Origin of the sequence: Nocardioides sp. JS614 (genome assembly GCF_000015265.1) — a bacterium.
Classification (GTDB): Bacteria; Actinomycetota; Actinomycetes; order Propionibacteriales; family Nocardioidaceae; genus Nocardioides.
The window spans coordinates 56,241-171,583 of record NC_008697.1; the positions used below are offsets into that span (position 1 = coordinate 56,241).

Annotated in this window: 88 protein-coding genes and 2 pseudogenes (2 of these 90 cut by a window edge); 30 read left to right on the forward strand and 60 right to left on the reverse strand. The window is 66.8% G+C overall.

Annotated elements, in window-relative coordinates; all coding sequences use genetic code 11:
- On the reverse strand, window positions 1–543 hold the 5' portion of the coding sequence (locus NOCA_RS00260) for a hypothetical protein (RefSeq protein ID WP_011751463.1). 195 nt of this gene lie to the left of the window's left edge; the window shows 543 of its 738 coding nt (coding positions 1–543); the start codon lies at window positions 541–543; its stop codon lies beyond the left edge, outside the window.
- Window positions 544–869: 326 nt separating this feature from the next.
- On the opposite strand from NOCA_RS00260, the gene NOCA_RS00265 reads away from it, so the two are divergent.
- Window positions 870–1,343, forward strand: a complete 474-nt coding sequence (locus NOCA_RS00265; RefSeq protein ID WP_041545916.1) for a hypothetical protein — start codon at window positions 870–872, stop codon at window positions 1,341–1,343.
- A gap of 262 nt (window positions 1,344–1,605) precedes the next feature.
- Here NOCA_RS00265 and NOCA_RS00270 read toward each other — a convergent pair whose 3' ends face one another.
- The 6 genes from NOCA_RS00270 to NOCA_RS25285 all read right to left on the reverse strand — a co-directional run bounded on the left by NOCA_RS00270 (window position 1,606) and on the right by NOCA_RS25285 (window position 4,185).
- Window positions 1,606–1,908 carry a hypothetical protein gene (locus NOCA_RS00270; protein WP_011751465.1) on the reverse strand — a complete coding sequence of 101 codons (303 nt, stop codon included), beginning with the start codon at window positions 1,906–1,908 and terminating at the stop codon, window positions 1,606–1,608.
- Between the two features lie 113 nt (window positions 1,909–2,021).
- Window positions 2,022–2,207: a hypothetical protein gene (locus NOCA_RS00275; protein ID WP_041545917.1), complete on the reverse strand. Its 186-nt coding sequence runs from the start codon at window positions 2,205–2,207 to the stop codon at window positions 2,022–2,024.
- A gap of 3 nt (window positions 2,208–2,210) precedes the next feature.
- Complete coding sequence (locus NOCA_RS00280; protein WP_011751467.1) at window positions 2,211–2,525, reverse strand: tudor domain-containing protein; 315 nt, start codon at window positions 2,523–2,525, stop codon at window positions 2,211–2,213.
- Complete coding sequence (locus NOCA_RS00285) at window positions 2,522–2,788, reverse strand: DUF6225 family protein (protein WP_011751468.1); 267 nt, start codon at window positions 2,786–2,788, stop codon at window positions 2,522–2,524. Before NOCA_RS00285 ends, NOCA_RS00280 begins: the two co-directional genes overlap by 4 nt.
- A 135-nt stretch (window positions 2,789–2,923) precedes the next feature.
- The gene (locus NOCA_RS25280) at window positions 2,924–3,598 is read right to left on the reverse strand and encodes a hypothetical protein (protein ID WP_011751469.1); all 675 of its coding nucleotides are present in this window, start codon (window positions 3,596–3,598) and stop codon (window positions 2,924–2,926) included.
- Window positions 3,595–4,185, reverse strand: a complete 591-nt coding sequence (locus NOCA_RS25285) for a hypothetical protein (protein ID WP_140403942.1) — start codon at window positions 4,183–4,185, stop codon at window positions 3,595–3,597. The genes NOCA_RS25280 and NOCA_RS25285 overlap by 4 nt, the downstream gene beginning before the upstream one ends.
- 446 nt (window positions 4,186–4,631) lie before the next feature.
- Here NOCA_RS25285 and NOCA_RS27300 point away from each other — a divergent pair, with 446 nt between their 5' ends.
- The 6 genes from NOCA_RS27300 (at window position 4,632) to NOCA_RS27310 (ending at window position 9,236) form a co-directional block, all read left to right on the forward strand.
- A complete protein-coding gene (locus NOCA_RS27300; RefSeq protein WP_158305603.1) occupies window positions 4,632–4,802 on the forward strand; it encodes a hypothetical protein in 171 nt (56 codons plus the stop codon).
- A 182-nt stretch (window positions 4,803–4,984) separates the two neighbouring features.
- Complete coding sequence (locus NOCA_RS00300; protein ID WP_011751471.1) at window positions 4,985–6,586, forward strand: ATP-dependent nuclease; 1,602 nt, start codon at window positions 4,985–4,987, stop codon at window positions 6,584–6,586.
- A 49-nt stretch (window positions 6,587–6,635) separates the two neighbouring features.
- Window positions 6,636–7,610, forward strand: coding sequence for a UvrD-helicase domain-containing protein (locus NOCA_RS00305; protein ID WP_238383340.1), 975 nt, complete (start codon window positions 6,636–6,638; stop codon window positions 7,608–7,610).
- A gap of 229 nt (window positions 7,611–7,839) precedes the next feature.
- A complete protein-coding gene (locus NOCA_RS26255; RefSeq protein WP_083768026.1) occupies window positions 7,840–8,445 on the forward strand; it encodes a competence protein CoiA family protein in 606 nt (201 codons plus the stop codon).
- Between the two features lie 149 nt (window positions 8,446–8,594).
- On the forward strand, window positions 8,595–9,068 hold the full coding sequence (locus NOCA_RS27305) for a helix-turn-helix domain-containing protein (protein WP_041545918.1): 474 nt from the start codon (window positions 8,595–8,597) through the stop codon (window positions 9,066–9,068).
- Window positions 9,069–9,083: 15 nt separating this feature from the next.
- On the forward strand, window positions 9,084–9,236 hold the full coding sequence (locus tag NOCA_RS27310; RefSeq protein WP_158305604.1) for a hypothetical protein: 153 nt from the start codon (window positions 9,084–9,086) through the stop codon (window positions 9,234–9,236).
- Between the two features lie 56 nt (window positions 9,237–9,292).
- On the opposite strand, the gene NOCA_RS28380 is transcribed toward NOCA_RS27310, so the two are convergent.
- The 3 genes from NOCA_RS28380 to NOCA_RS26885 all read right to left on the reverse strand — a co-directional run bounded on the left by NOCA_RS28380 (window position 9,293) and on the right by NOCA_RS26885 (window position 10,655).
- Complete coding sequence (locus NOCA_RS28380; RefSeq protein ID WP_274378254.1) at window positions 9,293–9,418, reverse strand: hypothetical protein; 126 nt, start codon at window positions 9,416–9,418, stop codon at window positions 9,293–9,295.
- Window positions 9,419–9,612: 194 nt separating this feature from the next.
- Window positions 9,613–10,311, reverse strand: a complete 699-nt coding sequence (locus NOCA_RS00320; protein WP_011751475.1) for a MarR family transcriptional regulator — start codon at window positions 10,309–10,311, stop codon at window positions 9,613–9,615.
- Window positions 10,311–10,655 carry a hypothetical protein gene (locus NOCA_RS26885; RefSeq protein ID WP_049774153.1) on the reverse strand — a complete coding sequence of 115 codons (345 nt, stop codon included), beginning with the start codon at window positions 10,653–10,655 and terminating at the stop codon, window positions 10,311–10,313. The genes NOCA_RS00320 and NOCA_RS26885 overlap by 1 nt, the downstream gene beginning before the upstream one ends.
- A gap of 425 nt (window positions 10,656–11,080) precedes the next feature.
- Between NOCA_RS26885 and NOCA_RS00330 the strand changes: the two genes are divergently transcribed.
- On the forward strand, window positions 11,081–11,827 hold the full coding sequence (locus NOCA_RS00330) for a DUF5131 family protein (RefSeq protein ID WP_011751477.1): 747 nt from the start codon (window positions 11,081–11,083) through the stop codon (window positions 11,825–11,827).
- Here the strand turns inward: NOCA_RS00330 and NOCA_RS00335 are convergent.
- The 12 genes from NOCA_RS00335 to drmA form a co-directional block, all read right to left on the reverse strand.
- Window positions 11,824–12,777, reverse strand: coding sequence for a three-Cys-motif partner protein TcmP (locus tag NOCA_RS00335; RefSeq protein WP_011751478.1), 954 nt, complete (start codon window positions 12,775–12,777; stop codon window positions 11,824–11,826). The two genes, NOCA_RS00330 and NOCA_RS00335, sit on opposite strands and share 4 nt — an antisense overlap.
- 325 nt (window positions 12,778–13,102) lie before the next feature.
- Entirely contained in the window at window positions 13,103–14,326 is a 1,224-nt protein-coding gene (locus NOCA_RS00340; protein WP_011751479.1) for an McrC family protein, read from the reverse strand.
- Complete coding sequence (locus tag NOCA_RS25295; protein ID WP_011751480.1) at window positions 14,313–17,012, reverse strand: AAA family ATPase; 2,700 nt, start codon at window positions 17,010–17,012, stop codon at window positions 14,313–14,315. The genes NOCA_RS00340 and NOCA_RS25295 overlap by 14 nt, the downstream gene beginning before the upstream one ends.
- Window positions 17,009–21,004, reverse strand: coding sequence for an Eco57I restriction-modification methylase domain-containing protein (locus NOCA_RS00350; protein WP_011751481.1), 3,996 nt, complete (start codon window positions 21,002–21,004; stop codon window positions 17,009–17,011). Before NOCA_RS00350 ends, NOCA_RS25295 begins: the two co-directional genes overlap by 4 nt.
- Window positions 21,001–23,862 carry a helicase-related protein gene (locus tag NOCA_RS00355; protein WP_011751482.1) on the reverse strand — a complete coding sequence of 954 codons (2,862 nt, stop codon included), beginning with the start codon at window positions 23,860–23,862 and terminating at the stop codon, window positions 21,001–21,003. The genes NOCA_RS00350 and NOCA_RS00355 overlap by 4 nt, the downstream gene beginning before the upstream one ends.
- Complete coding sequence (locus NOCA_RS00360; RefSeq protein ID WP_011751483.1) at window positions 23,859–29,084, reverse strand: DEAD/DEAH box helicase; 5,226 nt, start codon at window positions 29,082–29,084, stop codon at window positions 23,859–23,861. Before NOCA_RS00360 ends, NOCA_RS00355 begins: the two co-directional genes overlap by 4 nt.
- Before the next feature lie 698 nt (window positions 29,085–29,782).
- Window positions 29,783–30,157 (reverse strand): hypothetical protein, encoded by a 375-nt coding sequence (locus tag NOCA_RS00365; RefSeq protein ID WP_011751485.1) that lies wholly within the window; start codon window positions 30,155–30,157, stop codon window positions 29,783–29,785.
- A gap of 380 nt (window positions 30,158–30,537) precedes the next feature.
- Complete coding sequence (locus tag NOCA_RS00370) at window positions 30,538–30,768, reverse strand: hypothetical protein (RefSeq protein WP_140403946.1); 231 nt, start codon at window positions 30,766–30,768, stop codon at window positions 30,538–30,540.
- Window positions 30,768–32,615: a DNA cytosine methyltransferase gene (locus NOCA_RS00375; RefSeq protein WP_011751487.1), complete on the reverse strand. Its 1,848-nt coding sequence runs from the start codon at window positions 32,613–32,615 to the stop codon at window positions 30,768–30,770. Before NOCA_RS00375 ends, NOCA_RS00370 begins: the two co-directional genes overlap by 1 nt.
- A 504-nt stretch (window positions 32,616–33,119) precedes the next feature.
- The gene (locus NOCA_RS00380) at window positions 33,120–33,440 is read right to left on the reverse strand and encodes a thermonuclease family protein (RefSeq protein ID WP_083768027.1); all 321 of its coding nucleotides are present in this window, start codon (window positions 33,438–33,440) and stop codon (window positions 33,120–33,122) included.
- A gap of 63 nt (window positions 33,441–33,503) precedes the next feature.
- Window positions 33,504–35,693: a DrmB family protein gene (drmB, locus tag NOCA_RS28085; protein ID WP_337998976.1), complete on the reverse strand. Its 2,190-nt coding sequence runs from the start codon at window positions 35,691–35,693 to the stop codon at window positions 33,504–33,506.
- A complete protein-coding gene (gene drmA, locus NOCA_RS00390; RefSeq protein ID WP_011751489.1) occupies window positions 35,693–39,400 on the reverse strand; it encodes a DISARM system helicase DrmA in 3,708 nt (1,235 codons plus the stop codon). The genes drmB and drmA overlap by 1 nt, the downstream gene beginning before the upstream one ends.
- A 100-nt stretch (window positions 39,401–39,500) precedes the next feature.
- On the opposite strand from drmA, the gene NOCA_RS00395 reads away from it, so the two are divergent.
- The 3 genes from NOCA_RS00395 to NOCA_RS00405 all read left to right on the forward strand — a co-directional run bounded on the left by NOCA_RS00395 (window position 39,501) and on the right by NOCA_RS00405 (window position 42,053).
- Window positions 39,501–40,379: a hypothetical protein gene (locus NOCA_RS00395; RefSeq protein ID WP_011751490.1), complete on the forward strand. Its 879-nt coding sequence runs from the start codon at window positions 39,501–39,503 to the stop codon at window positions 40,377–40,379.
- 109 nt (window positions 40,380–40,488) lie between these two features.
- Entirely contained in the window at window positions 40,489–41,262 is a 774-nt protein-coding gene (locus tag NOCA_RS00400; protein WP_011751491.1) for a YfbU family protein, read from the forward strand.
- Window positions 41,259–42,053 carry a hypothetical protein gene (locus NOCA_RS00405; RefSeq protein WP_011751492.1) on the forward strand — a complete coding sequence of 265 codons (795 nt, stop codon included), beginning with the start codon at window positions 41,259–41,261 and terminating at the stop codon, window positions 42,051–42,053. Before NOCA_RS00400 ends, NOCA_RS00405 begins: the two co-directional genes overlap by 4 nt.
- A gap of 29 nt (window positions 42,054–42,082) precedes the next feature.
- Here the strand turns inward: NOCA_RS00405 and NOCA_RS00410 are convergent, their stop codons facing one another.
- Together NOCA_RS00410 and drmD are read right to left on the reverse strand one after the other, a co-directional pair.
- Window positions 42,083–46,180, reverse strand: a complete 4,098-nt coding sequence (locus NOCA_RS00410; RefSeq protein WP_011751493.1) for an Eco57I restriction-modification methylase domain-containing protein — start codon at window positions 46,178–46,180, stop codon at window positions 42,083–42,085.
- Complete coding sequence (gene drmD / locus NOCA_RS00415) at window positions 46,180–48,489, reverse strand: DISARM system SNF2-like helicase DrmD (protein WP_337998977.1); 2,310 nt, start codon at window positions 48,487–48,489, stop codon at window positions 46,180–46,182. Before drmD ends, NOCA_RS00410 begins: the two co-directional genes overlap by 1 nt.
- 42 nt (window positions 48,490–48,531) lie before the next feature.
- Between drmD and NOCA_RS00420 the strand changes: the two genes are divergently transcribed.
- Entirely contained in the window at window positions 48,532–49,941 is a 1,410-nt protein-coding gene (locus NOCA_RS00420) for an IS1380 family transposase (protein WP_049774157.1), read from the forward strand.
- Between the two features lie 123 nt (window positions 49,942–50,064).
- On the opposite strand, the pseudogene NOCA_RS00425 reads toward NOCA_RS00420, so the two are convergent.
- From NOCA_RS00425 to NOCA_RS00435, 5 genes and pseudogenes are all read right to left on the reverse strand, one after another.
- Window positions 50,065–51,090 (reverse strand): annotated as a pseudogene (locus NOCA_RS00425) (SNF2-related protein); the annotation flags it as partial.
- 37 nt (window positions 51,091–51,127) lie between these two features.
- Entirely contained in the window at window positions 51,128–51,298 is a 171-nt protein-coding gene (locus NOCA_RS27320) for a hypothetical protein (protein ID WP_158305605.1), read from the reverse strand.
- A 76-nt stretch (window positions 51,299–51,374) separates the two neighbouring features.
- Window positions 51,375–52,414 (reverse strand): annotated as a pseudogene (dprA, locus tag NOCA_RS00430) (DNA-processing protein DprA).
- Window positions 52,411–52,572, reverse strand: a complete 162-nt coding sequence (locus NOCA_RS27325) for a hypothetical protein (protein WP_011751499.1) — start codon at window positions 52,570–52,572, stop codon at window positions 52,411–52,413. The pseudogene dprA and the gene NOCA_RS27325 overlap by 4 nt, the downstream one beginning before the upstream one ends.
- A gap of 13 nt (window positions 52,573–52,585) precedes the next feature.
- On the reverse strand, window positions 52,586–53,653 hold the full coding sequence (locus tag NOCA_RS00435; protein ID WP_274378255.1) for a DUF4192 domain-containing protein: 1,068 nt from the start codon (window positions 53,651–53,653) through the stop codon (window positions 52,586–52,588).
- Here NOCA_RS00435 and NOCA_RS00440 point away from each other — a divergent pair.
- Window positions 53,633–54,868, forward strand: a complete 1,236-nt coding sequence (locus NOCA_RS00440) for a tyrosine-type recombinase/integrase (protein ID WP_011751501.1) — start codon at window positions 53,633–53,635, stop codon at window positions 54,866–54,868. The two genes, NOCA_RS00435 and NOCA_RS00440, sit on opposite strands and share 21 nt — an antisense overlap.
- A 5-nt stretch (window positions 54,869–54,873) precedes the next feature.
- Window positions 54,874–57,270: a site-specific integrase gene (locus NOCA_RS00445; RefSeq protein WP_049774346.1), complete on the forward strand. Its 2,397-nt coding sequence runs from the start codon at window positions 54,874–54,876 to the stop codon at window positions 57,268–57,270.
- Between the two features lie 34 nt (window positions 57,271–57,304).
- Here NOCA_RS00445 and NOCA_RS00450 read toward each other — a convergent pair whose 3' ends face one another.
- On the reverse strand, window positions 57,305–57,529 hold the full coding sequence (locus tag NOCA_RS00450) for a hypothetical protein (protein ID WP_041545920.1): 225 nt from the start codon (window positions 57,527–57,529) through the stop codon (window positions 57,305–57,307).
- Between the two features lie 264 nt (window positions 57,530–57,793).
- Here NOCA_RS00450 and NOCA_RS00455 point away from each other — a divergent pair, with 264 nt between their 5' ends.
- Entirely contained in the window at window positions 57,794–58,111 is a 318-nt protein-coding gene (locus tag NOCA_RS00455; RefSeq protein ID WP_041545921.1) for a hypothetical protein, read from the forward strand.
- Window positions 58,112–58,484: 373 nt separating this feature from the next.
- Here the strand turns inward: NOCA_RS00455 and NOCA_RS00460 are convergent, their stop codons facing one another.
- Both NOCA_RS00460 and NOCA_RS00465 read right to left on the reverse strand, forming a co-directional pair.
- Window positions 58,485–58,679, reverse strand: coding sequence for a hypothetical protein (locus NOCA_RS00460; protein WP_011751504.1), 195 nt, complete (start codon window positions 58,677–58,679; stop codon window positions 58,485–58,487).
- Between the two features lie 317 nt (window positions 58,680–58,996).
- On the reverse strand, window positions 58,997–59,455 hold the full coding sequence (locus NOCA_RS00465) for a hypothetical protein (RefSeq protein ID WP_011751505.1): 459 nt from the start codon (window positions 59,453–59,455) through the stop codon (window positions 58,997–58,999).
- A gap of 292 nt (window positions 59,456–59,747) precedes the next feature.
- Between NOCA_RS00465 and NOCA_RS00470 the strand changes: the two genes are divergently transcribed.
- Window positions 59,748–61,343 carry a ParB/RepB/Spo0J family partition protein gene (locus NOCA_RS00470; RefSeq protein WP_011751506.1) on the forward strand — a complete coding sequence of 532 codons (1,596 nt, stop codon included), beginning with the start codon at window positions 59,748–59,750 and terminating at the stop codon, window positions 61,341–61,343.
- Window positions 61,344–61,396: 53 nt separating this feature from the next.
- On the opposite strand, the gene NOCA_RS00475 is transcribed toward NOCA_RS00470, so the two are convergent.
- Together NOCA_RS00475 and NOCA_RS00480 are read right to left on the reverse strand one after the other, a co-directional pair.
- Window positions 61,397–61,858, reverse strand: coding sequence for a hypothetical protein (locus tag NOCA_RS00475; protein WP_238383343.1), 462 nt, complete (start codon window positions 61,856–61,858; stop codon window positions 61,397–61,399).
- A 43-nt stretch (window positions 61,859–61,901) separates the two neighbouring features.
- Window positions 61,902–62,321: a hypothetical protein gene (locus tag NOCA_RS00480; protein ID WP_011751508.1), complete on the reverse strand. Its 420-nt coding sequence runs from the start codon at window positions 62,319–62,321 to the stop codon at window positions 61,902–61,904.
- 297 nt (window positions 62,322–62,618) lie between these two features.
- Between NOCA_RS00480 and mobF the strand changes: the two genes are divergently transcribed.
- Window positions 62,619–68,522, forward strand: a complete 5,904-nt coding sequence (gene mobF, locus NOCA_RS00485; protein WP_011751509.1) for a MobF family relaxase — start codon at window positions 62,619–62,621, stop codon at window positions 68,520–68,522.
- Window positions 68,523–68,685: 163 nt separating this feature from the next.
- On the opposite strand, the gene NOCA_RS00490 is transcribed toward mobF, so the two are convergent.
- The 12 genes from NOCA_RS00490 to NOCA_RS00550 all read right to left on the reverse strand — a co-directional run bounded on the left by NOCA_RS00490 (window position 68,686) and on the right by NOCA_RS00550 (window position 85,390).
- Entirely contained in the window at window positions 68,686–71,076 is a 2,391-nt protein-coding gene (locus tag NOCA_RS00490; RefSeq protein WP_011751510.1) for a molybdopterin guanine dinucleotide-containing S/N-oxide reductase, read from the reverse strand.
- Window positions 71,077–72,347: 1,271 nt separating this feature from the next.
- Complete coding sequence (locus tag NOCA_RS00495; protein ID WP_011751513.1) at window positions 72,348–73,028, reverse strand: DUF1097 family protein; 681 nt, start codon at window positions 73,026–73,028, stop codon at window positions 72,348–72,350.
- An 852-nt stretch (window positions 73,029–73,880) separates the two neighbouring features.
- Window positions 73,881–74,900 carry an FAD-binding oxidoreductase gene (locus tag NOCA_RS00505; protein ID WP_238383344.1) on the reverse strand — a complete coding sequence of 340 codons (1,020 nt, stop codon included), beginning with the start codon at window positions 74,898–74,900 and terminating at the stop codon, window positions 73,881–73,883.
- A 109-nt stretch (window positions 74,901–75,009) separates the two neighbouring features.
- The gene (locus NOCA_RS00510; protein WP_011751516.1) at window positions 75,010–76,515 is read right to left on the reverse strand and encodes an aromatic/alkene/methane monooxygenase hydroxylase/oxygenase subunit alpha; all 1,506 of its coding nucleotides are present in this window, start codon (window positions 76,513–76,515) and stop codon (window positions 75,010–75,012) included.
- A 17-nt stretch (window positions 76,516–76,532) separates the two neighbouring features.
- Window positions 76,533–76,850 (reverse strand): MmoB/DmpM family protein, encoded by a 318-nt coding sequence (locus NOCA_RS00515; RefSeq protein ID WP_011751517.1) that lies wholly within the window; start codon window positions 76,848–76,850, stop codon window positions 76,533–76,535.
- Between the two features lie 14 nt (window positions 76,851–76,864).
- On the reverse strand, window positions 76,865–77,914 hold the full coding sequence (locus tag NOCA_RS00520) for a methane monooxygenase (RefSeq protein ID WP_011751518.1): 1,050 nt from the start codon (window positions 77,912–77,914) through the stop codon (window positions 76,865–76,867).
- 113 nt (window positions 77,915–78,027) lie between these two features.
- Window positions 78,028–79,119, reverse strand: coding sequence for a cobalamin-independent methionine synthase II family protein (locus NOCA_RS00525; protein ID WP_238383345.1), 1,092 nt, complete (start codon window positions 79,117–79,119; stop codon window positions 78,028–78,030).
- A gap of 169 nt (window positions 79,120–79,288) precedes the next feature.
- Complete coding sequence (locus NOCA_RS00530) at window positions 79,289–81,370, reverse strand: acetate--CoA ligase family protein (protein ID WP_011751520.1); 2,082 nt, start codon at window positions 81,368–81,370, stop codon at window positions 79,289–79,291.
- Window positions 81,358–82,185: a CoA-transferase subunit beta gene (locus NOCA_RS00535; RefSeq protein WP_011751521.1), complete on the reverse strand. Its 828-nt coding sequence runs from the start codon at window positions 82,183–82,185 to the stop codon at window positions 81,358–81,360. Before NOCA_RS00535 ends, NOCA_RS00530 begins: the two co-directional genes overlap by 13 nt.
- A complete protein-coding gene (locus NOCA_RS00540) occupies window positions 82,182–83,099 on the reverse strand; it encodes a CoA transferase subunit A (RefSeq protein WP_011751522.1) in 918 nt (305 codons plus the stop codon). Before NOCA_RS00540 ends, NOCA_RS00535 begins: the two co-directional genes overlap by 4 nt.
- A gap of 11 nt (window positions 83,100–83,110) precedes the next feature.
- Window positions 83,111–83,884 (reverse strand): SDR family NAD(P)-dependent oxidoreductase, encoded by a 774-nt coding sequence (locus NOCA_RS00545; protein ID WP_011751523.1) that lies wholly within the window; start codon window positions 83,882–83,884, stop codon window positions 83,111–83,113.
- Between the two features lie 138 nt (window positions 83,885–84,022).
- Window positions 84,023–85,390: an FAD-dependent oxidoreductase gene (locus NOCA_RS00550; protein ID WP_041545925.1), complete on the reverse strand. Its 1,368-nt coding sequence runs from the start codon at window positions 85,388–85,390 to the stop codon at window positions 84,023–84,025.
- A 164-nt stretch (window positions 85,391–85,554) separates the two neighbouring features.
- Here NOCA_RS00550 and NOCA_RS00555 point away from each other — a divergent pair, with 164 nt between their 5' ends.
- Genes NOCA_RS00555 through NOCA_RS00575 form a run of 5 tightly spaced genes read left to right on the forward strand, consistent with a single transcriptional unit; the run spans window position 85,555 to window position 91,082 of the window.
- Window positions 85,555–86,340, forward strand: a complete 786-nt coding sequence (locus NOCA_RS00555; protein ID WP_011751525.1) for a phosphosulfolactate synthase — start codon at window positions 85,555–85,557, stop codon at window positions 86,338–86,340.
- Window positions 86,337–87,266 carry a DUF7714 family protein gene (locus NOCA_RS00560; RefSeq protein WP_011751526.1) on the forward strand — a complete coding sequence of 310 codons (930 nt, stop codon included), beginning with the start codon at window positions 86,337–86,339 and terminating at the stop codon, window positions 87,264–87,266. The genes NOCA_RS00555 and NOCA_RS00560 overlap by 4 nt, the downstream gene beginning before the upstream one ends.
- Entirely contained in the window at window positions 87,263–88,618 is a 1,356-nt protein-coding gene (locus NOCA_RS00565) for a class-II fumarase/aspartase family protein (protein ID WP_011751527.1), read from the forward strand. The genes NOCA_RS00560 and NOCA_RS00565 overlap by 4 nt, the downstream gene beginning before the upstream one ends.
- Window positions 88,615–89,583, forward strand: coding sequence for a 1-aminocyclopropane-1-carboxylate deaminase/D-cysteine desulfhydrase (locus NOCA_RS00570; protein ID WP_011751528.1), 969 nt, complete (start codon window positions 88,615–88,617; stop codon window positions 89,581–89,583). Before NOCA_RS00565 ends, NOCA_RS00570 begins: the two co-directional genes overlap by 4 nt.
- On the forward strand, window positions 89,580–91,082 hold the full coding sequence (locus NOCA_RS00575) for an argininosuccinate lyase (RefSeq protein ID WP_011751529.1): 1,503 nt from the start codon (window positions 89,580–89,582) through the stop codon (window positions 91,080–91,082). The genes NOCA_RS00570 and NOCA_RS00575 overlap by 4 nt, the downstream gene beginning before the upstream one ends.
- Here NOCA_RS00575 and NOCA_RS00580 read toward each other — a convergent pair.
- Window positions 91,068–91,757 (reverse strand): phosphoadenylyl-sulfate reductase, encoded by a 690-nt coding sequence (locus NOCA_RS00580; RefSeq protein WP_011751530.1) that lies wholly within the window; start codon window positions 91,755–91,757, stop codon window positions 91,068–91,070. The genes NOCA_RS00575 and NOCA_RS00580 overlap by 15 nt on opposite strands.
- Before the next feature lie 289 nt (window positions 91,758–92,046).
- On the opposite strand from NOCA_RS00580, the gene NOCA_RS00585 reads away from it, so the two are divergent.
- Window positions 92,047–93,459: an aldehyde dehydrogenase family protein gene (locus NOCA_RS00585; protein WP_011751531.1), complete on the forward strand. Its 1,413-nt coding sequence runs from the start codon at window positions 92,047–92,049 to the stop codon at window positions 93,457–93,459.
- 33 nt (window positions 93,460–93,492) lie between these two features.
- Here NOCA_RS00585 and NOCA_RS00590 read toward each other — a convergent pair whose 3' ends face one another.
- The 3 genes from NOCA_RS00590 to NOCA_RS00600 form a co-directional block, all read right to left on the reverse strand.
- On the reverse strand, window positions 93,493–95,184 hold the full coding sequence (locus NOCA_RS00590; RefSeq protein ID WP_011751532.1) for a PucR family transcriptional regulator: 1,692 nt from the start codon (window positions 95,182–95,184) through the stop codon (window positions 93,493–93,495).
- A gap of 4 nt (window positions 95,185–95,188) precedes the next feature.
- A complete protein-coding gene (locus tag NOCA_RS00595) occupies window positions 95,189–95,806 on the reverse strand; it encodes an MEDS domain-containing protein (RefSeq protein WP_011751533.1) in 618 nt (205 codons plus the stop codon).
- Between the two features lie 529 nt (window positions 95,807–96,335).
- Window positions 96,336–96,653, reverse strand: a complete 318-nt coding sequence (locus tag NOCA_RS00600; RefSeq protein ID WP_041545978.1) for a hypothetical protein — start codon at window positions 96,651–96,653, stop codon at window positions 96,336–96,338.
- Between the two features lie 922 nt (window positions 96,654–97,575).
- Between NOCA_RS00600 and NOCA_RS27335 the strand changes: the two genes are divergently transcribed.
- Entirely contained in the window at window positions 97,576–97,716 is a 141-nt protein-coding gene (locus NOCA_RS27335; protein ID WP_158305607.1) for a hypothetical protein, read from the forward strand.
- An 878-nt stretch (window positions 97,717–98,594) separates the two neighbouring features.
- On the opposite strand, the gene NOCA_RS00605 is transcribed toward NOCA_RS27335, so the two are convergent.
- A complete protein-coding gene (locus NOCA_RS00605; protein WP_011751535.1) occupies window positions 98,595–99,329 on the reverse strand; it encodes an SDR family NAD(P)-dependent oxidoreductase in 735 nt (244 codons plus the stop codon).
- Between the two features lie 8 nt (window positions 99,330–99,337).
- A complete protein-coding gene (locus tag NOCA_RS00610; RefSeq protein WP_041545979.1) occupies window positions 99,338–100,900 on the reverse strand; it encodes an FAD-dependent oxidoreductase in 1,563 nt (520 codons plus the stop codon).
- Between the two features lie 269 nt (window positions 100,901–101,169).
- On the opposite strand from NOCA_RS00610, the gene NOCA_RS00615 reads away from it, so the two are divergent.
- Both NOCA_RS00615 and NOCA_RS00620 read left to right on the forward strand, forming a co-directional pair.
- The gene (locus NOCA_RS00615) at window positions 101,170–101,739 is read left to right on the forward strand and encodes an MEDS domain-containing protein (RefSeq protein WP_238383324.1); all 570 of its coding nucleotides are present in this window, start codon (window positions 101,170–101,172) and stop codon (window positions 101,737–101,739) included.
- A gap of 3 nt (window positions 101,740–101,742) precedes the next feature.
- The gene (locus NOCA_RS00620; protein WP_193371863.1) at window positions 101,743–102,606 is read left to right on the forward strand and encodes a hypothetical protein; all 864 of its coding nucleotides are present in this window, start codon (window positions 101,743–101,745) and stop codon (window positions 102,604–102,606) included.
- On the opposite strand, the gene NOCA_RS00625 is transcribed toward NOCA_RS00620, so the two are convergent.
- Window positions 102,584–103,851 (reverse strand): IS3 family transposase gene (locus NOCA_RS00625; RefSeq protein WP_086000393.1). Its coding sequence is split into 2 segments (ribosomal slippage): window positions 102,584–103,497 and window positions 103,497–103,851, totalling 1,269 coding nucleotides; the frame shifts between segments, so codons are not numbered across the junction. The genes NOCA_RS00620 and NOCA_RS00625 overlap by 23 nt on opposite strands.
- Window positions 103,852–104,046: 195 nt before the next feature.
- Here NOCA_RS00625 and NOCA_RS00635 point away from each other — a divergent pair.
- Window positions 104,047–104,811, forward strand: a complete 765-nt coding sequence (locus tag NOCA_RS00635; protein WP_238383325.1) for a PucR family transcriptional regulator — start codon at window positions 104,047–104,049, stop codon at window positions 104,809–104,811.
- 16 nt (window positions 104,812–104,827) lie between these two features.
- On the opposite strand, the gene NOCA_RS00640 is transcribed toward NOCA_RS00635, so the two are convergent.
- Both NOCA_RS00640 and NOCA_RS00645 read right to left on the reverse strand, forming a co-directional pair.
- Window positions 104,828–105,763 carry a TIGR03564 family F420-dependent LLM class oxidoreductase gene (locus tag NOCA_RS00640; protein WP_011751541.1) on the reverse strand — a complete coding sequence of 312 codons (936 nt, stop codon included), beginning with the start codon at window positions 105,761–105,763 and terminating at the stop codon, window positions 104,828–104,830.
- 41 nt (window positions 105,764–105,804) lie between these two features.
- Window positions 105,805–107,217, reverse strand: coding sequence for an aldehyde dehydrogenase family protein (locus NOCA_RS00645; RefSeq protein WP_041545926.1), 1,413 nt, complete (start codon window positions 107,215–107,217; stop codon window positions 105,805–105,807).
- Window positions 107,218–107,374: 157 nt separating this feature from the next.
- Between NOCA_RS00645 and NOCA_RS00650 the strand changes: the two genes are divergently transcribed.
- The gene (locus NOCA_RS00650) at window positions 107,375–108,076 is read left to right on the forward strand and encodes a phosphoadenylyl-sulfate reductase (protein WP_011751543.1); all 702 of its coding nucleotides are present in this window, start codon (window positions 107,375–107,377) and stop codon (window positions 108,074–108,076) included.
- Here NOCA_RS00650 and NOCA_RS00655 read toward each other — a convergent pair.
- The 5 genes from NOCA_RS00655 to NOCA_RS00675 are packed head-to-tail and all read right to left on the reverse strand — an operon-like array spanning window position 108,073 to window position 113,600.
- Window positions 108,073–109,575, reverse strand: a complete 1,503-nt coding sequence (locus NOCA_RS00655) for a lyase family protein (RefSeq protein ID WP_011751544.1) — start codon at window positions 109,573–109,575, stop codon at window positions 108,073–108,075. The two genes, NOCA_RS00650 and NOCA_RS00655, sit on opposite strands and share 4 nt — an antisense overlap.
- Window positions 109,572–110,540 carry a 1-aminocyclopropane-1-carboxylate deaminase/D-cysteine desulfhydrase gene (locus NOCA_RS00660; protein ID WP_011751545.1) on the reverse strand — a complete coding sequence of 323 codons (969 nt, stop codon included), beginning with the start codon at window positions 110,538–110,540 and terminating at the stop codon, window positions 109,572–109,574. Before NOCA_RS00660 ends, NOCA_RS00655 begins: the two co-directional genes overlap by 4 nt.
- Window positions 110,540–111,892: a class-II fumarase/aspartase family protein gene (locus NOCA_RS00665; protein WP_011751546.1), complete on the reverse strand. Its 1,353-nt coding sequence runs from the start codon at window positions 111,890–111,892 to the stop codon at window positions 110,540–110,542. The genes NOCA_RS00660 and NOCA_RS00665 overlap by 1 nt, the downstream gene beginning before the upstream one ends.
- The gene (locus NOCA_RS00670) at window positions 111,889–112,818 is read right to left on the reverse strand and encodes a DUF7714 family protein (RefSeq protein ID WP_011751547.1); all 930 of its coding nucleotides are present in this window, start codon (window positions 112,816–112,818) and stop codon (window positions 111,889–111,891) included. Before NOCA_RS00670 ends, NOCA_RS00665 begins: the two co-directional genes overlap by 4 nt.
- Complete coding sequence (locus tag NOCA_RS00675; protein ID WP_011751548.1) at window positions 112,815–113,600, reverse strand: phosphosulfolactate synthase; 786 nt, start codon at window positions 113,598–113,600, stop codon at window positions 112,815–112,817. Before NOCA_RS00675 ends, NOCA_RS00670 begins: the two co-directional genes overlap by 4 nt.
- A gap of 165 nt (window positions 113,601–113,765) precedes the next feature.
- Between NOCA_RS00675 and NOCA_RS00680 the strand changes: the two genes are divergently transcribed.
- Together NOCA_RS00680 and NOCA_RS00685 are read left to right on the forward strand one after the other, a co-directional pair.
- Window positions 113,766–115,136: an FAD-dependent oxidoreductase gene (locus NOCA_RS00680; RefSeq protein WP_011751549.1), complete on the forward strand. Its 1,371-nt coding sequence runs from the start codon at window positions 113,766–113,768 to the stop codon at window positions 115,134–115,136.
- A 26-nt stretch (window positions 115,137–115,162) separates the two neighbouring features.
- Window positions 115,163–115,343 carry the 5' portion of an SDR family NAD(P)-dependent oxidoreductase gene (locus NOCA_RS00685; RefSeq protein WP_011751550.1) on the forward strand. Its footprint extends 596 nt past the window's final position, so the window shows 181 of its 777 coding nt (coding positions 1–181); the start codon lies at window positions 115,163–115,165; its stop codon lies beyond the right edge, outside the window.

A 115,343-nucleotide genomic window follows, 5' to 3' on the forward strand; every position in this document is an offset into this window, starting at 1 on the left:
CATCATCGACACACCCTCGTCAGCCCGGTTCACCTCCTGGCCGGCATGGTGGACACGCGTATCGAGAAGCATCAGCGCATCGGTCGCCACCGACGACTCGGCGGCGTGCTGGGCGTGGCGGGTGATCTGGTCCGCGACCGGCCGCGCCAGCGTCACGACCTCGGCGAGGACGTCGATCTGGGTGCGCAACGCCCGGACCTCGATGTCACGGTCATCCCCGTCGGTGCCACGAGCGAGTTCGTAGCCAGCGCGCTCGATGGCGCCGCCGGCGGCGGTGAGGTGGCGGGTGAGGTCCTCGCCGAGCTCGTTCATCAGGCCAGACCTGTTGCGCAGCCTCGCCAGGTGGTCGCCGGCGGACTCCAGGTAGAAGTCCCTCCGCTCCTCCTGGTGCGCGTAGAAGGCGTCGGTCGCGGCATCGTCGAGGACCCGTAGCGACGACGCCGCAAGGTCGCCGAGCTCGTCGACGGTGTCAGCGGCCCGCCGCAGGGCTCGCTCCGCGTCGAAGACGGCGTCGGCGGCGGCGAGCACGTCGCGCTCGTTCATCGGTGCTCACCGAACCTGCGGCCGGGGTCGTCCACCGTGGCGAGGATCGACCTGAGGTGGTTCGCGGCCGTCATGGTCTGCGTCAGCTGATCCCGTAGCGCGACGACCGGTTGGGTAGGGGGACCGCCGGTGGTGCCGGTCGAGTCGTTCGGGAACTGGTTCATCGGGCTGCTCTCCTCGTGAGATGGGTGCTCTGCTGCGGAGAAGCAACCGGTCGCACGCCGGATCGGACATCCGCGCCGGAACTACCTGCCGAGAAGCCGCCGGGGGAGTGGGGGAGCGGGAGGTCTTCCGTGGCGGCGCCCGGTGGTCGACACTTGCTGGCCATGGACGACGAGGCGGCCCTGCTCGAGCGGCAGGTGGCGATGGCGGCATCCGCCTGGCGCCACGCGAAGGCTGACACCGAGGCCTACCGCCGTCTGGTCGTCGCCACCAGCGAGTGGGACGCGTACGTCGCCCCGACACTCGACGAGCCCGCACCCCACGATGTGGCCGCCCAGCTACGCCGGGCGGCACGTCAACTACTTCGGGCTACTGACGACGAGGCGACCCGACTCGCGCACCTGGTAGCAACGACCGCGTCCGTCTGGCTGCACGCGGCAGCGCCCACCCACTCCGAGGCCTACGCCCGACTAGACCGAGCCACCGACGAGTGGGACGCCTACGCCGCCCCACAACTCGAAGAGCCCACCGAGGAACTGCTCGACCAGCTGGCAGATCACTCGGCACCGCTCGCGCTGGGCGAGGTCGTCGCCGACGTCACTGCCCAGATCCGCAAGGCGGCCCGCCGAGGCAGCTGACCCGTCCACGCTGGAAGCACGTCGTTGGGGGAGTGCGAGCGCCCGGGCCGTCGCACGGTCTCCCTCGGCCGGTACTTGGATGGGCTGAGAGCCCGCGGGCGTCTCGGGTCGCCAGCGGGCTCTCAGGCGGGGAGCCTCGCACACCCCACCGACACATGTCTGCCTCTCGCTGAAACCCCAGGGCTCCGCGACGAGGCCGGCCAACCCCCGGCGCGGGAGGCCTGGCCACGGGGCGGCGCTGTGTTCGGCGGGGGAGCGGCTCTTACGGCAGACATGTCCACAGACGCTGGACCAGATCCTCCAGCCAAGCGACGGCTTCCTCGCGTGATCCGAGTTCCTCGTGCGGACCCTGACCGACAGCGGTCGGGAGCCAGTCGCGCACCTGCCAGCCCACCGCCCGGGTCGTCGACTCCAGGTCCACCTCATCGTCGTTCAGGACGACCAGCAGGGCATGGGCGGCATTGCGGGCCGCCACGACGTCGGCCCAGCGCACCACCAGCGGCTCGTCAGGGTCGTAGGGCTGGCCGTTGCTTCCGCGGTCGAACTGCTCCGGATGCCGAGTCATCAGGAAGGCCTCGCTGTCCTCGTGGGCGTGGGCGCCATGATTGCCCGACCTACTCGGCCTGGTCGGTCAGGACGGTACGGCATTCCGGTCATCGCGGATTGGACGCCGGAGGCCTAGTCGCGCTCGACCCGGAGGGCGATGATCCGCCAACCCTCCGGCACCAGCCGCTGAACGGCCGCCAGGGCCCGGTCGTAGTCGCTCTCCTCGACGACGAGCTCGTCTCGGCCGAGGGTATAGCCGCCACGGTGATCGGGCGGGGCCTCCTCGACGGTGGCGTACATCGAGAGCACGCGGGACATCCCTTATGCCTGAGCTGTCGATGGCCGGAGCTCGTGATGATCCCGCCAGGCTTGTTCACCGTCGTCGTACTCGACCGTCCACTCGTCGACGGCGGTCCGTTCGACGATTGTGGCGTGGTCCCAGCCGGTTCCGTCCCTGCGGAGGACGTCGACACGGGAGTCGTCGGGGAAGGGATTGTGCTCGCCGAGGTACTCCTGGATGGTCTCCTCGAGCGGAGTCTTGCCACCCTGGGGAGCGGCATTGACCCACTGCTCGAGCGGGTCGGTGGCTGCCCACTGCTGGGCGGCGGCCGCGACGTAGTTGGCCTCGCTGGTCATGTGCGGCCTCCTCGGTAGTACTGCCCGGTCGGGAACTCGCAGCCGATCCGAAACTCGCGGCCTACGAACTCGGTGCCGTCGCCAGCGATGCCGTGTCCGAAGCCCGCACTGATGACCACCTGCTCGTCGACGGTGTCGCCGCCGGGTTCCTCTGCGACGTCGACGATGACCGGTAGGTCGTCGGGCAATCCCACGAGCGCAGCCCTCAGCTGGCCGACGGTCCACGCGTCGACGACGTGCTCGTACGGCTGCTCACCGGCCATGGCCAGCCTCGTCACTGGTCTGCACAGCCGCGGCGGCGGGGGAGTGCGCGGCGTTGGCCATGAGTGGAGTCTGCATCACATCGCCGACACTGGAGCGGTGCAGCCCTTGGCTGTGGATACGGGCGAAGCCGTGCATCACAGCGCTCCAAGGTTTGGGCGGCCATAGGGTCCGCCAGCCTCAGCGAGGATTCGCAGCATCGTTGCGTCGTCACGGAAGACCCGAGCGAGTTTCACAGGATCTTCGTCGAAGCCTGCGGGAGTGGCTCCGTCCTCGGCTGCGACGGCGGCCGCGTCGAGGTAGCGGGCGACCCGGCGCAGCAGTGCCGGCGGGAACGCCACCGTGATCCCAGCGTTCCCATCGGTGCCTTCGGTCCCATCGTCATGGGACGGCTCGGTGCTGGCGATGCTGCCGAGGACCGACAGGCACTTGACCAGCTCGGTGACGCGAGTCTCCGCGTGCTCGGGGTCGTCTCGTTCGGCGAAGCGGACCTGGCAGGCCTCGGCGAGCCCTGCGACCATCCGCCCCACGTAGTACAACGGCACCGGCGCGGTGCGGGGTGCGCCGTGGAGGTCTGCACCAGGGGCCTCCTCGACCAGCGAGAAGGCGATCGACTCGGCCATGCCGGCAATCGCCTCGTCGGTGAGGTAGCGGCGCGCGGTGGCCTTGGTGGCCCGCATCAACTGTGCCACCGCGTCGACGCGCTCGGTGATCAGGTCCTCGGCCGCCGCTGGGGACATGGACATCCCGTAGCTGTCGAGCGCCGCGAGGAGTGCGTCGACGCGACCCTCGGTCCAAGCTGTCGTGCTCATCGGTCTCCCGCCGATCCGGCGTTGGCCTGGCCCCACCGGCCCTGGGCGGACTGCTTGGCCATGCCGGCCGCGCGGCCGATCGCCTCCCACGTTTCGCCCGACGCCCTGGCGATCGCGACCGCGGCATCAAGCCGCTCCTTGGCGGCAGCCGCTGCTCGAGCGGCAGCCTCGACCTCACCCAGGGCATCGGCACCGAACGCATGCTCGGAGCGCCACAGGTCGTAGGCGACCTCGTGGACGTCCTCGCGGTCGGAGACGAAGACGACGTCTTCATCGGTGGCGTACACCCGCAGGGCCTTCGGGTCCTCCAGCGCCTTGGACGGGACCCGGGTGAACACGGGGCCGACCCAGGTCGTGTACCGGAACGACTCGGATGTCCGGCAGTCGCAGCAGACCACCCAACCGGTGACCTCGCCGGCCGGCCGGGTCGGGTACGACCAGCTGCCGTCAGCGGCCTGCGCCTCAGGGCCCGAGGCGACCTGGTCGTCGGGAATCCCGCCACCTGTCACCCCGACAGCGCGCTGGCCATCAACGAACTGCGGCACCAAGTAGCCCTCGTGCAAACCGTCTTCCGTCGTCCATCCCATGTCGCTATCATGGCAGGTAGTCCTGACGTTGGGAAGGGGATTCGTCAGGATTACCTGACATAAGGTTAGTTATCGGCGACCAATTCACGGGAGCTGCTTCCCCAGGTCAGAGCTGCTGCTGCTCGCAACAGATGAGCGAACCTGTCGGCAGATGCAGCTCGCCCACTGATGGCCGATGTCAGGGCAGTTGGCATCGAAGCCGGGACGCGCCATTCCTCCGATTCACCAGCCATGGCGGCACGGACATGACAGCCTCTGAGCGCCAACGAAAGGACCCGGAGATGCCCCCAGCGATGCCAAGAACGGCTCCGCACCCCATTCTCTTCTTCGCCGCCGCTAGTGCCCTCTTTGGAGGCGGAATCGCAAGCGCCGGCGGAGGGTGGTACCTGTGGAGGCGTGGACAGCAGGAAGCGGCCAAGCGACTGCAGCATCAGGATGCCGAGGCCGTGAAGCAGGCGCTGAGGGAAGGCATTGAGGTTGCTGACCTGCGTCGCGAGGCGGAAGAGGCAGGCTTGGATCCGGATGAGGTCATTGAGGGATACCAGAAGCTGCGCGACTCGCAGGTGTCTCCCGAGGACGTGCTCCAGAGCCTCAGACGGGCTGCCATCACCGACTGAACAGCTCTTGCCCCGACGTATGGATCTTCCGCCCGAGGTTCACACGTCTGTCGACCAGCGGGCGTTGGCACAGCGAACCCGAGCGACACCTACTCGGCGTCCCTGCCATGGTCGACCAGACGTTGCAAACTACGGGCGTACCGCAATAGGGACACGACAATCGCGCCCGAAGGGAGCGTCAGGTGCTCAAGAAGATCGCCATACGCAACTATCGGACCTTCAAGTCATTCGAGCTCGAGTTTGCTCCCGACCTCAACATCGTGGTTGGCGACAACGATGCCGGCAAGTCCACCCTTCTTGAAGCCATTGGGATAGCGCTGACGCTGCGCCTCGGAGGCCGCAGCCTTCAGAGCGAGCTCTCACCATTCCTGTTCAACCTTGAAACGACCGAGGAGTACATAGCGGCGCTAACGGCAGGGGCCACTCCTGACCCTCCTGAGATCCTCATCGAGCTGTTCCTCGACTCGGCCTCCGCGCCGGCAATTCTCAGAGGCTCCAACAACCTCGATGGAACGGACGACCCCGGCGTCCGCGTGCGGATCGCGTTGAACCCGGACTACCACGGCGAGTACACCGAGTTCGTCAAGGACCCATCCCAGGTTCGGCTAGTGCCCACGGAGTACTACAACGTCCAGTGGCTGGGATTCAGCGGAAACGCGATCACCTTCCGCTCGATACCTGCCGTGGCCTCGCTCATCGACGCGACGACGATTCGTCTGGCGAGCGGAGCCGACTACCACCTGCAAGGAATCATCAACAACCACCTCACCGACGGCGAGCGGGTCGAGTTGACTCGCGCCTACCGCAGTCTCCGAGAAGAGTTCTCCAGCAACCCTTCGATCGAGGCCATCAACAAGTCTCTCGAGGGACAGCCCGGAGACGTTAGTGATCGCACTCTGTCGCTATCGATCGATGTCTCCCAGCGGTCGAGTTGGGAGAGCAACCTGGTCCCTCACCTCGACGACTTGCCATTCGGCTTCGTCGGCAAGGGCGAGCAAAGCAGCCTGAAAGTGCTGCTCGCGCTCAACCGGAAGGTCCAAGATGCCCACATCGTGCTCGTGGAGGAACCCGAAAACCACCTCTCCTTCACCAACCTCAACCAACTGGTCGCAAAAATCAGCGAAAAGTGCAAGGACAAGCAGGTCTTCATCACCACGCACAGTTCATACGTGCTCAACAAGCTCGGCCTCGACAGCCTCTTCCTGCTCACACCTAGGACAGGGCTTCGCCTGACTGACCTGCCCGCAAGCACTCTGGACTACTTCAAGAAGCTCTCCGGCTACGACACCTTGCGGTTGGTTCTCGCCAAGAAGGTGATTCTCGTCGAGGGCCCGTCTGACGAGCTGGTTGTCCAGCGTGCCTACCAGGACAAGCACGGCAATCTGCCGATTCACGACGGGGTCGACGTCATCAACGTGCGAGGACTCTCGTTCAAGCGATTCCTGGACATCGCCAAGCCCCTCGGCATCGAGGTGCACGTCGTCACGGACAACGACGGAGCCGACCCCGCGGTTGTCGAGGCCGGCTACAGCGACTACACGGCCGTGCCGCACATTCACGTGCACGTTGGGCAAGACCCCACCCGTAAGACCCTCGAGCCACAGCTGGTTGGCGCCAACGGTCGTGACACCATCAACGCGATTTTGGGAACCCGTTACACCACCGACGTTGACCTTCTGAAGCACATGACCGCCAGTGCAAACAAGACAACCTGCGCACTGAAGATCTTTGAACACCTCGACACGATCACGATGCCGGGGTACATCGCAGATGCCGTCGCCTAAGAGCCGAGCGATCATCGCCGCGGCCGGCGCAGCGAAGACCCAATGCATCTTGAACGAGGTCATCGCTCACCCCGAGCGCCAGGCGCTCATCACAACCTTCACCAACGAGAACCTCGCGCAGATCGAAGCTCGCCTGCGTGCAGCGTGCGGCGGAACGCTGCCCCCGCACGTGACCGTGATGACATGGTTCACCTTCTTGGTGAACCAATGCATACGTCCGTATCAACGGAGCGTCTTCGGAGAACCGAATGTTGTTGGAGCGTTCAACTTCCTGGGCCAGCGCAGCAGGTTCACGCCCAAGAGCGATGTCCATCGTTACTTCCTCGACTCAAACCGCGCGGTGTACCGAGATGGCGCAGCTGACCTCGCCTGCGAACTCGAACGTCGAAGCTCGGGCAAGGTCACCGCTCGTCTGGCGGCGATGTTCCAGGACATCTTCATAGACGAGCTGCAGGACCTGAATGGCTACGACCTGGAGTTGCTTGAGCGGCTGTTCAGATCCGAGGTGCGCGTGACGGCCGTGGGTGACCCTCGTCAGCACACGTTCTCCACCAACCAGAGCATCAAGAACAAGGCGTTCAAAGGCGAGGGCCTCGTGGGATGGATCAAGGACAAGGAAGACGTCTGCGAGCTGCTCATTCAGAATCAGTGCCACCGCAGCAATCAAACGATCTGCGACTTCGCGGACGCCCTGTTCCCCCACATGCCAGCGACCGTCTCGATGAACCACAGCGTCACTGGGCATGATGGATTCTTCCCTCTGACACGAGCCGAGGTACTCGACTACTACGAGGCTCACCACCCCGTCGTGCTCCGCTACGATCGGAACACCGACACCCTCGGCCTACCCGCCAGGAACTTCGGCCTCTCCAAAGGCAGCACCTACGACAGAGTTCTCATCTTCCCAACGAAGTCTTGGCGCAAGTACTTCAAGGACGGCGACCAGTCACAGGTCACCTCAAAGGAGAAGTTTTACGTCGCAGTCACGCGAGCACGATTCAGCGTCGCCCACGTCATCGACTAGTGGCCGCCGATTCGATGCGTTCCGGTCTGAAGCTTGCGCTCTCGACGATCTGCACCCAAAGCTCAGAAGAAGCCGTCTGACAACAGGGCCCGCACGATGCCTACGCCTACCTGGGTGAGTGGGCCCGACGCCGTTAGGCCTGTGCTCAAGAAGCATCAAGCCAACGACGTTGTCGGAGAATTGTGCGTAGCTGCGGAACAGCGCCGGTCAAGTCGAGGAGACGCCTTTGATGTACGCCAACCTGGACGGAGTGCGTTGCCTGCCCTATCCACGCGCGCAGGGGGCAGAGTGTCCGACGTGCGGCGCTCCCGTCATCGCTAAGTGCGGCAAGATCAATGTCTGGCATTGGTCCCACGGCGCTCATCCAGAATGCGATCCTTGGGCAGAGCCCGACAGCCTCTGGCACAGAACCTGGCAGGAAGCGGTTCCGGAGGAGCGCCGCGAGGTCCCGTTCGGTCGCCATCGAGCCGATCTGGTGACCGCTCAGGGTGTCGTGGTCGAGGTCCAGCACAGCGGAATCAGCGTCGATGAGATCTTGGAGCGTGAGGCGCACTACGGCCGCATGGCGTGGATCTTCGATGCGACCGAAGCGGTGCGGACGGAACGCCTAGACATCCGGACCAAGAAGGACAACCCCGATCCCTTGTTTCGGTCCTTCAGATGGAAGCATGCGCGGCGGTCCCTCGGAGCTTGTCACAAACCCGTATGGCTGGACCTCGGGGACGACCGCGTACTGCGGCTGCGGAAGATCTACACGGCTGCGCCCGTGGGTGGCTGGGGACAGCTCTACCCTCGTGCGGCTCTGGTCGAGGCACTCAACGCTCCTCCGACCTGAGCGAATATCGCAGCCGTCAAGTGCCCGCACATCTGCGGGCGTTGAACCGCCAGCTACTCCCGGCTCATCCACTCCCGTCGCTGCCAGTTTGTGAGCCGTTGGTGCGCTTCTCGGACTTTTTGAGCAGACAGTTGTCCTACCCTCGCGCTATGGCCGTCGACGAGGTGCTCACGATCAAGCAGGTCGCCGCCGAACTTGGCGTCCCGAACACCCGGGCGATGGATCTGGTGAGGAAGGGACGCCTGGCGACCGCGGTTCCGCGAGCAGGCGGCCCCGCCACCTGGCGGATCGCACGCGCCGAGCTTGAGGCCTTCCGTGCCCGTGAGAGCGCGGAGCACGTCGCCCGCGAGGAGCGGAGTCGCGCGAAACACCTGCGCGAACTCGCTGCGGCCTGGACGACATTGTCTGAGGCTGACAGGGAGCGCCTGCGCGACGAGATCCCGAAGGCGATCTACCAGCCTCTCGCCAAGCTCATGGATCCCCAGGCGGAGGACTCTGCCGCGACGCGGGCCGCCCTCGCCGCGGCCTACGGGTCCCGCACAGAGGCCGGCATCGAGGACCTGGCACTCGCAATGCCTCATCAACTGTTCTGGGCCATGGCCCGAGTTGCCGGCGACCGGTAGGGGCGGCATTCACCGATGGGGTTCTTCAAGCGTTCAGAAGCCGTCAGGGCCAAGAAGGTCTCGGCTCGTGCCCGCTACGTCGACGAGGACGTGCAGCGCGTCGACGTCTCGATCACCAACGCCGACGGCGAGACCGCGACCATCGACCTGAGCCTGGACCAGACCTGACAGCTCGTGATCGACCTGACCAACGCCTACGGGGCGTGCCGCCCGGCCCTTCTAGATCAGAAGCAGGTCGACCGCATCACGTCGTTCTTCGGGATGCGCTGAGTCGACGACCGCGGCAGTGAGGACGAGGCGGCGAACACCGCCCACGCCGCGGTGAACCTCGCCCCCACCTGTTCCTCCACGCCCCGCACGCTAGGGCACCCCACCCACCCTGCACCGCTGTTCCTCCCGATCCGCCGGCCGAACGCCGGCGCAGCGGTCTGTGCCCGTTTGCCGAGGGCGTCCGGCGTCGAGGTACACCTCGACGACCGCGCCTGAGCAACGCAGTCCCCCGCCCGCCGACCCGTTGGTGTCGGGACAGGATCGACCTTGCGGGTCAGTAGATCTCCTCGTCCGGCTCGACCGGCGACTTCGCCTCCAGGCCAGTCGTTTCCGTCGCTCCCTGCGGCCCTTCCTGGACCTCGACGGTCATGACGCCATCCAGGTCACGCAGCACCCAGAACACCACGAGCCCGAGTCGTTCCCACGCAAGGCGAGGCAGCCTGTTCACGAGCCCTCGATAGCGGCGGTTCAACGGCAGCGCGAGCCCGTACTGGACCTCTGGGTCCACCATGCGCTGGACCAGTTCACCGATCGCGCCGAGGAAGTAACTGCCTTGTTGTTGGTCGGAGGCGAGCCCGCCCTTGGCCTCGATCATGTAGCGACGCCCGTCGAGGTGGCGCGCGTCGATGTCGACCCCGCGCTCCTTGCCCCACGCGACCGCAACGTCGAAGCCCCGCTCTTCGAGGTGCGCCTTCACAGCCGCCTTGACGTCGTCCTCGCGGAAGACGAGCCGTTGAACTCTCACCGGTGCCTCGGCGGGCCGCGGCGACTCGGGCATCGGGTGCTCGGGGAGCGCCTTGACAATCTTCTCGTCAGGCCCGGTGAACCGCCGCAGACATCCCTGCTGTTCGAGCCGCCGGGCGGCCTGGTTGATCGACTGCCGCGGGCTCACCCCGAGGCGCTCCGCGAGCACGTCGTCGTCGAGCGGCCCGAACTGGATCGCTTCGAGAATGCGCTCGGCAATGGTGGCCATCAGGACCAGTAGCCGTAGAGCGCTTGACGATCAGACTCGGGATGGCCGTCGTAATCCGATCCTGCTTCCCCGGTCGCCTTGTTCACAACCAGAGGCGCGAGGGAGGGCTCGCCGCGGCGGTGACAGTCCTCGGAGATGACATCGAGCAGCCGACCCAGCCCGTTCGGCGGGTATGTGAGGTTGAGGTCGTCCTTGAGGTTGCCGTAGGTCACCGTCCCGCCTCGGCGGGCCACCTCGACCAGGTAGTCGCGGACCTGTGGCCCGACGTCAGCCTGCATCTTCGAGACTGTGATGGTGCGGCCCTTCATCTCGAACTTCTCGCCCACGCGCAGCACAAGGGTCATGTCGGCATCGTGGCACTGCAGCAGCCAGCGGTCAGCAGTTTCATCCCCATTCCCATCGCGACGAGGGCACCGGCGGGGTGATGCCGCGCCGCGTTGCACCAGAGCCGGCGCCCAGTGCCCGCAATGGCTCTCCCGGACTTGCCGCGATCCGGGCGCCGCGCACCCGGCTACTCCCGGTTCATCAACTCCGGGCTCTGCCAGTTCTCGAGTAGGCCACAAGGCGGCAGCCCTGAGGCGCCAAGCAGGGCCAACCTCATCGGCCCGCCGTTCGTCTTCGAGACATGGATGCAGCCGGGTGACCCTGAGCGGGAGCGGCATCCGCAGGCTTCCCTGACGTAGGGCTAGCCTGACCGCGTGCGCGCGAAGACGCAGCTCCGAGTGCACCCGGTCGACTATCGCAGCGGGACCGACAGGAAGGGCATCACGTGGCCACCAACAGCGGCATCGAGTGGACCGAGGTCACCTGGAACCCCGTCACCGGATGCGACCGAGTCGCCGCAGGGTGTGACAACTGCTATGCCCTAGCCCTCGCCAAGCGACTGAAGGCAATGGGCGCCGAGAAGTACCAGAACGACGGGGACCCGCGGACCTCCGGTCCCGGATTCGGCGTCACCACGCACCCGTCGGCGCTCGCCCAGCCGTACAAGTGGCGGTCGCCCAAGGTTGTTTTCGTAAACTCGATGAGCGACCTGTTCCATGCCAAGGTCCCGATCCCGTTCATCCGCGACGTATTTGACGTCATCCGAGATACTCCGCAGCACACCTATCAGGCGCTCACCAAGCGAGCACACCGCATGGCGCGGGTTGCCGACCAGCTCGACTGGCCCGACAACCTTTGGATGGGTGTTTCGGTCGAGTCGTTCGACGCCGTCGATCGGATCGATCACCTTCGTAGAACGCCCGCGAAGACGCGGTTCTTGTCCTGCGAGCCGCTGATCACTCCGCTCCCGCGGATGAACCTGGAGAGCGTCGACTGGGTCATTGTCGGCGGCGAGTCAGGGCCTCGCGCTCGTCCGATGGAGCCCAGCTGGGCCGAGGATATCCGCGACCAGTGCCATGCCGCCGGAGTGGCGTTCTTCTTCAAGCAGTGGGGTGGCCGCACTCCCAAGGCCAACGGTAGGGAACTCGATGGCAGGACCTGGGACGATATGCCTGCGCTCGCATTGAGCTAGTCCCACCAGTCTCTCTCGGTTGGGTCGGTGCACGGTTCGCTCCGCCACTTCGGAACGGACGGGTTCGGCGCGGGCTGCATGTCGAACAGGAAGTCGTCGGCGTACCTGGGCGCCTGCTTGGATCTCTCGATCGCCTCTTGACGCATCCGCGGCTCGCGCTCGGCCGCCTTCGCGTACAGGTGGGACATGATCTTGAGGCCGACGTCGTGGTCAGTCGCGAACACCATGTCGTAGATCGTCACCCCGTTGAGCATCCGCATCGGGATGCGTGCGGTATGCAAGTAGCCGAGTTTGGTCTCCAGACGCCACCGGATCAGGTTGACCATCTCGGCCCGGAACTCCTCAGCCGTGATGACCTCGCGTCGGCGGGCCGCGAAGATCCGGCGCCAGGCGTTGGTGCCGTACATTCGGTCCACGCGCGCGAAGTACAGGTCTCCATTGGAGCCTGTGAGCCCCTTGATCAGCATCGCTGGGGACCAGAGGATCCATTGCTCGGCCTTCGTCTTACCCCGTCGGAACGCAGCGATGGCCGCCATTGTCTCCCAGTGGAGCTCGGCCGCCTGCTGGTCGAGGAAGGCGAAGGTAGGCGCCCAGCAGACGTCGGACAGATCGGCCAGCATCCCCTTGATCGTGGCGTTGCAGTCCCCTTCGTAGACCTTGAACGGCCGACCGGCGCTTCGCGGCTCCAGGTCAGCCTCGAGCTGCGCCGCCTTTGGCGGCATCTCGCCGAAAGCGAACCGGGTGAAGCCCGGGGCCGCCGCCATCGCGATCCGGGCCGACCCGTCGAACGACTCGCCGGTTTCACGATCGTGGTTCTCCGGCTCGCCGGCCATCACGTCGATGTAGATCCGCTCGGATGCCTTGCCCTTCGAGGCGCTGTTGAATGCCGGGAGGTAGTCCGTGAGGATCTCCAACTTGTTCCTCGACCAGTAACTCCAGCCCCGAGCCATCCCGTTCCCCTCGCTCAGCCGCAGCACCGGAAACTCTACGTGGGCGCTGCTCCGGCCGGGGATGTTTCAGCCGTAGGCAGCCCGCGCCACCGTCTCGGTGAACTGTGCGGGCGCAGCCCACTCGGAGACCGCGGACTTGAAGTTCTCCCGGCCGGGCGTGGACCAACGCGATGTCACCGTGGCTGAAGCTGACGGTTTCGAACTCGCGACCGATGCAGGCCGGGCAATTGATCTGCTGAGCGGTGGTTCGGCTCATGACGCTGACCGCCTTCGCCGCAGGCGACATAGTCCATCCACGCAGGCGTGCCCGCCACGTGCTTCCCTCTCAGCCGGCCGGGGTGAGAGGTCGGGCTTCGGTACTGCCGGATTCTCGGATTCCAGTTGCCAACAGTCGTAGGCCGATCTCCCGCACTTGCTGCTCGATCACGTCGACAGGTCGGCTGACGTCGACCGCGTGGACGACGAGCAGCACGTTCGTGCCGACGATGCCAAACGGGTCCGGTCCCGGTTCATCGGACGAGTAGATGAGGTGCCCGGTGCTCAGCCCGAGCCGGGCGCAGTAGGTGACAAGTTGGTAGACGTCTGCGTTAGGGACTTTGCCGTTGTCATCGAGCAGCTTGTACTTCGTGTCCGCTACCGCCACCACGCCACCCGGGCCGTCGAACAGCAGATCCGGCTTGATGCTAAGTCGGCCGAGAGTGTCGAGCGGCATCGTCTGCTGCGGAACCAGCCCCAGTGTCTGCTCCTCCAGGAGCCTGGCGATAAGGGTCTCGAACAGCCACGCCATGTTCACCACGAATCCGTGCGTCTGAGTCGCGCCGGCCTCGTGCTCCACGCTCGTGTGCGCCAGGACGACGTCGGCAAGGTGGAGGAGCCGATGCATCTTTACGTTGAGGCGTGTTGGGGTCCAAGGTTCGAGCGGGGCACCGGGCGCGAGGAGCTTCGCCTCGCCGAGCAACCGGTCGAGCCGTCTCAGCGCCTGGGTGCTGTGTTCGGGCACGCCTGGCAAGGCAAGGAGTGCGGTCGCGGCGGCACGGGTGCGCCGGTTGTCGTCGGTGTCCAGGGTCCACTCGTCGACGGTGACCTCGAGCGGCACAGGGAGTCCGAAGCGGCGCAGGTGCTGCTCTCGCAGCCGGACGCGTCCGCGGAGTACTGGCAGAGTCTGGTCCTCGCTGCGGTAGCCGCGAAGTGGTCCGGCGGCCATGGCGGTGGCCGCCTCCTGGGCGAAGAGGACGGCGAGTACCGCGGAAATATCCGCGTGAGGAGCGACCCCCACGAGCTCCGGGTCCACCTTCAGCCCGCGCACGCCCTGAGCCCGGGCGAGCAACGTCAGCACCTTCGCGGCGCCGACTTTCGGTGTCACGCGAACGACCAGGTCGCCACGGCGGACCGCGCCGACGGCGTGCTCAGCCGTGACGCGCCAACCATCGACGTCGGGCTGAGCGGTCACGAGGCCGCTCCGGTTCAAGGCAGCCGCCTCGGCGCGTGTCAGGTCGACCGGGTAGAGACGCTGCCCCTCGGTGAGATGCTCGAGGTCAGCCCTCGTCACCGTGGTCCTCGGCGGGTTCGGCGGCTTCGGCGGATGGGGTCGGTGCTGCCAAGCCGCACTCCGCGAGCCATGCCGAGAACGGGTACCAGGTGTCGACGTTGTCGTGGGCGCCGTAGTGGTGCTCGACCAACATGGGGCGCAACTCGCGGCGCCACAACCGCTCAAGCGCGCCCTGGGTGTCGGACCCGTCTCGCATGAAATACGACGGGCCGAAGGCGAGCGACTTGTCGAGGCCGCGCTTGACCATCTCGGCGTTGAGGCGGTCCCGCAGCTGGGCGAGGCCTGGCGGGCGTTGGTTGTCGGCACACCACCGGGCGAGCACTCCGCTGAGTGCCGGCTCGTCGGTGTCCATGGACAGGAACACGAATCGGCGGCGCATGGCGGCGTCGAGTAGGGCGATAGAGCGGTCGGCGGTGTTCATCGTGCCGATGATGAAGAGGTTGTCCGGCAAGCTGAACCGCTCCCCCTCGCTGTAAAGGAGCTCAACCTCGGAGCCCCGATACTCCAGCAGGAAGTACAGCTCACCGAAGACCTTCGCGATGTTGGCCCGGTTGATCTCGTCGATGACCAGCACGAATGGCTTGCCCTCCGCGTTGCGCGCCTCGTCTGCGATCCGCCTCAGCGGACCCGGCCGGACGGCCAACGTGGCTCCCCCACCCTCAGTAGTGGGGCGGAAGCCCTCCACGAAATCCTCGTAGCTGTACGTCGGATGGAACTGCACGAGCGCGGACTGACCCTCCACCACGCCACATGCCTCGAGCAGATGCTGGACGAGATAGGTCTTGCCGGTGCCGGGTGGGCCGTCCAGGACGACCTGCTTGCGTTCGTTGAGACTGATCAAGAGCTCGTCGAGCCAGCCGGCGTCCGCGTGGTGTAGGTCCGCGGCCAGCTTCGTGGTGTCGCATGCGAGTTCCGCCTTGGTTGGCAGCTGCCCTGGCGGTGTCTCGGTCTCGCCCTCGAGGTCCAGCTCGACCTGGTCGATGTCGACGTCGCCGGTCAGCTCCTCATCAACCTGGGTGAGGAGCTCGAGGGCAGCGACGATCTCGGTGAGGTCGAGGACGTCCTCCCCCTTGAACCGCACCCGACTGCGGACGCCGGCGGGCAGCTCCTTGACGGTCGGCGAACTTTCGGTGAACCAGGCGACCGGCCTGACGATCAGGGTGGACCCACCGATGGACTGCAGAGTCGCAGGCCCGTCCTCGACGCGTCCAAGTCGGAGCGTCCCGCCGTCGACGGTCGTGATGAGGTCGCCGGGCTGCATGCCCAGGACGAAGGCGAGGACATCGCGCTTCTTGGCCTCGCGCTTGACCACCTGCAGGTCTGAGTAGCGGTCCTCCACGAGGCTGCTCAGCGCGTCCTGCGTGAACTGGGCGGGAAGCTGTGTGAGCCGCCCCACGGTGAGGGTGACGCGGCCTTGGCTGACCCAGGCCGGTACACGGTTCTGCTGGTCGAGCTCACCGCGCACCAGCCAGGCCCGCCCTCCGCCCTCGACCTCCTGGCTCCACTGCTGCAGCAATGGTGCGGTGTCGTAGCGCACCGGCTTACCGCCCTGGTCGTCCTGGAGGGCCAGCGTGATGCTCTTCAGGTCCTTCTCGACGTCGTCGGTGGCTGCCTCGAGGCGGTCGGCGAACATCTCGACGATGCGCTGACGGTCGGTAACGCGCAGCACCGTGGTGAAGGAGCGCGGGTGGGCCAGCAGGCACATGAGCGAGGCGACGCGGTCGTCGACGTCAGGCACCCCGCTCACCAGGTCCCGGAAGGCCCATGGGTCGGCCCAGGCGGCGTCTCGGGTGTCTTGCGGCTGCGACCACCAGTGGTCGAGCAGCCGAACGAACGACTCGAGCATCGTGACGGGTGTCGCGATCAGGGCCTTGCCGCCGTGAACGAAGCCCTGCTCGAGGTCCGCGGACAACTGCCAGGGCAGCCCGGGTGGATCAACGGCGGGGATGAGCGGGTTGCGTACCCGGCTGCGCTTGGTGCTGCCGACCATGTCGCTGAACGGCCCGACCAGGAGCACGAGCGCCTCTGCAGCCAGGGTCCGAGCGCCGAGGTCATCGAGCCCTGGCAGGGTGGAGGCCAGTGGACGGGGCGCGCCGTCGAGGTATTTGCGCAGCGTGGTCGTGGTGGCGGGGCTCCAGATCGGTGAGCCTGGCGAGAAGGCGGAGTCCAAACTGCGCCACGCGTTCAGCACTGGCGTGCAGGCCCGCATGCTGTGGGCGGCCCCGGCGCCGCTGTGCAAGACGTCGCTCTCTGGAGTGGCCGGCAAATCTGGCAGCGGCTCGTTACGTGCGACGTCCCATGCCTGGTAGCCCTGTACAGCGGCGTCGTACAGGGCCATGGGGTCGGGGTGGCTGCTAAGCGCCCCTCGGCCTTCCCTGGTGAGTCGGAACCCCCCGTCGGAAGTGGCGTGGAGCCAGCCTGCGTGCTCGTAGGTGGTCGTGAGGTTCCAGCCGAAGTTGTTCCACGCCCGCACCGCGCCGGTGGCGGTGAGCGAGGAGTCGTAGTCGTTGAGAGGCACACGGCCGGCAGCGAGCTCCTGCAACTCGGTGGTCTGAATCGGATCCTGGTGCTCGCCAAGCACCTCGAGGGCGGCGCGCAGGCGGGTGCGGCATCGCTTCGGCCAGTCGGGATCCTGCACCGGATCGGCGTCGGGCGTGACAGCAGTTGCGGCGGGCTGTTGGGTCACGACTCACGCTCCAGGTGTCGAGGGCCTTCGCCGGGGGCCGGGTCCAGCGGGCTGACGAACGGCACGCCGCTCTCGGCAGCGGCTGCCATGGCGTCGTAGGCGGCAAGCACGAGCCGCTTGGTCCGGAACTCCCCGTGGTCGCGCTCCTCGTACTTGCATACCAAGACGAACGAATCGAGGACGTATTCCGCATCCTCGCGATCGAGGCCGTAGAGGCAAAGCATGGCGGCCTCAAGCTCGGCGCGCAGCTGCTCCCGGCGCTCAGGAACCCATCGGAACGGCGGCCCGGGATCCGTTGTGCCGGGCTCGCCTGAAAGAACGTCGACGGCGTACGCTGCGAGCCTTTCACTCGTGTAGGTCAGCTCCAGAACTCGAGCCCGCACAAAGGCCCCCAAGGGCTCTTGAGACCAAGCTGGTACGCCATCGAATGCCTCCGGCTCTGGGCACGCCAATTGCTTGGTCAAGAAGTACTTCATTCCTGTGCCGCTGATCTTCTGCCTCGAGATGTAGTCGAAGATCAGCGAGGACCAAACCGCCTGCAAGAACGGCGTCTTGCTCGGAGCCGCTGCGAAGGCGAGCAGGAACTTGTCCCCCACCGCGGCGCGTGGGAGCACACTCGGGACGAACGTGCGCATGTCGCTGGATCGGGCGATGTCGCGCCACCCGAACAACCAGTTTCGATCCCATCCCTCGGGGATCGCCTTGGTGACGTTGGCCTCAGGCACCCAGTAGCGGGCCATCGGTTCGGAGGCGGGGTCGTCCAACCGCTCGTCGGTGAGTCGCGGCAACGCAGTCCCCTGGTAGCCCTCGGGGACGTCGGCATATCCCGAGAAGCGGGAGTTCCAGTGGCTCAGCATCTTCGCTTCGTACAGAGGCAGCCAGCGCTGGTCGGCGTGGGTCCAGGCCCAGCCGTCGAAGGTGGCCTCGAGGTCTTCAAGGTCCTCGACGGTGTGGAAAAGAGCGCTGTCGTTTGCCATGTCGAAGAGACGGGAAAAGCGAAGCCCCCAGGGATTGCGTCCGCCGTCGCGGATCAGGATGGGGTGTCGGCGATAGCAGGCGAGGGTCACCTCTGCGTCGCGGGTGTCCGCGAAAATGGGCAACGTTCCGGTGTTCGGGTTCAACAGGACCAGGTCATCGGATGGCAGGCTGTATTTGCGATCTGCGATCTGAAGGTCGCGCGGATGCCGGTTGTCGAAGGAGAGCTGCGCCTCGGGGATGCGCTCACCACCAGTGGTCGAGGACACGGCGAAGCGGAACCTGTTGTGGCCTATCCCGCTCCAGATCTCCGGTCCGGTGACGAAATCGAAGAAGGCCGCGAGGCGCCCAGACGTGATCGTGTCGGCGAAAAAGGCGGCGGTGGTGGCGTCCGTCGCAAGGCCGGTCGGGGTGATGATGCCGCTGCGGCCGGTCGGAGCGAGGGTGGCGCGGAAGTGCTCGGCGAAGACGCTGTAGGTATTTACGTCGCCGACGCCGCACAGCGGGTAACGGCCGCTGCCGCGGAGGAACTGGCTCTCGGCTTCGCTCTGTCGGCGCGCGGCGTTGAACTCGCCAAACAGGTCTGGGTCGGTCTCGGCGAGTGCCGCGATGGCCTTTTTGCGGGCGGCGGCGTTCTTCGCCTCGGCAATGGCCGGCTCGCGGATCGCGAAGAACTCCTGCTCCTGGAGCTTGATGCGCTCCCACGGTGGATTGCCGAGGACCGCATCGAAGCCACCTGTCCAGCCGTACGGACCGCGCGCGAGACCGTCGTCGGGCACGCGGAACACGTCGGGGAACTCCAGATGCCAGTGGAACAGCCGGTGCCGGGTCGCGAGCTCGTCGACGGCTTTCACAACGGGGTCGGGAGCGGCTTCGTCGGCGATGGCGGTCAGGGCCCGGTGGGTGATCGGCTCGGCGTCGGCGGTCTTGGGGCCGAGGAAGGCCGCGCACCAGGCGTCGGCGACGCGGCGGGCGCGGATGATGTCGGGATCGCTCTGTAGGTCGGCGTAGCGCTGGGCGGCCCAGGCGACGTCGTCCACGGTGGTGGCTGCGGCGGCGCGGTCGGTGATCTCGGCGGTGGCCTTGCGCAGGCTTGCGGTGTCGATATCGATGCCGGCGTCGTCGAAGAGGTCGCCCTGACCGCGTTCGGTGGCGTTGCGCTTCTTCAATGTGGACGCGGCGGACTTGTCGTCGCCGGTGAGGGCGACGTAGGCGGTGTCGGGAATGCCCCCATGGATGAGGGCGGGAGTGGTGCCGAGGAGGGCGTTGCCGACCTTGATGTGGTGGTCGAGGAACGATAGGGGGCGGCCGGGGCTCATGGCGGTGAGCCAGAGGCTGACCTTGGCCAGGTCGGCCGCCATCGGGTTGATGTCGATGCCGTAGACGCAGCGGGCGACGACGTCGTGCATTGCGTCGCTGTAGGCGGTTGGGGTGGGGTCGACTTCGCCGGTGCGCACGGTGGCGAGTCGAGTGGCGATGCGGCGGGCAGCAGCTACCAGGAAGTGCGCCGATCCGACGCTCGGGTCGCACACCCGCAGCCCCAGTAGGGCTGCTTCGGCCTCCTCGGTGGTGTGGGCGTTCTTCTCGGCGTCGTCCAGCACGGGGTCGAGTGCGGTGTCGAGGACGAGCTCGACGAGTTCGGTGGGGGTGTAGTAACTGCCGGAGGTCTTGCGGTCGTTGCCGGCGAGGGTCTCCAGAGTGAAGGCGTGGGTGGTCGGGTCGTGGCGTGGCACCAGCTCCAGCAGGGACTCGTAGATCGAGCCGAGTTCTTCGGCGCCGAGGTGGGCGAAGTCGACCAGTCGCTGCGGCTGGCCCTTCGGTTGCACGACCGCAAGCGAGCGAACGGCGGTGAGAAGGGCGGCGTTCGGAAGTCGGCTGCCGGCTAGGACATCGGCTGCGGTGGGTGCGAAGAGGCCACCGAGGCCAGGGAGCCCGAGGCGTTGCTCACCCTCCTTGCGGCCGAGGGCGTCTAGGACGAACGTGGCGGCCTGCCACAGATCGTCGTGGCCGCTGCCGTGACGGCGGACGGCCAGACGACGAAGGCGCGTGGAGGAGAAGTGCTCGGCGTAGCGCCTTCGCTGCTCCTGGCTGGCGTCTGGGCTGAGCAGGGCGTCACGGTCCTCGGCGACGGCCCAGAAGAGGAGTCGGTAGGCCAGTCGCAGCAGCGCGGCGTGGACGTCGCTGAGGCGGATCTCGCCGCGCTCCAGGCGGTCGCGCAGCTTGGTATTCGCAGGGTGCTGGAGGAAGCCCGTGCCGAGGGTCTCCAGCGCCAGTTCGACCCCGTCACGCAGCAGCGTCATGGCACGCACGCCCTGGCTCACAGCGGTGACGCGCCAGCGCTCGAGCCAGCAGTCGGCGGGCTGGCCGTCATCCGGCACTTCGACGCGGGACTGGTGGCAGAGCAGGTAGAGGAGGGCGAACTCGGCGAAGAGCTCGCCGTCGAACATCGCCTCAAGGTCGAACTCGACGTAGGCCTGCCCGGTGAGGGTGGTGGAGTCGCGCAGCAGGCGTAGCACGCGGCCGTTGGCCACGACCGCCCAGAGGTACTCATCGGTGCGGTTGAGCAGTTCTTGCACCATCGCGTGCGGAGCGCGTGCCGCCCCGGCTACACCGGCGGACCGCTTGTCGAGCGGGACTCCCCATCCGAGCAGGTGCATCGGGGTGGCGCCCCACAGGTGGCTGACCGGGTACTGCTTGTCCCCCACGGCCAAGCCACCCGCCGGCGTGGGCGGCACCCGGCCGTAGCCGAGCTCGGAGAGCAGGAGCGTGAGCCAACGTTCGCGTGTGAGCCCGACCGCGGGGTCCTCGTCGGGCAGGCTGTCGAGGTCGGAGCGGAACCGCCGGTAGACCCCGAGCAGGTGTGTCCAGACCCGTGCGGCCGCCTCCCGGGGACTCTCGGACCCCAGGTGGTACGCCGAGCCCGTGAGGCCGTCCAGGTCGCCGGCCAGGACAGCTGAGAGCACGTCGCCGGGCATCAGCGCGCCGGCCACGCGGACCGAGGTCAGTCCGCCGTTCACGAGGCACCTCCGAGATCGGGCAAGAAGAGCTGGACACTGAGCACATCGACGGGGCGTTGTGCAGTAACAGCAAGGCCTCGGCGGGCAGCGCCGGCGCCGGTACGGGCACGGCGGTGGGCGCCGAGCAGCCTGTCCGCATGTTCGTCGGCCACTGACTCCAGGTGCGGGGTGAGCGCCGAGAGTCCGTCGAGAACCTTACTGATCGCGTCGTGGGCGGCCCCCTCGATGACGTTGGCCGTCGGAGTTGCTGACAGCAGGTCCTCGGCCCGGTCGTCGGGGAGCCAGAGGGCTTGTGATGGCGTGCCCTCGAAGGCAAGGACTCGGGCGTCCTCCGCGACCCGTTGCTGGACCCCGTCGGATGCGGGAAGTTCCAGCTGGAACCGGAAGCGGACGAGCAGGAGCGTGGTGCGCGTCTGCACGGCGCGGGTGCGCATGACGCCGGCCCGCCGCGCTGGCCGCTCCGGGGCTGGCACGGTGGGGTCGAGTGCGCTCTCGAGCACGTAGCGGGCGATTGCCTGGACGGTGGGGTCGGTGCGGGCGATGACCGCCTCACCGCGGCCTGCGGGCGGCTCTGAGTGGAACGGCAGCGGGTCGCGGATCCCGACCGGCAGGGCGGTGCGCAGGCCGAGGGGCAGGGTGGCGGTGACGGCGGTGAAGGCGTCGGTCCCGGTGGTCAGGGTGGAGCCGAGAGCGCGCAGGGTGCCGGTGAGGAAGGTCTCGAGGTCGCCATGGGTTCCCAGCGCGGCGTGGAGCTCCTCGACCTCGGCCGCGACTTCCTCAGGCTTGATCGCGTGCTGGGCGTAGCGGGTGCGGGAGACCTTCTCCTGCTCGGCCGCAGAGGTCCAGGCGTCCTCGAGCTGTTGGGTGCGCTCGTCCAGTCCGAGGTCCAGGACGAGCTGATCGCGGGAGTCCTGGCGGCGTAGCAGCAGGCCCTCGGCGAGGGCGTCGATGAGGCCTTGGCCGTCGCCGGGGACGGGAACCGCCACGCCGGTGGCCTTGGCGATCGCACGGTGGCGGCGGATGAGGACGTCGAGGACGATGCCGTCGATGCCGTTGTCCTCGCCGTAAAGGGTGACGGCGCGGACGACCTCCTTCCGCTGAAGGTAGCGGTCGACCCGTCCTTCGCGCTGCTCGTGGCGGGTGGGGTTCCAGCACAGGTCGTAGTGCACGACCGCGGAGAAGTGCTCCTGCAGGTTGACACCTTCGGAGAGGCAGTCGGTGGCGACGAGGACGTGTTCGCCGTCGAGTTCGGTGAGCTCGCCCACGCGGCGTTCCCTCTCGGCGGGTGGGAGCTCGCCGGTGACGCTGACGACGTGCACGGGGTTTCTCTTGGTGCCGAGTGCCGTGTTGAGGTGAGCCGCCACGTAGTGGGCGGTGTCGATGAAGCGGCAGAACACGATCGGGCTGTAGCCGTCCGCTAGGAGTTTCTTGACCTGGGTGGTGACGGCGGCGAGCTTGCGGTCGTGGTCCGGCCCGGCGAGGTCGGCGGCCCGCCGAGCGAATCCGAGCAGGCGCCGCCGCTCGGCAGTGTCGGTACCGGCGCTGGTCTCGTCGTCGGTGAGTGCGCCGGGCGTGGTGTCGATCCCTTCGAGTGACTCGTCGTCAGCGCTGTCGAGGACGGCAGCCCGGCCAAGTTCATCGGCCTCCTGAGCGGTGGTGGCCTCGGCGTTGGCTGCGCGCGTTCGCAGAGTCGCGGCTGCCGCCTGGGGACTGGAGGCGAGCGCTCGGAGCAGTGCGAGGACAGACCACCATCGGACGCGTCCACGCGTGCCGTCGACGCCGTCGCGGACCTGCTCGCGGGCGTAGGCGAGAACATCGTCGAACAGGTCGCGGTAGGCCGGCGAGAGCGTGTAGGGAACGTCGAGGGTCAGGCGGTCCTTGGGGAATGGGGTGTCCTCGTCGAGGTAGTGGCGGATGTCCGCGCGGCGGCGTTGCACGAAGTGCTGGGCGAGAAGGCGGCGGCCCTTCTCGGAGCTGAGGTCGGCCGTGGCGAGCTCGGGGTTGCAGAGGCCGACCAGGTTGGTGAACGCGGCCTCGTCGCCGGAGTGCGGGGTTGCGGTGGCCATCACGAGGTGGCGGGTCGCATCGGCGGCCAGGTCACGCAGCAGCTCGTAGCGCTGGTGTCGGGACCGATGGCCGACGCCAGCGCCGGCGACGCAGTTGTGGGCTTCGTCGACGATGACCAGCTCGGGGCAGCGGAGAAGGAAGTCGTGGCGGCGACGGGCGGATTTGATGAAGTCGGTGGAGACGATGACGTGCGGGTAGCGGTCGAACAGCGACTCGTTGAGCATCAGGCCGCGCTCGAGGCGCTTTACGGTGCTGGTGAGCACGAGCGCGGCGTCGATGCCGAACTTGGTGGCGAGCTCGCGCTGCCACTGCTCGGCGAGTGCCGGTGAGCACAGGACGGCGAGGCGCCGGACGGTGCCTTGGGCGAGCAGTTCGGCGGCGATCAGGCCGGCCTCGATGGTTTTGCCGATGCCGACGTCGTCGGCGATCAGGAGCCGGACGGTCTCCTGTCTCAGGGCCATGAGCAGGGGGACGTACTGGTAGCTGCGCGGGCTGACGCTGATGCCCGCCAGGGAGCGGAAGGGGCCGGCTCCGGCGGTGAAGCCGACGCGCAGGGCGGTGCGCAGCAGGGCAGTGGAAGCGCTGTCACCGAGGTCGGCGGCGGTGGGCGGGGGAAAGGTGGCGTGTTCGACTCCCTCGTCGGGAAAGACTCCGACGACGTCGTCGCTGCCGCCGCCGAGGGGCTGAAGGAGTACGAAGTCGGGAGTGGTGCCGGGCAGGACGACCCACTCGCGACCTCGGGCGCGGACCAGGCTGCCGACGGCGACGTCCAGGGGGGCAGGGGAGGTCATGTGGATGCGGTGCTCCTTGCAGGGCCGAAGAGCCACTGGTAGCGGTCGGCGGTGGTGGTCCAGTCGTCATCGTGCCGGATCCGGACGACGGTCCACCCGAGGTTCTCGAGCCGCTCGGCGGCCTGCTCGTCGCGTTGCTGCCGGACGGCGTCGTCGTGGTGGGGTCCATCGACGAAGACAGCGACGGGGTTGCCGGGCAGGTCGTAGACGAAGTCCGGACGGGCTTGGGCCGCCTCGATGGTGCGTTGTGCGTCGTCGGGCAGGCGTCGTCCGGTGTCGCTGAGCCAGTCGACGAACTTCCTCTCCAGCTCGGAGTCGCGCAGCTTGTGGAGCCAGTCTCGCTGGTCGTCTCGGTCTCGGCCGCCGGCGCCGCCGGCCACCTGGACCTTCAGGAGCTGCCGCAGCAGCGGGACGACGGCGTGGCGGTCGATGCGGCTGTGCTCGTACTGGTTGGCGTAGGACAGCAGGCAGTCGTAGCACCCGCGTTCGCAGCGTTCGCGCGCTCCTGGGGCCTTCTCGAGGTCGTCACCCGTGTCGGGGTTGTAGTGCACGATCGTGAGCGCTCGGCGCGCAACCCGGGCCAGTGCATCGGGCTCGTCGACAAGCCGGCCGAGCACGCCTGCGCCGCCCTCGGCGGCCTCGGTGAGGAGCATCCGGCCGCGACCGTCGAGGTCCGGCAGCTCGCGGCTGTCGAGCTCGGAGTCCTCGAGCTGGAACTCGGCCTCGATGGCGCGCTCGAGCGCGGCGCGCAGGGTGACCGCCACTTGGTCCTCCACCGACCGGGTCAGGCGGAGCACCAGCAGGTTGCGGCGGTCCTCGACGTAGGGGGTGACCTTCTCCTTCTCTTTGACGTCCTCGGCACTCACCAGGCCCTCGGTGTCGACAGGTGAGTCGGCCGCCTGCTTGTCGCTGAGCCAGTTGCCCTCGCGCAGGTCGAGCCAGAATCCGCGGTCTTGGGGGTTCTTCCGGCGTCGTCGACCGACGTTTGCGATCCGGATCTCGGCAGCCTCGGCGTGGCTCATCTCAAGGACCGGGTCGTTGCCGGCTGATGCCGTGGCGCGGGTGCAGTTGGGGCGGCCGCCGCGGTCGGCGAAGCGCAGGGAGACCTCGAGCTCGAAGCCGCTCTTCCGGCGTTCCTCTTCGTCGCTGCTGATCCGCTCGCGGCGGCGGGTGAACACGGTCTGCAGGCGCAGGAGGCCGTACTGGGTGGCGCCGAGCGGGTGCTGGCAGTTCTCGCATCGGTCGAGCCCGACTCGGACCGGGTGGTGGTAGCCGCATCCCTCGCATCGCTTGGCGGTCTCGGTAACCGCTCCCCCGCCGGTGGTGTTACCGGGGTCGCGTGGCATTTGCACGCGCGTGACCTCGTAGCGGGCACCCTCGTGGTAGATGAGGCTGTTGGGGCCGAACTCGCTGATGGCGACGAACCGTGGGCGCTGCAGGAAGTCGCCGTCGACCTTTCTGCCGCGACGTGCGGGGATGTAGGCGGCGAGGGGCAACCGGGGGAACGAGTAGCCGGGCAGGAAGCCTTCGCTGGCCAGGTAGCGGTAGGAGTAGAAGTCGGTTGCGCCGGCTTCCCGGTCGTCGTTGCGCAGCAGGGTGAGCTGGTTGCGGGCGTCGGCGCGTCGGCGTTCGGCCTGGCGGCGGTCCCACTTGCTGGCGTTGGTGCTGATCGCGAGTCGGTGCTGCTCGTGGTACTCGGCAAGCGCGGTGCGGTACAGCTCCCGCCATCGCTGGAGGGCGTCGTCGAGGGACGCGGCTGCGTGCTTGACCTGGTCGTGGACCCAGGTGTCGGACCACCAGGAGGGGTCACCGCCGTCGAGGGCCCAGGTGTGCCGAAGTTCGGCCAGGACGCGCTCGGCGGTCTGCTGCGCGTGACGTGTGACGTTGGGCTTGTTGACCGCGTCCCACAGCTGTGGGAGCAGCGTCAGGCTCGGGGTGTCTCCCCCGGCCTCGACGAGGTCGGTGATGGAGGACTTCATCGACTCGTCGGTCTCGGCCAGCCAGATGGCGTGCACGTGGGAGCGGATGAGGTCCTCGTTGGTCAGGTCGAGGCGCGGGGCGATGACCGACCCGGAGACCATCTCTCGGGACCGGCGGAACCAGTAGTTGTCGTGTGCGTTGCCGGTGGAGCAGTACGTCAGGACCAGGGCCTGTTGGCCATTGCGACCAGCCCGTCCGGACCGCTGGGCGTAGTTGGCCGGTGTGGGTGGGACGTTGCGTAGCCCCACGGCGTTGAGGTCGGAGATGTCGACTCCGAGCTCCATGGTCGGCGAGCAGTAGAGCAGGGGGAGGTCGCCGGTGCGGAAGTCCTCCTCTCGCTCGAGGCGGTCGCTTTGTGGCACCTGTGCGGTGTGCTCGCGAGCCAGCATGCCGGCGTATCCGCGGGCAAGGTCGCGGTACAGCTCGCAGAAGAACGGGTTGACCCGCGCAGTCTCTTCGCCGCTGAAGGCCTTGCGCAGGGGGTCGGAAGCGCCGGTGGCGCCGTCGCCGGGGACCCATCGCAACGCGCCGGCGTTGATCCGGTACTCGGGTCCGTCGGCGCTCTCGGTTCGGCTCAGGAGACCCGCGTCGGTGAGTACGCGGAAGAGGTCCTGGATGACTCGCTCGGAGTCTTCGGTCCGGACCTCTCCCGGCAGCCCGGCGGCGTCGCGGCGCAGGTATTTGCCGAAGGCGCCCCGTCCGGAGACGGCGAGCAGCGCTCGACGCCCGCCCGCGCGCGCGGGGCGAGGGATGGCGACTCCGGCCTCGACGACGCGTTCGTCCTCGCCGAGGGTCCAGGGCTCGATCAGGTGGGATCGGGCGAGGCGCCTGAGGCGGTCGAACCCTTCCTCGGTCAGGCAGTCGACCTCGATGGCGCGCACCCGACGTAGCTCGTCGAGGAGGATCCGTCCGAGCTCCTCGCGTTGCGCGGCGCTGATCTTGTTGAGCAGGTAGGTGCCGGCCCACGAATCCTCATCGGCGGCGAGCTCGGGCAGGTCGCGGTAGGCGACCTTGACCAGACCGGTCTGCTCGAGGTTGGGCATGGTGACCCGCCATCCTCGCTGCAGGTCGACGTAGAGCTGGTACTCGACCACGGACCGCAGGGCTCGTTCGGCGTCCTTGCGGGCACCGAACTTGGCGTCCGGGCTCTGTGCGAAGTCGCGCATCGTCAGACCCAAGGCGTCGGTGACGGCGTCGGCCAACGCCTCGTGGGTCAGTCCGTCAGCGCCAGCAGCCTGGAGAGCAGCGTAGAGGGCGGCGCGGAGCTGGGCGACCTGGACGAAGTCGTTGAAGTGGCCGGCCTGGAGGCTGGCGTCCTGCCGGTTGTCGACGAAGGTCAGGAGCTTCCGCGCTGACGGGGGGAGCTCGGTCTCGGGGACACCGCGCAGGCTGCGGACGATGGATGCGCTCAGCAGCGTCATGGCGCTCGACCGGCCCTCGGCGTCGAGAGTCGCGAGCTTGCCGAAGTCGTTGCCGCGTACCTGCTCGTACGAGACGCCGCAGCGCATGCAGAAGGCAAAGGGTGTCGAGACGAACCAGGCGGGCAGACCGGCTCGAGTCTCATCGATGCTGCCGGTGGGGCTCACAAAGACCTTGGTGGGGAGGTACTTGCGTTTGCTGTCGAGGATCTCGACACGGTCGGTGTTCGGGTCGGTGACGAGCCAGGACTCGGGCAGCCGTCCAGCCGCCAGCGGGTCCTCGGGCCACGGCAGGTCGCTGCTGACGTACAGGTAGCCGGTGACGCTATCGCCGCCGCTGGCGTCAACATCGCGTCGGGAGACGAACGCCGACCCGCCATCGCGCCCGACCTTGGCGACGACGAGGTATTCCTGGCCGCACTCACGGCAGAACCCCAAAGGGAGGAGCGCCTTCTGTGGGTGGTCCGGGACGCTGACCTGGTAGGTGCCGGTGATGTGCCGTGTGTCCTCGGGTTCCAGCGAGACGTAGACCGTGTCGCCCTTGGAGAGGAACTGGTGGAGACGAAAGGCGAAGACCGGACGGCCGGTGTCGGGCTGTCTAACGGAGGAGCCTTCGCGTAGAACGTTGCGCAGCGCGACTGCGCACGACTCGACCGGCCTGCCAGTGCGACTCGCCAGTTGCTCGGCGGCCTCGGGGATGGTGGTCGGCGTGCGGCGCACAAGCCGGTCGGTGCCCTCCTCCAACATGAGGCCGAAGGTGGTTTCCACCCAGCTGGCCAGCGGGTCGGCCGTGAAGTCGGCGAACGATCTGGCCTGCTGGGTGGCGTTGTCCGTGACTGCGTTGGCGAGCTCCGGGTCGCTGGCGGTCACGTCGGGGGTAGCGCGGACCAGGGTCTCGCCGATGACGCGGTCCGGGGTGACCTCGGCACCGAAGAGTCGCGTCGCGACCCTGGCGACCACTTCGCTGCGCTCGGCCTGCGTACCGCCGCTGGCCATGGTGGCGCTCGTGCCGACGATCTGTAGGTCGTCGCTGGCGCACTGGTCACGCAGCCGGCGGATCAGCATCGCCACATCGGCGCCCTGTCTGCCGCGGTACGTGTGCAGCTCATCGAGAGCGAGAAACCGCAGGCCCTGGGCGGCGCGGACCAGGCGCTTGCGCTCGTCTGGGCGGGTGAGCACCAGTTCGAGCATGACGTAGTTGGTCAGGAGGATGTCGGGTGGCTCCGCAAGGATCCTGATCCGCTCGTCTTGAGACTCTTGTCCGGTGTACCGGGCAAAGGTGACGGGCTCACCGCCCTCCGGATAGCCGAAGCTCAGAAACTTCCTCAGCTCGTTCACCTGGGAGTTCGCCAAGGCGTTCATTGGATAGACGACGATGGCCTTGACGCCGGGCCGTCGCTCGCCTCCACGGGCATCCCGGTCCCGCAAGACGGCGTCAACGACGGGAACGATGTAGGCGAGCGACTTTCCGGACCCCGTCCCGGTGGTGAGCACGTAGCTCTTGCCCGTCCGGGCGACCTCGACAGCCTCGCGTTGGTGCTGGTGGAGCACGATCGGGTCGCGGCCGGCGTCCTGCAGGTTCTCCTTGCGTCGGAAGATCCGGGCCGCCTCCGGGTGAAGGAGACCCTTCGCGACCAGGTACGGAACGGCGCCACCGGAGGCGAACGACGGGTTGAGGCTCAGCCAGGGATCCGGCCACTGCACGCCCTGCTCGAACTGGTCGTCCACGTACTTCTTGATCCGGCTGTCGCGGACCTCCACGAAGCCAGAGGTGAAGGCGCGGTAGTCCGCGATCACCTGCTCGTGGACCTTGAAGACGTCCATCCCGCTCCGTTGCCGTCGACACTGACTTTTCCTCTACCGAAACCTACGTGAGAGCACAGTCACTGCGTGCGGTTTCGCGCGCCCGTAGTCCCGGTCACCGGGGCCTTGGCCGAGCTAGGCCGCGGGGTTGGTGAGGTGGTCGACCCGGCTCGCTGTGGGTGTCGCCCGTACTAAGGCCAGCGCTGCGGCCAGCCTTCGAACATTTGTTCTACTCTGGGAGACATGGCAGGTGGCGGGTACGGACGCGGGTCGGGCATCCCGTTGAAGGACCGCGTTCGAGTCGGCGGTCACCAGGAGCGAGCCGTTCAGCCCTCGCCCTCAGCTGACCCACAGGCCCCGCCCCCGTCCATTAAGCACTGCTGGGTCACCGACCGACACGGACAGCTCCCGGCCCTCCTGATCGGCTGGCGGCAGGTCGAAGGCAGCTGGTCGGGACGAGTAGTCCGCGCGGTGCGCGACCCCGACGGCAACTGGCTCGTTGTCGAGGAGTGGTTACCCGCCGAACTCCTCACCAGCGCGTGAGTGCGCCGGGATGTCCACCAACCCACCGAAGCACGATGCGTGGCGACCGTACGGCCGACGAGCATCCTCGACCACGAGGAGCTCCGCGCGGAGCTCTCTCCGGGGGCTCCGGTCCCCGGCTCATCAACTCCCGTCCACCGCCAGTCAACAATCAGAGTTCATCGGAGGCGGCTCGGTCAGGACTCCCACGCGCCGGGCGACTCGAGCTTTGTGAACCCCGGCTCTCTGGCCGAGTCCAGCTCAGCCCGCCGGATGACGTGGTTCACGGCGCCCTTGGTCACGCCGAGCAGACGCGCGATCGTCAACAGCTGCAGCTTGTGGTGCGTGTGCAGGTAGAGCACCGTCGCGCCCCGCAGCGCGGCGTTGCTCTTCGTGAGCTCGGCGAGATGCTCATGGAGTGCGCTCGTCAGCTGGGCAACGCCTTCGGGACCCCCGTACCGGACCGACCAGCCAGGAGCTGCCTCCGTGGCCGCAGCAAGGAATGCGGCGGGGTCGCGCAGCACCTCCGCGACCACCTCGGGTGGCGCAGCGGTCACGTCGGCGGGCTGCATGGTGCCGACTGTAACGATCTCAGGCTCACCGGTCGGCCTGCACCGTGTAGTCAGGTCGGGAGCATCGCTCGCAGTAGCGCCACATCGTCAGCGTGTCCGAGCCGCACCTGCCGTGGACGGTGGCCAGCAGATGTCCGGCCGCGACGCGGGGCCGACGACCGGCGGCAGTGCCGGGCGGTCCGGGCCCGCTCCCCCGGCCTCGTCGGTCATCGCGTCGATGGCACATGCTGGGCACAGATGCTCGGTCATGGTCATCTCCCAGCCAGCCTCGAGTGCGGCCCGATCGGCGAGCGACGGCGTCCACCAGCCCGTTCCCTCCGGCGCTGCCAGGCCGCAGCGGTCGCACAGCACCACGTAGTGCGCGGTCTCTCGGTAACACATCAGCCGTGCCCCCCATCAGGGTGGCTGTCGTCGACCCATGAGCCGTTCGAGGCCAGCCGGACCATCACGTGGTAGTCGCACATGCGTACGCCGAGCTCGGCGTGCCGATCGCACCCGGGGAAGTCGCAGGTGGCGCCGAGAGGCTTCTGCTCACGCCTCCACGCGGCGCGGGCATCTGCCTCGGGGCACCGAGTGGCCGGGTCCGCGGTGGAGGGCTTCTGGACGCTCATCACGCCGCCACCTCCTCGTCGTGTAGGACCGCACGGAGCCGGCCGCCGATCCACCAGCCGACCTGTGGCGAGACGGCGTTGCCGTACCCGTCGACCTTGTCGCGGGCCGAGCCCCACACCTGGAACGTGCCGGTGTAGTCGGCGAAGTCGACGTCGAAGCCGCAGCCCCGGCCGATCTCGTGGTCGTACATCATCCGGAAGTAGCAGTCCTCGAGGGCGAGGTCCTCGAGGACTTCGTGCCACTCGGCGGTCAGTATCGCGGTGGTGTCGCGCGAGGTGAGCGTCCCGAACGGGTCGGTGACCGGGTGCGGCGCGGTCTCGGTGCCGGTGGAGCCGTTCTGCTTGTACCAGCCCGAGAACAACAGCGCCTGGGCCGGCTCAGCGGTGACAGCGCCCAGCGGGTCCGAGACCGGGTGTGCCCGGTACTTCGCCTCGAGGATCGACCCGTTGTTCTTGATCGTGCCGGCCGCGGTGAGCAGGCCGGGGATCTGGTCGGCCGTCACGGTCGGCATCGCCTCGACGTGCGAGGTGGGCGTCGTGTGCCTGCGGTAGGGCATCACACCGGCCGAGAGCAGCCCCATGGTCTCCGACCCGCCCTGGGTGGGCAGCGGCTCGTCGACCCCGCGCGGGGCGCCCTGGAAGTTGTCGATCGCCATCGCGACCGGCGGCGTGATCAGGCCGGTTCCGTTCGTTGAGGTCTGCGCCGGCAGCGGCTGAGAGAAGTCGCGGGTGCGGCACTGCGAGCCGGGCCACTCGAACGTGTTGCCGGCGGCCGCCATCAGTGCCCCGGTCGAGAGGACCGCGGTCTCCTGCTGACTGGTCTGGGTGGTCATCGGTTGCCAGGGGTGCCGCTCCGAGCCGCGCTGCGACTTCGCCGGCATCAAGACCGCCGGGAACTCGGCGAACCGCTGGCGGCAGCGCTCGGCGCGCGCCATCGTCGCGGCCGCGAGCGGCCTGTCACGATCGCCGATCCGGGTGCCCAGGTTCGACAGGTCGAGCGCGTCGAGCGAGGGCGTGACCGGCGGGATGACCTCGCGGTGGCACGAGGGGCAGCGGTAGTTGTACTGCTTGCCGTACCGCACCGACCCGGTGGCCGGGACGCCGGTCTTCCACGACCACACGGCCTGGACGATGGTCTGGCAGTGGTCGCACCAGGACTCGGGCCGGTGATCCAGGTCGGGGGTGGGGAGCCTCCTATCCCAGAAGACCCAGTAGCCGCGGTCCCGGGACTGGCCGACGCCGAAGAACATCGAGTTGAGGTAGAGGACCTTGTGGTTGTAGCCCAGCTGGTCGAACTGCTTGAGCCACCACCGGTAGGTCGACCCGTCGCCGACCTTCCGCTTGCCGGGAACGAGCTGGCCCCAGGAGTAGAGCTCGGTCGTGCACTCGACGAGGATCAACAGCGGGTGGTGCTGGGCGGCGTAGTGCAGGACGCAGTTGGCGGTGGCCCGGTCACGCTCGGAGCGGGTGACGCGTGCCTCGTACTCGGGGTCCTCGAGGTCGAACAGCGAGAGGCCCTGCTCGTAGGCCTTCTTCGTGTTCGCGGGCGAGTGGTTGACGCAGCTGACGCCGGCGGCGAGCAGGTCGACCGGCGGGAGCTCGCGAACGGAGTGGTAGTCGCTGGAGTCCGGGTCGACCAGGTCCGCGATCCAGTGCTCGACGTGCGGGTGGTTCGCCTCGTGGACCTTGACCTTGTACTCGTTGTGGTTGGCCGCGACGATCGCGGTGAACCCGGCGCGCTCGATGCCCTGGGTCAGGCCGCCAAACCCGGAGAAGAGGTCGCCGGCGATGTACTCGTCGTGCCGGAAGCGGCGTCGACGTGCGGCCGGCCGGTGCTGGGCGGTCATCGGCCCGCTGCTTCCCGGGCGGCACCAGAGTTTGCTGTGCACGGTGAGGCGTGGCGGGGGTCGGTGCTGCCGCACTCACTGCACGCCCACCCGTTCCGGATGCGGGTGCAGGCTAGGCACGGGTTGCGGTGCCGGGCGCGATAGGCCGCGGTTGCGTTGACCGTCTCCCCGCAGTCGGGGCACGGGTACGGGTACGGCCCCTTGCCCCTCACGCGCCTGCCCCTTCCGGGCTCGTGGCGGCCGCGTTCACTGCTGTCCAGTACGGAGCCGAGGTGGACTCCGGCGCCCCGTGCCGACAGGTGCAGGTCCGTGCGCACATCGGAAGGTCCCGGTTCGCGCACTCCCCCGGCCCGTGCTCCTCGACTGCACATCCCTGACAGGTGCTCATCTGACGACCTCCATCGCCTAACGGATGCGGCCACCGCGTCGGTATAGCCTACCTATACGGTATAGCCCCCCTATACCGTTGTAAACCCCTTCGGCCCCATCAGTTCCGGCGTGTCGTCATCCGCATGCCGTCCACATCCCTGCTGAGAGGCCGCGGGCCTCGTCTTCGAGCTGCGTGTAAGTCGAGTGGCGCGAGACCGGGGTCGAGCTCTCGCGGGCGGCCGCGGCCCCGGCGCGGATCTGGGCGGCTCCGATGTCGCGGCCGGAGGCCTGCACGTAGCGCAGCCACCGGCCGTAGGTGTCGACGTCGTCCTGCGTCGGGTCGCTCACGAGCGTGACGTGGGTGCCGGCCGGCAGCCGCTGCTTGAGGTGCCGGGTCGACGGGTAGCCGTAGCACTCCCCCGGTTTGCCGGGGTGCGGGATCTCGGGAGCGCTGATCCTTCTCTAGGCTCTTCCAAGTTGTCGGTCATGCCTGCTTGGAGAGAGCTGTTGCCTGCTGGGTTAGAAGGGTGGACGGTGACGTTCTACGACTTCACTGCGTCCGTGACCACGCCTGACGCTGAGTGTTTGTCGGAGTTCGGCGAGGTGCATGCCCGCGCTGCGGCCAATGGCGCTCGGCACGGGACCCCGGTGTTGATCGGCCCGGGCGGGTGGCCGGACCCGCGGGTCAATCTGTTCTTCCGCACCGGGCCGATGGCCGAGGCCCGCCCAGGAACGTGGCGCCGGTATGCCTACGCCATGGTGGTGTGGCTGGACTACCTGCACGTGGTCGGCTGCGGGTGGGTGGAGGCGACGGCGAGTGACGTGGAAGCGTTCAAGGAGTGGCGGCTGACGTCGCTGGACAATGCCGGGCGGGTGCAGCCGACGAGCTTCGACACGGACCGGTCGGCGTTGAACTGCTTCTATTCGTGGGCCGGCCAACGGTACGGCGTGGCCAATCCGGTCGCTACCGCCGGCGTGGGCCCGCGACGCAGCGTTCCGCCACGCGAGGAGGGGCTGCGTCGCCAATCGGTGGGCCGGGATCCGTTGCGGCCCGCTGGCTCGACGCGCCGGCAGGTCAAGTGGATGCTGCGGTCGGCGTTCGAGCAGTGGCGCAATATCGGGCTGTGTGGCTACGGTTTCGATGGGCTGCGCCGCCCTGGCTGGCGCGGCATCAACGAGGACCGGGATGCGGCGTTCGTCGATGGCCTGTACGGGACGGGCCTGCGGTTGGCGGAGTGGGCCAGCGTCCTCGACGTCGAGATCCCCACACCGGGCGCGGCCCGGTTCGCGCCGGCGCACGTGTCGGCGGCATGCCTCAAGGGCGGCAAGACGGGCCGGACGTATCGGATCCCGCGGAGCGTGCTGCACGCGGTAGCCGCCTACACCGACCCGGCGGAGGGCTCCCGGGCGGAGGTCGTCCGGCGAGCTCAGCGGGCCGGCCGCTACCAGCAGTTGTCCGGCGTCCGGGTCGTGGCCAGCTACCGCGCGCACAGTCGGCGGCTGCTGATCGAGGGCCCGGGCGGGCCGGTGTCCGTCTCGCTGGACGTGCTCGGCCCGGACGAGCGAGGCGGCGAGCTTCTCCTGCCGTTCCTCTTCGGAGTCGGCGGGAGCCAGTACGTCGGCCACGGCCGCGATAATGTCGTCGTCAGTGATGCCGTTCATGTCGATGTTCTTGGCCAACCCCAGTGCACGCATGACGTCGACTTGGCCACCGAACTGCTGGACCTGCTCGACGCCGAGTTCGACGCGGAGCTGGTCGGCGAGCGCCTCCTTCTCCTCGGCGTCGGTGCGTGGCATGACGATGATCGACTGGGTGGAGGCGAACCAGAGGTTCGAGGCACCCATCATGATCAACGCCGGTCGGGCATCGCACTCGGCGTCGAAGGCGTTGAGGTGCGGGTGCCGTCCGCGGCACTTCTGGGGCAGCTTGTCGCGACCGACCCTGCCCTGGGCCTCGGCCATCCCCCGGGTTGCGCCGCACGAGGCGCACAGGATGGTCGAGCCGACGGACTTGCCGACGTTGGCGTCACGCATCTTGAGGTCAGGCAGCTCGGCCTTGGGGCACTTGCCGCCGCGGTGGACCCACAGTGCGTAGGGGAACTCGTCGAGGTGCCCGTTTGTGCAGGTCAACAGGTGCTGTGCTGTGACGGCGGGGCTTTCGCGTTTGCGGCCGGTCGAGCCTGTGCGCTGCCCACCACGTCCGGGGCAGTTCTTGTGGGTGAACTGAGCGAGGTCGGGCCGGAACGGGTGGGTGTTGGTGTAGCTGAACCGCGGCAGCGGCCCGAGGAAGTCGCAGCCGGTGCAGCGGAACCACTGCGGAAACACCCGCGACGGGATGCCGAGGTCGTCACCCTCCTTCGACATGCCGCCCTTCTTCGGCTGCCACGGGAAGGGACGCAATCCGTCGACCTGGGGGCCGAGGTGGAGGCGTACGACATTGAGCAGGCGCGGCTCGATGATGCTCGGGATAAATGGGCGTCGCTTCCAGATCGGCTCCCAGTCATCGAGGCCGGCGGGCATCACCGAGAACCCAGGCAGGTCCATGATGGCGCCGGGACCGTAGGTGTAGAGCAGCGATGAGGGGCGCGCAGAGCCAACCTTGGCGCGGTTCTTGACCACGCCTTCCTCGGCGTCGGCGAGCGGGTCGAGCGCCTCGTTGTGATCGTGCAGCATCTCGTCGGCGCCAGACTCGGGCAACAGGTCGGTCATCAGTCGTCCTCTCCCGTCGGCAGCGTCCACGCAGGCACACCCGCGGGTGTGCGCGCGAACAGTCGCTCGGGCATAGGGCTGACGAGCAGGTTGATCTCTGGCTGCACCTCGCGCATTGAGTTCGCAATGATGAACGGCGCCTCCATCGACCCGCCCACGGATGCCTTCGCGTTCTCGGGGCTGATGATGAGCGGCAGGTACTTGTCGCCTTCGCCTGTGCGTTCATAGACCAGGGTCTTGCTCATTTCCGCGGCACGCTTGGCGCGCTCGGTCCACCGATCGATTCGGTTCACGAGCAAGTCGTTGGCCCGCTTGGTTGCATCGTCGCTCTGCGCGGCTGCGCCGATCCTCGTTTTGAGTCGCTCTGACAGTGCGTCCACTATCGAGCGTTGGTCCTTGATCCGCCACGCGTCGCGCTCGGGTGACAACCCATCTGCGGTGGCTGCCTCGGTCACGCGAGCGACGCTCACCAGCAGACCGTCGATGCCGCGGGCAAGGGACGTTGGCGAGTACGGCGTCACCGACAGCGCTTCAACCTGGGCGTAGAACGTCTCGTGGTAGTGCCGGAATTGCTCGAAATGCGCGAGATCGCGAGGGCGAGCCCAGTTGCCTAGCGCCACCACCAGGCCGGGACGGTCGGACGCGTCGCGGCCCACACGCGAGGACGCCTGGATGTATTCGGCCGTATTCTTCGGCTGCCCGACCACGAGCATAAGACCGAGCCGCTGGACGTCGACACCCACTTGGAGCATCGAGGTCGCAAGCACCACGTCGAAAGGCGACTCGGTGCGGTAGGTGACCTTCTGGTCTGCCTTGCGCGCGGCGAGGCGCGCTTGGAAAGCCTCGGTCGAGTCGAAGGCTGGGTCGAACTCCAAGCCGAGCCGGTCCAAGGTCCGACCGATCTCCGCCGACGCGATCCGCGACGTCAGTTCGGCCGTGTGGAGGTTGCCGAAGGCAGCGCCGTACCGCCGAGGGAACCCGGAATCCTTGGCCGGGTTACCCACTCGGTTCGCAACATCGTCGGCCATGTATCGCGCCATGCCCGCCAGCTCACGGGTGGCATTGAAGTACCCGACCAGCGTCATGTAGGGGTCGGCTGCAGCACCGGCACGATCGAACAGCAACTGTCCGGATGACAACAGCACCTCGGACACACGGATTTCGGCACTCGACAGACGCACTCCCTGAGCACTGACTCCGATGTATCGCCGACCCGGGTTGTGCCTGTCGATCGGCACCTCTTGGGAGAAGAAGGTGTCAGCAACGTCGAGCACCTGCGGGGGAAAGATTTCGACTTGGCGTCCGTACAGTCCTCGCACTTGCTCCTGGGCGTTGCGCACGGTTGCGGTCGAGGCGACGATCAGCGGCTTGACCGGCTTCCCGTCCGGGGTCTCCCACGACGACAGCGTCTCGACCGCGACCTCGAAGAGCCCGACGGCCGTGCCCAGAGCGCCCGTGATGAGGTGCAACTCGTCCTGGATGATCAGATCCGGCGGGCGGAGACGACCCACCGGGCGCACCGTTGCCGCAGGCTGCCCGCCATTCGCTGGGTGGGAACCGACCTGGCAGGGGGCATAGTCGGCATGAACGTATCCGTGGCGACCACACCGCTTGCTTACGTAGCCGAACAGTGCGGCCGCCTCGCCCTCGCGAGCGAGACGTGCGAACTTGTCTACCGTGGCGATCACGAACGCCGGCGTGAGCCGGTAGATCTCCTCGTCGACCGTCAGAACCGGAAGTCCCTCGGAGACCGCTCCGCCCTTGGAGAACGGGCAGCGGGCCAGCTCGTCGCCGCAGTGGACGAACACGCGACGCATCGTGGCATCGGCCTTCACGTGTGCAGCGGTGATCGGCGTACCGCACCAAGGGCAACGCTGGATCTGGAGCACAGTCAGCCGGTGCGAGCCGTATTCGTTCGCCTTCTTCAGTTGCTCGTCCGCTTCCTCGAACCGCTTCGGGCTCACATCGGTTCCAACCCACAGGCCAATGCGGAAGGGCTCGATGCCCCACATCGCTTCATCCTCGCGGCGGGCAAGCTCGGCAGCGCACATCAACGTGGTGGCACGCTGGAACTGTTGGGCTGTCAGCAGGCGCAGGGTGTAGCGCATCAACACCGCGATGCCGTCGCTCCCATCGAGCGGACCGTCGACCGACTCCACGACGCCCTGTCGACGCCGGATCGCAAACGTGTACGCCGCTAGACCCAGGTACGCCTCGGTCTTGCCGCCACCGGTCGGGAAGAACAGCAACTCAACGCGGGACTGGTGCTCAGCGCTCCGGAGCGGCGCGGTCGGATCGGTCAGTGCACCGAGTTGCATGAGGATGAACGCCAACTGGAACGGGCGCCACGAAGCCGCGCCGTGGCCTCGCTCGGCGACCTTGGCCTGCGCCTGGTCGATGGTCACCGACGCATCGGATGCTCGCTCAGCAGCTACCTGTGACGCGACGCGCTGGTCGCGCATCACGCGGTTCATGAACTGGAAGCACCGCAGCGCTTCCGGGTCGGTCGCGACATGCTCCAGACCGGCAACAAGCCGGCCATATGCCTGCCGGGCCTCCCACAAGACCAGCTCGGAGGTCTCCCGCCAGTGGGTAGGGAGCCTCGCCGCTTCGGCCTCCTGCTCATCGAGCCACGTGCCGTAGCCGGTCACGAGCGGCTCCAACCCCGCGCGCAGCCCGTCGGGGCTGACCTTGGAGAGCGCGTCCATCGACAGCAACGCGTCCTTGACCGACCGGGCACGCGTCTGCGGGGTCTCCCCGATCGGCAACCACTTCGTCTCAACCGACGTGGCGCGACGCGAGCCTTCCTTGACCGTCCAGTCCACCGAGCACGTCCGGCCGATCGCGAACTCCAGACGGTTGCGGTACTGGAGGTTGAGGCGCTTAACCTCCTCGTCGTGCTCGGGCCAGTCCTGCTCCAACACGTCACGCACCGGCAGGAAGACCTCGGCGCCGCCGGCGTCGACCAGGAGCTTGGTCTGGAACATCCACATGCTCAATGGGATCGGCATCGGCGTCTCGCGGTCGTTGCACAACGCGATCTCCACCAGCACCCGCCCAAACGTCGGGTCGTCGTACCGGTCGACCCGAAGACATGCATCGTCACGCAGCGCAATCGAGGCAGTCTGCCCGGGCACCAGGTTGGCGAGACGGATCGTGCGACGCTCTTCGACCGGATTCCGCTGGAAGTGGCGGATCGGTCGACCGGCCTTCGACACCTTGTCGGTCTCAACGGACTCGTAGATGCCCCACGACGCCGCCACATCGAACGAGTCCAGGTCCATGGGCACCTGGAACCGAAGCCCCATCGACGCCGGAATCATCAGGCCCTGCTTGGGTGCCCGGTCCTCTGCGTCGTCATCATCAGAGTCCGCCTCGGTGTCATCAGCGGCGTACGCCGGAACCCCACGGCCCTCAGAAAGACCGTCGTCGTCCGTGCGCACCTCGACGAGATCCTGCGCTGTGTCGTCGTCACCGAGAGCCGACGACTTCGCACCCGTCAGCTTCACCGGGGCGATGTGGCCGACGAGGTACTGCGACCTCGGGCTGAACGGAAGCAACTCCTCCGGCCCGTTGATCGGGCCGAGCAGCTCGCGCTCCAAGATGTCGACGACGTTCTCGCGCACCGCAAACGACGATCCGTCCAAGTCGAAGTTCAACTCGTACGTCGCCTGCGGCCCGACCGTCTCACTGGTTGCTTCAGTCACAGTGAGCCAGTCTGCCGTAGAGGTCCGACAACACGGGCGCGGCGGGTTCGTTTTCCAGCCGGTGTAAGCAACCCCCTGATGCGGTTGGGAGAATGGCAGCATGTCGAGCTTCTCCTTCCACTCGGACCGGATTCATGGACCTGCGCCACGGGTCAAGGAGTCCGTGCCAGACGAGACCCTCCAGGGACTGGAGTCACTCGTCCGTCGTCGGATCGACAATCACTGGCTTGCTGGCGAGTTCGGGGACCAGTGCCCCGACGGGTACGGAGTCGCCGGAACGGACCATCGGGCACTGGGCGACGAGATCAACGCCCTCATCCCCGGAATCGATTGGCCTGGATGGGCAACCTCGAGAGACCAGGACACGGTGTTTGATCTTGTGGAGTACGTCGCCGCGCACATCGCCTACCCATCGCAGGGCCACTTCCACGACTACTTTCGCCATCACGAGTTGTCGTTCGATCAGGCCGAGGGTCAGCGCCGATTCAGGGAAGATGTAAACCGTCTCTTTGCCCGCGCGGGCACGGTGTTTGAGTTAGCACCGAGCCTCCGTATCGAACGCCGAGGGGCTCCGGAAACACAGCATGCCCTCGATGACCTTCGTCCCTCCACGGGCGACGCCACCCTCGACAACCTGATCGAGGCGGGGAGAAGAGGCTACCTGTCGCGCCGGCCGGAGGAACGCGAGACCGCTGTCGAGAAGTTGTGGGACGCGTTTGAGCGGCTCAAGACGATCGATGATCCGGCGGACAAGAAGCGAAGCGTCACCGTGCTTCTCAGCCACATCGCGGACCGAGCATGGCGGGAGGTCATCGAGGCGGAGATGCGCTCGATGACGAGCCTCGGCAATAGCTTCAGGATTCGCCACTCCGAAGTGGGTAAGCACGAGGTGCCTACAAAAGCCCTCGACTACGTGACGGCGAGGATGGCGAACCTCCTAGTTCAGCTCCTGGGAGCAAGCGGCCGGCTGTCGCAATGAATGACCGCTAGGGGTCCGACACCCCGGGAGCGACTGGAGTCATCACAGCCGGTCAAGGTGGTAGCGTATGACGTAATACGCATCACCATACGCACTACGTAGGTGAATAATGGCGACGATCACGCTCAGGATTGACGACCCGACCCGGGACCAACTTCAGTCAATGGCCGATGGGCGGGGAGTCAGCGTTAGCGAGCTTCTTCGGTCGGCGATCGATGGCCTCTTCGACCGCGATGACCGAGAGTCACCGCGACGCTCTGTCGTACCGGAGAGCCTCAGCGCCGTGGACCGCAGGCAGTTGGCATTGCTGCATCGAATCCTCGCGCGCCTCGTCGAGGACCAGACGGAAGACGAGCGTCTCGGACACGATGGGGACACGAAGTACCAGCTCGACCGAGCCGAGGCGCTCGAAGAGGGCTGGACGATCGAGTACGACACCGAGTTCCACGGAATGGAGCCCGAGCTCTCCCGGCGCGACTGCGGGCTGGTAATGGACATCCTCGACATGTTCCGCGTCATGAAGCACAGCATCGAGGCCGCGACCGAGCCGATCCCCAAGGACATCGCGACGATGCTCTCGTTCTCCGGGTTCGACCTGAACGACGACTTCGAGAGTCGGCTTCTCGGTTATGCGCGGTCCCTCATCGCCGACGGTAAGTGGCAGGAACTCTCCGACGTCTTCTCCGATAAAAAGGACCGCGGCAACTCCCACGAGCCGCTCCTGGGTGCCTACCGGAGGATGCTCGGTGCCTACGAGCCGATCTGGCGTGGCATCGTTCGACGCGATGGCCGGAAGGGATACCTCCTCGCTGTACACGAGCTTCAGCAGGTTGCCGCCGCAGCCGTCCACCCGGAGAACCGAGCGAGACGAGCGGGACGTTGAATGTTGACGAGGGGTGTCTGATCTGCGGAACTACCGACGAACTCACGGTCGAGCACATCATCCCGCAGACTCTCTGGAAGAGGTTCGGTCTCGACCCTGACCACGACGACCTCGCTCGCTACCGCACGACTCTCTGCCAAACCCACAACCAGGCGACGAGTGCACTCCATCGACGTTCAGAAGCGATCCGACTGATCGCCACCGGGGAACCGGTGACAACGAAGACCCTTACCCACCTCGCTGACTGGGCCACGTGGGTCACCCTGCTTCTCGGGCTCGCCAATAGCCACGGAGTGCTGCGCCCCGAAGAGGCCCGCCGTCTGCTGGCCGATCGCTTCGACGGACGCGCCGGTGGCCTCCCAGGAGGGATTCGCGTCTATGTCGCGCGGGTGTCGGAGTACGTCGAGCGCACCGACTTCGTGTCGCACATGGTCGGTGCCGAACACGACGGTGGCATAGTCCTCGATCACGCCGGGCTACCGGTCGGGTTCAGTGCGCCCGCCGGCCCGATCACAGCCTCCGAGGCGATCGGGCTCGGCAAGGTTGCCATCCTCGTGCTTTCGCGAACATTTTCGTCAGGCCCCAACCACTGCGTGCGGTTGGACCAGGCGGCCAGTTCGGTCGGCCTTGAACTCATCCATCCGCTCGAGCGCGACAGACCGGAGATCGTTCCGCGGGCGATCGACATGAAGGCTGTCTCCGAAGTGTTCATGCCACCCCTCTTTGGCGACGACACATCACTGCTGCCCGCAGCCGTGCGCGGCATGGTCGAACTCCTCGTCTCCGAGTGATCGCCGTGTAACGGCGGCAGGGCCGGTAACTACTCGTCGACGCTGTCCGCGAAGAGGCTGGCCTGGCTTTCATCTGCCACTGCGGGCGGCTGACCCTTCGTCTTGTCGCTCGTAGACTCCGCCGCCGCGCGCTTGTGGTTCTCCTCCAGGAGACGGTCGAGGATCTCGACGCGTGCTGGAGGTGAGGCCGTCCAGCGCTCGACCTGGCGGTAGGTATGGAAGCCGTGGCGGAGAGGGACGTCCCCCCAGCCGTACGCCGCCATCATCGCCTCGTCCACCTCGACATGGATCTCGCGCATGCGCGTGACATCCACATCAGCTTGAAGCTCCGGGTCGTTCACCAGGTTGTAGAGCTTCGTCAGGCCGAGGTCGCGGCGGAGCATGATCTCCCGCCGTTCCTCGTCCAGGGTTCTTCCTACGGACTCAAGGCGGACTGTCGGCTTCGGGCGGGGGAATGTATCGAACGCATCGGATTGCGTGTAGATGATTCGAGTTTCGAAGGACGACCCGTTCTTGATCACCCATGACAGATGCAAGCTCGACGAGAGGACAGCCTGCGTCGAATACGAGTCGGTCATGAACGCAACGATGCCGTCGTTGATCACCTGTCCCGTTGGCACCCGCACAACAACAGCGTGCTTGCTGATGCGGGTGACAGCCAGTACCTCGTCAAGGTTGGCGATCGCCTTTCGCATAGCTGGCCGCTTCTCGGCGTACTGCCACCACCTCTCGGGCAACGGCTTCCTCAGCGCGAACTCGCCATTCGGCTTCATTCTCTGCCGTTCGGGACGCACCCGCTCCGCGACTCGTTCATACGGCAATGGGAACTTGCGAGCACGCTCCTCGGGCCAGTCGTTAAAGTCGATCGCCCAGCGTGATCCAGAACCGTCTGGCCGCTGATTGAGGTCTTCGCCGTTCAGATAGGGAAACAAGACTTCGGCGTTCTGGGGATCCTCGGCAATCCAACGCATCGCCTCCTCGGGGTCAAGCACGAACCCCATGCCAAGCACGATGCATCCCTGGAACGCGATCCCGGCATTCTCAATCAAGCGCATCGGGCTTCCCTCGGCACGCCCAGCTGGCTCAAGCAGCGTGCTGATGCGGCGTACCGGAATGCCATCTGCAATGCGAGGCACGGTTTCCGGTACGGAGGCGATAGTCCCCCAGACGGCGGCATATTCCAGGTTCGCACTCGACGCAGGCCAAGAGCGCGACTGGATTGCCCGTGTGATCGTGAAGCCGCGGGCGACCATGGCGTCCAGACCAACTGCACGACTATCACCTTGCGCAACCGTGTTGGTGGCGATTAGGCCCAGTCCACCGCCGTGCGAGAGCAGGCCGACAGCCCGGAGGAAGAAGTAGGCGACAAGGTCCGCACTCCCCCGACGACCATCGGCTAGGACATCCACCAACCAATCGCGAACGGGCGTGCCCATCGCCCCAGAAAGCTTTTGGCCACCGAGGAACGGTGGGTTTCCGACCACCGCGTCGAAACCGCCATTCTCGACCAACACATCGGGCGCCTCGAGGATCCAATGCAGAGGCTGCCATCGCTCATAGTCGGTAGGAACGGTCGGCACCAGCCCTGCATCAATGACAGCCGTAAGGAACGACGAGTCCCCTGCGCCATCCTCCGGGTACGCGGCACGGACGGCAATACGCAGATTCTCGTAGGCCTCGTCTAGGGCCTTCCCGGACTTGCCGCCATAGGGCAGCCCCGCAGCCACGATGCCGTCCGCGAGTTTGCGGAGATCTGAGGTGATCTCACGCAATCGTCGGAGCTGACGACGCTTGGCCGCGCTCGTCCGATTCGGGTCAGCCTCATCGATCTCGCTCAGGAGTCGGCGTCGCAACTCAACAATCCGCTGGATGATCGCGTTCACGTCGATGAGCTGGCCGTGGAACGTTTCGTCGGCACGTGCGTTCTTCGGGTCGATGTGCATGCGTCGGAGTTGATCCAGGCTCGTCAGCCCGAGGAGCGAGTTTCCCAGGAAGACCTTGTCGTCGACGAATGAGAACGGCAGGTCGCGGTCCAACGAGACCAGCCAGAGCGAGAGCTTGCACATCTCGACTGCCATGCCGTTGATGTCGGCGCCATAGAGGCAGTTGGCGACGACCTGTCGGACTGCTCGAGTGTGAAGGTCTTTACGTCCTGCGTTGACCGGGTCTTCGGAGATCCACGCTTCGACTAGGCGATCGGCGAGGTAGCGGGCGGCGGCGACGAGGAAGGCTCCCGAGCCGCAGGCGATGTCGGCGACCTTGAGGTCGAGCAACTCATCGGAGGACTTGAGCTTCCACTCAGTCTCGTCCGCCGTCTGGTGCGGGCCAGGCGAGTAGCAGAGCGGCTGGAGTGCGTGCAGGACGACTTCCTCAGCCAGTGACTTGGGCGTGTAGTGGGCGCCGGCGTTCTTCCGCGACGGCGTCTCTTTGACCATCAGGCCACCGGGCAGGACGACGAAGGGGCGCTTGCGCAGGTCGAGCCGGACGAGGCCGAGCCACGGCAGGACGCGGTCCCTCAGCTCAGGGTCATCGCCGACCGCTTGGGTGAGGGCGCTGAGCACACTCGGGTCGACGGCGGCACCGATCGCCTTGGCAATCGCTGCCGCAGACGACGCCCTCGCCGAAGGTTGGACTTCCTCGATCCACGAGCGGATCGCGGCAGCGAGCTTCTTGGCGTCGGGGTTGGCCTCGGCGAGTTCTTCGAGGATTACCAGCGGAATCTCTGGCTCGACTCCGGTGGTGCCCTTCAGCCCGACATAAGTCTCCCCAACTTTGGCAGCGGTGTAGCCGAGCAGACCCTCGTAGATGTAGCCGATCTGCTCGACGTCGATGTCCCGGAAGGAAATGCGCCGAGCTTCACCCTTGATGTCGGCGATCTGGACCGACCGCAGCACATGCAGCATGACCCGGTCTGAGACGGTCACCGCGAGAGTGCCCCCCTCGTTGGTGGCCGTCAGGAACGGAAACCGCCCGGGCTCGAACAGGGAACCGCCGTAGGCGGGCATGCGCAAGCTCTCGAAGGAAGCGCCGCTGAACAGGGCTTGGCTGGTGGCCAGAAGTCGATGCCAGGTTAGGGAGGTGGCGTCGAGAGCCTCTTCGCTATCTTCGGTCTCACGGGCGATGAGGCGGTCGAGTTCGCGGGCGATGCCGTAGCCCTGGTCGAAGAGCTCGCCCGACGGCAGCAGTCCTCGCTCCTCGGCGAAAAGGAGGAATACTGCGCGCATCATCACGGTGACAGCGGCTTCGTACGTGGCGTGTGTCAGGGTCGGGAGCGGGTCCGGCAGGCCGCGTCTGCTGGCGTCGGCGGCGGACTCGGAGAACGACTGGATGAGCAGTTCGACTGCGCTGCGCACCTGTGACCCGAGGGCTTCGGTGATCTCCTCGGCCGCGGCGACCGATTCCTCAAACAGCACCGGGATCCGCTCGGCTGGGTCGCCGCCGATGATGTGCTGGCGTCCGATCAGGGCGAGGAAGGCGTCGCGGGTGCGGGGCTCCTCGATCCAGGTCAGGGCGTCGACCACACCGGAGGCGGCCATCGCGCCGTCGCGGGCGCAGACCAAGCCCCACCAGCGTCCGTCGGTGACGATGCCGAGCTGGATCCTGTTCTCGCGTAGTAGCGCCTCGGTGCGGTCGACGGGCGTTGCGGCCCACAGGTCGTTGGGCGTCTGGCGCAGGGAGTCGGTCGGGTCAATGACATGCACGAGCGCGCCGATCCCGTCGGCGCCGCCAAGTGAGGCCTGGGCTGTGACCGTGACGGCGTGGTTGGGCGATCGAGCCTGGACGCCGGGCAATTCGCCCCACGACAAGGATTCGGCCCAGCCCGCGACGTCGCGCAGGACTGTCTCGACCCACTTGTCGCGGGCGACGCGGTAGGCGTCGAGGACGGCGTCGTTGTCGGGAGCGCGGTCGAGCTTCTCCCATGCCGCCTCGAATTCCTTACGGGCATCGGCCAGCGCTCCTTTACGGTCGTCGCTGAGGCTGGGCATGCCTTGCGGCCAGACCCGCTTGAGCGGCGGGATCGCGAGGAAGGGGCCTTCGGTGTCGACGAGTTCAAGCCAGGCGCGGTGCAGTTCGGTCGCGCTCGGAGCGATGAACCCGGCTCGGGCTCGGGTGGTGGCGCGGGCCATCAGTCGATCCACCCGTCGGCGTCGGAGCGGGTCAGCGCAAACACGACCGCTGCGGCAGTGGTGTGTGGCTTCACCCCGGCATACCGGTCGGTGATGGCGGCGATCTCGCGTGCTTCTTCGTCGTCAAGCTCTTCGAGACGCCGGGTCATCGCCTCGACGTCACGCCTCCACTGGCGCTGCTGGTCGGGGTCGGAGAACAACTGCCCTTGGGCCTCGTCTTCGGCGGCCTTGAGCGCCGCGAGCGACTCGCGGAGGTTGGTGCGGAAGGCGGCGAAGATCTCGTGGGCGCGTTGGGTGTCGGCCTCTTGCCGCTTGGTGAGCTGTTCCATGACGAGCTCGTGGCGACGTCCTGCGCGAGCCTGCATCGACTCTTCCAAGCGAAGTCGCAGCGGTGCGTCGGGCACGTTCCATAGGTCGCAGAGTTGGTCGCGCACCTGCGAGTCGGCCAGTGCCAGCCGCTCGCGGTCGAGTGCGTCGTCGAGCGCGGCCTCGGCCTTTTCCTCGGCCATCGCACGGCGTCCCCTCACACGAACGCCGGCGAGGAACACTTCTTCGTGGAGGCGGATGCCGCCTCGCCCAACGAGGACCATGCGGGTGACGGCCGCGACGAAGGACTCCTCCAGGTCATCGACCACAACGGCAGTGACGCGACTTAGTGGCGAATCGACGCTCCAAAGGGATCGGCGCAGCAGGCGCTGCGCCTTCTGGACGATCGGGTGCCCGAGGTGAACGTAAACAAGATCGTCGCGGCCCTCGGCTGCGTTGGCGTCAAACGTGATCGGGCGTTGCACACCGGGCTTGAGTCGAGTGTCGAGCCCTCGCAGCGTGTCATGCCAGCCCGTGGTCAGGGTCGGGAGGTCGTACACCTCGGCGTCGGTGTCTTGGGCGAACTTGTGGTTGGGCACGAGCGGGGACTGGTGGTTGATCCGCAGGGCGGTGTCGACCACGCGACGAAGGTTGGCGGGGTCGAGGTGCATCTCGGTGCGGGAGGCGTCGTACCCCACCTCCAACTGGGTCAGCCGAGTGTTCAGCTCCAACCCGCCGGCAAGCGCGGCGTTGATGACCTCGTTGGTGTCGACTCCCTTGGCCTTCGCCTTGGCAGGGGTGCGGCGGGCGAAGTGCGTCTGGATCTCCTCGCCGACGACTTGGTTGGCCGAGCCGAGGTCGTATTGGACCTGGGCAATCTTGCGGGCGATGCGCGACATGAAGTCCACGTCCGCCGCATAGGTAGAGGCGCCTGCGACGGGGACGAAGTGGAAGACCTGGGGTTCATCGGTCTGGCCGTAGCGGTCGATGCGGCCGATGCGCTGCTCCAACCGGGACGGGTTGAACGGGATGTCGAAGTTCACCAGCCGATGGCAGTGGGTCTGGAGGTCAATGCCCTCACCGGCGGCGTCGGTGGCGAGCAGGACGCGGACCAGCTCCTTGGCCGGATCGGCGGTGAACTGCGAGCGAATGTATTCGCGGTCCTCAGGCTTGGTCGAGCCCTGGATCACGGCCAGTCGGTCCTCGACGTAGCCGCGCTGGCGCAGGACGCGGGTAAGCCAGTCGACGGTGTGGGCGTACTCGGTGAAGATCACGACGCGCTCGTTGGACCAGCTCTTGCCGTCCGGGCGGCACACCGCGTCGAGGAATCCGATGAGGCGGTCGAGGCGGGAGTCGGCGCGGCTCTCGTAGCTCAACCCCCACTCCATAAGTGATTCGAGCTGGCCGGGCTCCGCGGCGACCAACGGGTCAGAGCCCTTGGACTCGCGGAGTCGCTCGGCCTCGTCCTGCTCCCACAGGCCTTCTTCCTCGTCGGCCTGACCCTCACCGAAGACGTCGTCGTAGTCGTCCTCGGACAGGCCACGCCCGGCCCTCGAGGACAAGTAGTGGCTCAGGGTCATGCCGAACGCGAAGGGGCTGGACAAGAACCTCTTCTTCAACAACATCGTCACGATGTCGCCGGTCGGCTTGGTGCCGTTCTGCTTGGCGCTCTTGGTAACGATCTCGTCCAGCAGAGAGAACTTCTCCTGCTCACTGTCCGACGGGGTGAAGTCGAGGGCGTCGACCTTGCGCTTCTTGAAGCCCTTGCCGGACAGGTCGGTCTTGAGCCGTCGGACGGTGACGTCCTTGAGTGCCTTGGAGTCCAGCAGCGCGCCACGGGAGAATCGGCGCGGGTCGATCATCTCCATCAGCGCGGTGAACGACTCGGGGTGGCCGTTGTGAGGAGTCGCGCTTAGCCTCGATCCGTGGAACCACGGGGGGTGAGCGGCGTCGGTGCGGCGCGGCGGACGTAGAAGTGCCTTCTGGGGCAGAAGAATCGGAATTGTCTAGGTTCCTGTTCGTTCCGCACCGAGAAGGCACTCGAAGTGAATCTATCCGATGGTTGGTCTCGGGCCACCGTGTTGTTCGATGACGAGCGCTTGGTGTCGTCGGTGGGGCTGGTGCCGGTGATGGCGCTGGCCGAGCAGGCCGGCCTCTCCGAGCTGGTCGCCGACCGGGTCACCTTGGCCTCGCTCTCGCCGCGGGTGGCCTCGGCGGGGGTGAACCCGGCCGGGAAGGTGACCTCGATCATCGCGGGGATGGCCGCGGGCGCGGACAACATCGACGAGTTGCAGGTGATCCGCTCCGGCGGGATGAAGCGACTCTTCGACCAGGTGTACGCGCCGGCCACGCTGGGCCAGTTCCTGCGCGAGTTCACCCACGGCCACACCTTGCAGCTGGCCTCGGTCGCCCGGGCCCACCTGGTCCACCTGGCGGCCCGGACCAACCTGCTGCCCGGCATCGAGTCCCAGGCCTACGTCGACATCGACTCGCTGCTGCGCCCGGTCTACGGGCACGCCAAACAGGGCGCCAGCTTCGGGCACACCAAGATCGCCGGCAAGCAGGTGCTCCGTAAGGGTCTCTCGCCGCTGGCGACCACGATCAGCACCGCCCAAGGGGCTCCGGTGCTGGCCGGGATCCGGCTGCGTGGCGGGAAGACCGGCTCTGGCAAGGGCGCGGCCTCGATGGTCCGCGAGGCGATCAAGACTGCTCGCGACTGCGGTGCCACCGGCGAGATCCTGGTGCGTGGTGACTCCGCCTACGGCAACAGCGCAGTCGTGGCCGCGTGCCTGAAGGCAGGCGTCCGGTTCTCGCTCGTGCTCACCAAGAACCCGGCGGTGTCCGCCGCAATCGGCTCCATCCCCGAGGACGCCTGGACCCCGGTCACCTACCCCGGAGCCGTGATCGATCCGGACACCGGGGAGCTGATCAGCGACGCGCAGGTCGCCGAGGTCGAGTTCACCGCGTTCGCCTCCACCGAGCACCCGGTCACCGCCAGGCTGGTGGTGCGGCGGGTCCGCGACCGCGCCAAGCTCGACGAGCTGTTCCCGGTCTGGCGATACCACCCGTTCCTCACCAACAGCACGCAGCCGACCGTGCAGGCCGACCTGATCCACCGGCGGCACGCGATCATCGAGACCGTCTTCGCCGACCTGATCGACGGGCCCCTGGCGCACATGCCCTCGGGACGGTTCGCGTCCAACAGTGCATGGGCGATCTGCGCGATGATCACCCACAACCTGCTCCGCGCCGCCGACACCCTCGACCCCCACGCCGCTGCACCCGCGCGAGGCGCGACGCTGCGCCGCCAGATCATCCACGTCCCAGCCCGGCTCGCCCGCCCGCAACGCCGCCATGTGCTGCACCTGCCCGCGCACTGGCCCTGGGCGAACCGCTGGCTGCGGATCTGGACCGGCGTGTTCAGCCCCGCCCAAGCGCCACCACGCGCGGCCTGACCCGTCCACCGCCGATAGGCCCGAGGAAACCGCCACGTGGAAAGGCTGGGCAGACCAGCACCACTGTCACGTCCTCATGCCCCCGACCCCACTCGAGCCGACTCACGCGCCGCCAGCCCAGTCGTTCCACGGATCGAGGCTTAGGAACAGGCGGTGCTCGCACTTGTCGGCCAGTTGGCGCACGGCAACCGTGCGCTGCGTGTCCACGGCGTACCCGCGTCCGCTCGCAATGGTCGACGGACTCGACGGGGCGACGTGGTGTGCCTCATCGACGACGAGGATGTCGAGGGCGAACCGTCGGCCGGTCTTCGGGTTGGTGGCCTGTGCGTAGACGTCGCGGAGCAGCCGTTGGGCGCGGACCTGGGGCAGCCACGCCATGCTCACAATCACTCGCGGGAACAACTGGAATGGGTTGGCGTGGAGGCCGTGAGTGCGGCGCACCTGTGCCATCAGCTCACTGTTGACGATCGTGAAGTCCAGACCGAACTTCTCGCGCATCTCGTCCTGCCACTTCAACGCCAGGCTCGGCGGGCAGACGATCACGGCAGTCCTAGCGCGGTGCCGCAGGAACAGCTCCTGGATCACCAGCCCAGCCTCGATGGTCTTGCCAAGCCCCACATCGTCAGCCAGCAGCAGGTTCGTGCGCGGGGCGACAAGGGCGCGGCGGAGCGGTTCGAGCTGATACGCCTCGACGTTCGCGCCTGACCAGAACGGCGCCTGGTACCGGTTGGGGTCAGCGGAGGTGACGGCACCCCAGCGCATCGCATCGACGAATCCCGCGAGCGTCGTCGGGTCGTCGAAACCGTCGGCGTAGATCAAGTCAGGCAGACCCTGAGCCGGCGTGACCGTGTGGCCGACTTCCAACTCCCACACAACTGAGAGCTGCTCACCGAGGCGGTCCTCGTCGAGGGACTGAAGATCAACAACGTGCGAGAGCTGCGCCGATGACTCGTCGGCGGGGCTGCGCGGCAGACCCTGAGCCTGGACGTTCGCCACCGCCCACGTCGAACCGCGCACCTCGACCACCTGGCCGGGCTCGGGCAGCGTCGGCAGCTTTCTGCCCTTCGGCTGCCCATCGGCACGCTCATCCGCCAGCGTGGCAGTCTCGACCCTAGTCACACGTCTGACCCTATCGACGGGGTCCGACATTGGGCCGGTACGCGCCGACTTGCTTCGCAGGCCGGCCCTAGTCGGTGGCGAGGTAGACGGCCTTACCCTGGTCGTTGACGTCGAATGACGTGTCGCTGTCGCATGCGAACGTGCCCGCGTCGACGAGTTGCGCAACACGCAAATCGCGCGCGCCGGTGATGTCCAGGCCGGTCCCATCCGGCAGATCCGTCACGCTGAGCTCGAGCACAGGACCAGCGAGTGCGACGTACGAGTCCCAAGCAGGCGGATGCCCCGGCAGCTCGCATGAACTGCTGGCGAAGCCGCTATCGACCAGGCGCCCATCGCGTCGACGGGGCTGCCGCGCCGAGGGGAGCCGGTGTATGGCGGGCCGGGCTGGGCGCGTAGGACTCGTCGACCTGCGCCGACCGTGCCGCGGTCGCCGCCGGCCGACCGATGAGGTCGTTGAGGATCTCCGGGGCGTTCGTGACCATGCTTGCCTCGCCCAGGCGGATCAGCTGGTGCACGCCGGCGGACGCCACGCTGGTGACCGGGCCGGGCAGGGCCAGGACCGGCCGGTGAAGGTTGGTCGTCCAGTGGGCGGTGTTCATCGCCCCGCTGCGGACGGCGCCCTCGACGAGCACGGTCCCCTCCGCGAGCCCCGCCACGATCCGGTTTCTGGCCAGGAGCGAGTGCGAGTCGGGGCCATGCCGGGCGGTCCCTCGGAGACGACCAAGCCGCGTTGCGCGATGGTGTCGAGGAGTTGGGCGTGCGCGGCCGGGTAGGCGCGGTCAGCCCCGCACGGAAGCACGGCGATGGTGGTCCCGCCGGCGGCCAGAGCACCGTGGTGGGCGGCCTGGTCGATGCCGTACGCCGCGCCGCTGATGATGGTCTTTCCCATGGATGCGAGTTCTCGGCCGAGATTGCTCGCCTGCTCCAGGCCGTAGCTCGTAGCGGCTCGTGACCCGACCACCGCCAACGAGGCGGCGGTCGCCTGGCGGAGACCACCGTCTCCCCTGATCCACAGCCCGACCGGCTCGCCGCCCCGCTCGTGCAGGGCGCCGGCATCGCGAAGTGCTCCGAGCCGGTCGGGCCATTCGGCGTCGCCCGGGGCTAGGAAGCGGATGCCGCGGTCTGCTGCCTGCTCGAGGACTCGACCGTGGTCGAGGTGGGCGAGCTCTTGGCCGATCGTGAAGGCCCAGTGGGCGTCGACGTCGGCCGCCGCCTCGAGGTAGCCCAGGACCGTGCCGGCGCCGAGCTCGCTGACCAGCCCGGTGACGCGTAGGTCGCCGGGTTCGATGATGCAGCTGAGCTTGACGCGGGCGAGCCGGTCGGCCTCGTCGACGTCGTTGCGCGCGGTGCTCATTCTGGATCTCCCCACAGCAGCCCGAGGTCGGGTGCGTGGATGACGTCGATGCGCTTACTGGGGTCGTACGCGGCGAGCGCCGGCACGACCAGGCGGCGCAGCTGCCGCTCGGTGACGCTATGCGGCTGCGGCGCGGTGGTGTCGTCGTGCTCGTCCATCGAGATGTCCTCCTCAGCGGCCGGGAGCCGGCCGGTCAGTGGTGGGCTGGCTGCGCGGGACGTCCCGCTGGCTGTGGCGGTGGGGTGGCTTGGGCACGAACGACTCGTCGAGTTCGCTGGTGATCTCGCGAAGCTGCGCCTGGTGGCGCTCCCACTCCCTGGGGTGCAGACCGTTCTGCAGCGCGGAGGCGACGATGGCGGCCATGGAGTAGGGCCGGTCGGCGGGCACCTGGTCGAGTGCGCACCAGGCCCGGGCTCCGTCTCCGCGCAGCCAGCTGGCGAAGCCGAGCATGGACGCCGGGGCGGCGCGGACCTCGTCGGGTGCGCGGCGGGTGAGGTCGGTCCACAGCGCGATGTGCGAGGGGGTGTTCTGGGTGCTCATGTCCTCCCAGAGCGCGTCGCGGGTGCCGATCGTCTCCAGAGCCACGAGCATCCGGGCGCCGTCGACGTCGGAGAAGCGGTTGCCGTCGGCGTGGAACTGCTCGAGGCGGTCCAGAGCCCAGTCGCGCTCGGCGCCCGGAGTACTTGAGGCCGCCTCTGCCCGGGCCGTCTCGAGGACCTGGGCGATCGGCTCACGGCCTCCGACCAGCGAGGCCGCCAGGGAAGCCCGGCTGGCCGCCGGCTGGACGGCGCCGGTAAGGACCGTCGTGGTGGCGATCCGCTCGGCGGCCTCCTGGGTCTGCAGACCGGTGGCACCGCTGTTGAACTCGCGCCAGCGCTCCCCGTCGGCCCACAGCCGAAGGTGGGTGGTGATGCCGACGGTCTCCAGCCGGTTTGACAAATGCTGACTGGCGAGCTCGGCGTTGCGACGGTCCTCGGTGATGCAGACGATGCCGACGCGGGCACCTGGGCGGGCGTGCCTGCTGTATGGGCCGCTCAGCGCGTCCCAGACCTCCTCTCGGTCCCGTGCCGACTTGGGTAGGTCGACGCGGGTGAAGGGGAGGCCTGGCCCGAACGGGACCAGGACGATCGACTCCTCCGGCCATGTTGACCGGACTACCAGCGGGGGCCGGCTGATAGATGTATGCGCCCATGATGGTCGTCGTACGGGAGTCCTGGCTTGTCGCGTGATCTCGAACAACTGCAGATTGAGCGCTTGGGTTGCGTTCGCTCCGGTGGCTCCGGTGTTGCCTGGCTGGTCTACGACGACGCGGGCGATGCGGTTCGCCCGATCGCGGAGTTCCTCCGGGACTTCGCAGCGCGGGGCAATAGTCGGGGCAGCGTGCGGTCCTATGCCTATGGGCTGCTTCGGTGGTGGCGCTGGCTCGCGGCGGTCGGCGTGGAGTGGGACCGAGCCACCCAAGCAGAAGTACGTGACCTGACATTGTGGCTGCAGTTGCATCCTAAGCCGCGCCGGTCACAGCGGACCGTCTCAGCAGCGACAGCCGGGACGGTGAACCAGGTGACCGGCAAGCGCTACCTGGACGACCACTACGCGGCACGTACGATCCGGCACAGCAACGCGGTGGTCTCCTCGTTCTACGAGTTCTGGGGCGAGCAGGGGTTGGGTCCGGTGGTGAACCCGGTGGCGCGCGACCATCGCGGCCAGGGACGTTCGAACGCGCATCACAACCCGATGGAGCGGTTCCGTCCCGAGGGTCGGGTCCGGCACAACCCGAAGGTCCCGCGGCGTCAGCCGCGGGCGCTGCCGGACCAAGCCTGGGCAAATCTGTTCGACGCGATGGGCTCGAACCGGGACCGTGCGCTGCTGGCGTTGGCAATCAGCAACGGCGCCCGCGCGGCGGAGGTCCTCGGCCTGCGCGGCTGCGACGTGGACTGGGGCAACCAGCAGGTCCGGGTGATCCGCAAGGGCAGCCGTGCCGAGCAGTGGCTGCCGGGCAGCAACGACGCGTTCGTGTGGCTGCGGCTCTATCTGGCCGAGATCGGTGGCGTCGGCCCGGCTGACCCGCTGTGGGTGACGCTGCGCAGACGACGTGACGCCGACGGCAAGTTGGCCCGGATCCCGTTGAGCTACGAGGCGCTTCGGGCGGTGCTGCGCCGCGCAAACGCGAAGCTGGGCACCAACTGGAGCATGCACGACCTGCGCCACACCTGCGCGTTGCGGATGGCCGCCGACGAGCACGTCTCGCTGCGCGACGTCCAGACGATCCTGGGCCATGCCCACCTGGAAACGACCGCGGAGATCTATCTCGTCGAGGACGAGCGCCACACCGTGGAGCGGGTCGCCGAACACCTGGCCCGTCTGGCCAAGCCGAAGCCAGCCCCGGAGCCTGTCGACCGCGGCTACCGGGCCGCCGACCTGGCGGTGCTGTTCGGTGACGGGGTACTGCCTTGAGGAGCGTGTTGACCAGCGAGCAGCTGAAGGTCGCCGGGCCGTACTACCGCGAGCATCCCGAGCTGGTGGACCAGGTCTTCGCCGGGCCACACGACACCGCGGTGAAGGACGAGGTCTTGCGGCTGGTGGCCAAACTCCCGGACTGGCCGGTGACCGAGTACGCGAGCAATCGGCTGCTGGAAGGGGCAGATTGGGTGCTCGACTGGCTGCTCATCTTCCCCGGGGCCGGTTGGCGCGACCGATGGGTTGCGGCCGGTGCCGACACGAACCCGCTGGGCTGGCTGCCCGAGCGCCACGGCGAGGACCACCGCGACCCGAAGACGGTGCGCCAGATCGCAGTCGCAGGGATGCGCACCCTGATCGTGTCGCGGGTGGTCCTGCCCGGCCACGAGTTCTTCGCGACCTGGAAGACCAAGGGCTATCAACAGGTCCTGGTGCAGCAAGATCCCGCCCTAATCGCCCGGATCGAGGCGTTCGCCGAGCAGCATCAGATCAGCCGTCGCCAACAGCGCGACGTCTGGACGGTACTGGCCAGGATCATGCTCCACACCGGCAAAGACCTCCAGGACGTCAGCGCCGAGGACCTCTTCGAGCTGCGGGCCCACTACCGGGAGAAGCACGGAGTCCCCGCCGCCGGACTGGGACAGACCTGGACCCTGCTGGCCGGGGTCGGCATCTTGCCCAAGGACTCCTCCCTGCGTGCCGCGCTGCGCGTGGGGCAACGCACCCCCGCCGAGCTGGTCGACCGCTACGGGCTCGCTCCCGGGCCCGTGCGTGACCTGCTGGTGCGCTACCTGGCCGAACGGAAGACCAACGTCGACTACACCACCTTGAAGTCGCTCGCGCGGATGCTGGCCGGCAACTTCTGGGCCGACCTGGAGCGCCACCACCCCGAACTCGCCGGGAGCGACACCCTGGCCCTGCCCAAGACGACGGTGACCGCCTGGAAGGAGCGCCTGGCCGTCATCGTCGCCCCCGACGGGTCGAGGAGGCCGCGAGCCGACTTCCTCGACGTGCTGCTCACCGTGCGCTGCCTCTACCTGGACCTACGTGACTGGGCGCTCGATGACGCCACGCTCGCACCATGGGTGGTGGCCTCACCAGTCACCCGCGCCGACGTGGCCGGCAACAAGAAACGGAAGCTGGCCCATCAAGCCCGCATCCACCAGCGCATCCGCGAACGAGTGCCGCTGGTCCCGCGGATGCTCGCCAGGCTGGAACAGGACCGCCGCGACGCCGAGGCGATGCTGGCCCTGGCCAAGCAGACACCTGCCGATGCCTCATTCAACTTCAACGGTCGCACCTATCAGCGGATCAGCACCCGGATCCGTGGCGGCCGCGGCCTACCTCCCGACCTGGCCTACGACGTGGTCTGCGTTGAGACCGGCGAACGCTTCAGCGTCGGCCGGACCGAGGAGGACGCATTCTGGCTGTGGGCGGTCGTGGAGACGCTGCGACACAGCGGTGTGCGCCTGGAGGAACTCCTCGAGCTCACCCACCTTGCGCTGGTGTCTCACCGGCTGTCCACCACCGGCGAGCTCGTCCCGCTGCTGCAGATCGTCCCGTCGAAGACGAACGAGGAACGACTGCTCCTGGTCACCCCCGACCTTGCCCGCGTCCTGGCCGAGATCATCAGCAGACTGCGCAACCGCTACAACGGAGCCGTACCGCTGGTCGCGCGCTACGACAACTACGAAGCCACCACCGGGCCACCACTGCCGCACCTGTTCCAGCGTGACTACGGCTCCGGTCCGACGGCGATGAGCCCAACCATGGTCCGAGTCACCCTGCGGGAGGTGGCCGACCGGATGGGCCTGACCGACACCGCAGGCAACCCCATGCACCTGACCCCGCACGACTTCCGACGGGTCTTCACCACCACTGCCGTCCAAGACGGACTGCCGCTGCACATCGCCTCGCGGATCCTCGGGCACCGCCACCTCAACAGCACCCAGCCCTACACCGCCGTCTTCCAAGACGACCTAATCCGCACCTTCCGAACCTTCGTCGATCGCCGCCGATCAGCGCGACCGGCCGAGGAATACCGCGAGCCCACCCCCGAAGAGTGGGACGAGTTCGAGGAACACTTCGCCCTGCGCCGTGTCGAGCTCGGCTCCTGTGCCCGGCCCTACGGGTCGAGCTGCGAACACGAGCACGCCTGCATCCGCTGCCCCGTCCTGCGTGTCGACCCCGCCCAGCTCGACAGACTCGAAGCCATCGCAGCCAGCCTCCTACAACGCATCACAGAAGCCGAGGAACGCGGTTGGCCCGGTGAGGTCGAACAACTCACGATCAGCCTGCGCGCCGCCCAAGACAAGATCTTGGCCACCGCACCACCTCGCAAGGGCAGCGTGTTCCTGGGAGATCCAGCCATACCCCCGACGAACGCGCCGCAAGCCTGACCCCCGGGCCCGAGCCTGGCCGTAGAAGAAGCAGTTAGCCCCACCAAAGCCAGACGCCGGCGCCGGCGACGACCAGCACGACCGAAAGACCCACGAGCAGGTCGATCGCAAACTGGAACCGGCGCCAGGCGCGCCCTTCCCTGACGATCTGCTCAAGCATGCCCGGCCGCCATGGAGGTGGCTGACCGATCTCTTCCTCAAGCAGGGCGTGCAACCGATCCGGATCGATCGACTCCTGGTACGGGAGTTCCTCTGTCATCAGATCCCCTTTCGAGTGGTCCCGCCGTCGGCCCGCCTCGCGGAAAGCTCCTACAACCTAAGACGTAGCCAGTGGCGGATCCGTTGGCATCGATGCCGAACTTTCCGTGGCTTTTCGGCGAAGGCTCGGCGGACGGCATTGGCAAGCCACGGGCCAAATGTGATGCTGATCACAGCCGCGATCATCGGGAACGCGGCCACATCACCCGCTCGGGAGGGACCAACCATGAAAGCAGTTCGCGCAGCAGTCGTGCTCGGAGTGAGCATGTTCCTCGCCCTCAGTGCCAACCCGGCATGGGCCAACGACTTCCAGGCCACGACCACCGGCGCCCGAGCCAATTGGACCGATGTCCCAGACCGGCTCACCGCTACCGACACTGCCGCGGACGGAGACGCGGCCGTTGCCCAGCTGCGTCGACCCAACGGCACGATCGAGACCGTGATCGCATCCGGGGGATCCGGAACCAGCAACTCGCAGACCTTTTCCGGCATCACTGAAGACGCTGCGATCGAGATCCGGGCATGCCGTCGTAGCGGCGGCGTGATCGTCGGCTGCGGCTCCTGGGTCGGAGGGTTCTCCTGACAGGCCACAGCTTGACGTGAATCGGCACACCCCCTGGCTTGGCGCCTCGACAACGGATCGAGGCGCCAAGTGTTCTCTTCCATACGGTGTCACGGCACGGTCAGTACCATCTGGCGACGACGATGTAGATCGCCTCTGTGACGCGTCGGCGACCAGCGTGCTTGATGCGGCTGGTGCTCCGCGCGCCGCGACTCATGGCGACGTGACCGGAACGCAGGACGACGCCGACCTGACTCCGAGGGCGCGAAGCGCTCGCTCGCAGCGTGCTCCAGAGTCGCTAGTCCAGAAAAGCTTGAAGCCGAGGAGGTGGGGCATCGCTGCGAGCAGCTCGTCTGGGGAATGTACGACGAGATCCATCGGGCCGGCTCCCTACTCAACTGGCCTGCGCCGCGGCGCGATCGGTCCGCTCGATCCGGGCGGAGCGGTACTTGAGCGAGACACCGACCTCGCCGAAGCGGTTGTCGACGACGACATTCTTGGTGCGCTTCTCGTCGGTCTCCTGGTCGTGGGTGTAGAGCAGCTCGGGATCCTCGGCGAGGTTCCCCGCGAAGGTGACGGTGGTTGACATGCGGTTCCTCCTAGGTGACTGCGGAAGCCGCGAATCCGGTCCCGCAGTCACCTAGGTCGGATCGACCCCCGGCAGCGATCACCCCGCCCCAAATCCGGGCGCGGGTCGTCCCGCAGTCACCTAGGTTCGCCGGCAGGCGTGGGGCGACCAGTGATACGGCGGCCTCGTCGACCCGGGCAGCAGAAGGCCCCGATCCGGCTCTCGGGTACCGGATCGGGGCGCGAGCCCGAGCGTAGCCGCGTCCTCCGACACAAAGGACCGCTTTCGGCAGACTCTTGGCGGCGCTGAGGTGCTCGACGAGCGGCGCCGGCCGTGCTTTAGCCCTGGCGCGCTGGCCGGCGCCGGGGTGGTCGGTTGCTGAGCTTCTGCGGGGGCGGCGGCAGCTCTCGACCCAGACGCCGGCGGGCTTTCTCGGAAGCCGCGATCACGGCCTCCTGGGCGAACGCCGATCGAGCGAGGACGCGGCCGAGCTCCTGGCGGTCGTCGACGATCGCGTCCTCGACGGCTTCGATCGTGGACGCGGGCAGGTCGTGCTTCTTGTTGAAGCTCTTCCGGGTGCTCACCTGGGCCGGGTGTCGCTCGGCGGCTGCCGCGAGGTCGGCCCGCTGCTGCGGGGAACGCCGGGCGTGCACCTCGAGCGCCAGGGCGAGCCAGCCGACGAAGGCGCCTGGGGACTCCGGGTCGGTGTCCAGGTCGGCGACGTAGGCGGAGCGGGCGAGATCCCACACGCCGGGCTTCCAGTAGATCCCGACCGGAATCGTGGTCTGGCTCGTCACCTGGTCACACTCCCCTGCCCTCGTCCGCCGGCGTCCAGCTGCGGCTAACACCAACGCCGTTGCACTCCCGGCGTGGGCCCTGTCCAGTTGTTCCCACCGTCCGCGTTCCTTCCGGTCTCCAGCAGCTACTAAGGGAGCAGCCGACGCCGCGCCCTCGCGGGCGAGTTATCCCCACCTTCGGAAGCCGTGCCGACCTTTCCACAGGTCCGGCCCGCAGGCGTGTAGGCGTCGGCCCCCGCTGAGAGGCTTAGCCCTGTCAGTTCTTTCTATTCTACTCGCGGAGGACACTCGCATGACCGACACCATCCAGACCCCCACCGACACGGCCACCGGGGCCGAGGATTTCCTGCACCTCGATCCCGCCGACATCATCATCGGCAGCAACGTCCGCACCGACCTGCGCCCCGACCACAAGGAGTTCCGCAAGTCGATCAAGGAGCGCGGCGTGCTGGAGGCCGTGACGGTCTACCGCAACGAGGACGGCCAGTACGTCCTGCTGCGCGGCCAGCGGCGCACCGTCACTGCTGCCGAAGTCGGCACCCCCACCGGGCTGATCCCGGCCCGAGTCGTCCCCAAGCCCGACGACGCCGACCGCATCGGGGACCAGATGGTCGAGAACATCCACCGCGCCGGGATGCGCGAAACCGAGATCGTCGCGGGCGTCGAGCAGTTGGCCCTGCTCGGCGTGAGCGCCGCGCAGATCGCCAAGCGGACCTCCATCGACCGACCGACCGTAAACGCCGCCATCGCGGTCACCAAGGCCGACCAGACCCGCAACCGCCTGGAGTCCGGCGACCTGACGCTGGATGAGGCGGCGATCTTCGCGGAGTTCGAGCACGAGCCCGACGCCGCCGAGCGCCTGGAGCGCGCCCGGACCACCCGCTGGGGCGACTCGGTCGAGCACGTCGCCCAGAAGCTGCGCGATGAAGCCGCCGAGCGGGAGGCGTACGCCGCCGAGGTCGAGCGGCTGCGGGCCGGGGGCCTGCCGGTCCTGACTGCGCAGGAGGCCGACGAGGCGGATGGGTCGCTGCTGCTGGAGGACATGCGCACCCCCGAGGGCGAGCCGGTGCCCGTCGAGGAGTGGCCGAGCCTGTCCGGCGTCGCGGTGATCATCACCGAGGACTGGGAGTGCCCCGAGCCGGAAGCCACCGAGGCCGATGACGACGCCGACGACGAGGACGAGTACGCCGACCCGGTGAAGGTCTACCGGCAGATGTGGGTGGTCACCGACATCGAAGCCAGCGGACTGATCCACCGGAGCCGGGTCGGGCGCACCGGCGAGGGCCAGGGCGACAACACGGAGGCTCACGACGCGGAGGCCGACGCCGCCGCCGAGACCGAGGCCGAGGCCGAGGCCCGCCGTGAGGAGCGCCGCCGCGTGATCGCCAACAACAAGGCCTGGGCCAGCGCCGAGACCGTGCGCCGGGAGTGGCTGGCCGGGTTCGTGACGCGGAAGAGCGCGCCGAACGGCGCGGAGTCCCTGATCTGCGAGGCCGTCGTCACGGGCCACCACACGCTCAGCAAGGCCATGGAGCACCGGCACCCGATGCTCTTCTCTCTGCTGGGCATCGACACCCCGACCGGCTACTACGGCGCGGGGTACGAGGAGTGCCGCAAGATCGCGACCAAGGCCATCACGCCAAAGGCCGCGACCATGACCACCCTCACCGCCGTCCTCGCCGCGTGGGAGGACTCCACCGGCAAGCACACGTGGCGCAACCCCAGCGCGTGGGACGCCCGCATGCTCGGCGCGCTCATGGAATGGGGCTACAAGCCCAGCGACGTGGAGCGACTGCTGCTCGACGAGGAGCCGATGACCGAGCGCGTCGAGGAGGCCGACGACGCCGAGCCGCAGGCCGAGAGCGACAAGGTCACCGACCCCGCCTGACCGCTACCGGCTGGCGCCAGAGTCCAGGCGGCGCTGTGGTGACGGCGCGTCGCTCACCACAGCGTCAGTTGCTCGCCCAGCAGCTCTTGGAGCCGCGCGAGGTCGTCGGCCACTAGCTGCGGGTCCTCACGAGCGAGGTCGCGCAGTTCCCGAGCCCGCCGACGCGGCCCGCGCGGGTCGGCCAGCGGGCTGTAGGGCAGCCGCCGCTGCGCCGCCCACTCGTGCCGGTTCTGCGCCGCGCTCGAGACCACGACGTGTTCCGGTGCGATCCGCTGGCACAGCGGGTTGTGACATCGGTGCCCAAGCAGCCGCGCCTGCGTGAGCGCGTCCACACCGTTCATCACCGCGAACGCGAACCGGTGCGCGATGATCACGCGCCCCGGCGCGTACCAGAACCGGCCGTGGCCGCCGCCGTCCGTGCGCTCGCGCTCGGACCTGCCCGCAACCGCGCCGGTCCACCACAGGCACTCACTGCCCGGCACCGTGGCCACCTTGGCCCGGTAGCGCGCGAGCACCCTCGGGTCCGCGATCCCGACCGCGACTGCCGCAAGGCCGGCGTCATCCAACCGCCGTACCGGCACCCGCTCCCCCACTCCCGTCAGCGTCCGACGCCTCGTCCCCCTCCATCTCGGCAAAGGCCTTGGCCGCCGCGGGCCGGAAGTCGGGCGTGCTGGCCACCTCGTCGGTCACCTCGGCCAGCCGACGCAGCCGCGTCGCCTCTCGTACGCCGATCTGGTCGCCGCACCACTCGACGGCTTCGCGCAGGGTCACGCCCTCGACCGTCGTCATCTCGCGCAGAGCGTTCCCGGCCCGCTGCTCGGCTGCTGCCACCGCAGCGTCCCGCTCACCGATCGCAGTCATCACCTGCACAGCCAGGTCTTCCAGCCGCTTGGCCCGTTCCAAGAGTGCAGCGCGTCGCTTCGACGTCACGGTTCGCGCGTCACGTCGGGCCTTCTGACGCATCGTCTGCTGGCTCATCTGCTCATCCCTCACTCGTGTCGATAGGACTCTGACGGTCACCTACGACAAGTCCCGGTCCCCGAGCGATCACTACCGCCGAAAAACATTCCAGCCACCCCAGAGTTCTCACCGTCCAACGCCCTCAGACCGACACCGCTGAGCCCCTCCCGAGCGCAGCGTCCCCCCTCGAACTCAGTCGCACCCCAACCTCCACACACCTAGTGCATTCCCGGTATGCCGAATAGAAAGAACAGACGAAGTTTCCGGCGAAATTGATCGTTCCGAGGCCCCGATCGGACGTAGGTGCCCGTGACGATGAGCCTCCACAAGCTGACGGCCGGATCGGGGTACGACTACCTGACCCGCCAGGTCGCAGCGATGGACGCCACTGACAAGGGTCACACCGGGCTCGCGAGCTACTACACCGAGAAGGGCGAGACCCCCGGCGTGTGGGTCGGATCCGGCATGGAGGGCATCGAGGGCCTGGACGCCGGCGACGTCGTCACCGCCGATCACATGCAGAACCTGTTCGGCGCCGGGCACCACCCGCTGGCCACCGCACGCACCAAGGAGCTGGATCTGCGGGTCGGGCGCGCCGGCGTCGGGAGCCCGACCGCGGCCGACTACAAGGCTGCAGCGCGTCTCGGCACCCCGTTCAAGGTCTACGAGAACGACGTCAGCGCCTTCCGGGTGGAGGTCGCCAAACGCCTCGCGGCCGTCAACGAGGCCGCTGGGCTGCCGGGCGACTGGCCGGTCCCAGCCGAGGAGCGGGCACGGATCCGCACCGAGATCGGGCGTGATTTCTTCCGGGCCGAGCACGGCCGCGAGCCTGCCGACGCGCGCGAGCTCGCCGCCACGATCGCCAAGCACTCCCGGCCCAAGACCAACGCCGTGGCCGGCTACGACCTCACCTTCTCGCCGGTGAAGAGCGTCTCCACGCTTTGGGCACTGGCCGACCCCAAGACCGCCGCGGTCATCGAGGGCGCTCACCAGTCGGCGATCAAGGACGCGCTGAACTTCATCGAGACCAAGGCGCTGTTCACCCGCCAGGGCACAAACGGGATCCGCCAGGTCAACGTCCGCGGCCTGCTGGCCACGGCGTTCACCCACCGCGACTCCCGCGCCGGCGACCCGGATCTGCACACCCACGTCGCGGTCGCGAACAAGGTCCAGACCCTCGACGGAAAGTGGCTGGCGATCGACGGCCGGCTGCTCTACAAGGCCAAGGTCTCTGCCTCGGAGACCTACAACACCGCGCTCGAGCGGCACCTGGGCGACGCGCTGGGGGTACGGTTCGCGGAACGGCCGAATCCCGACGCCCGGAAGCGGCCGGTGCGCGAGATCGTCGGCGTCGACCCCGACCTCAACCACCGCTTCTCCAAGCGCCGCGTCAGCGTCGAAGCCCGCCGCAAGGAGCTGGCCGCCCAGTTCCAGGCGACCCACGGCCGCCCGCCGACACCGATCGAGACGCTGCAGCTGGCCCAGCGGGCCACCCTGGAGACCCGCGAGGCCAAGCACGAGCCCCGCTCGCTCAACGACCAGCGGGAGGCCTGGGACCGCGAGGCGGTCGAGGTCCTCGGCTCACCGCGAGGCCTCCAGCAGATGCTCCACGGCACACTCAACCCGACCGCCGCCGGAACCGCCCCGGTCGCCGACGCGGCGTGGTTCGCCAAGACCGGCGACCGGATCGTGACGACGATGGAAGGCGGCCGCGCCACCTGGCAGTACTGGCACGTCTATGCCGAGGCCCAACGCCAGGTGCGGGCCGCCAACGTGCCCACCGACCAGGTCAGCACCGTCGTCGGCTTACTGGTCAGCGAGGTCCTCGACGGCCGCTCGGTCAGCATCACTCGCCCCTTCGACGAGATCTCCGAACCGCCCGAGCTGCGCAAGCTGGACGGCGCCTCGGTCTACACCGTCGGCGGCGTCCACCTGTTCACCTCGAGCAAGGTCCTGGCCGCCGAAGAGCGCCTCGTGGAGGCCGCCGGCCGCCGCGACGGCTACGCGGTCGACGAGCAGAACGTCGCCCTGGCGCTCCTGGAGTCCGAAGCCAACGGGGTCACCCTCAACGCCGGCCAAGCCACCTTGGTCAAGGAGATGGCCACCTCCGGCGCCCGCCTGCAGCTGGCGATCGCGCCCGCCGGCTCGGGCAAGACCACCGCGATGCGGGCGCTCGCCCAGGCCTGGACCGACGGCGGCGGCAGCGTGATCGGCCTCGCCCCCTCAGCCGCGGCCGCGGACGCACTGAGGGTCTCGATGGGCTCCCAGATCGACACCCAGACCGACACCCTCGCCAAACTCACCCACTCGCTCGAGCAGTCCCAGGTCACCGGCGCCGAGGTGCCTGACTGGGTCGCCGGCATCGGCCCCCAGACGCTCGTGGTGATCGACGAGGCCGGCATGGCCGACACGCTCTCCCTCGACATCGCCGTGCAACACGTCCTCGAGCGCGGCGGCAGCGTCCGCCTGGTCGGCGACGACCAGCAGCTCGCCGCGATCGGCGCCGGCGGCGTGCTGCGCGACATCCGCGCCACCCACGGCGCGCTGCAGCTGACCGAGCTCGTCCGGTTCACCGACCCGGCCGAAGGCGCCGCCTCGCTGGCGCTGCGCGAGGGCAAGGGCGAGGCCCTGGGCTTCTACCTCGACCGCGACCGGGTGCACGTGGGCGACCTGGCCACCATGACCGAGGACGTGTTCGCGGCCTGGCAGGCCGACCGTGCCGCGGGCCTGGACGCGATCATGCTCGCCCCGACCCGCGAGCTGGTCAGCGAGCTCAACCAGCAGGCCCGCGCCCACCGACTCGAGGGGGCCGACCCCGCCAGCGTCGGCCCGGCCCGGCGCCTGGCCGACGGCAACGAGGCCAGCATCGGCGAGCTGATCATCACCCGCACCAACGACCGCAAGCTGCGCACCTCGGCCACCGACTGGGTCAAGAACGGCGACCGGTGGACCGTCCTCGGCCTCCACGAGGGCGGCGACCTGACCGTGCAGCACACCCAACACGGCCGCACCGTCCGCCTCCCCCGCGAGTACGTCGAGACCTCCACCGAACTCGGCTACGCCTGCACCGTGCACACCGCCCAGGGCGTCACCACCGACACCATGCACGGCCTGGCCACCGGCAACGAGTCGCGCCAGCAGCTCTACACGATGCTCACCCGAGGCAAGAGCGGCAACCACATCTACCTGCAGGTCGTCGGGGACGGCGACCCACACTCGGTGATCCACCCGACCCTGGTCCGCCCGCTCACCCCCACCGACATCCTCGAGTCGATGCTGGCCCGCGACGACGCCCAGCGGTCCGCGACCAGCCTCATGCGCGAGCAGGCCGACCCCGCCACCCAGCTCGGTGAGGCAGCCCAGCGCTACCTCGACAGCCTCTACGTCGCCGCCGAGAACCACCTCCGAAACACCGCCGGACCCGACGGCTCTAACGTGGTGGAGGCCCTGGACAGCACCGTCGACCAGCTACTTCCCGGCCTGGCCGATGAGGCTGCCTGGCCCACGCTGCGCGCCCATCTGCTGCTGCTTGGCGCCGCGGGTGAGAACCCCGTGGAGGCGATGCGCGCGGCCGCGAGCGACCGAGAACTGGTCTCGGCCGAGGACCGCGCCGCGGTGCTCGACTGGCGGCTAGACGCCTCCGGCATGCGCAACGTCGGCACCGGCCCACTGCCCTGGATTCCCGGCGTACCGGAGCGACTGGCCGACGACCCGCACTGGGGTGCCTACCTCGACCAGCGCGCGCACCTGGTCGACCAGCTCGCCGACGAGGTCCGCGGCCGGGCCGCGGCACAGACGTCGCTGCCGACCTGGGCGCAGAACGGGATCCGACCCGACACCGACACGGTGGCCGACGTCGAGGTCTGGCGAGCGGCCATGCAGGTCCCCCTCGACGACCGTCGCCCGACCGGCGCGCCGCAGCTACAGAAAGCCTCCTCCACCTACCAGCGACGGCTCAACCGGCGCATCACCGGCGACCACACCCCGGCGCTCACGGAATGGCGCCAACTGCTCTACTCGCTGGCCCCGCAGGTCCGCGGCGACGAGTTCACCCCGCTCCTTGCCGAACGGCTCGCGGCCATGTCGCGCGCCGGCGTTGAGGCCCACCAACTGCTCCGCACCGCCACGGCGGCTGACACTGGGGCCGGCCCTCTTCCTGATGAGCACGCCGCGGCGGCGCTGTGGTGGCGCATGGCACGCCACCTCTCGCCCGCCGTGGCCGCCCAGGTCGGGGACGGCTCTCACGGCGAGGGGGTCACCACCAGCTGGGCAGCGCAGTTGCCCGAACTGCTCAGCGATGAGCGGTCCGCCCGCATTCAGGCGAGCGCCTGGTGGCCCGCGCTGGTCTCCAACATCGACCACGGACTGCAGCGCGGCTGGCAGCTCGAAGCCCTGCTGTCGGCCGGGTCCGCCCTGCCCTCCGACGACATCGACGAGTGCCAGGCGCTGGTGTGGCGAACCTCGATCGCGCTCGAACCGATCCCCGACGAGCACGAGCACGACGACCACTTCGACGAGCCGCCGGTGGACATGTGGGACGGCGTCGAGCCCGACCCGGCCACGTTGGTCGACCACCCCGACGACACCGAATGGCCGCTCCCGCACGACCTCGAGGCCGACGGCGACCACCTGGTCGACCACCCCGAGCCGGACGAGGCGATCGACCAGGTCGACGTCGCCCCGGCGGCGGCCGACAACGTCGACGAGCAGCAGTTCGTCGAGGGCGACCTGACGCTGGCCGCGTACATCCGCGACCTCGGCGGCACCCCGCTCGAGCCGACCGCCGCCGATATCCGCCTCATGTACCAGCGGGCCGATGAGTGGTACTCCTTCCCCGTCACGCGCGAACGCATGATCGAGATCAACGAGATCACGCAGACCTTCTTCGAGTCCCGGTTCACCGACTCATGGGGTCGCGACTACCTCACCGGACGGTTCGGGATCGACCTCGCCGGGCACGAGCACTTCCGTCCCGGACAGGCGCCGGCCGGGTGGACCAACCTGGTCGACCACCTGCGCCACCGCGGCGTCAGCGGCGCCGAGATGTTGGCCACCGGGGTCGCCACCACCGCCAGCACCGGCCGACTGATCGACCGGTTCCGGGACCGAGTGATGTTCCCGGTGGTCCACAACGGTGAGGTGCTCGGGTTCGTCGGCCGACGCCGACCTGAACTCACCGACGCCGACCAAGCGAACGGCCGGGGCGGCCCGAAGTACCTGAACACCGCCGACACCCCGCTGTTCCACAAGGGCGCCCAGCTGTACGGCGTCGTCGACGAGCTCCTCGCCGAAGGCGCCGTCCCGGTCATCGTCGAGGGCCCCATGGACGCGATCGCGGTCACGCTGGCCAGCGCCGCTCGCTACGTCGGCGTGGCCCCGCTCGGCACGTCACTGACCGACGAGCAAGCCTCCCAGCTCGGCGGAATCGGCCGAGACCCGATCGTGGCCACCGACGCCGACCTCGCCGGCGAGGTCGCGGCCGAACGCGACTTCTGGATGCTCACCCCGCACGGTCTCGACCCCGGCTACGCCCGCTTCCCCGAGGGCCTGGACCCGGCCGACCTGCTCGCCCAACGCGGCCCCGCGGCCCTCACTGCATCGCTGGCCAGCGGCCAGACGCTGGGTGACCAACTGCTCTCCGAGCGGCTCGACAACCTCGCGCCCGAGCAGGCCCGCGTGGCCGCGATGCGAGTCCTTGCCGCCCGGCCCAGCCGCGCCTGGGCGCCGGGCACCAACCTGGTGCGCGCCCGACTGAAGCTCTCCCAACTGCAGTCGCGGCGGGACCTGCGCGACGCCATCAAGGCGTGGGACGCCGACCCCCGCAGGGCCGCCCGGGCCGAGCTGAACAGCAGCAGCGAGGTCCGCGCCCGCCTTGAGGCCGCGGCCGCGAAGTCGCCGGCGGAACGCTGGGCCCCGCTGGCCCGCGAGGTCGACCCGCGCCTGGCGGAGCAGGACGACTGGCCCGCCACCGCCGCGATGCTGCAACAGGCCCACGAGCAAGGCCACGACGTCAGCGCCGCTACCCGCGCCCTGGTCGCAGCAGCACCCCTGGGCGACGCCCCCGCCCGCGAACTGCGCTACCGGCTGGTTCGGCAGGTTGGATTCGGCGAACACGACGCCGAATCCACCGACCGTGACGCCCCGAAGCGCCGGCGCGACGCGGGTACTGGACATGAGCTCGGCTCTTCGAACCCAGTGCACCGCAGCCGCCGCCGGTAGGCCTGGGCACAGGTTGAGACCTACAACGAGAGGGCTGTCGGACACTCAACGCGAGGTACCCGCGTGCAGACCTGCCACATTGCGGCCCACTGTGGGGCAGCGTCATGGCGCTCAAACGGGCGGGCTCCTTGTCCAGAGGTCTTCAAAGCGCCGGACTGGGCCGCTACGGCTGACGGCTTGAAGGGATTACGGACAGAGGCGCGAGGCCTGTGCGACGAGCCCACGCGTTCGCGGGGAATGTTCGTGGGACGACGAACTGCGGCGCTTCAAAGGGCGCGAGGTCGGGCAGGGGGTAAGTCCAGGCTTCAACCTGCACGAGGGCATTGATGGACGGTCCTGCGGCTAGGCGTGACGTCGGCCGATCGGCTGTCAGAACATTTGGGTTGCCGTGACTCTCGATTGGCCCGGTGTCGGAGACCGAAGGGAAGTACCAAGCCCCGGTGGGGAGCTGAACCACTCCCGCCTCGAGACCCTCGTCTACCCATGCTGCGGCGAGACAGGCGCCGCGATCATTGAAGACTCGCACGATCATTCCGTTCTCAATGGATCGTTCTGCCGCGTCTTGAATACTCAACCTGATCCGCTCGCGCCCTTCTACTTTTGCGTCGACGCTCACAACGCCCTGGTCGTACTGGCTGTGTAGTCGATGCGCCGGCTGGTTGGAGCTCAGATAGAGGGGGAAGCGGGCCGCGATGTCCGCTCCTGGCCATTCCAGAGGCTCCAGCCACATGGGGTGGCCTGGGCAGTCGGCGTAGCCGAACCCGTCGATGGTCGAGGAGAAGATCTCGATGCGTCCCGAGGGTGTGTCGAGGGGGTTGGCATCCGGATCACGGCGTAGCGCCTCGCCGAGTCGTTCACGTTGCCCGGCGCGGTCGAATGGAACCTCGAGCCACCCCTGATCCCAGAACTCGTCGAAGGACGGAATGGTCTTTCCACCGAGGGCAGGGCTGTGCTCGAGTTGCTTATACAGGTAACGGAGCCACTCGGCCTCGTTGCGACCCTCGGTGTACTCGTCGGCGATCCCGACCGCACGCGCGATCTGGGTCAGGATCGCGTAGTCCGACTGGGCCTCGCCCAGTGGCTCTGACATTTGCTTCATTGCGATCAGGTGGGGGTCGAGGTGTGCGCAGCCAAGGTCATTGCGTTCCAGAGCGGTCGTCGCGGGCAACACGATGTCGGCATGGCGTGCGTGGGCGTTCCAGAAGACTTCGTGGGCGATCACAGTCTCGGGTTTCTGCCACGCCTTGATGAGCCGGTTGAGATCCTGGTGGTGGTGGAACGGGTTGCCGCCTGCCCACCAGACAAGTCTGATGTCGGGAAACGTGAGTTCCCGACCGTTGTACTGGTGATGGCCGCCGGGGTTCAACAACATGTCAGCCATCCGGGCTACGGGAATGAAGGTCTTCACCGCGTTGAGTCCCTGAGGCAAGTGGGGCCATGCCGTTGGCGTTTCGTCGTTTCCCACGGGGCTCAGGCTCGCGTATCCGAAGCCGATCCCACGTCCGGGAAGACCAATCTGCCCTAACAGGGCCGCAAGGACGACGGCCATCCACCAGGTCTGTTCCCCGTGCTCTTGTCTCTGCAAGGACATGGCGGCCGTGATGAGTGTCCGCGATCGCGCCATGTCGCGGGCAAGTGCGCGGATCGACCCAGCACTACATCCGCACACACCACTGGCCCACGCCGCGTCCTTGGGGATGCCATCGGAAACGCCCATCAGGTAGGGCAAGAACTCGTCAAACCCAACCGTGCAACGGGCGACGAACTGCTCGTCGAACAGTCCTTCCACGATGATCGTGTGAGCGAGCGCGAGCATCAGCGGCACGTCGGTGCACGGGCGCACAGCGAAGTGGGTCATCTTGTCGAGCGGCGGTGCGTCGTCGCGTGTGAAACTGACATTGACGAAGCGAACGCCCGCATCCGAGATCGACTTGACCGCGCTCGACGCCAGGTGCCGTACCGGACCGCCCGCGCCCACTTGTCGGTTCTTCATCGACATGCCACCGAACGCGACCACGAGCTCTGCGTTCTCCGCCATGTCCTTCCAACTCGGTTGCATCCCGTTGTACATCATGTCCTGAGGGTCGAGCCCGAGCACGTGCGGGAGGATCACTTCACCTGCCGCAACCGAGTACGTGTTGACCGAGCTGGTGTACCCGCCAGCACAGTTCAGGAATCTGTGCAGTTGGCCCTGTGCGTGGTGGAAGCGGCCAGCACTGCTCCAGCCGTACGAACCACCAAAGATCGCCTCGCTGCCGAATGCCTTGGTCACACGCGTGAGCTCGCCCGACACAAGTTCCACCGCGAGCTCCCAAGGCACCTCGACGAAAGGTTCCTTGCCGCGTACCCCAGCGCCGGGTCCGTACTTCAGGTAGCCCTGGCGTACCGCTGGCCGAAGGATCCTGGCTTGGGAATTCCACGCCCCAGCCATAGACCTCCCCAGTGACGACGGATCTGGGTCATTCTCGAATGGCAATGCCTCGGTGGCCCCACCGGGGACGTGCCGCATCCGGTATGCGCCCCAATGAGTGAGTGTCAGCGGAAAGGTCGTCATACCGGTCCCTCTCTGTTCCGCGGCCAGTGGCTTGGGAAGCACGTGGGGTTGTCAGCGAGTCGTCGAGCTGGGCACGTCACCAGGGCGGTGTGACGCCTTGGGTTCCGTTCCTCCAGCATTCGCTGAGCGCTTCATGCGCTTCGTTCATCCGGACCTGTAGCCGGAGCCACCAGGTCATGGTCGGAAGGCCGTAGCGGCGACTGACCGACTAGAGGCGTGACAGCTCAAGGCAGCAGACGGGTAGAACGGGATCTCCCAGAAGAGTTCCCGCTCGTGTGCTGGCTCGCCCCACGCCATCTGTCGACAGCCGGTTTGGCGAGTATGATGCGTCCCAACGGGAGCCCAGGTCGCCTCGTGAACATGGTTGCGCGACCAAGGGCCCTGTCGTGAGGTGACCAGCCATCTGGCGAGTGCCTTTGGGCGGCCATCCCGGGTGCTTTCTGGCATTGTTCCCACCCTCCTTCTGGCGCCGTTCACTCCTGAGGTTAGGTCGAGCCTCACCCCTGCTCACCGTCCCCCGAGGACGAAAAGCGCACGAGAATTTCGACGGCACTCGAAAACTGAACTGTTTGGGCGGTAAAAGTAGAGGCACTCAGCGATTGGAGAGTCATCACTTTTGGTGTCATTTGGAGGACTGGGCGCTGATCAGGAGACTGGCTGCTGAGGGGGTAGCGTGATGTCATGGCTGCCTGCGTGTCGCCCTTGGTAATGCATCACAACGTCGCGAACTCGCATACCGCACACGGGGCACCGCTTGGCCGATCCGGGCAGTGGAATTTCGATCACTCGCGCAGCCGTCGCGAACCCGCGAAGGAAGAGCCCGAGCATGTCATCGCCCCCGATCTTCGTTGGCTCTTCGCAGGGGCTGCAGAGGGTGGACACCGCCTACAGAATGCGCAAGCACGTGGAAGGAGGCGAGATCAAACAACTCGCAATCACGGCGGACTAGCTCTCGGGTCGCATCGTTCAGATCAGGAACGAGTCTTCGACACAGCTCGGCGAACCCGATCGCCGCCTCGAAACGCGCGCGCAAGGCACTAAGCACGTAGTCCGGCTCAAGTGTCGAGAACTCCTGTTCGCCTAGGCGCCCGTCAGTCCGTTGGGTCGTTTGGAGACACGTCAGCCAGCCGGAGATCAGACCTTTCTGAGACCGCATATGTGTCCTGATGTCATCGAGTGAGGCGAAACGAGTTCGCTCGATCTGGTTGACGCCGGGGCTTGTCCCCCGTCCCGGAAGAGTGCGGAGCGAGGGACAATCCCTGCCGATCTCTTCAGGCGTCGACCGTCTCTGCTGCCGGCTTTCCGGCCAGGAACCCAAGAGCTCCAGCCAGCCTGACCGACGCAACGCCGAGCAGGCTTCCGCACACGAGCGACACGAGCGACGAGATGTACACCCATTCGACTGGAGTGGAGAACACGCCACCGAAGGCTCCCGTGCCCGCCGTTTCCGGCTTTCCCAAAGCAGCAATTGAGTTGCCCACCCCGCCGCCGTTGACGGCCCAGCCGTCGAGGCCAGTCGCGAACCACCAGAAGACCACCGCGGCAAACGCGACAAACACGCCGGGAACGTAATACCCATCGCCCGTCACCGTCAGCATGACCGCAGCGAACACCAGGACGCCGATCACGAGCGCGATGCTCCAGAAGTCAGGTAGTTCTGCCAATTTGGGTGAAATCAGCATCAGGAGGAGTGCCGCGGTGGCGCCGACAATCGAACTGACAACCGTCTTGGCCAAGGCGGCAGAGTCCGCTCCGGCCGCGAAGAACACTGCCCACGCAATGAACGCCGCCGGAGTGATCAACTGCAGGTTGCTCGGCAGTTCGAGGCCGACACCCAGATCTCCACTCGTCACCCAGTGAAAAGTGAAGTTCAGCGAGACCTCCACCCAAGCGAACGCGAGCAGGGCAATGGCCAGGCTGAGGGGCAGCGCGCCCCTGATGCGTTGGAGCATGATGTATTTCCTTTGTTCGAGCTGTTGGCCAGTTAGCCCACAGCAGGAGGGTCTTCCAGGCGAGTCGCATCGAGAGACGGCGCGCTCGAGTTGAGCCGTTCGGCGGGGTTGGGCATGGACAAGCCGGTCATGTCAACGCCTTCGCTTTGACGAGACGTCGGCGCTTCACCGTGAATCCGGGCGGCAAGGTGCCTTCTTTCAGCATGCGAATTGGGCAGCGCCTGCACTTGGGCTTGGAGGTGCAGCACTTTGACTTCGGCATCACGCGCTTAGCCACGGCACGTCACCCTCCTCGGCCACGGCCAGCTCACCCTTCGCCGGCGCCAACGTGACAATCCCGTGGACCCCACTCGCGACCAGGGCGAGGCCGGCGGAATTGGAGACATCCAGCCTTTTCGGTCCCGTTGGGGTCGTGGCCACACACGTGCAAATTGACTGATCGTCGTGGAACTCGAACCGGACGGCGAGCGGTCGACATCGATCCGGGATCACGCCTGTCATCACTTTGGGGTGAGGGACGGCCGGAATGAGGACTTTCGTGAACCGCACGTGCCGCCCGTCGTACGACGAGACATCGAGTTCAGTGCGGCCCGGGCCGCACGCCCGGACGTGAGTGATTACGCGCACCGGGCCCAGCGGTCCATCAGCCGACGGGCGAGGATCCGCTGACTCGGGATCCCCTTGGGCGCCAGGTTGCGGAGCGGCAGGCGCCTTGGCGCGCAAAGGCGCTGCGGTGAACGATGCTGTGGTCACTTGGTCCCTCCACGGTGGGTGAGATGTCGGAGCTTCTCGTGCGCTGGCTTACCTGTGCGGCACGGGGTTTGCCGGGTGGATACGACACGGCTTGCGCCCTCAGCCGGAGGGCACGAACCGATCGAAGTGGATATGGCGCGGCTTGCAGCCACTCGATTCCAGAACCTCCACGGCGGCATCGATCATGGGAGGGGGGCCGCAAAGGTAGGCCTCGCGACCAACCGTTGAGGGAAGGTGTCGCGCAAGCACCTCGGTGATCAGCCCCGTCTCGCCCTCCCATGCCGCACCGTCGGCACCCGCATCACTCAGAGCGGGGATGAACGTGAACCAGTCATGCTGGCGAGCGAGCTGCCCCAGTTCCTCGACGAGGAAGAGATCGCCCGCGGTACGTGCGCCGTAGAAGAACGTGACTTCGCGACGGTTTCCCGTGGCCACGAGCTCCCGCAGGATCCCCAGGATCGGAGCCATGCCGGATCCACCTGCGATCATGATCATCGGACGGTGGGACAGCTGGACGCCGAACTGTCCGAGCGGGCCGCGAAGCTGGACCTGGTCTCCGAGTGAGAGCCGCTGGTCCAGTACCGAGGAGAAACAGCCACCGGGCAGCACCTTGACAATGAGGTCCACACGGTCGCTCTCAGTGGGCGAGTTGGCCATCGAGAAGGAGCGCCATTGGTCTGGCATTCCGGGGACGCCGACCTCGACGTATTGCCCAGCGACAAAGGGCATCGTTTCAGGCTCGTTGAGCCGAAGTCCGAGCCAGCGGATGTCATGGGTGAGCGCATCGATCCGATCAACGGTGGCGGCAAATTCCTGGATGTGCTGACCGGCCTGGTACTGCTCTTCGGTGAGGTCGTCCATCGTCTCGGAGACGTCCACGACCAGATGACCGGATTCGGCGAAGGTCGAGCAAAGCAGCACCACTCCGGCGTTCCGGTCCGCGTCACTCAGAGCGAACGAGGTGCTATCGCCGAGTCGGTAGTCGCCGTCCACGACCTCTGCGCGACAGGTGCTGCATCCGCCGTGCTTACACCCGTACTTGACGTATCGGCCCTGTCTGAGGACGGCTTGGAGGATCGACTCCTCGGGTTCGACGTCGAGAGTCTCGTCGAACGGCAAGATTGTGACTTTATTTTCCATGGAGCGTTCGCCATTCTTTGTCGACAAGTTCAGAAGGTCTGCGCTGCCGTCGGGTCGGGAGCCCCAAGCTCCCGACCCGACGGTGATCTCAAACCCTCAGCGGGTCCTTGATCTCGTACTTGAGAGCGCGGATGTCGTCGATGGTCCACATCCGGTCGGCGTTGAGATGGGGCTGTCCCATCAGCGTCTTACCGTCCGGCCGCACGTAGCCGAGGGCCAAGATGACGTCTGCGAGGTCCATCCCGTCGAACCGCTCCCACCAGTTGGCGCAGCCGGTGTAGATCGTCGGGTTGAGCTTGAAGATCCAGTCACAACCCTCACTGCAAACCGCGTAGCGCTTCCCTTCGTGATCGAAGATCCGGGTCTCCGGCGCGTCGATGCGCGGCATCACACAGGGCACGTGGCACACCTGGCAGAACGGCGGAAGAGCCGGCAGCTCCTGCATCAGCAGCCGCCCCGATGAGGGGTCACTCATCTCCCGGTAGGCGTCCCAGAGGCCGCCGTATCGTGCGGTCCAACCCGGGTAGTGGTTCTCAAACCACTCGTAGTCCGCCGGACCCATCGGGTCGATGCGCCAGAAGTTCAGGGGCCAGATGGCGGCCAACGCGATGGCGACGGAATGGTGCATGTCCTCGACGAACCGCGCTACGTCGGGCAGTCGCTCCGGCGGCTTCAGCCCGTACGGGGCCAGGCGGTTCATGTACGAGCCGACGAAGTCGTCGACGACCCACTCCTCCCAGACGTCCTTGTAGGCCCACGGCCGGTTGACTGCGTAGTACTCGGAAACAACGCCGACGAGTGTGTCCATCGACATGTGCTGGTGCCAGAAATGCCGCTCCAGCGATTCCTGCAGGAAGGGGACGTTTTCTGTCGACTCCAGGCAGGCCATCAGCGTGGCGTAGCCGTTGGCCATGTGACGCGATTCGTCCGACTGGATCGACAGGAAGGTGGTGGGCATGGCGTGGTCGCCATTCACCATCGCGACCTGCGGCAGCGCCACCACCAGTGGATTGGTGTACGCCGTCTCCAGGACAACACCGAGGCACATCGCGACCTCGATCGGGTCGCCGGTGTTGAAGGGCTGGAACGACGCCCGGGCCAGCGTTCCGATCGGGTGGTTGCCGAGCGCGATCTGCCCGATGTCGAAGCCGGCGGGGTCGTGGTAGTTCTTCAGGTAGTACTTCCGCAGATTGATCTCGAGCTGGGCGTGACGAACCTCGTCCAGCATCTGACCTGCATAGCCCTGCCGTAGCTCCTGGTTCTTCACGGATGAGATCAGGAAGCCCGCGCCACAGACCGCTTGGTATTCCGCATCGGTGAGCGCGGGTACGGCGAACTTCATCGCCTCCATGAAGCGCGGTTCGGCAAGGTTGGCGTTGCGATAACGCACGTTGGAATCCAGTGCGCCGTAGACCCGGTTGTCCTTCTCATTCTCCATCGCGGCATAGCCACGCATCATCACCCGGAACGGGTCCTTGCCCTTGGGGGGGATGATGTAGCGGGAGGGGAACTTGGGGTCGGGCTTGGCGTAGTCGAACCCCCAGTCGTAGCGCTTGCTCTTCTCGTGGACGGTTTCAAGCTTGGGTGCCACCATCTTCGTCTCCTTCGTGCCTAGTCGCGGAATCGATCGGGGAGGATCTCGGTGTGAATCTCGATGACGCCGTCGTTGACGACGATGCGGCCGTAGTAGGACGTCATGTTCACCAGAAAGTCGTGAACCGAGTAAGGACGGCCTAGCCGCTCGGACAGGTTCTCCATGTCGAACCGGAGCAGACCCTCGCGCTCGATCTTGTAGAAGCAGTCGTTGTCAGTGATCTTCGCGTCGGGAATCTCCTCCTCGACCATGGCCACTGTCTCCGCGGTCTCGGCGCTGCCGATAAGGGAAATGCCGACCGTGTCCCGGACCTTGGTGAAGTCTCTTGTTGACATTGGGATTCCTTCTCTCAGGCCGCGCCGGGGACGGACAGGCCGAGCCCCTCGAGGTAGGTGGACTGCTTCCTCATCACGTCTTCCAAGGCCGCTGGGTATGTCGCTGCCTTCGTCGTGGCTTGGTCGAACACGGGGGCGAACGCGTTGCATGCCTCGAGGGCGTAGGCGTTCCACTTCTCCACCCAGGAGGTGATGACGCTTCGGTTGTGGCCGCCGTGGACCGAGTCGTCCAACACGTGCTCGAGAAGTGCGGTCGTCCAGTTCTCGGTGCGGGCACTGTCGGACTCCGCAGAGGCGATCAGGATTGGAGTCACCATGTCGCCATTCGCTGCTGCGAAGCGGCTGAAGTACTCGATCTTGGCAAGGCCACCGAACAGCTGGTCGAAGCAGACGTTGATCGCTACTACGATCTCCATCCAGTCGTTGAGCGCAATGATGTTCTCAACGGCCTTGCGGGCGCCCTGCCAGATCGGCTCATTCAGCCAGGCCTCCATGAAGCCGGAGTCGTCGAACCAGGGGAACGCCTTCTCCAGCTCGAAGGAGTAGTAGACGACTCCTTGGAGGTGCCGCAACTTGTCCGCGGCCTCGAAGACGATCGGAAAGGTCGCCGTATCCGACAGGGCCTCTCGCTCGGCATAACAGAGCGCCAGGAACAATCCGTACTCGACAAAGGGATAGGTCATGTAGTGCTCGGCCAGCCCCGTCCGGACCCAGCCTTCGTCGGCGTAGGCAAAGAGTCCGGCGGTGTGCGCGCTGGCGAAAGATCGCTGAATCGCGTTTTCTGACTCGTTAACTCCCGTGATGTAGCCCCGGTTCATTGTCTCGTTCGGGTCCCGGAACGTGTACCAGTCCGAGGACCGAATGACTGTCGTGTCTTCGGTGTACGGGTCTCGACCGTCGTCGAACCGGACCGGCCAGCCCTGGAACGCGTATTGGGCGGGGGTGGACTGCTGACCGACGGTCAAGTCCTCGTACTCGGTGGGTCTCTTGCCTGCGGGCGTGAACCAGGTGAAGTTGCGGTTACCCGAGAGATTGGTTCGCTTCGGTGCGGTGTAGACAGCCATTCCTGCGTCTCCGAATCCGTTGTTTTCATCCAGACGAAAAGTGGGGGTGAATCTGTACGCCTGGGGGGTCGGCCCGTGTCTCGTGTGTGGCTTTGCCGACCCCCCGAGGGAACTCAGGCCTGCTGCGCGGTGAGTTCCTTGCGGACGATGGCGGCGCCGTCGGCGAGGGCGCGCAGCTTGCCGGCGGAGATCATGCGGGGCAGGTTGATGAGGCCGCAGTCGGTACTGAGTCCGAGACGCTCGGCGGGCACGAACTCGAGAACCGCGCGGATCCGGTCGGCGACCTCGTCAGCGGTTTCGGTCACGGTGCTCTTGACGTCGATGATGCCGGCGACGAAGTCCTTCTCCCAGTTGTTGTCAACCAGGAGCTTGAGGTCGTCCGGGCCGGTGCGTCCGACCTCGTAGTTCAGGGCGTCGATGTTGGCGCCGAGGACTTCGGGGAAGATCGGAACGGCCGCCTGGGGAGCCGGCGCATCGGTCGGGCGGTGGTCGAGAACCCATGCGCCGAACTCGGTGTCCTCGTCGTCGGGGAAGTAGCCGGGTGTGCCGGAGTAGTTGCCCCAGCAGGTGTGCACCCAGATCTGGGAGCTGACGCCTTCGACCGCAGCGTTCAGCACCTCGATCTCCCAATCGCCCATGCCGTAGGGCCAGACGAACTCGTCGATCTGAATGATGTCGCAGCCGTTGTCAGCGAGCTCCTTGAAGTCCTCGTTGAAGGCCTTGGCGATAGCCATGCCCAGTTCCTTGGTCTCCTTGTAGAACTGGTTGTTGGTCGCCGCGGCCAGCACCTGGATGCCCACATAGGAGATCTTCACGGGCTTCTTGGTTGCCTTGCGGGTGGCGCGCAGGTTGGCCAGGTGGAGCGGGGCTTCGCGGCGCACCTCACCGACGCACGTGGGCGCGTACAGCGTGGAGTAGATCGGCAGGCCGATCGGCGGGCCGGAGTTCTTGTAGCCGGTCATCCGCTCGGTGTAGTGGTAGAGGATCTGACCGTACGGCGAGTCCCCGCCGTACACCTTGCCGTCGCTGATGATGTCGAGGCCGGCGGCCTCCTGGTCATGGACGATGGCGCCGACGGCGTCCTCGAATGCCTCTCGGCTGATCGCGTCGTAGACGAACTCGCCCTTGGGGAACGTCGCGAACCCGCTGCCGTCGTACCAGCGGGGGTTGGGGTAGTTGCCGACCATGGTGGTTGGCAGAAGCACATCTTGAGAGCCGATTCGCATCGGTGACCCCTTTCCAAAGAGCGGCGTATCACCGCAGGCTGTTGTTCTGACGGAGGGACGCTAAGGGAGTCGTGCACTCAGAAACCCCGTGGTGAGAGGGCGAAAGAAATGCCCCGCGGCTGCCCTCCCAGGGCGGACGCCTGTCCTGTCAGGACGACTGGCTGGTCCGAATTCGCCAGTCCACGACAGTGCACCCGTCGTGACGCGCCAGCACGGGGTTGAGATCGACTTCGGTGACGTCCGGGCGGTCCACCAACAGCTCGCCGAGCCGGCAGATAGCGTCTGCGAGTGAGGTCAAGTCCACACGTGGTCCCCGGTTCCCGACGAGTAGGGATGCACCCTTGAGACGCCGCAGCATCCCCTCGGCTTCCTCGAGGCTAAGCGGCGCGAGGGCGAGCACGACGTCGTCCTGAAGCTCGACATTCGTTCCGCCCATTCCAACGAGCACCACGGGGCCAAACTCAGGGTCGCGCACGCCGCCGACGATTACTTCGACGCCTTGCAGTTGGGGCTGGACGAGCAGCTGCACGCCGTCGCGAAGTCCAAAGAGCAGCTCGGCGGCCGACGTAACGAGATCGGGATCGGTCAAGCCAAGGCGGACTCCGTCACCTGCGGCTTTGTGCAGCAAGTCTGGGTGGATTGCCTTGAGTACGACGGGGTATCCCAAGGACTCAGCCGCACGCAACGCTGCAGCGGTGGTCGCGCACAGGGACCAGGGAGCGAGGGGCATCTCGTGTTTGGACAACAAGGTCGCGGCCTCGCGCGGCCCGAGCCACGCGGCGGCGTCGTCCGGGGTCCCAGGCTTGTCAGCCGCGGCAACTTCCGGGGAAACCCGCGCAGCTCCGGACTTGCGCCGTTGGCCATGGCGGGCGGCATGCGCGACGGCCTTTGCCGCGCGCTCGGGCCACTCGAAAACAGCAACGCCAGCCGAACGCAACGGTGCCGCGTTCGCCCGGGCACTCTGGGCCGCGACCCAGCACACATAGACCGGTACGTCGACTCCGGCGGAGCGCAACTGTTGCACGGCCATCGCCACTCCGGTCGCGACCGGTTCGCTCGCCGAGCGTTGGAGCAAAACGGCGATCACGGCGTCCACCTCACCGCTGCGGGCAAGCTGGTCGACAGCGAATGGGTACAGCTCGGGAAAGCGTTGCCAAGCGGTGGTCAGGTCCACCGGGTTGGCCGGACTCGCGAGCTCCGGCAGAGTCTTCTCGAGCGTGGATTGCAGGGTCGGACTGAGGAGCGGAACCTCCAGTCCCTCGTCCGTGAGGAGGTCGGTCAACTCGACGCCGGTGCCTCCGGAGTTTGTTACGATCCCGATCCGGTACCCGGCCGGAGGGCAACTACGGTCGAGCGCACGCGCTGCGTCCAGCATTTCCAGTCCGGTTCTGGTCACAGTGATGCCAGCCTGTGCGAACGCCTCGGACCACACCCGTTGCTGGCCTGCCAGACTGGCGGTGTGCGAGCGTGCTGCGCGACTCCCGTCTGCGGAGCGTCCGGTTCGGCATACGATCACGGGTCGGGTCCGCGTGACACGGCGTGCCATATCCACAAACGCCCGACCATCGGGCAGAGACTCCAAGAAGAAGCAGATCGGCCCGCTGCCACCATCGGAGGCCAGGTAGTCGAGCAGTTCGGTGTCGGTGAAGTCCGCCTTGTTACCCGTGGCGTAGACCTTGTCGAAGCACAGGTTCTCGTCCTCCGCGAGCGAGTGCAGAGCCATCCCGTACGCACCCGACTGGGTAACCAGGCTCAGCGAGCCGGATCCGCCGGTCATCGCAGGCGAGAGGGAGGCGTTGAGACCGACCGCGGCGTTCTGGACTCCGAAGCAGTTGGGCCCGACGATTCGTACGCCCCCCACGCGGGCGATCTTCATTACCTCGGCCTGCAAGCGCTCACCGCCTGGTCCCGCCTCGGCGAATCCAGCGGTGATGACTACACATGCCGGGATGCCCCTCGCCGCGGCATCCTGAACGACGGCTGGGACTGCCGTGGCGGGCACAACCAAGACGGCGAGATCGATGGGGTAGGGGATCTCCAGCAGCGTGGTGTAGGCGCGGACCCCATCAACGGGTCGTCCAGACCCGTTGACGGGGTACACATCGCCGACGAATCCGCGGAGGTTCTCCCACAACAGGGCGCCGGTACTGCCCGGACGGTCCGACGCGCCGACCAAGGCGACCCGGCTCGGGCGGAAAACACTTGCGAGCGGATCGCTCAGCAGGCGCACGAGGCTCCCGACCCATGCTCAAAGACGCGTTTGAGCTCGGTGGAGGAGAACTCCTGTCGGCGCACGCCCAACGGATCGACGGATCGGAGAGCCGCAAGCTCGGCCGCGCTTGGGAAAGGCACGTGCTTCAGGTCGCCCGCGACTTCGAAGGAGAACCCGGTGGCGTCAGTCACTTGATCGAGGGTCACGTCAGGGTACGTCTGACGAAGGCGCGCCCGCCCCTGTGGGAAGTCGAAGACTCCTAGTTCAGTGACGAGCCACTCCGGCCCTCCACCGGTGAAGCCCAGCTCAGTGCGGGTGCCTTCTTTGGTTCGGTGACCCATGTCCGTTACGAAGTCGCACTGCTCAACGAGGGTCCGTCCGGAGCCGTGCCTGGTTGTCCACAAGGTCAGGTTCTTGATCGTGGCCGCGAGGTTGCAGCCGCCACCTCCTCCTCCGAGCTTCACCTTGGGGCGCTCAATAGGTCCCACTGCAGTCACATTGGTGTTGCCCCAAGCGTCGATCTGCCCGCCGGAGAGGAACATTCGGTCGATGTCGCCGCGGATCGCGGCATCGAAGAACTCCTCAAACCGAAGTTGGTAGACGGCCCGGTGCTGCAGCGCCAGGTCGTTGCCGGTTGGCGGAATGAACTCGGGCTCAGGATTGACCGCGTACGTCGCTCCTTCGACAAGCAGCATGTCCCGGGCGTGGGTGTGTCGCGCCACGTGCATGGCTACCTGCGCGCAGGGGCTGCCGAAGCCGTGGAACACCGCCTCCCTATCTTTGATCGTGCGCGCGAGAGTTACCACGAACCATTCGTCAATCGTGAAAGTCATGCGAAGAGCTCCTTCCAGGCATGCGTGGATTTGTCCCAGCCGGTCAACCGTTCGAGGTTCTCCTCGCCGACGAGCTTGCGGTATGCCAACTCGGTCGGCGCGCCTGTGACGTAATGCGCCAGATACTCCGAGGCACCCTCCGCGGTGGCCGCCGCCGCGACGTAATCGCGCAGGTGGTTCCGGTCGTAGGCATACTCCGGGTAGCACGAGGTCGGATGGGCGCCGAATGGTGCTTCGGCGACAGCTGTGACCAGATGGGCGGGGACGGTGACTCCGGCTTCGGCAACCTCCTCGGTCGAGACCATCCGCTCGACGGTGGCGATCACCAACTGGGAGGCGGAGGCGAACCGTTCGTCGAGAACGTAAGGCTTGTCGAAGTGCAGGTTGCCTCGGCGATCGCCCAGACTGGCGTGGATCAAGGCCACATCGGGGCTAAGGGCAGGTACTGCGATGAGCACCTCTCCGGTGAACGGGCACGTGATCTCGGCGTACTCGGGATGCAGTCGGCGGATGTCGGACCCCTTGACCCCGCGGACGGGAAGGAATGGGACGCCGGCTTCGGCGGCCCGGAGCTGGGTGAGCATCGTCACGCAGCAACTTTCGGCAAGACGGATATCTCCGCCCTCCGCGGCCCGCCGATACGCCGGAGCGAGACCAAGGTCTTGTTCAAAACCGACGTAGCTTTCCTCGCAGACCGACACTGCTCCCGCCGCAACCAGCAGGTCTACGTCGATCCCATGCGCCGAGCCGACGAGGTGGAGGTCGCGACGGCCTTGACGGACGAGTTCCCGCACCAGGGCCATGGGCAACCTTGCGGAAAGCCCACCCCCGAGCGCGACGACGTCGCCGTCGCGCACGCGTCCCGCTGCCTCCTCGAGGGTGACGAGTTTGTCGGTGTCCATGAAGAACGGCATCAGGTCTCCTCCTACTGCGCTGTCATTCCGCCATCGGCGGCGATGACGGAACCGGTCAGGAAGGAGGAATCGTCGGACGCGAGGAACGCTGCAACCCGAGCGATTTCCTCGGGAGTGCCCAGCCGTCCGATGGGGTACTTCACGAGTGTCTTGGCCAGACCGGCCTCGAGATCACCATCGCCTCGTGCCCGAAGCATCGGCTCCATCAGCGGGGTAAAGACGGTCCCCGGGCAGATCACGTTGACCCGGATCTTGACTGGCGCCAAGTCGACGGCCATCGACCGAGTGAGCGCAACGACAGCTCCCTTGGCGGCGCAGTACGCGGCGAAGTTGGGCACGCCTACGAGGGCGGCCACCGATCCCTGGTTGACGATGGCACCGCCTCCCGAGGCGGCCATGTGGGGGACTGCCGCGCGCGAGCAGACGAAAGTGCCCTTGGCGTTGACCGCCATCGCGCGCTCCCAGTCGGCATCGCTGGCGTCCGCGACCGACCCCTTGGAGTCGCAGCCGGCGTTGTTATAGAGCACGTGCAAACCGCCGTACTCCGCCACGACCTTGGCGACGGCCGCTTCGACTTCAGCGGTGTCGGCCACGTTGGCGGCGAGGGCAATTGCACGGCCTCCAGCGGCGGTGATGGCCGCGACAGTCTCCTCCGCGGCCTCGATGCGCAGGTCAAGTACGCCTATGGCGCCGCCTTCGGTGGCGAGCAGTTCGGCGGTCGCCCGTCCGATCCCGGAGCCTGCCCCAGTGACGATCGCGACCTTGCCTTCGAACCTTGTGCTCATGCTGGTGTCCTTATCTGCGCGGTTGATGTTCGACTCGCCACGCGGCGGTCCATCCGCCGTCGAGTACGAGGGTGTGTCTGGTGAGATACGAGAGCTGGTTGTCGGGCAATCAGACTGATCGCGTCGTCGATCTGCGCCTCAATGCGCCAGGTCTTCCATGGGTTTAAGCGACGCGACCGCGGAGTTGGCGGCGAGCAGGATCGGCTCGTAGACAGGCGCGAAAGGAGGTGCGTAGGAAAGATCCAGATCTGCGAGATCTTCGACGCTGAGCCCGGCGTGCAGCGCGACGGCAGCGACGTCGACCCGCTTGGCGACCTCGTCACCGACCCCAACGAACTGGGCGCCGAGCAATCGTCCGTCGCTGTTGTGAACCAGTCGGACGTCGATGGGGGCAGAGCCTGGGAAGTATTTAGCTCTCGACCTGCCAACCGCATCAGTCGCCTGTGCGTCGTACCCAGCCGACAATGCCTCAGCCAGGGTCAACCCAGTCCGTCCAATTCCTAGCCCGAACACCTTCACGATGGCGGTCCCTGCGACACCCGAGAAGCACGCAGTTCCTCCGGCAGCCACCGTTCCGGCAACGCGTCCGGTCTTGTTCGCTGCCGGACCAAGCGGAATGAAGGTCGGACGGCCAGTGACGATGTGGTTGGGAGCTATGCAGTCTCCAGCAGCGAAGACGTTGGGCACCGACGTCCGCATTTGCTCGTCAACCAGGAGTGCGCCGTGTGGACCGGTATTCGCACCGATGCTTGATCCGAGGCCGCTCGCGGGGCGTACTCCGGTGGCCACAACGACGACGTCCGTCTCGATGGTGTCACCGTCAGCAAGGCTGAGAGTAAGCCCCTCGTCAGTGCGGACCAGTGATACCAGCCCTGACGACAGTCTGACCTCGGCGTGGAGACGGACCTCTTCCTCCACACGCCGGGAGAACTCCGGGTCAAGGTTGGCCATGAGGCCCGGAAGCGCCTCAATTAGGGTCACCGATACGCCGCGCTCCGCGAAGGACTCAACGACCTCCAGGCCTATGTATCCACCCCCCACGACGGTCGCGTGGCCGATGTGACCGGCGTCCAGAAGGCAACGCAAACGAACCGACTCAGCCACATTGCGGATTGTGAACACGTGGTCGTCGTCCAGCCCCGGGATCGGTGGCAGCGAAGGTGTTGCACCCGCGGTGAGGATGAGTTTGTCGTAGTGGAGATGTTCGCTCTGCCCTTCGGAGCGAAAGTTCACTAGCTGTCGTTCGGGATCGATACGGACCACTTCCGCACCAAAGCGCAGATTGATGTCTCGCTGTTCCTGGAAGAACGTTGGCGGGTATGCGCGCAGCGAATCGACTTCCGTAACGACGTCTGAGAGGAAGTACGGCAGGCCGCACAACCCGTACGCTGCGTGCGCACCCGACTCGAGGACCACCACCTCAAGTTCGCGGTCCACTCGTCTGGCCGCAGATGCCGCGGACATCCCCGCCGCACCCCCGCCGACCACTACTAGACGTCGTCTCATCACCCGTTCCTCTCTGTCCCGGGGAACGCTAGATGCGCCAGCGGCATGGCTCCCATGTCTCCGCGGGACGAAGCCGCGAGCGGTATTCGCCCGTTCCGGGCAGGGACGTGGACTCGTGTGGGTGCCTAGCCTCGAAGCTCAACCAGCAACGGAGGGTGCCGCCAATGCACGAGAAGCCTGACTTTCTCGACTTGCCCACGAGGGACACAAAGCCACGGATCAGCGGGCTTACCCACGTGCTCGACAAGGGCATGCCGCTGCGGTCTCTGGACGCCCTGCTGGAGCAGGCAGCCGACCTCATCGACGTCTTGAAGGTCGGTTGGGGCATCGCCTACATCGACCCGCAGATCGCAGAGCGTGCGCATCTTTGTCGACAGGCCGGCGTGACCCTCTGTCTTGGAGGGACTCTGCTGGAAGTGTCGGCTGCCAACGGGCGGATTCCCGAGCTGGCTCGTTGGGCGCACCGGGTCGGGATCGGGGCAGTCGAGGTCTCCAATGGCCTCGAGAGGATGTCTTGTGATGAGAAGCGAATCCTGGTCCGTGACCTCTCTGGCGAGTTTGTTGTTCTCGCTGAGACCGGCGCGAAGGACGGCCATACGCCCGTCACTGCTCACCTTTGGGTCGACGAAATGGAGGCCGATCTAGCCGCAGGCGCAACTCTCGTCATTGCCGAAGGACGCGAGAGTGGAACCGTTGGGCTGTATCACCCTGACGGAACACCCCGGGTGGACCTGGCCGAGGCAATTGCGGAGCGCATTTCCCTCGACAGGGTGATCTTTGAGGCGCCTGCCAAATCTCACCAGACTTGGTTCGTCAGCCGGTTCGGGCCCCATGTTGGCCTTGGCAATATCGGATCTGACGAGGTCATCGCATTGGAGACCCTCCGACTGGGGCTGCGGGCCGACACTGCCTTGCTCGCCGGACCGGCGCGGATTGGTGTGCCCTCGTGATCGAAGATCCGGCTCCCAACCTGATCACCCGCCCCTACCGCGGCCTATCAGTGCAGCAAGTCGACGTTGACCTCACTGAGGCAGCCTTGGTCGACCATCTCCTCGGCCGTGAGGCCTACCGACGAACTGACTTCCTGCTACTTCATCGTGACGAAGCGTGGGCGTTGGTCGCCATCGAGAAGTCGTCAACCGACCCTCTGTTCTCACCGATCGTCGACTTGCGCGTGCTTGCTGGTCCTGACCAGGTTGTGATGATCGACTCTCCCGAGACCGACGTTGGGAATGCTTCGGCACTCGCGGCGGTAGCGGACGCGCATCGGCAGGATGGGGCATTGGCCTATGCCGTCCGGGGCCGCTTCGAGCACATCAACTTCATCTGGCAGCCTGCCCCGTTGGTCATCCGGGTGACCGAGGTTGTCCCCCCTTGGCCCGCGAAGTTGCTATCCATGGCACAACAAGTGGTGGATTTTGACGAGGACTTGCCGCCGATTCGCCTCGAACTCGATGCCGTGGACATCACCTCGCTCGCCCAGGAGAACCCAGCAAGCGTCTACCTGTTGCCTTGCCGAGGCTCCGGCGTAGACATCGCCGGCGAGGTCGACTTCCTCGACACCCGGCCGCCAGCGCGACGAGACTGGCTACTCGTGGGGTGCGAACGGTCCCTGCAGTTCCACCGTCACTTCTACGGTGACGAGCCCAGTCGCGTTGACCTGTGCCCGCGTCGCCGTACCGGGGATGGTCCCGGCACCTTGACACTCACGAAGTGTTGCCTGATCGAGCGCGGACTCGAGTTGGAGCCAGGAGTTGCGGTTGTTCCTTGGGGCTCAAATCTTGACGAAGTGCGGTTGGCGCTGCGCCACCTGGTGGGTCTCCCTCCCCCGGGCGCACCCGTCACGGCCGGACCGATGGTTGAGGTACTCGGATGACGGCGCACCCGATCGACTCGCAGCTTTACGGCCACTTGTGGGGAACCGATGAACTACGTCGTCTCTTCGATGACGAAGGCCGGATTCAGAGCTGGCTAGAGATCCTCGCCGCGCTGGCCGAGGCGCAAGCAGAGTTCGGAATCGTGCCCGAGGATGCTGCGAGGTCCATCCGTGAGAACGCCGACGTGCGGCGCCTCGACCTCGTCAGAGTTGGCGAGCTGACCCGGTCGACCGGGCACTCGACGCTTGGTCTGATCCGGTGCTTCCAAGAGATCCTCCCATCCTCCGCGAGAGAGTGGGTCTACTACGGAGCTACGGTCCAGGACGTCTCCGACACCTGGACCTCGATAGTCCTGCAGCACGTCGCTCTCGTGCTCGATCGCGACCTTGCGCGAGCCGAGCGGGCGGCCCGACGGTTGGCCGAGACGTACGCCGACACGGTGATGTGCGGGCGCACCCATGGGCAGCCAGGATTGCCGATCACATTCGGGTTCAAAGCAGCCGTATGGGCCTCTGAGGTGGCCCGTCACCGCGAGCGCGTTGCCCAAGGCGCGGCTCGATGGGGCGTCGCGCAGCTCGGGGGAGCCCTTGGCACGATGGAATTCTGGGGCGAGCAGGCTTTGCCACTCCTTGACTCGTTCGCGTCCCGGCTCGGCCTGAAAGCACCAGACATTGCCTGGCTCACATCCCGCGACCGCATTGCCGAGTTCGTCGGGCTCCTCGGGATGGTCACAGCCACACTAGGAAAGATCGGCCAGGAGGTTTACCAACTCCAGAGACCGGAATTGGGCGAGGTACGCGAAGGACTTCATCGCGGAGTCGTTGGCAGCATCACCATGCCGCACAAGGTCAATCCCGAGATCTCCGAGCACCTCGTAACACTCGCGCGCATCGTTCGCTCAAAGGTCGGCCCGGCACTCGAAGCCATGCTGCACGAGCACGAACGAGACGGACGCGCTTGGAAAGCAGAGTGGATCTTTCTGCCCGAAGCGTGCATCCTCACCGGCGCGACCTTGTCCATGAGCTGTCAGTTACTGGAAGAGTTGGAGATTGACGAAGACCGGATGATGGCCAATTTGGAGGACCGCGGCGGCTACTTGATGTCTGAACCAGTGATGCGCGAGTTGTCTCCGCTGCTGGGCAAGCATGTGGCGCATGAACTGGTTCATTCGATCGCCATTCGTGGACGCGAACAGGGTGTCGGGTTCGAGGAGGTGTTGCTAGCGGAGCGCACGCTCGACGGACTGCTCTCCGCCGACGAAATCCGCAAGGCTCTCGACCCGGTCGCTGCGGTCGGGTCGGCGCCCGAGTTCGTGCGTCGCGTCCTCGCCATTGAGCCGCGCCCGTCATGAACCTTCCCGATCTCCCACGTCTCCCCCTGGTACTCGCGCCGACGCCGCTCGTACCAGCCCCGCGGCTATCCGAAATTCTCGGACTCGACGTGTGGTTCAAGCGGGACGATCTCACTGGTCGAGGCCTTGGCGGGAACAAGGTTCGTCCCCTCGAGTACCTGCTCGGCGATGCAAAGACCAAGGGCTGCGACGCCCTCGTGACAGGCGCCGGACCGCAGTCCAACTGGGCAATGCTGGCAGCCCTGACCGCGCACGGAGCGGGCATCGCCCCCCACCTCGTCTTCTACGGTGACCCACAGCACCCGACAGGTAACCTGCTGCTCGCCCAGCTCGCCGGCGCAGACATCCACTACACCGGCGAACTCGATCGCGGATCTGTCGACCCGGCGCTGTTCAAGGCCGCCGACGAACTCACCGATGCAGGCCACCTGCCTTACGTGGTACCGCGAGGCGGGGCGACGCCCATCGGGTGCCTCGGCTATGTCCGCGCCACAGCGGAACTGCTTGCCCAGCTGGCCGAAACGGGCCTTTCTCCAGCGTCCATATGGCTGGCCACAGGGTCCGGCGGCACCCAAGCTGGACTCGTCGCCGGAGCCCAGTGGTCCGGCTGGGAGATCGATGTCATCGGGATCACGACGAGCCGATCTCCCGAGGAGGCGGCGTCCCGGGTGCGAGACCTGGCCTCAGCGACGCTCGACTTGATCGGAGTCGGCGACACCTCCATTGCAGCACCCCAGGTGCGCGGAGGGTATCTCGGTGAGGGCTATGGCAAGGCCTCCCCGGCGGGAGCTGCTGCAGCCCAGCTCGTCGCTCAGACCGAAGGCGTCTTCCTCGACCCAGCCTTCGGAGCAAAAGCGATGGCAGCCCTGATCGATGCAGCCCGTGATGGCACCGTTGAGGGTCCGGTGGTGTTCCTCGTCACCGGAGGGGCCCCGACCCTCTTCACTCCCGGAGCTCAACTGTGACCACGGAGATCCCGAAGGGATACCTCGGTGCCGAGGCAAGGATCAAGAGTGGTCCCGCCCCAGAGCTGGTAAGTACGGGCTACGCCCTGGAGATCGCGGACGCACCCTTGCTCCACGAAGGGCTTGGACTCGCAGACCTTGCGCATGTCTTGGCACTTACGGAGGACGGCATAATGCCGGAGGTCGCGTCATGCGCGCTAACCGCGGAGCTGCTCGAAATCCTGGCAACACCCGCCGACGAGTTCCCCTACGACGTCGTCTACGGCGATGCATACAACAGCCGTGAGCGAGAGCTCGAACGTCGGCTCGGCGACACCGCCGGGTGGCTACATGCCGGCCGTACGCGGCGCGAGGCGGGTCGCATCGCGTTCCGGATCGCTCTGAGGCGCAGACTGCTCGACTTGCACGACGGCGTTGGCGACTTGGCGCTCGCGTTCGCGACGGCCGCGCGGCTCCACGCCGACACGCTCTGGGCGGACACCACGTACCTCCAGCCCGCGCAACCGTCGACGTTCGGGCACTACCTGGGCGCGTTCGCCGAGGAGACAACGCGGCACCTGAGCCGCATCCAGTCGGCCTACGACTTGGCTAACCGTTCCCCCACGGGCAGTGGCGGGGTTGGTGGGTCGCCCTTGCTGGTCAACCGGGTCCGGGACGCGGTGGCCCTGGGTTTCGACGAGCCCGGCTGGCATACCCGCGACGTAATGTGGTCGGTCGACGGGCTGGTGGATGCGGTGTTCTGCTCGGCTCAGGCAGTCACCACGGTTGACCGGCTCGCCGAGGACCTCGAGATTTTCGCGAGTCCGGCATTCGGCTATGTCCGGCTCGACGCGTCACTGTGTCGGGCTTCGGTACTCCTGCCGCAAAAACGCAACCCATACGCTTTGGCGGTCATCAGAAGCGGCGCCAACGTACTTGTTGGCCGAGCCGCCGGGATGCTGGCCACCCAGCGCACTCCGTCGGCGCGCACCGACAACTGGCTGCATGCCTACGGTGAGGTTGCCGGATCAGTTGACCTGGCTTCGCGGCTGGTGCGCCTTGGTACGGCGGTGGTGAGCTCCCTGGAGGTCGACCGCGATGCCCTGACCCGGGAGGCCGCGGCGCACTTCACCGGAGCCGCCGATCTGGCAGAGTCCATCATGGTCAACCTCGGCCTGGACTATCGCTCGGCCTACCGGGTCGTGGGCCACGCCGTCGGCGTGGCCATCGACGCGGGTCGTACCGCCCTGCTCGCGTCGGACGTCGATCTCGCAGCCAAGGAACTGCTCGGTGAGGCGCTGTCGCCTCGCCCCGACGTCGAGTCGATCACTGACCCGGGCCGCATCGTCGCAACGCGCGATGTCGCCGGAGGTAGCGCCGCGGGACGAGTCCGCGAGCATGCCCTGCGCGTCGAAGGCCTTGCCGCGCAGGCGTACGCGTGGAGTAGCGCCTCGCGCCAAAGGGTATTGGCGGCTGAGAAGGACGTCGTAGATCGTGCCCGGACGCTAGCTGGCGTGTAGCCCGCACTCGGTCTTGTGTTGGCCCGGCCAGCGTCCCGAGCGGGCGTCTGTTCCGACCGGCAAGGATGTGCAGGGCTCGCAGCCAATCGACGGGTAGCCGAGCTCGGTAAGCCGGTTGCCGGGCAGGGCGTGCTCATGGAGATATGCCGCGAGAGCTTCGTCCGTCCAGGCTGCGAGGGGTGCGACTTTCACTACCTGATTATGCGAATCCCACGACACAACAGGGGTCTGCGACCGACTGGGCGACTCCGCTCGCCTGATCCCGGTCAACCACGCGTCATACCCTGCCAAGGCTTGGCGCAGCGGGACGACTTTCCTGAGCCGGCAGCAATCGTTGGAATCGGTGCTCCATGGCGGAATCTGATTGCCGGGGGCAGGCTTGGATCTGAGATCGACGACACGCACGTCGAAGGCTGCAGCCACCTGGTCGCGGAACGCGAGGGTCTCCGGGAAGTGGTACCCGGTGTCAAGGAACAGCACGTCGAGGCCGGGCGCACACGACGACGCAAGGTGCGTGATCGCTGCGTCACTCATCGATGACGTCGCGCACAACTTGGTGCCGAACGTGTCCCGTGCCCATCGCACTACTGAGTCGGCGGATACACCTTCGAGTTCCTCCGCGTGCTCGAAGACGACAGCCTGGAGTCGTTGGAGGTCCCGCTCTGTCTTGAACATGCTCAGAGACCCACGGGTGTGTCGGTGCCGTGGATCAGGTCCCCCCACTCGGCGATTCCAACTGGTTTCCCGAAGAGCGTCATGTCGTACCTCCTGAAGGTGGCGGAGTTCGCGCGTGGACGAGCCCAGGTCTCCAGAGTCGGCTCGGGACTCTCTGTCAGCGTCGTCCTGAGTAGTCGAACTCCTCGTGTGAGTTGGTCCTCGGGAGCCGGTCCCCCACGGGGGGCGACGGCTGCACAGTTACCGGGTGGGTCGTACGGACGAGCGCCACCAAAGTCGAGGAGAGAACATGTCAGAGGGCAAGAACGAAGAGGCACATCGAGAGGTCGACGCGATCGTTGCGCGAGCACGCGCTGCGCAGGCCGTCATCGCCGACTACACGCAGGAGCAGGTTGACGCTCTGTGTACAGCCGTCGCATGGGCCGTGGCGCGTCCCGAGCGTGCTGAGGGCCTGGCCAAGTTGGCTGTCGACGAAGGGGGCTTCGGCAACTTCGCCGACAAGGTGGTCAAGATCAACAAGCGAGTTCTCGGCGTGCTGGCGGACATGCGCCAAGTCCGCACCGTCGGCGTCGTCGAGGAAGACCCTGACCGAGGCCTGGTCAAGATCGCCAAACCCGTCGGCGTCGTAGCCGCGCTCATCCCCACAACTGGTCCCGATGCCACGCCTCCCCTCAAGGCGCTGCTCGCGCTCAAGGGTCGCAACGCCATTGTGGTCGCGCCCCATCCGCGTACGCAGGAGACCACATCGGCCGTGGTGGAGTTCATGCGTGAGGCCTGCGTACAAGTTGGAGCACCCGCGGACCTCATTCAGACACTCACCGGTGCATCGATCGCCAAGACCCAGCGGCTCATGAGTCAGGCAGACCTGATCGTCGCGACAGGCGGAGCAGCCATGGTCAAGGCGGCCTACAGTTCGGGCACGCCGGCGTATGGAGTGGGGGTAGGCAACTCCGTGCACGTCGTCGACGAGACTGCAGACCTTGCCGACGCGGTGGAAGCGATCGTGGCCGCGAAGACATTCGACTACGCGACAAGTTGTCTCGCAGACAACGCGTTGGTCGCCGAACGGACGATCTACAGGGACTTGCTCGACCGCCTGGTCTCGCGTGGCGGGCACGTCTGCACGGGCGAGGAGAAGGCGCTGCTTCAGCGTGCAATGTGGCCGGACGGCGGTCACATCCCTGCCCTGGATGTCATTGCAAAGCCGGCCGCGACCATTGCCGGGTTGGCCGGCTTCAGCATCGCCAGCGACCGAACCTTCCTGATCGTGGAGGAAAATGGCACTGGCCCCGAGTACCCGTTCTCAGGGGAGAAGCTCTCGGTCGTGCTCGCGGCATACAGCTACGAGGGCGGCATCGACAGGGCCGTCGACCTCGTCAACGACATCACCGGCTACCAGGGACTCGGCCACACCTGTGGGATACATACCCAGCTTGACCAGCATGTTGAAGCGTTGGCGATGGGTACTCGCACTGCTCGCGTCATGGTGAACCAAAATCTCAATGAAGGCGCGGGAAGCCCCCGCAACGGGTTGCCCTTCACGCTCAGCCTCAGCTGCGGCACATGGGGAGGCAACATCACCACGGAGAACGTGAACGCCCGCCACTTCGTGAATCTGACCTGGGTGTCCCGGCCCATGGCTCCACGGGTTGTGACCGAAGACGAGTTGTTCACCGAACACTGGGCGCGCTTCGGTCGCTGATCGCAGAACGTTGGGCCGCAAGGCCTGCAGGCCTCAGGCCTGCAGGCCTTGCAACGTCTGCCAGCCCCGGGTGGCCAGTTGGAGGTTGAACGCGGTGTCTGGATCCGACAGGTCGTGGCCAGAGATCTCGCGGATCCTCTGGAGTCGGTATTTCAGGGTGCTGCGATGGACGGACAGCTCGATCGCCGTTGCGTCGTACTTGCCGCCGCACTCCAAGTATCTACTCAACGTGTGGACGAGGTCGGAGCCCTTCCGAGCGTCGTAGTCCAACAAAGGACTCAGCCAGAGACGAACGAACCGCTCGACGGCGGCCGGGTTCTCAACCTCCGCAAGAATTCGATAGACGCCGAGGTCGGCGTACACCGTCGCCTGATCCTCCGCCTTCGCGACGCCCTGCATCCGCAGCGCCAGTTGAGCCTCCCGGTAGGACTGCGGAAATCCCCCGGGACCCTGGCAGTAGTCGCCGACGCCAATTCGACATCGCCCTCCGCCAAGCTCCTTGATCACAAGGGTGCGGAATTTCTCCCAGTCGAGGTCCGCCTCGGAAAGCACGACCACCGACTCTCCGCGTGCCACCAGCAGGGTTCCAGCGTGCATTTGGCGGGCGGCGCGTCGAACGGCCAGGAAGAAGGCGCCACTGTCGTGGACTCGACCGTTGCCTTCGATCATCACCACACGGTGCGGCTTCTCGAGATCGTGACCGAGCGCCTGCGCTCGTTCCAGCGCGCTTGACTCCTCGGTGCCGCTCAGCAGTTCATCAACAAGGTCCCGTCGCAGCCGAAGCTCAGTCTCAATCAGGCTTCTGAGACGAGCCAGCTCCATGGCGAGCACAGTCGCTCCATGTTCGATGGCGATTTGTTCCTGCTCTCCCGCCCGTTGGGCCGGGTCAATCAGCGCGAGCACGCCGAGTACATCAGCAGCAGGATTCGCAATAGCGACAAGCCGGCCCCCTTCGCGCACGGGCTGGCCCTCACGCAACGCCCGACGGAGCATCTGCTCGCGCCGAGCCTGCGGGTCCTTCGGGTATGGCTCCGGCCGGTGAGGGCCCGCCCAAGCTCGTAGATTCCCGAAGCGGTCCTCGACAGCCACAGGAAACCCCGTCAACTCGTGAAGTGCCTGGGCGATGCCTTCCTGTCCTTCGCTCTTTGCCGCGACCCGCGTAAACCTGACGTGAATCTCCGTAGTTCGCTCAAGTGCTCGAACTGTCTCCGCCAAGGTCTCAACGGCGCCTTGAAGTTCCTGCGCTGTTGCCCGCTCCTTGGCGTGGAGTCGCGCATTGATCAGGGCAATACCGGTCTGCTGGGCCAAGACTTGAAGCAGGAAAAGCTGGTTACCCGTCGGTTGCGCTGCCGCCCCGATCACCAGGTACCCGACCTGGCTCTGCATGCTCCGCAACGGCAGAGCCTTGACCCACGCACGGTCAGGAAGAGTGAGCTCAGCACGGGTCGATGAGAGTCTTGCCAGCTGGCCACTCAGGCTCACCTGCATCTCCGGGCTCAACTTCGCGGAAGCTGCCGGGAGCCACTTCCCGTCTACCTGTGCACCGACGATGTGGCACGGCCCGAACGAAGGGACCGAGGTCTCAGCGAGGTGGAGGATCTTCTGCGGGTCACCGCTCTGGGTCATCAACATCGAAAGCATCAGCAGACCCTGGACGTTCGACAACTGCTCCCGCAGTTCGGCGTCCTCAATGGTCAAAGGGTGCTCGGGTTCGGCGCTCACCATCGGGTCACCGGCTCGCCAGAAACTCTTCCGGCTCCAAGTAGTAGGGATTGTCGAGAACCATGCCGCCAAGCAGAACCTTGGGGTGGGTCTTCAGCACGTCAACCAGAACTTCGCCGTCGAACCTCTCCAGCTCGTACAGGCACAGGACGACCTGGGGGTACCGGGGGAGCAGCCGATTGAGCTTCGCTTCATAGCCGACAAGTTGGTCAACGCCTGGGAGGTTACTCAGCGCCCAGGTCATCTCGCCCGCAACCCGGGCGAACGGGAAGCCTTCGGCGACCGCGGCGCCGACATGGTCCTCCCAGAACTTCAGCATGGCCTCCGTCTCGAAGCTGCCATTGGCCAAGTAGGCGTTCCGGGAACGACGCAGTTCGAGCTGGTTGCCGTCTTTCGGAGATGGAAGGCCCTGGCCTGAGACGGCCTGTCGAATTCCGTCGAGGTCATCGGTGTCGAGAACCGCAATGCACTTCTCGCCGGCGAGCATCCCCTCGCTCAGGTAGGGCAGCAAGATCTCGTCGCGCTCGGCCAGGGTTGGATAAAAGGCGCAGATATGGTCACCCGCCTCGACAGTAACGCCGGGTTCACCGATCTGAATTGACGGGACCTGCTCTGAAGCCTGCACGTCGGGGGACTCCTTCTTGCTCGCTCTTGCTTCCCGATGGTACGTCGGTTGTGATGGCCATCACTAGCCCTGTGAGGACCAATTGCGATGAAGAAACTGCCCTGGCGGGACGATGTGCGTTCGGAACTGCACGGCGCAACCGAGAGCGGCGGCAACACTCGCCAGTCCACGAGTGTTCCTGCTGGTGCTGGCGCCCTTCGGCGTCCATCAGGGATGACAACTCTCCCTCTGACCCCTCACACATTGGGGCGCGTATCGCATGAGGTACGTCCATGGAGGGACCACTGAGGCGTTGCCGTTCGAGCATGACCCGGAGCCGTCGCTGCTGGTCCGCTCGCCCACCTTCTCGCAGTTCGAGCCTGCTGTGGTGCCGTGCATGATGACTTGGCGCAGGGCGCCGTCCGGAACTCGTCCGCCGCTGTCGAAACCCGGGACAAGGGCAGCTCGTGGCCGGTGCGCTTCGAGCCCGAAGCGTGCGAACGGACCGCACGAATCACCCCTCGGATTGCGATGCCCCGATCCACATCGATCACGGGGATGCCGACAATGCCGCAGCCCATTTCAAGGCGCGCCTCAGATCGCGCAGGGCGGGGACACTTCCGGTGCCGGGATAGATCCGGCAGGCGATCGACGCTGGGCTCTCGGGTTCCGGGAAGAGGTCCACACCGTCGACGCAGATCGTCGGTGAGCCGATGAAGTGGCGAAGATCGGCATCGACCTGCGTCTCGATCAACGTGATATCGAAGCCAACAGATCCGAGTCCAACATCCTCCAGCGCCGTCGTGAGAGATTCAACGGCCGCTGCCTCATGGGGGCATTCCGGGATAACCAGCAACTCAATCCTCATGCAGCCCATAGTGCGCTCGAGGGAGCGCTTTCGGTACGCGGCCGAGGTCGGAGGCGGGAATGACCCGCTGCTCGGATCGCGACTCGACATAGGAGGTGTCGTCTCACCAGGCGCGGCCGAAGGGTCCTGCGCTTGGGCAGCCTGCTCGATTCGACACCTCATCGGAGAGCCAGGAGCTGAGCAGTTGGCCAGGCACGAGTCGAAGACCCCGAAGTCGGCAGCGGGCTGCTTCAGCTGACTGAGCTCACGATTCTTCGCAACGCGGGCAGCAGACCACGTTCTGGTGGCTGATTGGCATCGTCTACCACGCCGACGTCCTCACCCTCAAAGGCGCCAGCTGCCGACTCCGTGGTCGCGGCATCGACCGCATTCCCAACATCCGCACCACCATGTCGGACTCCCCCGTTCCGCTCGCTGGGCGGGCGGCTTTGCGGCTCGTCGATGGGCTGTCCGTTCGCGACGAATGTGTCGGCTCAGCCGCGGCTCATGTGTCCTGAGGATGGCAACGAGTCGTTCATGTTCGCCCTATCAGGTCGTGGAGATCGCGACATTTCGTTCCTACCGTTGCTCCGAGCAGGGCTCATGGCGACCGGATCTTCTTCGCTGCGTTTCTCGAGAATCCATTTCGTCGACTGGTCGTCGCCGGAAACCTGACAACAGATTGGAGATCCGTTATGCGCTCGGCAGCTCCCCTGATAGACGGGTTCCGTCGCGCCATCTCCCGGTTCCCCGGCGCCTGGGGAACGTGCGTCGTCGACGACCGCGAGGCCGTGTGTGCCCGGCTCGAGGGAGGTAGGAACGTCATCGGACCGGACTCAAGTGACGGGGACAGCTGGTTCCACCTGAAGCGCACCCCCTACAGGCGGTTCCTGCGCCGCAAAGTGACGAGTCGGGGCCAGCGCGGGGATCGGGGTGTCCGGTCATGACATGGCACACCGTCACGGTGGCCGAGGACGGTCTGGAGGAGCTCCTTTTATCGATCCGTCGCGCCGGCGGATCGATCACTCACAGCTTTCCCGGCTCGGCCGGGTACACCGTCATCTACGCGACGGTCGAGAACTAGACGGTGTATCACGAGGTTCTCAATGCGGAGCAGGCAGCGGAAACCTCCGCGTGGTGGCAGAGGGCCATGGAGGTCCCAAGCGATCAGGACGTCTGATCTCTAGAACGCCGCCTCTGCTGCGAGGGGGCGTTGCTCGGGTGAGAGGTCGACCGGCCGTGGTGCTCCAGCCCCGATGCCTGGGGCGCCCTCGAAGTGACGAGCTCCGTTGCGTCGACACCTTGAATTTACTCAGGGAGTCGTGGGCGCCATCAGCGCACCGGCACGTGGAACCCTGGACAGTCCGGAGAGGTTTCGCGGAAGATGTCGGCCCTCGCGGATGGGGGCAGGCTCGCGACCTAAGCCCGGGCATGGCCGCGCCAACAGCGGGCCAGGTTCACCGAGCTCGTTCGAGGGTGCGGCAGGGCAGGGAGACGACGCTTTGGTCGACATCGTCGACGTCCGCTGGCGCTCCTTTGCGCGAGGCGTTGTCGGTCACATTGGTTGACGACGACTGCCCAGGGCTGCAAGGTCCAACCCGTTCCCCCAACGGGACTCGAGTGGGTGGCCTCATGGGTCATCCCATTGCGGGAATCAACTTCGAAGCAGCGAATGAACCAACTGGAGCGCGAGGTGTGCGCCAGGGCTCGGTCTCCGATTGCCCAACACGCGGTGCCGCCTGCGCGACCGCAAGACGTACACCTCCTCCTAGATGCAACTCGCGGAGACGTTGGATCCCGCCGGACGACGGCCAAGACACGCGGCCAACGCCTGAGTCTGGCCCCGCCCGGGGCGGCGGGGCCAGACTCACTGGGCTTCAGCCCCGGTAGGTCGGGGCGCCGCCCCATCGCAGCGCCCCCGGACCAAGTGTCGAGCCTTGACGCCGAGCCACCCATGCGTCGCTACAGAGCGATCCACCCACCGTCGACGACGAGTGCGTGACCTGTCATGTAGGCCAGCTTGTCGGAGGCAAGCGCTACCACCGCATCGGCGATATCCTCAGGTTTCGCCACACGCCCAAGTGGGATCTTCGACTCAACTTGTGCGCGAAGTTCTGGAACATCAAGTCGCCATTGGGTCATCGGGGTCTCGACCATGCCGGGGCAGATGGCGTTGGCGCGGACGCCCGCTGCTGCGTAGTCGACGGCGAGCGACCTGGTGAACGCGATCGCCGCCCCCTTCGACGCGGTGTAGGCACATCGCCCTGGAAATGCGACTAGGCCGGCAACCGAAGCCACGGTGATCACGTGGCCCGACTTCTGGATCAGCATCGTTGGCAGTACGGCGCGGGTACACAGGAACGGGCCCCTGACATTGACCGCATGGACCAGGTCCCATTGCTCAACCGGCGTGTCATGACAGACAGTCGCCTCTGCGGACCCGGTGATGCCGGCGTTGTTGACCAACAGGTCGACCCGGCCAAAGGCATCGAGGATCGCCTCGACCGCGGATTCCACTCCGGCGGGATCGGTCACGTCGGCTTCGAGCGAGAGATCGGCATCCGGTGCGAAGCCCAGGTCGATGACGGCGACACGGTAGCCGTCGCTCGCCAGGCGCTCCGCCGTCATCTGGCCGATCCCCGAGCAACCACCCGTGACGACCGCGACGGGAACTGCTTCACCTTCCTTGACACTCATCGGCTCGCTCACAGGTCCGTGAGGTGCTGTTGGCCTGCCCTGAGTCGAGACAGCTGGATGAAGTGGTCGGGGTTGAGGAACAACTCATTCATCTCGCCCATCTCGTCGACGGTGATCCCCTTGCGGATGAGGTGATCGAGGTACTGGAAGGCGTCCTTGGCGCCGAAACCGACGTGGTGTGCGCCGAGCAGCCGACGAGTCTTCCCGTCGTAGACGGCCTTCTGGAAGCCGGTGAGCTCGGGCCGGGTGAAGGCGTAGAGCATGGACCCCTCGGCGCACGGGAGGGCAAGCTCGTCGTCGCGGATGCCCTTGGGCGGCATCTGGATGACAGCGATGTCGCCGTACTCTGCGCGCGCCTCCTCCTCGGAGAGACCCACCCACGTGACCTCGTACGTGGTGTGGAGGAAGTCCGGGTACTCGGAGAAGTCGAACTCGTAGGGGTCGCCCATGATGTTGCGGGCCGCGGTCATGCCGCACTTGCGGGCCTTGAACATCTCCATCGGCGAGCCGATGAGGTCACCGATCGCGTAGACGCCCGGCACCGAGGTCCGCATGCGCGAGTCGACCTGAACGAACCCCTTCTCATCCACCTCGATACCCAGCGCATCGACGAACGGCTTCGTGTGCGGCCGCTCCCCGGTGCCCATGAAGACGAAGTCGGTGTCGATCGTCTTCTCGCTGCCGTCGGCCAGCCGCACGCGGACACCGGTCACCTTGCCGTTGCCGATCACCTCGATCGGCTCGGCTCCCTCGAGGATCTCCATCCCCCGCTTGCGCATGTTGCCCACGACGTACGTGCGCAGATCCTCGTCGACGTGGTGCAGGCTCGCCGTACGCATCAGCGGGCTGCGGGACACGATCGTCGTCTGGCAACCAGCAGCCTGGTAGAAGGAGCCGTACTCCAGGGCAATCTTGGAGCCACCGATGATCACGCAGCGGGACGGCTCGTAGTCGAGCTCCTCGATGAGACTGGCGAAGTCGAACACCCCGTGCAGCTCGAGGCCGGGGATGCCGTCAGGCACGTAGCTGCGCGCGCCGGTCGCGAGGACGATGTTGCGAGTCGTGTAACGCCTCCCCGACACCTCCACAGTGTTCGCGTCGATGACGGTGGCCTCGGCATTGAGGATGTACTCCATCCCCAGCTGCTCCTTGCTCTGCCAGTTCATGAACGCGTGCGGATTGTTTCGTCCGGCTTTGAACAGGTCGACCAGGTCCCGGATGGAGGCACGCTTGTCGTCGAACTCGGGGAACCAGAGCGTCCCGGCGTTCCAACGCATGTAGTCCATCTCGCGGGCGGCCTCGGAGAACAGGTGGTGCGGCACGCAGGCCTGGTGCGGGCACGAGCCGCCAAGGAAAGGCCACTTGTCGATCACCAACTGCCGGCCGCCACGCGCCTGCAGGTACGCGGACCCGAAGCGCCCGCCGGCCCCGCCGCCGATGAAGATCGCGTCGTAGGGACGCGTGTCGTCGTGGTCGACGTTCTCGAGCGGCTCATTCACCTCTCCGGTTTCGGCACGGTGGATCAGGTCTTCCCACTCGGCCATGCTCAGCACGCTGTTGCGCAGGTCCATCGGTCTCTCCTCGTCGTTGGCCCGTGTGGCCGCCAGCGTCAGGGAGCGAGCGACCACGCCGCCATGTCCTGGTGGGGTGAGGCAACGCCCGGATCTCGCCCGCCTCGGACGTGTCCTTCCAGGACTAGTCGTCCTCATGGATTCAGCCTGGCGGGACTAGAGAGTTCTCTTGGGGTCGCCGTAGCATCGAAGGCAAACATCCATCAGCAAGGGAGGCCACGGTGCAGCCTTCAGAGCACCTGTCGTCGGTACACCTCGGAGTGCCCGGCGTGGACATTGCGCCGGGTGACCACATCTGTGCGTTTTACCCGACCCTGGCTGAGCGTGACGAGATCTTCGTGCCCTATCTAAGGGACGGTCTCCGGACCGGCGACAAGTGCATAGCGGTCCTTGACACGGATGACTTGGACGACCTCGGACAGGCACTGTCGGCCGAGTTCCCGGCGGTGGCCGGCAACAAAGAGCAGCTCGACATGCGTCACTCGCGCAACACCTACTTGGCGGATGGAGCGTTCGCCACGGAGGCCATGCTGAAGTTCTGGGAAGACTCCGTAAGCGGCGCTATGGACGACGGGTTTCAGTTCACTCGGATCGTCGGCGAGATGACCTGGGCGCTGAGCAACCTCCCGGGCGTCGATGAGCTGGTCAGCTACGAAGCGAAGCTCAACCGGTTGCTCCCTCGCTTCCCCCAGGTCGTCCTCTGCCTCTACGAACTGGACAGGTTCGACGGGGACATTCTGGTCGACGTGCTCAAGACCCACCCCAAAGTTCTCCTGGGCGGGATCCTGCTGGACAACCCCTACTACCTGGAGCCGGAAGAGTTTCTGGCGAGTCGGTGACCCATGGTGACTACCGCACCGGAGCACCCCTCGACCACCATGGTTGATGCGGATCTGCGCGAGCAGCTGTCGAACCTCCAAGGCTTGCTCATGCTCTCGATGTTGATGACCCAGAGCGGAGATCCGCAGAAGATCCTGCACCTCGCGGAGACCTCCGTCCCCTCCTTCGGGCGGTGCCACATCGTGGGCGCCAAGGTGGACGACAAGTGGCTGCCCGCAGCCTCCGCAAAGCTCACGCCAGAGGCCCAGATCCACCTGGCCACTCAGTTGACTGCACTCTCGGCGAGCGGTGGTGACCTCAGGATCGCTGGCCGCGGCTGGGTCAAGGCCCTCCCGCTCCGCACCCTGCACAGCCAAGTCGGCTATCTCGTGGTGGGGGCTGCAGAGCCACCACCGGCCAACGTGCAGTTCCTCCTGCAGGTCCTGGCTCAGCAAACAGGTATCGCCCTTGTCAACGAGCAACTCCATGCCAAGGAGCGCGCTACGGCCGAGCAGCTCCAGGGTGCCAACGAGACCTTGGCGTCGACTGTCCGCGCACTCGAGCGCACCACCGAGATCCACGTACGCTTTACTCGGGTCGCAGCAGCCGGTGAGGGACAGGAAGGCATCGCACGCGCTCTTCACGAGCTCACCGGATTCTCGGTGGCGATCGAGGACCGCTACGGAAATCTCCGTGCCTGGGCCGGGCCCAACCAGCCCGAGCCGTACCCCAAGGATCCCCAAGCCAAGCGTGAGCAGATGCTCAGGCGAGCACTGCGAGAAGGCCGGCCGGTGCGCGAAGCGGGCCGGCTGGTCGCGATCGCGAGTCCGGGCCTTACCCCCGGTTCTTGGACACGGGGTTGGATTACGCAGCTGACGGGAGCCTAGCTGCGATGGTGCCGGTCTCGAAGGCGACCGGGGACTGGTAGCGGCACCAGGAGTGCCGGCGGCGGTTGTTGTAGCGGATGAGCCACCGGAACACCTGGCGGCGGCAGGTGGTCTCGTCAGGCCACACGTTGGCGTCTTGGAGGACCTCGCGTTTCAGGGTCGCGTTGAACGACTCCGCGAGTGCATTGTCGGCGCTCGTGCCGACGGCACCCATCGACTGGGTGACGCCCAGGTCGGCGCAGAGCTTGGCGTAGTCCTTCGATGTGTAGACCGACCCGTGGTCGCTGTGAAACACAGCGCCGGCGAGGCTGCCGCGGGTGAGCTGGGCGGCCTTGAGGGCGTCCTGGACGAGCTCGACGCGCATATGGTCCGCGACCGCCCAGCCCGCGACTCGGCGGCTGTAGCAGTCGATCACGGTGGCCAGGTACAGGTTCGTGCCGTCCGCGATCGGTAGGTACGTGATGTCGCCGACGTACTTGAGGTTGGCCGCGTCGGCGGTGAAGTCCCGCTTGAGCAGGTCGGACACCTTCTGCTGCGACGGCTCGGGGATCGTGGTCCGGACCCGTCGTTTGCGTTGGTAGCCGCGGATGTCGTGCTCACGCATCACCCGGGCGACCCGCTTGTGGTTGACCCGTTCGCTCGGCGCGACGCCGTCGTTGAGCTCGGCGGTCGCCCGTGGTGCTCCGATGGTGTTGTCCTCGGTGTGGATCGTCCGGATCTTCTCGGCGAGCTCGGCGTCGGCCTCGGCCCGCGCCTCCCGGCCTGGCGCGGCAGCCTGCCAGGCGTAGAACGACGAGCGTCCGATCTCGACGAGCTCACACATCCGCTTCACCTCGAAGGCGTGCTGGTGGTCGGCGACGAACTGGAAGCGGGTCACCAGCGCGTCTCCCCAGCGAAATACTTGGCTGCCGACCGGAGAATTTCACGCTCGGTGGTGAGCTTCTGCTCGCTGACCTCCAGTTCGAGGACCCTGGCCTCGAGTCGGGCGATCCGCTGCTCAGGGGTTTCTTCGGCCGCCACCTTCGAGGCGCGCCGTGCAGGCTGGTCGGTCTTGAGGGGGCTGGAGGTCAACGTGCCGTCAGCAGCGGTCTTCTTGCCGGTCCCGAACTGCTCGAGCCAGTGGCGCAGAGTGCCACGCTCGACCCCCAGGTCATCGGCGATGCCACGCACCGTCGCCCCCGGAGTGGACTCGTACAAGTCGACGGCCTGCCGACGGAACTCATCGGAGTAGTTCTTGCGGGCCATGGTGAGGATCATCTCGCTTCCCCAGCGAATGCTGGATTCAGCGTGTCCAAGAACCGGGGTCAGGGCCCTCCCGCGGCCGACGTACTCGGTGTGCTCGCGCTGGTCGATCCCGGCCAGCAAGCCGGTGAGCAGGAACAGATCGCCATAGAACACGGCGCAACAGTGCTCGCCATGGAGCTGGCTCGCCTCCGCAGCTTGGCTGAGACCGAGCTCCGCATCCGACGCGACCTGGTGGACGAGCTGCTCACCGGGACCGAGGAGTCGAGCGCACTGGCGCGCGGGCAGGCGCTGGGACACGACCTGGAGAAGCCGCACCGTGTAGTGGTCGTCGAAGGCCACGGGCGAGCCCACGACAGCAATGCGTTCTTCCTCGCCGTACGACGAGTCTCACGCCAGCTGCACGCCGGGAGCCTTCTTGTAGCCCGAGGGGAGTCGGTCGTTGTCCTGTCCGAGGCCGACCTGGACTGGGAGAAGTTCCGCGGCCTGGTGATGACAGAGCTCGGAGGTGGACGCTGCCGACTCGGCGTCGGCGACTATTGTCACGGCCCCAAAGACTTCCCACGGTCCTACCGAGAGGCTCAGATCGCCCTGCGCATGCAGCGTGTGGCCAAGGCGGAGGACCGCGCAACGTCGTACGCGGATCTCGGCGTCTACCGGATCCTCGCCGAGGTCGAGAACCCGATGGCTGTCGAGCGGTTCGTGCGCCATTGGCTGAACGCGCTCCTTGAGTATGACGCCCGCAAGGGCTCCGAACTCGTCCACACCCTGAGTCGCTACCTCGAGTGCGGCGGGAGCTACGAGGCCACGGCCGCGGCACTGTCGGTCCACCGCAGCACCTTGAAGTACCGGCTCCAGCGGATCCGCGAGATCTCAGGCCACGACCTGACCCACCCCGACACCGCCTTCAACCTCCAGCTGGCCACTCGAGGCTGGCAGACCCTGCAAGGCCTGCAGAGCTGACACCTCGCGTTCCTGCTCACAATTCAGGCGCCATCTGCGCGAGGAGGGCGCGCGTGCGACGCACACTCGCAGCAGCGTCATCGCCAACGGGAAACACGGTCGCCCACAACTCGGTAGCGCCCACGTCGGCGTAGCGCCGGAGCTGCTTCTCCACGACATCCTCGGGACCGACAACGGCCAACGCCCCAGGCGAGGCGACGCCTTCGCGGGCCAGCAGCCGGGTGTAGTTCTCCAGAGTGCCGTAGCGCGCGAAGGTCCGCTCCGCCTCCTCCTTGCCGGCCTCGGCATCGTCACAGACTGCGATCTGCACGGCCGCCACAACACGTGGCTTCGAACGCCCGGCTGCGGCAGCGGCTCCGTGCAGCCCCGGCACGATGTCGCCTTCCAGTGTTCTCAGCCCGGCCATCCAAGTCACCACGCCGTCGGCGAACTCCCCCGCGACGCGCACCATCTGAGGGGCCAGTGCGCCGACCACGACCGAGACCGGATGCGTCCCGGGCACCGTGAAGCCGCCGTTTACCCGAAAGAAGTCTCCGCCGTAGGTGACCTCACCGTCGCGAAGCAGCGGTTCCAGAACCGACAGGTACTCCCGCATGTGCGCCGCGGGGCTCAGGTACGGGATCCCGTGCATGCCTTCGATCACCGGCCGGTGTGAGACACCCACGCCCAGCGTCAGCCGACCCCCGCAGAGGGCCTGCGTCGTTGCCGCCTGCTGAGCCAGGGCCAGCGGATGCCGCGGATAGGTCGGCACGATGCCCACGCCCAGGTCGAGATTGCTGGTCTGCGTGCCGGCAACCGCCATCACGCTCAATGCATCGACCCCACGCGAGAAATGCACGGACCAGGCCGAGGGGAATCCCTCCTCTTCCGCCTGCCGAGCCTCCTCGACGATGGTTCCTGGCGCCATCGGAACCCCGAGGACGTCACCACCGATGCCGATAGCGATACGCATGATCGACCAGCCTCCATTCCGTTTGATGCGACCTCGCCCGCTCAGCGACCGAAGCGCGCCCAGTGGTCGGCGAACAGGTCGTCCTCTGTCACGACCTTGGGCGCCACGGGCCGCGACACCCAGGTCAGGTTGATGAAGTGGCGGGCGTTGACGTTCTCCGTGGTGATGTTGCCTCCCCAGGTGCCGCAGCTGAGGCTAAGCGTGAAGGGCAACCCGTTGCGGGCGCTGCCGGCGCCCTCGTTGAGGTTCTGGTTCACCATCACACGAGCAGTGCGGGTCCCCAACGCCAGAGCCTCAACATGGTCGTCGACGGTGGTATGGATGCCGCAGGTGTGGCCGAGCCCCTGGTAGCCGGTGATCGCGTTCACGAGGTCGACGGCCTTGTCGATGCCGCCCGTGTAGCGGTACGCCGCCAGCACGACGGAGAGCTTCTCGCCGGAGAACGGATGCTCGGGGCCGACGCCGTCCTCCTCGACGATCAGGAACGTTCGGTCGTCGGCGATGCTGAAGCCGGCGAGACCAGCGATGGTGCCGGCCGGCTTGGCGATCACGTCAATACTGGGGATGTGCCCGCCGTCGGGCCACATGGCGTGCTGGAGCGCCGCCTTCTCATCCGGCGAGCAGAGGTGCCCGCCCCGGGCCTCAAGCCGGTCGAGCAGGTCGGCGTAGACCGAGCTCTCCACCACCACGGCGTTGTCCGCAAGGCAGCTGGTGGCGTAGTCGAACGTCTTGGCCACGACGATGGTCTCGGTTGCATCGGCCAGGTCTGCGGTCTCGTCGACCACATGGACGGAGTTGCCGACGCCCACGCCGTAGGCCGGAGTGCCCGAGCTGTACGCGGCCTTGACCATTCCGGCTCCCCCTGTGGCGACGACCAGGTCTGCCTGCTCCATGAGCCGCTGGGTCTTGGCGATCGAGGCCGCGGAGAGTGTCTGGACCAGGTCAGCCGGTGCGCCTACCTGAACGCAGGCCTCGCGCATGTAGTCCACCACCGCTGAAGTGGTCTCCTGGGTACGCGGATGGGGCGCGACCACGATGGCGTTGCGACCCTTGAGGGCCAGCAGCGCCTTGAGCGGCGGTGTGGCGTCGGGGCCGGTCGTTGGGATGAGGGCCGCGACGACACCGACGGGCTTGGCGATCTTCACCAGCCCACGGGTCGGGTCCTCTTCGACAACCCCGACCGTGACGACGGACCGCATGTCGGCCAGCACGCCCAGGACCCGCTTGTTGATCTTGACGACCTTGTCCTCGAAGTTGCCGAAGCCGCCCTCGTCCACAGCTAGCTTCGCCAGGCCCTCGGCACGATCCGGCCGCGCGACAGCCCAAGCGACAGCGGTGCACAAGGCATCGACCTGCTCCTGTGTGTAGTCGGCGATGGCTTCCTGTGCTGCACGAGCGCGGCGGACGATCTCGTCCACCTCTTGCTGAGCTTGTGCCTGCTTGTCCTCTGACATTCCAACTCCTCGACCTTGGCGGTATTCGTCCTGCGACGCCAGGCAACTGTGCATTCCCGACGACCACCTGGGGACCGGCCCGCGAGGGCCAACTCGGACGCGGAGTTCGACCGCCGAGGACGTCGCTACTCGCGCGTCGCCGTCCGACGCTTGAGCGATGAAGACACCCTCCGAGATCAGCAGGCTTCGCTCGCTGGTGGCACAGCGCGCGCGCGATCTGGAAGGCGCCTCCGCTGAGGCCGTGATCAGCTGGGCGCAGGAGACCTTCGGAGCCCGGCTGTGCGCGACGTCCTCGATGGGCGACGTCGTCATCGTGCACCAGGTGTCTCGGTACGCACCGGGTCTGGATGTGCTCTTCCTGGATACCGGCTACCACTTCGCGGAGACGCTGGCCTTTCGTGAGCTCGTGTCGTCGTCGTACGACGTGAACGTGGTCGACCTCCGACCGGAACGCAGCGTCGAAGAGCAGTTGCAGCTCTGGGACCGCGACCTGTTCGACTCCGATCCGGACGGTTGCTGCCGGCTTCGGAAGGTCCTTCCCCTGCGGCGCGCACTGACGGGGTATGACGCGTGGGTCACCGGGATCAGGAGGGCGGACTCCCCGCGGCGGGCGGAGACTCCAGTGCTGGCGTGGGACGAGGTCAACCAGGTCGTGAAGGTGGCGCCTTTGGCGACCTGGACCCGCGAGATGGTGGAGGGCTACCTCGAGGACCACGCACTCCCCCGCAACCGGCTAACGGAGCTCGGTTACACGTCGATCGGATGCCAACCCTGCACCTCTCTGCCCACCGGGCTGGACCCGCGGTCTGGCCGGTGGCCCGGGCTGCAGAAGACCGAGTGCGGACTCCATCGGACCTAGGAAAGCGTGAGCGCCTCTGCGCGTCGTACGACGGCGTGCTCCGCGATCTCCGCTGCCGTGCGGGTGTCGCGTGCCCACTGCTGAGCGTGACCTGCCAGCTGCTCGATCCTCTCCGCGTGTTCGCGTACGCGGTTGGGCGCGCTGCCGCCGAGGACATCTCGTGTGGACACGATTGTGGCCGGGTCCGTGATCGACTCGACGTCGGGGAGGTCGGACAGTCCGTGGCCGAAGAGGTCCCACGCCGCGATGTCGAGGTGTGACCGATCCAGGACGGTCCGCTCGCCTTCCACTGCAGCCGCCACGGCGCGTCCCACGACTCGATAGGCGGACCGGTAGTCCAAGCCCTGATGGAGCACCATCGACTCGGCCAGGTCCGCGGCACCGGTGAAGTGCGCACCCGCTGCCCTGGCCAGAGCTTCCTCGTCGACCTCGAGCGACCTGACGACCGCGGTCCCGAGTCTCACCAGCCGGGTCGCGAGGTCGACGGACGACGCAACCTCCCCATAGGCGTGCAGCCAGTTGTCGGTGCGGGCCGATGGTGTCCGCTGAGTCGCCATCAGGCCGGAAGTACGTCCCAGAAGGACACCGGCACCGGCCCGGATGACGGCGAGTGCGTAGGGATTCCGCTTCTGGGGCATGAGCACGGACGCCCGGCACAACGATGCATCGAGCCTCACGTAGCCGAAGGCCGGGCTGGCGAAGATCTCGAGGTCCTCCGCAAGACGGTCCACCGTGGCTGCCGTCTGCGTCGCGGACACGACCGCATCGACTAGTCCGTCGACCGACCACATGATGTCGCGGGTGTGCCAGCCGGGCTCATCGAACCCCAACGTGGCCGCGTCCCGTTTCCGGTTCACCAGCACGGGCGAACCACCCACGCCGCCGGAACCGGCTGGGGAGCGGTTGGCCCAGCGGTGGGCCGCCTGGATGCGGTCGAAATGCCGGGTCGTCTCTTCCGCGAACGCGCCGAGGTAGTGCCCGAAGGTCGAGGGCTGAGCGGGCTGCAGGTAGGTCGTATCCGCCCAGAGAGTCTCGGCGTGGAGTCGCGCTGCGGACGCCAAGGCGAGGGCGAGGTCGCCCACCGCGTCGTGCAGGTCCAGCAGCTTGCGTCTCAGGGCGATCCGAAAGGCGATGCGTCCAGCCTCACGGCGGGTCCGCCCGGTGTGGAGCCAGCCGGCTGCGTCACCGATGCGGCTCTCGAGCTCACGTTCCCTGCTGTTGTAGGCATCGCCATACACGGGGTCGTACGGGAACTCCTCGGGGGGCGTGGACAGGATCTGCAACAACTCCCGGGCCAGGTCCTTGGCCGCCGACGCCGGAACGACTCCGGCCTCCACGAGTGCCAGGACGTGGGCCAGGTCGGCGAGTCCAAGGCCTTCATGCAGCAGCGGTGCATCGGCAGTTTCCAAGGTGTAGCCGCTAGCGATGAGCTCAGGGGCGGGCCCGCTCGTGATCCTCGCCTCGGCTCCCAGGTATCCCGCGGGGACCTCGATGCTCACAGTTCCGTGCCCTTCATGAAGAGGGTGGGTGCGCCTCCGGTGACCAGGAAGATCACCGGCCCTCGGACGGTTCCATGCCGGACTTCAGCCAAGAGAGCCGCCATCGCCTTGGCGCCGAACACCGGGTCGAGGAAGATGCCCTCGGTCCGCGCGACGAGCTCGGCCGCCGCGGTACCCGCTGGCGAGACTTCGCCATAGCCGTCGCCGAGGAACCCGCCGAGGACGTGCGGCGCTGCTCGAGCCGTGTCATCGGCGTCGAGCAGCTCGAGAGTGGCCGAGGCGAGCTCGCCAACGCGGACCTGGGCCTCTTCAGGAGTCCGGCTGGTGGCGACCCCGACCACCGCAACGTCCCATCCCAACCAGTGCGCCCCGGCGAGAAGTCCTGCCTGGGTGCCGCCGGATCCGGTCGGCACCCAGAGCGTTGCGGGGTCGACACCCACCTCCGGCAGTTGCCGCACGAGCTCCACAGCGGCCCGGAGATAGCCCAGGCACCCCAACGGGGTGGCCCCGCCTCTCGGCACGACATAGGGAAAGCGACCGGCCGCGACGAGCTCGTCGGCGACCTTGCCCAGCATGGAGTCGACAGAGCAGCGGTCGAGCTCACCGGTGTAGCGGATGTCTGTACACGTCACCTGGGTGAGCAACAGGTTGCCGCTCGCCTCAGGTGGGTCACCATAGAAGACAAGGTGCGGCGAGAACCCGGCGGTGCGGGCGGACAGTGCCGCGAGCATCGCCCAGTTGGACTGCGGGCCGGCCCCGGTCACCAGTGCGTCGCATCCCTTGGCCACAGCGTCCCCGAGGAGGTACTCCAGGGTGCGGACTTTGTTGCCACCGAGGCCTCGGCCGGTCAGGTCGTCTCGCTTGAACCACACCTCAACACCGACGGCCTCGGACAGGCGGGGCGCGTGGACGAGCGGCGTCGGCGCCAGCACCAGGTGCAGACGGGGCAGGTCCGGCAGGTTCATCACTTATGGGCCCCTGCCTCGAGGACGCGTCGAACGAACTCCGGGGCCGCCCCGATGGCACCGGCTGGGTCGAGTGCGGCGCGGATGGCCTCTTCGGACAGCACGCTGCGGATAGCCGGCTCGACGAGCAGCACTTCCTCGAAGCACAGGCCCTCCTCCCTGCCGCGCATCGCGGTCTGGTAGACGAGCTCATGCGCGGCGTGCTTCCCCAGCTGAGGAGACAGCTCGCGCATGACCGGTTCCGACATCACATAGCCGCCGCGGTCCGCAAGGTTGCGGGCCATCCGTGGCTCGTCCACCTCCAGCTCTTCCAGCAGCTGACAGCTCATCGCAACGGCGGTGCCGGTCAGGATGCAGGCCTCAGGCAGGAAGATCCACTCTGTCTTCCAGGCACGGCCATCCCGCTCATGCTCGTGGAGCATCGCCTCGAGTGCGAGCCCGACGTGCGAGCGGACGACGCGCGCGAGTGTCACCAGGTGCTCGGAGATCTCGGGGTTGACCTTGTGGGGCATGGTGATGCTGCCGACGACGCCCTGATGGGCTCCCTCGCGCACCTCCCCCAGCTCTGGTCGTTGCAGCTGGTAGATCTCCTGTCCGATCTTCCCGAGCGTGGACGTAAGCATGCCCAGCAGCCCGACGAACTCGGCGATCCGGTCCCGTGCCGTGAGCCAGGCGATGTCCGGCGCCTGCAGCCCCAGCCGCGCAGCGAACGCGTCGAGAAGCGGCAGTGCCTGCTCCCCCCAGAACTCCATGGTCCCCAGAGCACCGCCGAGTTGCACCACGCTCCATCGGGCCGTCCCTTCGGCCAGTCGCTCACGGTGCCGGGCGAGCTCGGAGGCCCAGACGGCAGCCTTGAACCCGAAGGTGACCGGCAACCCGGCCTGTCCGTGGGTCCGACCGCACATCACCGTCCCGGCGTGCGTCTCGGCCAGGCGCCGGGTCGCTTGCTCCACCCGGGCAAGGTCTCGGTCGAGCACGATGGCGACCTGCTTGAGCATCAGCGAGGTCCAGGTGTCGGAGACGTCCTGGACGGTCGCCCCGTAGTACACCCACTCCTGCGCCGAGGGCGGCAGGATCTCCTGCAGGCAGCGGATGAGGCCCAGAGTGGAATGGCCGGTCGATCGGGTCAGCTCTGCGACCCGCGTGAGGTCTAGCCGCTTCACGTCCGCATGGGCACGGATGGACCGTGCTGCCTCATGCGGAACCAGACCCACTTCGGCCTGGGCCTCCGCCAGGGCGGCGAGGATCTCGAGCCAGCTCTGGATCCTGCCTTCGTCGTTGAAGAGCTGACGTAGCTCATCGGTCCCCCAGAGGTGTCCGTACAGTCCGGAGTCGATCGGGTGCGCAGTCATGCGTTCACCGTCGTCGACTCGGCGATGACGGGCGCGCCGGGCGCGGGGAGTCCGACCAGCCGGCGCAGCGCGACTCGCACCTCGTCGAGGTTCGAGCCCCAGGGCACGATCGCCGTGCCGGGTTCGACCTCGACGCCACGCTCGAGTAGACAGCACTTCGAGAGCGTGAGCGTCCCTTGTCCGTCGGTGTCAACGCGACGGCGCGGGCACAGGTCCACCCGGGCAGGCTCGTCGCCGTAGAAGTGGCGGTGAAACTGCAGGGAGCGCTCACATCCCAGCATCAGCCAGTCCCGCCGTGTTGGTGGCCGGGTGTCGAGGAAGTCGACCTCCCCCGGCAGGTCCACGCCGGAGCCTCGGCATGGCAGGAGGTATCTCTCGGCCGGGTTCGCCTCAGCCAGCGAACCGATGTCCACGGCGTCGAGCTCGAGCCGGATCGGGGGCAGGTCCTCGTCGAAGTCCACGACCTGCTGGGCCATGGTCAGCAGCTTGGCCGGCCACGGAGGCACGACCTCGGTCACCCGGATGACAACGGGCTCTGGCTGCCAGATGAAGTTGATGTGCTCGAAGCGACCCCGTACGGCGTACGCGAGCACCCCTTCACGCAGATGCTCGGCCGCGACCGCGGCGAGGGCGGAAGCGTTGCCGACATCGGTTCCGGGCGAGTCAATCATCAGCACCTGCTCCGGACCTGCCAGCAACCGCACGCCCACGACCGGCGAGAACAACGGGACAGTTGAGACCTTCTCGACTGCGAGCAGCGCCCATTGGTCACCACGGTGCAGCAGCAGGAACTCGGTGCGCCGGTAGACGTCGCGGCCGAGCAGGAGGTCGCCCAGGGCAGCCTCGCTGAGCTCGACGTCGACTTCCTGGACCGACAGCCCCCGGTATGGCCGGGTGATCAGGTTCGGGAGTGGATCGCTGATCATGCGAGTGCTCCGACCGACGTTGGCGCGCCGAGGAGTGCAGTGTCGGCGCGGAGCCCCAGCCGAAGCGTCTCGAGGGCAAGTACCTCATCGGTCCCGATGTTGCCAAGCCCTACGTCGGAGCCGAACTTGCGCACGAACCAGGTCTGGTGTGACTTCGTCGGCGCCTCGAAGATGACCTTCCCGAGGGGCATCCTCGCGGCGATCGCTTCGGCGAGGCCAACCCGAGGGGTGCCGTCTGAGTGGTAGAGCCCGACCGTTCCGCTCTCTCGACCCTCGGCGATGACATGGCGCGCGCCGGCTTCGAGGTCGGCCTCCATCTCGTCGACCCAGAGGTGGGCGGTGACCGGCGCGTCGCCGTCTTTGGTTCCGGTCTCGGCGAACACGATGAACTCGCCTGAGAGTTCCCGGACCAGGGCCCGTTTGTCGTCCGAGGACATTCGTGCCAGACCGTTGGACACCTCCACGGCTTCGACGCCGATCCGGTGTGCCCAGCGGGTCAGTTCCGGGATCCGCCCCTGGGCCGCGCACACCTCGAGCAGGGTCCCGCCCAGACACAGGGTCACCCCGGCTTGACGACAGAGGACGGCGCGCTCCTTGATGTGCGGGTCGACGTACGCGATGCCCCAGCCGACCTTGAGTACGTCGATGTAGTCGGCCGCCTGCTCGAGCAACGCGTCGAGCGCAGATACGGTCAGCCCCTTGTCGAGCACATGGGTCAGCCCGGTTGTGCGGGGCTTGACTGTGCGCGGCGGCAGATCGAGAAAGTCGGGCTTGTCATGCATCGGTGGCAGCCTCCATTCCTTGGTAGTGCCCCGAGGCTAGGTACTCACCAGGGCACCCGTCGCTGACCGAGCGGGGTGAATACCCCTCCCGGCTTCGTCCTGACAAGACATGGAGCCCACGGCTCCGACGCGCATAACGTTCGCCGGAACCGAGAGGAATGGTCCATGAGACGACGACTGGTGGTGGTAGGCGCTGGTGCGGCAGGCATGTCCGCCGCATCGGCAGCGAGGCGAGTTGACAACCACCTCGAGGTGGTTGTCCTCGAGGCTGGCAACCACGCTGCGTACGGCCTGTGCGGCCTGCCCTATTTCCTCTCCCACGTCGTCGCTGACGTGGACTCCCTGCGCGCCTACCCGCCGACGTACTTCCGAGACCAGCGAGACATCGACCTGCGCTTCGGTGCAGAGGTGGTCCGGATCGACGCCGAGCGACAGGTCGTCCACCACCGCACCGCCGGACGCACTGGGCTCCTGCACTACGACAAACTCATCCTGACCGCGGGCGCCACCGCCTTCCTCCCCGCGGTCCCCGGCCTCGACGACGACCACGTGTTCACAGTCCGCGATGTCGCAGAGTCAGTCCGGCTACGAGGCCTCCTCGATGCCGGTCATGTCGGGCACGCCACGGTTGTGGGTGGTGGTTACATCGGCCTCGAGGTGGCCGAGTCGCTCGCGGAACGGGGCATCTCTGTGACCCTGGTCGAGGCGCTACCCCGGCTGATGGCCAACCTCGACCCGGAGCTCTCGCAGCGTGTCCAAGACGAGGTCGAGCAGCACGTCGTGGTCCGGCTCAACTCAGCCCTGAGCTCGCTGGTGCGCACCGACCGGGGGCTCACCCTCCGGCTCGCCGACGGCAGCGCGATCGAGACCGACGTCGTCATTGTCGCCACCGGCGTACGACCGGCGAGCACCCTCGGCTCGAGCATCGGCGCCAACACCGGCCCCGGCGGCGCCCTCCTGGTCGATGAGCACATGCGAACTTCGGTGCCCAACGTCTACGCTGCCGGCGACTGCATCGCGCCCAACCACATCGCCACCGGGCGACCCGCCTTCATCCCGCTGGGCCCGACGGCCAACAAGACGGGCCGGGTGGCTGGCACCGTAGCCGCCGGCGGAAGCGCTTGCTTTGCCGGGATCGCTGGGACCGCGATCGTCAAGGTGTTCGGTATCGGCGTCGGCCGTACCGGCCTGACGTTGGTCGAAGCGCTATCGGAAGGCTTCGACGCCCAGGCCACAGATGCGGTGGGGAGATCCCGGGCCAAGTACTTCCCCGGATCAGCCCAGGTCGACGTCCGGCTCGTCCATACCGGCGACGGACGGCTGCTCGGCGCGCAGTTCGTCGGCCAGGGGGACGACGTCGCCAAACGAGTCGACGTCACCGCAGTCGCCCTGCACGCCGGGCTCGGCGTCGAGGACCTGGCCGACCTCGACCTGTCCTACGCCCCGCCCTTCGCACCGGTCTACGAGCCGGTCCTGCTGGCCGCCAACGCCGCGGTCGCCGCGCTGAAACCCCTGCGGCTAGCAGCGGGCGAGTAGAGACCACACCACAAGAAGGGAACAGCATGAAAAGCACGAGGTTCGACAACAAGGTGGCCGTCATCACCGGCGCCGGATCCGGGATCGGCCGCGCCGCGGCCGAGCTCCTCGCCTCCGAGGGTGCCGCCGTCGGCGTACTCGACCTGCGCGCAGAATCCGCAGAGGAGACCGTCGCGGCGATCGTCGACTCAGGAGGACGCGCCATCG

Excerpts from the sequence above, each read along its gene's own strand:
- NOCA_RS27305 (WP_041545918.1), top strand. The coding sequence starts at position 8,595 with ATGGCCGTCGACGAGGTGCTCACGATCAAGCAGGTCGCCGCCGAACTT.
- NOCA_RS00590 (WP_011751532.1), bottom strand. The coding sequence starts at position 95,184 with ATGGTGAGCGCCGAACCCGAGCACCCTTTGACCATTGAGGACGCCGAA.
- NOCA_RS00360 (WP_011751483.1), bottom strand. The coding sequence starts at position 29,084 with ATGGACGTCTTCAAGGTCCACGAGCAGGTGATCGCGGACTACCGCGCC.
- NOCA_RS00555 (WP_011751525.1), top strand. The coding sequence starts at position 85,555 with ATGCACGAGAAGCCTGACTTTCTCGACTTGCCCACGAGGGACACAAAG.
- NOCA_RS00510 (WP_011751516.1), bottom strand. The coding sequence starts at position 76,515 with ATGGTGGCACCCAAGCTTGAAACCGTCCACGAGAAGAGCAAGCGCTAC.
- NOCA_RS00565 (WP_011751527.1), top strand. The coding sequence starts at position 87,263 with ATGACGGCGCACCCGATCGACTCGCAGCTTTACGGCCACTTGTGGGGA.
- NOCA_RS00585 (WP_011751531.1), top strand. The coding sequence starts at position 92,047 with ATGTCAGAGGGCAAGAACGAAGAGGCACATCGAGAGGTCGACGCGATC.
- NOCA_RS00400 (WP_011751491.1), top strand. The coding sequence starts at position 40,489 with ATGGCGACGATCACGCTCAGGATTGACGACCCGACCCGGGACCAACTT.
- NOCA_RS00645 (WP_041545926.1), bottom strand. The coding sequence starts at position 107,217 with ATGTCAGAGGACAAGCAGGCACAAGCTCAGCAAGAGGTGGACGAGATC.
- NOCA_RS00570 (WP_011751528.1), top strand. The coding sequence starts at position 88,615 with ATGAACCTTCCCGATCTCCCACGTCTCCCCCTGGTACTCGCGCCGACG.
- NOCA_RS00665 (WP_011751546.1), bottom strand. The coding sequence starts at position 111,892 with ATGACTGCGCACCCGATCGACTCCGGACTGTACGGACACCTCTGGGGG.
- NOCA_RS00605 (WP_011751535.1), bottom strand. The coding sequence starts at position 99,329 with ATGAGTGTCAAGGAAGGTGAAGCAGTTCCCGTCGCGGTCGTCACGGGT.
- NOCA_RS00490 (WP_011751510.1), bottom strand. The coding sequence starts at position 71,076 with ATGACGACCTTTCCGCTGACACTCACTCATTGGGGCGCATACCGGATG.
- drmB (WP_337998976.1), bottom strand. The coding sequence starts at position 35,693 with ATGACCGACCTGTTGCCCGAGTCTGGCGCCGACGAGATGCTGCACGAT.
- NOCA_RS00670 (WP_011751547.1), bottom strand. The coding sequence starts at position 112,818 with ATGATCAGCGATCCACTCCCGAACCTGATCACCCGGCCATACCGGGGG.
- NOCA_RS00535 (WP_011751521.1), bottom strand. The coding sequence starts at position 82,185 with ATGACTTTCACGATTGACGAATGGTTCGTGGTAACTCTCGCGCGCACG.
- NOCA_RS00540 (WP_011751522.1), bottom strand. The coding sequence starts at position 83,099 with ATGCCGTTCTTCATGGACACCGACAAACTCGTCACCCTCGAGGAGGCA.
- NOCA_RS00545 (WP_011751523.1), bottom strand. The coding sequence starts at position 83,884 with ATGAGCACAAGGTTCGAAGGCAAGGTCGCGATCGTCACTGGGGCAGGC.
- NOCA_RS00495 (WP_011751513.1), bottom strand. The coding sequence starts at position 73,028 with ATGCTCCAACGCATCAGGGGCGCGCTGCCCCTCAGCCTGGCCATTGCC.
- NOCA_RS00650 (WP_011751543.1), top strand. The coding sequence starts at position 107,375 with ATGAAGACACCCTCCGAGATCAGCAGGCTTCGCTCGCTGGTGGCACAG.
- NOCA_RS27335 (WP_158305607.1), top strand. The coding sequence starts at position 97,576 with ATGACATGGCACACCGTCACGGTGGCCGAGGACGGTCTGGAGGAGCTC.
- NOCA_RS00265 (WP_041545916.1), top strand. The coding sequence starts at position 870 with ATGGACGACGAGGCGGCCCTGCTCGAGCGGCAGGTGGCGATGGCGGCA.
- NOCA_RS00285 (WP_011751468.1), bottom strand. The coding sequence starts at position 2,788 with ATGGCCGGTGAGCAGCCGTACGAGCACGTCGTCGACGCGTGGACCGTC.
- NOCA_RS00395 (WP_011751490.1), top strand. The coding sequence starts at position 39,501 with ATGTCGAGCTTCTCCTTCCACTCGGACCGGATTCATGGACCTGCGCCA.
- NOCA_RS00550 (WP_041545925.1), bottom strand. The coding sequence starts at position 85,390 with ATGAGACGACGTCTAGTAGTGGTCGGCGGGGGTGCGGCGGGGATGTCC.
- NOCA_RS26255 (WP_083768026.1), top strand. The coding sequence starts at position 7,840 with ATGTACGCCAACCTGGACGGAGTGCGTTGCCTGCCCTATCCACGCGCG.
- NOCA_RS00270 (WP_011751465.1), bottom strand. The coding sequence starts at position 1,908 with ATGACTCGGCATCCGGAGCAGTTCGACCGCGGAAGCAACGGCCAGCCC.
- NOCA_RS26885 (WP_049774153.1), bottom strand. The coding sequence starts at position 10,655 with ATGACCCTTGTGCTGCGCGTGGGCGAGAAGTTCGAGATGAAGGGCCGC.
- NOCA_RS27310 (WP_158305604.1), top strand. The coding sequence starts at position 9,084 with ATGGGGTTCTTCAAGCGTTCAGAAGCCGTCAGGGCCAAGAAGGTCTCG.
- NOCA_RS00610 (WP_041545979.1), bottom strand. The coding sequence starts at position 100,900 with ATGGACCTGCGCAACAGCGTGCTGAGCATGGCCGAGTGGGAAGACCTG.
- NOCA_RS00280 (WP_011751467.1), bottom strand. The coding sequence starts at position 2,525 with ATGACCAGCGAGGCCAACTACGTCGCGGCCGCCGCCCAGCAGTGGGCA.
- NOCA_RS00515 (WP_011751517.1), bottom strand. The coding sequence starts at position 76,850 with ATGTCAACAAGAGACTTCACCAAGGTCCGGGACACGGTCGGCATTTCC.
- NOCA_RS25280 (WP_011751469.1), bottom strand. The coding sequence starts at position 3,598 with ATGAGCACGACAGCTTGGACCGAGGGTCGCGTCGACGCACTCCTCGCG.
- NOCA_RS27325 (WP_011751499.1), bottom strand. The coding sequence starts at position 52,572 with ATGGACGAGCACGACGACACCACCGCGCCGCAGCCGCATAGCGTCACC.
- NOCA_RS00365 (WP_011751485.1), bottom strand. The coding sequence starts at position 30,157 with ATGCAGCCCGCCGACGTGACCGCTGCGCCACCCGAGGTGGTCGCGGAG.
- NOCA_RS00580 (WP_011751530.1), bottom strand. The coding sequence starts at position 91,757 with ATGTTCAAGACAGAGCGGGACCTCCAACGACTCCAGGCTGTCGTCTTC.
- NOCA_RS00355 (WP_011751482.1), bottom strand. The coding sequence starts at position 23,862 with ATGACCTCCCCTGCCCCCCTGGACGTCGCCGTCGGCAGCCTGGTCCGC.
- NOCA_RS00675 (WP_011751548.1), bottom strand. The coding sequence starts at position 113,600 with ATGCATGACAAGCCCGACTTTCTCGATCTGCCGCCGCGCACAGTCAAG.
- NOCA_RS00410 (WP_011751493.1), bottom strand. The coding sequence starts at position 46,180 with ATGGCCCGCGCCACCACCCGAGCCCGAGCCGGGTTCATCGCTCCGAGC.
- NOCA_RS00620 (WP_193371863.1), top strand. The coding sequence starts at position 101,743 with ATGGTGACTACCGCACCGGAGCACCCCTCGACCACCATGGTTGATGCG.
- NOCA_RS00660 (WP_011751545.1), bottom strand. The coding sequence starts at position 110,540 with ATGAACCTGCCGGACCTGCCCCGTCTGCACCTGGTGCTGGCGCCGACG.
- NOCA_RS00375 (WP_011751487.1), bottom strand. The coding sequence starts at position 32,615 with ATGACCGCCCAGCACCGGCCGGCCGCACGTCGACGCCGCTTCCGGCAC.
- NOCA_RS00320 (WP_011751475.1), bottom strand. The coding sequence starts at position 10,311 with ATGGCCACCATTGCCGAGCGCATTCTCGAAGCGATCCAGTTCGGGCCG.
- NOCA_RS00370 (WP_140403946.1), bottom strand. The coding sequence starts at position 30,768 with ATGAGCGTCCAGAAGCCCTCCACCGCGGACCCGGCCACTCGGTGCCCC.
- NOCA_RS00460 (WP_011751504.1), bottom strand. The coding sequence starts at position 58,679 with ATGTCAACCACCGTCACCTTCGCGGGGAACCTCGCCGAGGATCCCGAG.
- NOCA_RS00480 (WP_011751508.1), bottom strand. The coding sequence starts at position 62,321 with ATGAGCCAGCAGACGATGCGTCAGAAGGCCCGACGTGACGCGCGAACC.
- NOCA_RS00520 (WP_011751518.1), bottom strand. The coding sequence starts at position 77,914 with ATGGCTGTCTACACCGCACCGAAGCGAACCAATCTCTCGGGTAACCGC.
- NOCA_RS00335 (WP_011751478.1), bottom strand. The coding sequence starts at position 12,777 with ATGGCTCGGGGCTGGAGTTACTGGTCGAGGAACAAGTTGGAGATCCTC.
- NOCA_RS00275 (WP_041545917.1), bottom strand. The coding sequence starts at position 2,207 with ATGTCCCGCGTGCTCTCGATGTACGCCACCGTCGAGGAGGCCCCGCCC.
- NOCA_RS25285 (WP_140403942.1), bottom strand. The coding sequence starts at position 4,185 with ATGGGATGGACGACGGAAGACGGTTTGCACGAGGGCTACTTGGTGCCG.
- NOCA_RS00600 (WP_041545978.1), bottom strand. The coding sequence starts at position 96,653 with ATGAGGATTGAGTTGCTGGTTATCCCGGAATGCCCCCATGAGGCAGCG.
- NOCA_RS00680 (WP_011751549.1), top strand. The coding sequence starts at position 113,766 with ATGAGACGACGACTGGTGGTGGTAGGCGCTGGTGCGGCAGGCATGTCC.
- NOCA_RS00455 (WP_041545921.1), top strand. The coding sequence starts at position 57,794 with ATGTTCCTCGCCCTCAGTGCCAACCCGGCATGGGCCAACGACTTCCAG.
- mobF (WP_011751509.1), top strand. The coding sequence starts at position 62,619 with ATGAGCCTCCACAAGCTGACGGCCGGATCGGGGTACGACTACCTGACC.
- NOCA_RS00470 (WP_011751506.1), top strand. The coding sequence starts at position 59,748 with ATGACCGACACCATCCAGACCCCCACCGACACGGCCACCGGGGCCGAG.
- NOCA_RS00450 (WP_041545920.1), bottom strand. The coding sequence starts at position 57,529 with ATGACAGAGGAACTCCCGTACCAGGAGTCGATCGATCCGGATCGGTTG.
- NOCA_RS00640 (WP_011751541.1), bottom strand. The coding sequence starts at position 105,763 with ATGCGTATCGCTATCGGCATCGGTGGTGACGTCCTCGGGGTTCCGATG.